Origin of the sequence: Variovorax jilinensis (assembly GCF_030316885.1) — a bacterium.
In the GTDB taxonomy this organism is placed as follows: domain Bacteria; phylum Pseudomonadota; class Gammaproteobacteria; order Burkholderiales; family Burkholderiaceae_C; genus Variovorax; species Variovorax jilinensis.
The window spans coordinates 389291-503080 of record NZ_JASZYQ010000001.1; the positions used below are offsets into that span (position 1 = coordinate 389291).

99 protein-coding genes and 1 pseudogene (2 of these 100 only partly in view) are annotated in these 113790 nt (G+C 69.1%); 44 read left to right on the top strand and 56 right to left on the bottom strand.

Annotation, left to right across the window (positions count from 1 at the left end):
• The 13 genes from QTH87_RS01925 to QTH87_RS01985 form a co-directional block, all read left to right on the top strand.
• On the top strand, nt 1–1034 hold the 3' portion of the coding sequence (locus tag QTH87_RS01925; protein WP_286606405.1) for a UDP-N-acetylmuramoyl-L-alanyl-D-glutamate--2,6-diaminopimelate ligase. Its footprint begins 472 nt before the window's first position; the window shows 1034 of its 1506 coding nt (coding positions 473–1506); its start codon lies off the left edge, out of view; its stop codon occupies nt 1032–1034.
• A complete protein-coding gene (locus tag QTH87_RS01930) occupies nt 1031–2491 on the top strand; it encodes a UDP-N-acetylmuramoyl-tripeptide--D-alanyl-D-alanine ligase (protein ID WP_286606407.1) in 1461 nt (486 codons plus the stop codon). The genes QTH87_RS01925 and QTH87_RS01930 overlap by 4 nt, the downstream gene beginning before the upstream one ends.
• Nucleotides 2492–2545: 54 nt before the next feature.
• Nucleotides 2546–3724 (top strand): phospho-N-acetylmuramoyl-pentapeptide-transferase, encoded by a 1179-nt coding sequence (mraY, locus tag QTH87_RS01935; protein WP_286606409.1) that lies wholly within the window; start codon nt 2546–2548, stop codon nt 3722–3724.
• A 3-nt stretch (nt 3725–3727) separates the two neighbouring features.
• Nucleotides 3728–5485 carry a UDP-N-acetylmuramoyl-L-alanine--D-glutamate ligase gene (murD, locus tag QTH87_RS01940; RefSeq protein WP_286606411.1) on the top strand — a complete coding sequence of 586 codons (1758 nt, stop codon included), beginning with the start codon at nt 3728–3730 and terminating at the stop codon, nt 5483–5485.
• Nucleotides 5482–6783, top strand: coding sequence for a putative lipid II flippase FtsW (gene ftsW, locus QTH87_RS01945; protein ID WP_286606413.1), 1302 nt, complete (start codon nt 5482–5484; stop codon nt 6781–6783). The genes murD and ftsW overlap by 4 nt, the downstream gene beginning before the upstream one ends.
• Before the next feature lie 37 nt (nt 6784–6820).
• The gene (gene murG, locus QTH87_RS01950; protein WP_286606415.1) at nt 6821–7885 is read left to right on the top strand and encodes an undecaprenyldiphospho-muramoylpentapeptide beta-N-acetylglucosaminyltransferase; all 1065 of its coding nucleotides are present in this window, start codon (nt 6821–6823) and stop codon (nt 7883–7885) included.
• The gene (gene murC / locus QTH87_RS01955) at nt 7882–9333 is read left to right on the top strand and encodes a UDP-N-acetylmuramate--L-alanine ligase (RefSeq protein WP_286606416.1); all 1452 of its coding nucleotides are present in this window, start codon (nt 7882–7884) and stop codon (nt 9331–9333) included. Before murG ends, murC begins: the two co-directional genes overlap by 4 nt.
• 2 nt (nt 9334–9335) lie before the next feature.
• Nucleotides 9336–10310: a D-alanine--D-alanine ligase gene (locus tag QTH87_RS01960; protein ID WP_444812749.1), complete on the top strand. Its 975-nt coding sequence runs from the start codon at nt 9336–9338 to the stop codon at nt 10308–10310.
• A complete protein-coding gene (locus QTH87_RS01965) occupies nt 10310–11092 on the top strand; it encodes a cell division protein FtsQ/DivIB (protein WP_286606421.1) in 783 nt (260 codons plus the stop codon). Before QTH87_RS01960 ends, QTH87_RS01965 begins: the two co-directional genes overlap by 1 nt.
• Nucleotides 11093–11112: 20 nt before the next feature.
• Nucleotides 11113–12342 (top strand): cell division protein FtsA, encoded by a 1230-nt coding sequence (gene ftsA, locus QTH87_RS01970; protein WP_286606423.1) that lies wholly within the window; start codon nt 11113–11115, stop codon nt 12340–12342.
• A 165-nt stretch (nt 12343–12507) separates the two neighbouring features.
• Nucleotides 12508–13710, top strand: coding sequence for a cell division protein FtsZ (gene ftsZ / locus QTH87_RS01975; protein ID WP_286606426.1), 1203 nt, complete (start codon nt 12508–12510; stop codon nt 13708–13710).
• A gap of 79 nt (nt 13711–13789) precedes the next feature.
• A complete protein-coding gene (lpxC, locus tag QTH87_RS01980) occupies nt 13790–14713 on the top strand; it encodes a UDP-3-O-acyl-N-acetylglucosamine deacetylase (protein ID WP_286606429.1) in 924 nt (307 codons plus the stop codon).
• 16 nt (nt 14714–14729) lie between these two features.
• Nucleotides 14730–14906, top strand: coding sequence for a hypothetical protein (locus QTH87_RS01985; protein ID WP_286606431.1), 177 nt, complete (start codon nt 14730–14732; stop codon nt 14904–14906).
• 31 nt (nt 14907–14937) lie between these two features.
• Here QTH87_RS01985 and ruvC read toward each other — a convergent pair whose 3' ends face one another.
• From ruvC to QTH87_RS02025, 8 genes are read right to left on the bottom strand one after another with little or no spacing between them, the layout of a single operon-like run.
• Complete coding sequence (gene ruvC, locus QTH87_RS01990) at nt 14938–15486, bottom strand: crossover junction endodeoxyribonuclease RuvC (RefSeq protein ID WP_286606432.1); 549 nt, start codon at nt 15484–15486, stop codon at nt 14938–14940.
• Between the two features lie 16 nt (nt 15487–15502).
• On the bottom strand, nt 15503–16570 hold the full coding sequence (locus tag QTH87_RS01995) for a phosphatidate cytidylyltransferase (protein WP_286606433.1): 1068 nt from the start codon (nt 16568–16570) through the stop codon (nt 15503–15505).
• Nucleotides 16571–17392, bottom strand: a complete 822-nt coding sequence (locus tag QTH87_RS02000) for a lysophospholipid acyltransferase family protein (protein ID WP_286608005.1) — start codon at nt 17390–17392, stop codon at nt 16571–16573. It abuts the gene before it with no gap.
• A gap of 32 nt (nt 17393–17424) precedes the next feature.
• Nucleotides 17425–18174: a transglycosylase domain-containing protein gene (locus QTH87_RS02005; RefSeq protein WP_286606434.1), complete on the bottom strand. Its 750-nt coding sequence runs from the start codon at nt 18172–18174 to the stop codon at nt 17425–17427.
• Nucleotides 18171–19019 (bottom strand): shikimate dehydrogenase, encoded by an 849-nt coding sequence (gene aroE, locus QTH87_RS02010; protein ID WP_286606436.1) that lies wholly within the window; start codon nt 19017–19019, stop codon nt 18171–18173. The genes QTH87_RS02005 and aroE overlap by 4 nt, the downstream gene beginning before the upstream one ends.
• A gap of 10 nt (nt 19020–19029) precedes the next feature.
• Nucleotides 19030–19890, bottom strand: coding sequence for an energy transducer TonB (locus QTH87_RS02015; RefSeq protein ID WP_286606437.1), 861 nt, complete (start codon nt 19888–19890; stop codon nt 19030–19032).
• Nucleotides 19887–21956 (bottom strand): ribonuclease catalytic domain-containing protein, encoded by a 2070-nt coding sequence (locus tag QTH87_RS02020; RefSeq protein ID WP_286606439.1) that lies wholly within the window; start codon nt 21954–21956, stop codon nt 19887–19889. Before QTH87_RS02020 ends, QTH87_RS02015 begins: the two co-directional genes overlap by 4 nt.
• 58 nt (nt 21957–22014) lie before the next feature.
• A complete protein-coding gene (locus tag QTH87_RS02025) occupies nt 22015–22602 on the bottom strand; it encodes a YqiA/YcfP family alpha/beta fold hydrolase (RefSeq protein ID WP_286606441.1) in 588 nt (195 codons plus the stop codon).
• 80 nt (nt 22603–22682) lie between these two features.
• Between QTH87_RS02025 and rodA the strand changes: the two genes are divergently transcribed.
• The 3 genes from rodA (at nt 22683) to QTH87_RS02040 (ending at nt 26811) form a co-directional block, all read left to right on the top strand.
• Entirely contained in the window at nt 22683–23837 is a 1155-nt protein-coding gene (rodA, locus tag QTH87_RS02030; RefSeq protein ID WP_286606442.1) for a rod shape-determining protein RodA, read from the top strand.
• Between the two features lie 185 nt (nt 23838–24022).
• Nucleotides 24023–25483, top strand: coding sequence for a metalloprotease TldD (gene tldD, locus QTH87_RS02035; RefSeq protein ID WP_286606444.1), 1461 nt, complete (start codon nt 24023–24025; stop codon nt 25481–25483).
• A 209-nt stretch (nt 25484–25692) separates the two neighbouring features.
• Complete coding sequence (locus QTH87_RS02040; protein ID WP_286606446.1) at nt 25693–26811, top strand: 3-deoxy-7-phosphoheptulonate synthase; 1119 nt, start codon at nt 25693–25695, stop codon at nt 26809–26811.
• A 21-nt stretch (nt 26812–26832) separates the two neighbouring features.
• Here the strand turns inward: QTH87_RS02040 and QTH87_RS02045 are convergent, their stop codons facing one another.
• Entirely contained in the window at nt 26833–27345 is a 513-nt protein-coding gene (locus tag QTH87_RS02045) for a cupin domain-containing protein (RefSeq protein WP_286606448.1), read from the bottom strand.
• Between the two features lie 4 nt (nt 27346–27349).
• Entirely contained in the window at nt 27350–28849 is a 1500-nt protein-coding gene (mpl, locus tag QTH87_RS02050) for a UDP-N-acetylmuramate:L-alanyl-gamma-D-glutamyl-meso-diaminopimelate ligase (RefSeq protein WP_286606449.1), read from the bottom strand.
• 70 nt (nt 28850–28919) lie between these two features.
• Here mpl and QTH87_RS02055 point away from each other — a divergent pair, with 70 nt between their 5' ends.
• From QTH87_RS02055 to QTH87_RS02085, 7 genes are all read left to right on the top strand, one after another.
• The gene (locus QTH87_RS02055) at nt 28920–29519 is read left to right on the top strand and encodes a hypothetical protein (protein ID WP_286606451.1); all 600 of its coding nucleotides are present in this window, start codon (nt 28920–28922) and stop codon (nt 29517–29519) included.
• On the top strand, nt 29516–30067 hold the full coding sequence (locus tag QTH87_RS02060) for a TlpA family protein disulfide reductase (RefSeq protein WP_286606452.1): 552 nt from the start codon (nt 29516–29518) through the stop codon (nt 30065–30067). The genes QTH87_RS02055 and QTH87_RS02060 overlap by 4 nt, the downstream gene beginning before the upstream one ends.
• 114 nt (nt 30068–30181) lie before the next feature.
• The gene (accB, locus tag QTH87_RS02065; protein WP_286606453.1) at nt 30182–30652 is read left to right on the top strand and encodes an acetyl-CoA carboxylase biotin carboxyl carrier protein; all 471 of its coding nucleotides are present in this window, start codon (nt 30182–30184) and stop codon (nt 30650–30652) included.
• 2 nt (nt 30653–30654) lie between these two features.
• On the top strand, nt 30655–32004 hold the full coding sequence (gene accC / locus QTH87_RS02070) for an acetyl-CoA carboxylase biotin carboxylase subunit (RefSeq protein ID WP_286606455.1): 1350 nt from the start codon (nt 30655–30657) through the stop codon (nt 32002–32004).
• A gap of 161 nt (nt 32005–32165) precedes the next feature.
• Nucleotides 32166–33050, top strand: a complete 885-nt coding sequence (prmA, locus tag QTH87_RS02075; RefSeq protein WP_286606456.1) for a 50S ribosomal protein L11 methyltransferase — start codon at nt 32166–32168, stop codon at nt 33048–33050.
• 34 nt (nt 33051–33084) lie between these two features.
• On the top strand, nt 33085–34560 hold the full coding sequence (locus tag QTH87_RS02080) for a zinc-ribbon and DUF3426 domain-containing protein (protein ID WP_286606457.1): 1476 nt from the start codon (nt 33085–33087) through the stop codon (nt 34558–34560).
• Nucleotides 34561–34611: 51 nt separating this feature from the next.
• Nucleotides 34612–35514: a carbohydrate kinase family protein gene (locus QTH87_RS02085; RefSeq protein ID WP_286606458.1), complete on the top strand. Its 903-nt coding sequence runs from the start codon at nt 34612–34614 to the stop codon at nt 35512–35514.
• Between the two features lie 78 nt (nt 35515–35592).
• Here the strand turns inward: QTH87_RS02085 and QTH87_RS02090 are convergent, their stop codons facing one another.
• The 8 genes from QTH87_RS02090 to QTH87_RS02125 form a co-directional block, all read right to left on the bottom strand.
• A complete protein-coding gene (locus QTH87_RS02090) occupies nt 35593–36072 on the bottom strand; it encodes a histone H1-like DNA-binding protein (protein ID WP_286606459.1) in 480 nt (159 codons plus the stop codon).
• Between the two features lie 198 nt (nt 36073–36270).
• Complete coding sequence (locus QTH87_RS02095) at nt 36271–37518, bottom strand: ribonucleotide-diphosphate reductase subunit beta (protein WP_286606461.1); 1248 nt, start codon at nt 37516–37518, stop codon at nt 36271–36273.
• A 149-nt stretch (nt 37519–37667) separates the two neighbouring features.
• Entirely contained in the window at nt 37668–40586 is a 2919-nt protein-coding gene (locus QTH87_RS02100; RefSeq protein WP_286606463.1) for a ribonucleoside-diphosphate reductase subunit alpha, read from the bottom strand.
• A 347-nt stretch (nt 40587–40933) separates the two neighbouring features.
• The gene (gene ampD / locus QTH87_RS02105; protein WP_286606464.1) at nt 40934–41539 is read right to left on the bottom strand and encodes a 1,6-anhydro-N-acetylmuramyl-L-alanine amidase AmpD; all 606 of its coding nucleotides are present in this window, start codon (nt 41537–41539) and stop codon (nt 40934–40936) included.
• Nucleotides 41520–43076 (bottom strand): sigma-54-dependent transcriptional regulator, encoded by a 1557-nt coding sequence (locus QTH87_RS02110; protein WP_286606465.1) that lies wholly within the window; start codon nt 43074–43076, stop codon nt 41520–41522. The genes ampD and QTH87_RS02110 overlap by 20 nt, the downstream gene beginning before the upstream one ends.
• A 4-nt stretch (nt 43077–43080) precedes the next feature.
• Complete coding sequence (locus QTH87_RS02115) at nt 43081–44775, bottom strand: sensor histidine kinase (protein WP_286606467.1); 1695 nt, start codon at nt 44773–44775, stop codon at nt 43081–43083.
• A 22-nt stretch (nt 44776–44797) separates the two neighbouring features.
• Nucleotides 44798–45037, bottom strand: coding sequence for a PP0621 family protein (locus QTH87_RS02120; protein ID WP_286606470.1), 240 nt, complete (start codon nt 45035–45037; stop codon nt 44798–44800).
• The gene (locus tag QTH87_RS02125; RefSeq protein WP_286606472.1) at nt 45034–45843 is read right to left on the bottom strand and encodes a cytochrome C assembly family protein; all 810 of its coding nucleotides are present in this window, start codon (nt 45841–45843) and stop codon (nt 45034–45036) included. The genes QTH87_RS02120 and QTH87_RS02125 overlap by 4 nt, the downstream gene beginning before the upstream one ends.
• An 81-nt stretch (nt 45844–45924) precedes the next feature.
• Here QTH87_RS02125 and ffh point away from each other — a divergent pair, with 81 nt between their 5' ends.
• Nucleotides 45925–47313: a signal recognition particle protein gene (gene ffh / locus QTH87_RS02130; protein ID WP_286606474.1), complete on the top strand. Its 1389-nt coding sequence runs from the start codon at nt 45925–45927 to the stop codon at nt 47311–47313.
• Between the two features lie 25 nt (nt 47314–47338).
• Here ffh and QTH87_RS02135 read toward each other — a convergent pair whose 3' ends face one another.
• The 9 genes from QTH87_RS02135 to QTH87_RS02175 form a co-directional block, all read right to left on the bottom strand.
• Nucleotides 47339–48553: a serine hydrolase domain-containing protein gene (locus QTH87_RS02135; protein WP_286606476.1), complete on the bottom strand. Its 1215-nt coding sequence runs from the start codon at nt 48551–48553 to the stop codon at nt 47339–47341.
• Complete coding sequence (locus QTH87_RS02140) at nt 48550–49470, bottom strand: DMT family transporter (RefSeq protein WP_286606478.1); 921 nt, start codon at nt 49468–49470, stop codon at nt 48550–48552. Before QTH87_RS02140 ends, QTH87_RS02135 begins: the two co-directional genes overlap by 4 nt.
• 55 nt (nt 49471–49525) lie before the next feature.
• Nucleotides 49526–51535, bottom strand: coding sequence for a glucans biosynthesis glucosyltransferase MdoH (gene mdoH, locus QTH87_RS02145; protein ID WP_286606480.1), 2010 nt, complete (start codon nt 51533–51535; stop codon nt 49526–49528).
• Nucleotides 51536–51539: 4 nt separating this feature from the next.
• A complete protein-coding gene (locus QTH87_RS02150; RefSeq protein WP_286606482.1) occupies nt 51540–51743 on the bottom strand; it encodes a hypothetical protein in 204 nt (67 codons plus the stop codon).
• Nucleotides 51744–51938: 195 nt separating this feature from the next.
• On the bottom strand, nt 51939–53324 hold the full coding sequence (locus tag QTH87_RS02155) for a sigma 54-interacting transcriptional regulator (RefSeq protein ID WP_286608006.1): 1386 nt from the start codon (nt 53322–53324) through the stop codon (nt 51939–51941).
• Nucleotides 53325–53380: 56 nt separating this feature from the next.
• Nucleotides 53381–54037, bottom strand: a complete 657-nt coding sequence (locus QTH87_RS02160; protein WP_286606483.1) for a hypothetical protein — start codon at nt 54035–54037, stop codon at nt 53381–53383.
• 32 nt (nt 54038–54069) lie between these two features.
• Nucleotides 54070–55497, bottom strand: coding sequence for a sensor histidine kinase (locus QTH87_RS02165; RefSeq protein WP_286606484.1), 1428 nt, complete (start codon nt 55495–55497; stop codon nt 54070–54072).
• On the bottom strand, nt 55497–56870 hold the full coding sequence (gene miaB, locus QTH87_RS02170) for a tRNA (N6-isopentenyl adenosine(37)-C2)-methylthiotransferase MiaB (protein ID WP_286606485.1): 1374 nt from the start codon (nt 56868–56870) through the stop codon (nt 55497–55499). The genes QTH87_RS02165 and miaB overlap by 1 nt, the downstream gene beginning before the upstream one ends.
• Before the next feature lie 162 nt (nt 56871–57032).
• A complete protein-coding gene (locus QTH87_RS02175; RefSeq protein WP_286606488.1) occupies nt 57033–57530 on the bottom strand; it encodes a hypothetical protein in 498 nt (165 codons plus the stop codon).
• Nucleotides 57531–57749: 219 nt separating this feature from the next.
• Here QTH87_RS02175 and QTH87_RS02180 point away from each other — a divergent pair, with 219 nt between their 5' ends.
• The 3 genes and pseudogenes from QTH87_RS02180 to QTH87_RS02190 all read left to right on the top strand — a co-directional run bounded on the left by QTH87_RS02180 (nt 57750) and on the right by QTH87_RS02190 (nt 63685).
• On the top strand, nt 57750–58997 hold the full coding sequence (locus QTH87_RS02180) for an efflux RND transporter periplasmic adaptor subunit (RefSeq protein ID WP_286606489.1): 1248 nt from the start codon (nt 57750–57752) through the stop codon (nt 58995–58997).
• Nucleotides 58994–62134, top strand: coding sequence for an efflux RND transporter permease subunit (locus QTH87_RS02185; protein WP_286606490.1), 3141 nt, complete (start codon nt 58994–58996; stop codon nt 62132–62134). Before QTH87_RS02180 ends, QTH87_RS02185 begins: the two co-directional genes overlap by 4 nt.
• 99 nt (nt 62135–62233) lie before the next feature.
• Nucleotides 62234–63685, top strand: a pseudogene (locus QTH87_RS02190) (SulP family inorganic anion transporter).
• Nucleotides 63686–63760: 75 nt separating this feature from the next.
• Here QTH87_RS02190 and QTH87_RS02195 read toward each other — a convergent pair.
• The 10 genes from QTH87_RS02195 to QTH87_RS02240 form a co-directional block, all read right to left on the bottom strand.
• The gene (locus QTH87_RS02195) at nt 63761–64756 is read right to left on the bottom strand and encodes an alpha/beta fold hydrolase (RefSeq protein WP_286606491.1); all 996 of its coding nucleotides are present in this window, start codon (nt 64754–64756) and stop codon (nt 63761–63763) included.
• Nucleotides 64753–65562: an alpha/beta fold hydrolase gene (locus tag QTH87_RS02200; RefSeq protein ID WP_286606493.1), complete on the bottom strand. Its 810-nt coding sequence runs from the start codon at nt 65560–65562 to the stop codon at nt 64753–64755. Before QTH87_RS02200 ends, QTH87_RS02195 begins: the two co-directional genes overlap by 4 nt.
• On the bottom strand, nt 65559–66275 hold the full coding sequence (locus tag QTH87_RS02205; protein WP_286606496.1) for a 4'-phosphopantetheinyl transferase family protein: 717 nt from the start codon (nt 66273–66275) through the stop codon (nt 65559–65561). Before QTH87_RS02205 ends, QTH87_RS02200 begins: the two co-directional genes overlap by 4 nt.
• Nucleotides 66272–71251, bottom strand: coding sequence for a non-ribosomal peptide synthetase (locus tag QTH87_RS02210; protein ID WP_286606497.1), 4980 nt, complete (start codon nt 71249–71251; stop codon nt 66272–66274). Before QTH87_RS02210 ends, QTH87_RS02205 begins: the two co-directional genes overlap by 4 nt.
• Nucleotides 71252–71273: 22 nt before the next feature.
• Entirely contained in the window at nt 71274–71726 is a 453-nt protein-coding gene (locus QTH87_RS02215; protein ID WP_286606499.1) for an acyl carrier protein, read from the bottom strand.
• A 281-nt stretch (nt 71727–72007) separates the two neighbouring features.
• Nucleotides 72008–72646: a histidine phosphatase family protein gene (locus tag QTH87_RS02220; protein WP_286606501.1), complete on the bottom strand. Its 639-nt coding sequence runs from the start codon at nt 72644–72646 to the stop codon at nt 72008–72010.
• Between the two features lie 39 nt (nt 72647–72685).
• Nucleotides 72686–73357, bottom strand: a complete 672-nt coding sequence (locus QTH87_RS02225; protein WP_286606502.1) for a DUF4136 domain-containing protein — start codon at nt 73355–73357, stop codon at nt 72686–72688.
• A gap of 8 nt (nt 73358–73365) precedes the next feature.
• Entirely contained in the window at nt 73366–74289 is a 924-nt protein-coding gene (ttcA, locus tag QTH87_RS02230) for a tRNA 2-thiocytidine(32) synthetase TtcA (protein ID WP_286606504.1), read from the bottom strand.
• 29 nt (nt 74290–74318) lie between these two features.
• Nucleotides 74319–74708, bottom strand: coding sequence for a dihydroneopterin aldolase (locus QTH87_RS02235; RefSeq protein WP_286606506.1), 390 nt, complete (start codon nt 74706–74708; stop codon nt 74319–74321).
• Entirely contained in the window at nt 74705–75505 is an 801-nt protein-coding gene (locus QTH87_RS02240; RefSeq protein ID WP_286606507.1) for an SDR family oxidoreductase, read from the bottom strand. The genes QTH87_RS02235 and QTH87_RS02240 overlap by 4 nt, the downstream gene beginning before the upstream one ends.
• A gap of 17 nt (nt 75506–75522) precedes the next feature.
• Here QTH87_RS02240 and QTH87_RS02245 point away from each other — a divergent pair, with 17 nt between their 5' ends.
• From QTH87_RS02245 to QTH87_RS02270, 6 genes are all read left to right on the top strand, one after another.
• On the top strand, nt 75523–76620 hold the full coding sequence (locus QTH87_RS02245; RefSeq protein WP_286606509.1) for a class I SAM-dependent methyltransferase: 1098 nt from the start codon (nt 75523–75525) through the stop codon (nt 76618–76620).
• A 242-nt stretch (nt 76621–76862) separates the two neighbouring features.
• The gene (locus tag QTH87_RS02250; protein WP_286606511.1) at nt 76863–83072 is read left to right on the top strand and encodes a non-ribosomal peptide synthetase/type I polyketide synthase; all 6210 of its coding nucleotides are present in this window, start codon (nt 76863–76865) and stop codon (nt 83070–83072) included.
• A 22-nt stretch (nt 83073–83094) separates the two neighbouring features.
• Nucleotides 83095–83994, top strand: a complete 900-nt coding sequence (locus tag QTH87_RS02255; RefSeq protein WP_286606512.1) for a hypothetical protein — start codon at nt 83095–83097, stop codon at nt 83992–83994.
• A gap of 42 nt (nt 83995–84036) precedes the next feature.
• Nucleotides 84037–84822 (top strand): histidinol-phosphatase, encoded by a 786-nt coding sequence (gene hisN, locus QTH87_RS02260; protein WP_286606513.1) that lies wholly within the window; start codon nt 84037–84039, stop codon nt 84820–84822.
• Between the two features lie 9 nt (nt 84823–84831).
• Complete coding sequence (locus QTH87_RS02265) at nt 84832–85026, top strand: DUF2905 domain-containing protein (RefSeq protein ID WP_286368922.1); 195 nt, start codon at nt 84832–84834, stop codon at nt 85024–85026.
• Between the two features lie 4 nt (nt 85027–85030).
• Nucleotides 85031–85957: an ROK family protein gene (locus tag QTH87_RS02270; RefSeq protein ID WP_286606515.1), complete on the top strand. Its 927-nt coding sequence runs from the start codon at nt 85031–85033 to the stop codon at nt 85955–85957.
• On the opposite strand, the gene QTH87_RS02275 is transcribed toward QTH87_RS02270, so the two are convergent.
• Nucleotides 85930–87450: an aminotransferase-like domain-containing protein gene (locus QTH87_RS02275; RefSeq protein ID WP_286606517.1), complete on the bottom strand. Its 1521-nt coding sequence runs from the start codon at nt 87448–87450 to the stop codon at nt 85930–85932. The genes QTH87_RS02270 and QTH87_RS02275 overlap by 28 nt on opposite strands.
• A 199-nt stretch (nt 87451–87649) precedes the next feature.
• On the opposite strand from QTH87_RS02275, the gene QTH87_RS02280 reads away from it, so the two are divergent.
• Complete coding sequence (locus QTH87_RS02280; protein WP_286606519.1) at nt 87650–87991, top strand: hypothetical protein; 342 nt, start codon at nt 87650–87652, stop codon at nt 87989–87991.
• Nucleotides 87958–88386 (top strand): energy transducer TonB, encoded by a 429-nt coding sequence (locus QTH87_RS02285; RefSeq protein WP_286606520.1) that lies wholly within the window; start codon nt 87958–87960, stop codon nt 88384–88386. The genes QTH87_RS02280 and QTH87_RS02285 overlap by 34 nt, the downstream gene beginning before the upstream one ends.
• Here the strand turns inward: QTH87_RS02285 and otsA are convergent.
• The 8 genes from otsA to QTH87_RS02325 all read right to left on the bottom strand — a co-directional run bounded on the left by otsA (nt 88352) and on the right by QTH87_RS02325 (nt 98057).
• A complete protein-coding gene (gene otsA / locus QTH87_RS02290) occupies nt 88352–89779 on the bottom strand; it encodes an alpha,alpha-trehalose-phosphate synthase (UDP-forming) (protein ID WP_286606521.1) in 1428 nt (475 codons plus the stop codon). The two genes, QTH87_RS02285 and otsA, sit on opposite strands and share 35 nt — an antisense overlap.
• A gap of 10 nt (nt 89780–89789) precedes the next feature.
• The gene (locus tag QTH87_RS02295) at nt 89790–91715 is read right to left on the bottom strand and encodes a glycoside hydrolase family 15 protein (protein WP_286606524.1); all 1926 of its coding nucleotides are present in this window, start codon (nt 91713–91715) and stop codon (nt 89790–89792) included.
• Nucleotides 91712–92497, bottom strand: a complete 786-nt coding sequence (gene otsB / locus QTH87_RS02300) for a trehalose-phosphatase (protein WP_286606526.1) — start codon at nt 92495–92497, stop codon at nt 91712–91714. The genes QTH87_RS02295 and otsB overlap by 4 nt, the downstream gene beginning before the upstream one ends.
• Nucleotides 92498–92588: 91 nt before the next feature.
• Nucleotides 92589–93854, bottom strand: coding sequence for a multifunctional CCA addition/repair protein (locus QTH87_RS02305; protein ID WP_286606528.1), 1266 nt, complete (start codon nt 93852–93854; stop codon nt 92589–92591).
• A gap of 39 nt (nt 93855–93893) precedes the next feature.
• Nucleotides 93894–94577 (bottom strand): glutathione S-transferase family protein, encoded by a 684-nt coding sequence (locus QTH87_RS02310; RefSeq protein WP_286606529.1) that lies wholly within the window; start codon nt 94575–94577, stop codon nt 93894–93896.
• A gap of 85 nt (nt 94578–94662) precedes the next feature.
• Complete coding sequence (locus tag QTH87_RS02315; protein WP_286606530.1) at nt 94663–95256, bottom strand: MgtC/SapB family protein; 594 nt, start codon at nt 95254–95256, stop codon at nt 94663–94665.
• A gap of 88 nt (nt 95257–95344) precedes the next feature.
• Complete coding sequence (locus QTH87_RS02320) at nt 95345–96001, bottom strand: mechanosensitive ion channel family protein (RefSeq protein WP_286606531.1); 657 nt, start codon at nt 95999–96001, stop codon at nt 95345–95347.
• Between the two features lie 34 nt (nt 96002–96035).
• Nucleotides 96036–98057, bottom strand: a complete 2022-nt coding sequence (locus QTH87_RS02325; RefSeq protein ID WP_444812733.1) for a lytic transglycosylase domain-containing protein — start codon at nt 98055–98057, stop codon at nt 96036–96038.
• A 9-nt stretch (nt 98058–98066) separates the two neighbouring features.
• On the opposite strand from QTH87_RS02325, the gene QTH87_RS02330 reads away from it, so the two are divergent.
• Entirely contained in the window at nt 98067–98684 is a 618-nt protein-coding gene (locus QTH87_RS02330) for a 5-formyltetrahydrofolate cyclo-ligase (RefSeq protein ID WP_286606532.1), read from the top strand.
• Nucleotides 98685–98814: 130 nt separating this feature from the next.
• Here the strand turns inward: QTH87_RS02330 and QTH87_RS02335 are convergent, their stop codons facing one another.
• Complete coding sequence (locus QTH87_RS02335) at nt 98815–99798, bottom strand: LysR substrate-binding domain-containing protein (protein WP_286606533.1); 984 nt, start codon at nt 99796–99798, stop codon at nt 98815–98817.
• Between the two features lie 143 nt (nt 99799–99941).
• Between QTH87_RS02335 and QTH87_RS02340 the strand changes: the two genes are divergently transcribed.
• Nucleotides 99942–100259 carry a DUF2917 domain-containing protein gene (locus QTH87_RS02340; protein ID WP_286606534.1) on the top strand — a complete coding sequence of 106 codons (318 nt, stop codon included), beginning with the start codon at nt 99942–99944 and terminating at the stop codon, nt 100257–100259.
• 27 nt (nt 100260–100286) lie between these two features.
• Here QTH87_RS02340 and QTH87_RS02345 read toward each other — a convergent pair whose 3' ends face one another.
• The gene (locus QTH87_RS02345) at nt 100287–100685 is read right to left on the bottom strand and encodes a BLUF domain-containing protein (protein WP_286606535.1); all 399 of its coding nucleotides are present in this window, start codon (nt 100683–100685) and stop codon (nt 100287–100289) included.
• A 93-nt stretch (nt 100686–100778) separates the two neighbouring features.
• On the opposite strand from QTH87_RS02345, the gene QTH87_RS02350 reads away from it, so the two are divergent.
• Nucleotides 100779–101549 (top strand): Crp/Fnr family transcriptional regulator, encoded by a 771-nt coding sequence (locus QTH87_RS02350; protein ID WP_286606536.1) that lies wholly within the window; start codon nt 100779–100781, stop codon nt 101547–101549.
• Nucleotides 101550–101685: 136 nt separating this feature from the next.
• Nucleotides 101686–103002 (top strand): polysaccharide biosynthesis protein, encoded by a 1317-nt coding sequence (locus tag QTH87_RS02355; RefSeq protein WP_286606538.1) that lies wholly within the window; start codon nt 101686–101688, stop codon nt 103000–103002.
• Nucleotides 103003–103053: 51 nt separating this feature from the next.
• On the opposite strand, the gene QTH87_RS02360 is transcribed toward QTH87_RS02355, so the two are convergent.
• The 3 genes from QTH87_RS02360 to QTH87_RS02370 all read right to left on the bottom strand — a co-directional run bounded on the left by QTH87_RS02360 (nt 103054) and on the right by QTH87_RS02370 (nt 105441).
• A complete protein-coding gene (locus QTH87_RS02360; RefSeq protein ID WP_286606540.1) occupies nt 103054–103887 on the bottom strand; it encodes a glycosyltransferase family 2 protein in 834 nt (277 codons plus the stop codon).
• A gap of 5 nt (nt 103888–103892) precedes the next feature.
• Nucleotides 103893–104378, bottom strand: coding sequence for an acyltransferase (locus tag QTH87_RS02365; protein ID WP_286606542.1), 486 nt, complete (start codon nt 104376–104378; stop codon nt 103893–103895).
• 175 nt (nt 104379–104553) lie between these two features.
• Nucleotides 104554–105441, bottom strand: a complete 888-nt coding sequence (locus tag QTH87_RS02370; RefSeq protein WP_286606543.1) for a DUF6279 family lipoprotein — start codon at nt 105439–105441, stop codon at nt 104554–104556.
• Between QTH87_RS02370 and glmU the strand changes: the two genes are divergently transcribed.
• Nucleotides 105440–106894, top strand: a complete 1455-nt coding sequence (gene glmU / locus QTH87_RS02375; RefSeq protein WP_286606544.1) for a bifunctional UDP-N-acetylglucosamine diphosphorylase/glucosamine-1-phosphate N-acetyltransferase GlmU — start codon at nt 105440–105442, stop codon at nt 106892–106894. The two genes, QTH87_RS02370 and glmU, sit on opposite strands and share 2 nt — an antisense overlap.
• Here the strand turns inward: glmU and QTH87_RS02380 are convergent.
• The gene (locus QTH87_RS02380; RefSeq protein WP_286606545.1) at nt 106891–107382 is read right to left on the bottom strand and encodes an Lrp/AsnC family transcriptional regulator; all 492 of its coding nucleotides are present in this window, start codon (nt 107380–107382) and stop codon (nt 106891–106893) included. The genes glmU and QTH87_RS02380 overlap by 4 nt on opposite strands.
• A 131-nt stretch (nt 107383–107513) precedes the next feature.
• Here QTH87_RS02380 and glmS point away from each other — a divergent pair, with 131 nt between their 5' ends.
• Nucleotides 107514–109394 carry a glutamine--fructose-6-phosphate transaminase (isomerizing) gene (gene glmS, locus QTH87_RS02385; RefSeq protein WP_286606547.1) on the top strand — a complete coding sequence of 627 codons (1881 nt, stop codon included), beginning with the start codon at nt 107514–107516 and terminating at the stop codon, nt 109392–109394.
• Between the two features lie 180 nt (nt 109395–109574).
• Nucleotides 109575–109883, top strand: a complete 309-nt coding sequence (locus QTH87_RS02390; RefSeq protein ID WP_444812734.1) for a hypothetical protein — start codon at nt 109575–109577, stop codon at nt 109881–109883.
• Nucleotides 109884–109915: 32 nt separating this feature from the next.
• On the opposite strand, the gene QTH87_RS02395 is transcribed toward QTH87_RS02390, so the two are convergent.
• Nucleotides 109916–111007 (bottom strand): OmpA family protein, encoded by a 1092-nt coding sequence (locus QTH87_RS02395; protein ID WP_286606549.1) that lies wholly within the window; start codon nt 111005–111007, stop codon nt 109916–109918.
• Nucleotides 111008–111258: 251 nt separating this feature from the next.
• Here QTH87_RS02395 and QTH87_RS02400 point away from each other — a divergent pair, with 251 nt between their 5' ends.
• Nucleotides 111259–111951, top strand: coding sequence for a glutathione S-transferase family protein (locus tag QTH87_RS02400; protein ID WP_286606552.1), 693 nt, complete (start codon nt 111259–111261; stop codon nt 111949–111951).
• On the opposite strand, the gene QTH87_RS02405 is transcribed toward QTH87_RS02400, so the two are convergent.
• Nucleotides 111948–112811, bottom strand: a complete 864-nt coding sequence (locus tag QTH87_RS02405) for a LysR substrate-binding domain-containing protein (protein ID WP_286606553.1) — start codon at nt 112809–112811, stop codon at nt 111948–111950. The two genes, QTH87_RS02400 and QTH87_RS02405, sit on opposite strands and share 4 nt — an antisense overlap.
• A 110-nt stretch (nt 112812–112921) precedes the next feature.
• Between QTH87_RS02405 and QTH87_RS02410 the strand changes: the two genes are divergently transcribed.
• Complete coding sequence (locus tag QTH87_RS02410) at nt 112922–113320, top strand: tautomerase family protein (protein WP_286606555.1); 399 nt, start codon at nt 112922–112924, stop codon at nt 113318–113320.
• A 37-nt stretch (nt 113321–113357) separates the two neighbouring features.
• Here the strand turns inward: QTH87_RS02410 and QTH87_RS02415 are convergent, their stop codons facing one another.
• Entirely contained in the window at nt 113358–113648 is a 291-nt protein-coding gene (locus QTH87_RS02415) for a DUF4148 domain-containing protein (protein WP_286606557.1), read from the bottom strand.
• Between the two features lie 49 nt (nt 113649–113697).
• Nucleotides 113698–113790 carry the 3' end of a fasciclin domain-containing protein gene (locus tag QTH87_RS02420; protein ID WP_286606559.1) on the bottom strand. 465 nt of this gene lie beyond the right edge of the window, so the window shows 93 of its 558 coding nt (coding positions 466–558); the start codon falls outside the window, past its right edge; it ends in the stop codon at nt 113698–113700.

A 113790-nucleotide genomic window follows, 5' to 3' on the forward strand; every position in this document is an offset into this window, starting at 1 on the left:
CGCCCGATCCGGTGCTGCTGCAGCGCGAGCTGCGCGGCTTCGCGGATCGCGGCTTCGGCGCCTGCGCGATCGAGGCCTCGTCGATCGGCATTGCCGAGCGCCGGCTCGACGGCACCCGCATCGCGGTGGCGGTCTTCACCAATTTCACCCAGGACCACCTCGACTACCACGGCAGCATGGAGGCCTACTGGCAGGCCAAGGCCGAGCTGTTCCGCTGGCCCGGCCTGCGTGCCGCGGTGGTCAATGTCGACGACCTGCAGGGCGCGGCGCTGGTCGCCGACCTTGCCGCGGCCGGCGTCGGCGCGCTCGACGTCTGGACCGTGTCGGCGGCGGGCGCGCCGGCCCGGCTCGGCGCGACCGCCATCGGCTACGACGACCAGGGCCTTCATTTCAAGGTGGTCGAGCAGGGCCAGGCGCCTCGCCTGCTGCGCACCGCGCTGATCGGCCAGTACAACGTCGCCAACCTGCTGGGCGTGATCGGCACGCTGCGCGCGCTCGGCCTCACGCTCGAGGCTGCGGTGCGCGCCTGCGGGGCGCTCGACAGCGTGCCCGGCCGCATGGAGCGCCTGAGCCTGGCCGGCCAGCCGCTCGCAGTGGTCGACTATGCCCACACGCCAGATGCGCTCGAGAAGGCGCTGGCCGGCCTGCGCCCGCTCGCACAGCAGCGTGGCGGTGCACTGTGGTGCCTGTTCGGCTGCGGCGGCGATCGCGACAGCGCCAAGCGTCCGATGATGGGTGCGGTGGCCGAGGCGCAGGCCGACCGCGTGGTCGTGACCAGCGACAACCCGCGCAGCGAGAAGCCCGCGGCCATCATCAGCCAGATCCTGCTCGGTCTTTCGCGGCCCGAGTCGGCCCAGGTCGAGCCCGACCGGGCCCGTGCGATCGCCGAGACGCTGGCCCAGGCCTGCGCGGAGGACGTCGTGCTGCTGGCCGGCCGCGGCCACGAGGCCTGGCAGGAGATCGCGGGCGAACGCATCGCCTTCTCGGACCGCGCGCACGCCATCGATGCCCTGACGCGAAGGAGCGCGCCATGAGCGACGCCACGACGCCGATGATGACCCTGGCCCAGGCGCAGGCCTGGATTCCGGGCGCGACGCTGGTCGGCGATCCGGCCACGCCGATCCTGCGCGTGCACACCGACACCCGCACCCTCGCGGCGGGCGACCTCTTCGTGGCGCTCAAGGGCGAGCGCTTCGATGCCAACGATTTCCTGGCCGATGCGCGCGCGCGCGGCGCGGTGGCGGCGATCGCCCAGCGCGGGCTGGCCGAGGCGGGCCTTGCCGGCCTCCTGGTGCCCGACAGCCTGGCCGCCCTCGGCGCCCTCGGCGCGGGCTGGCGTTCGCAGTTCGAGCTGCCGCTGATCGCGGTCACGGGCAGCAACGGCAAGACCACCGTGACGCAGATGATCGCCTCGATCCTGCGTGCCGCCTGCGGCCGTGGCGCGCTCGCCACCGCCGGCAACTTCAACAACGAGATCGGCGTGCCGCTGACCCTGCTGCGCCTGCGCGAGCACCATCAGCGTTCGGTGGTCGAGCTCGGCATGAACCACCCGGGCGAGATCGCGCGGCTGGCCGCGATCGCGCGGCCGACGATCGCGCTGGTCAACAACGCGCAGCGCGAGCACCAGGAATTCATGGCCACGGTCGAGGCCGTGGCACGCGAGAACGCAGCCGTGTTCGAGTCCTTGCCGCCGCAGGGCACGGCCGTGTTCCCGCACGGTGACGAGTTCACGCCGCTCTGGAACGAGATCGCGCGCCGTGGCGCCCCGCGCCGCTGCCTGAGCTTTGGCGAGCATGCGGGCGCCGACATCCTTCTTCTGGGCGCCGAATGGGCCGACGGCGCCTGGCAGGTCGCGGCGCGCACGCCGCTCGGCGACCTGCATTTCCCGCTCGGCATCGCCGGCCGGCACAACGTGGTCAATGCCCTCGCGGCGATCGCCTGCGCGCTGGCCAGCGGAGTCTCGCTCGAGCGCATCGCCGAGGGCCTGGGGCTCTTCGAGCCGGTCAAGGGCCGGTCGAAGGCCAACGTGCTGGAGCTCGCGGGGCGCTCGATCACGCTGGTCGACGACACCTACAACGCCAACCCCGATTCGATGCTGGCTGCGATCGACGTGCTGGCCGCGCTGCCGGCGCCGCGCCTGCTCGTGATCGGCGACATGGGCGAGGTCGGCGACCGCGGTCCCGAGTTCCATGCCGAAGTCGGTGCATGGGCGCGCGAGCGCGGCATCGACAGCGTGTTCGCGCTCGGCCGCGAGTCGGCCCATGCCATCGCTGCCTATTCGGCCGGCGGCGGCGGCGACGGCCGCCATTTCGACGACATCGATTCGCTCGATGCGGCCGTGCGTGCGCAGTTGGCGCAGGCGGCGAGCCTGCTCGTGAAGGGTTCGCGCTTCATGCAGATGGAGCGCGTGGTGCAGGCTGTCGCAGCCTGGGCCGAAGCGCAGCCGCGAACCCATGAACAACAAGACAAGGAGGCCGGTCATGCCGCATGAGATGCGCATCGACGGCCGTTGGACGATGACTCTTTTTTCGAGGAGGCCTCGCGCATGCTGCTGAGCCTCGCCACCTGGCTGCAGACGCTGTCGCCCGAATTCGGCTTCCTGCGGGTGTTCCAGTACCTGACCTTCCGCGCCCTGATGTCGGCGCTGACCGCGCTGCTGCTCGGCCTGGCCGCCGGCCCCTACGTGATCCGGCGCCTGACCGCGCTCAAGATCGGCCAGCAGGTTCGCAGCTACGGCATGGAAACCCACCTGGCCAAGAGCGGCACGCCGACCATGGGCGGCGTGCTGGTGCTGTTCTCGATCGCGTTCTCGACCCTGCTGTGGTTCGACCTGTCCAACCGCTTCGTCTGGATCGTGCTGTGGGTGACGCTCGGCTTCGGCGCCATCGGCTGGGTCGACGACTGGCGCAAGGTGGTGCGCAAGGACCCCGAGGGCATGCGCTCGCGCGAGAAGTACCTCTGGCAGTCGGTGGTGGGGCTGGTGGCGGCCTTCTACCTGCTCTTCAGCATCTCGGAAAGCTCCAACTGGCGCGTGCTCGAACTGTTCTATGCCTGGGTGCGCTCGGGCTTCGACATCGACTTCCCGCCCAAGATCAACCTGCTGGTGCCCTTCTTCAAGGAAGTGAGCTACCCCCTCGGCGGCATCGGCTTCGTGATCCTGACCTACCTCGTGATCGTCGGCGCCAGCAATGCCGTGAACCTCACGGACGGCCTCGACGGCCTGGCGATCATGCCGGTCGTGATGGTCGGTTCGGCGCTCGGCGTGTTCGCCTACGTCACCGGCAGCGCGGTCTATTCGCGCTACCTGTTCTTCCCGCACATCCCGGGCTCCGGCGAGCTCCTGGTGTTCTGCTCGGCGATGGCCGGTGCGGGCCTGGCCTTCCTGTGGTTCAACACCCATCCGGCGCAGGTCTTCATGGGCGACGTCGGCGCGCTCGCGCTCGGCGGCGCGCTGGGCACCATCGCGGTGATCGTGCGCCAGGAGATCGTGTTCTTCGTCATGGGCGGCATCTTCGTGGTCGAGGCGATCTCGGTCATGGCGCAGGTCAGTTACTTCAAATACACCAAGAAGCGTTTCGGCGAGGGCCGGCGCGTGCTCAAGATGGCGCCGCTGCACCATCATTTCGAGAAGAGCGGCTGGCGCGAGACGCAGGTGGTGGTCCGCTTCTGGATCATCACCATGCTGCTGTGCCTGGTGGGTCTGTCGACCCTGAAGCTGCGCTGACATATGCGGCACCTGCAAGACCTCCACGTCCTCGTCCTGGGCCTCGGTGCGTCCGGGCTCGCGATGGCGCGCTGGTGCGCGCGCCACGGCGCCGTGGTGACCGTGGCCGACACGCGCGAGGCGCCGCCGCAACTCGCTGCGCTGCGCGCTGAGCTGCCCGGGGTGCATTTCGTGGGCGGACCGTTCACGGCGGCGCTGATCGAAGGCACGCCGGTGCGCGCGGTGTATCGCTCGCCGGGCCTCGCGCCGGCCTCGATGGCGGCGGTGCTCGGTGCGGCCCGCGCGACCGGGCTGCCGGTCGGCGGCGAACTGGACCTGTTCGCGCAGGCGCTCGCAGACCTGCGCACGGCGCACGCGGTCGAGGCTGACGAGGCTGACGATGCGGTCGTGGCAGCAGAAGCCGTCGAAGCGGCACCGCAAGCGACCGGGGCGGCGGTAGTCGACGAGGTGACGCAAGCGACGCAAGCGACAGATGCGACTGAAGTCACCGAGGCCTTGCCCGAGGCCGCGGCAACCGCCACTGCAGAGGACGAGGACGACGATTCCTTCACGCCGCGTCCCGAACCGATCATTGCGCCGCCGGTGCCGCAGGGCTACCGGCCCGCGGTGCTGGCGATCACGGGCACCAACGGCAAGACCACCGTCACCGCGCTGACCGGCCAGCTGGTCGAGCGTGCGGGCAAGAGCGTGGCGGTGGCCGGCAACATCGGCCCGACGCTGCTCGACACGCTCGCGGCGCGCATCGATGCCGACGACCTGCCGCAGGTCTGGGTGCTCGAGCTGTCGAGCTTCCAGCTCGATGGCGTGCAGGGCTTCGAACCGACCGCTGCCACCGTGCTGAACCTGTCTCAGGACCACCTCGACTGGCACGGCGACATGGCGGCCTATGCCGCGGCCAAGGCACGCGTCTTCGGACAGGGCGGCACGATGCTGCTGAACCGCGAGGACGAGGCCGTGATGGCGATGCGCCCGGCGCCCGTCAAGCTCGCGCGCGGCCAGGTGGCGCGCAGCGTCGTCACCTTCGGAGTGGGCATGCCGCTGCGCCCGGGCGACTACGGCATCGAGCAGCTCAACGGCATGGGCTGGCTGGTGCGCGCGCTCGAAGCCGACGAGACCCAGAAGCGCAAGCGCGGCGCGGTGGTCGAGGAGGAGATCTTCATCCAGCGCCTGATGCCGGCCAACGCGCTGCGCATCCGCGGCCGCCACAACGCACTCAACGCGCTGGCCGCACTCGCGTTGGCCACCGCGGCCGGCTGCCAGCTGGCGCCGATGCTCTACGGCCTGCGCGAATACCGCGGCGAGCCGCATCGTGTCGAGCCGGTCGGGATCGTCGACGAAGTCGAGTACTTCGACGACAGCAAGGGCACCAACGTGGGCGCCACGGTGGCGGCGCTGGGCGGGCTCGGCGAAGAGCGCCGGCTGGTCGTGATCCTCGGTGGCGAAGGTAAGGGCCAGGACTTCGCGCCGCTGGCCGAGCCGGTACGCCGGCACGCGCGCGCCGTCGTGCTGATCGGCCGCGACGCGCCGCTGATCGAGTCCGCGCTGGCCGCGACCGGTGTGCCACTGCTGGCCGCCGCCACGCTGCCCGAAGCGGTCGCGCTGGCTGCCACGCGCGCGCAGGGCGGCGACGCGGTGCTGCTGTCGCCGGCCTGCGCGAGCTTCGACATGTTCAAGGACTACGCGCATCGGGCCCAGGTCTTTCGCGAGGCCGTCGAGGCGCTCGCCGATGGACCGTCGGACCGCGCGGAGGCGCTCGAGTGAACTCCACCGCCACCACCCCCACGCCCGCGGCCGAGAAGGCCGGTCGCTTCGGCGGCTGGTTCCGCCGCGCCAGCAGCAGCATCGATGCGCTGCCCATGCACCTGCCTGTGCGGCTCGGCAACGCCGGCATGACCCAGACCAAGGCGGCTCCGGTTCGGGTGCTGGGCTTCGACCAGGCGCTGGTCTGGGTCACGGTGGCACTGCTGGCCTGGGGCCTCGTGATGGTCTATTCGGCCTCGATCGCGCTGTCGGACAGCCCGCGCTTCGCCCGCGCCGGCTACACCCCGACCTACTTCCTCACGCGCCACGGGGCCTCGCTGGCGATCGCGATGGTCGCGGGCCTGCTGGCCTTCCAGGTGCCGATGAAGACCTGGGAGCGCGGTGCGCCGTGGCTGTTCGTGGTGTCGCTGCTGCTGCTGGTCGCGGTGCTGATCCCGCACATCGGCATCAACGTCAACGGCGCGCGCCGCTGGCTGCCGCTCGGCTTCATGCGCTTCCAGCCCTCGGAGCTGGCCAAGCTCGCGATGGTGCTCTACGCCGCCAGCTACATGGTGCGCAAGATGGAGATCAAGGAGCGCTTCTTCCGGGCCGTGCTGCCGATGGGCGTGGCGGTGGTGGTGGTCGGCATGCTGGTGATGGCCGAGCCCGACATGGGGGCCTTCATGGTGATCGCGGTGATCGCGATGGGCATCCTGTTCCTGGGCGGCGTCAACGCGCGCATGTTCTTCGTCATCGCGGCACTGGTGGTGGTGGCCTTCGGCACCATCGTGGCCACCAGCCCCTGGCGGCGCGAGCGGATCTTCGCCTACCTCGACCCGTGGAGCGAGGAGCACGCGCTCGGCAAGGGCTACCAGCTGTCGCACTCGCTGATCGCAATCGGTCGCGGCGAGGTCTTCGGCGTCGGCCTCGGCGGCAGCGTCGAGAAGCTGCACTGGCTGCCCGAGGCCCACACCGACTTCCTGCTGGCCGTCATCGGCGAAGAGTTCGGCCTCGTCGGCGTGCTGCTCGCGATCGGCCTGTTCCTGTGGCTCACGCGCCGCATCATGCACATCGGCCGCCAGGCCATCGCGCTCGACCGCGTGTTCTCGGGCCTGGTGGCGCAGGGCGTCGGCATCTGGATAGGCTTCCAGACTTTCATCAACATGGGCGTGAACCTCGGCGCGCTGCCGACCAAGGGCCTGACCCTGCCGCTCATGAGCTTCGGCGGCTCGGCCATTCTCATGAACGTCGTGGCGCTGGCCGTGGTGCTGCGCATCGACTACGAGAACCGCGTCCTGATGCGCGGGGGGCGCGTATGAGCCGCACGGCCGCTCCGAAGGCGATTGGAGGCTCCCCATGAGCGGCCGCACCGCACTCGTGATGGCGGGCGGCACGGGCGGCCACATCTTCCCGGGCCTGGCCGTGGCCGAAGCGCTGCGCGACCGCGGCTGGCGGGTCCACTGGCTCGGCGCGCCCGGCAGCATGGAAGAGAAGCTGGTGCCGCCGCGCGGCTTCGCCTTCGAACCGGTGCAGTTCGGCGGCGTGCGCGGCAAGGGCCCGATCACGCTCGCGCTGCTGCCGATGCGGCTCCTGCGCGCCTTCCTGCAGAGCATCGCGGTGGTCCGGCGCGTCAAGCCCGACGTGGTGGTCGGCCTTGGCGGCTACATCACCTTCCCGGGCGGCATGATGAGCGTGCTGCTCGGCAAGCCGCTGGTGCTGCACGAGCAGAACTCGGTCGCGGGCCTGGCCAACAAGGTGCTCGCGAGCGTCGCCGACCGCGTCTTCACGGCCTTTCCGAACGTGCTCAAGAACGCCCAGTGGGTCGGCAATCCGCTGCGCGCGGCTTTCGTGTCGAAGGCCGATCCGGAGCAGCGGTTCGCCGGCCGCACCGGCCCGCTGCAGCTGCTCGTGGTCGGTGGCAGCCTCGGTGCCCGCGCGCTCAATGCCGTGGTGCCGAAGGCGCTCGCGCTGATCGCGCCGGCCGAGCGCCCGCGGGTGACGCACCAGGCCGGCGCCAGGCAGATCGACGAACTGCGCGCCAACTACGCGGCCGCGGGCGTCGAGGGCGACCTGACTCCCTTCATCGACGACACCGCCGAGGCCTATGCCGACGCCGACCTGATCGTCGCCCGTGCCGGTGCCAGCACCGTCACCGAAATCGCGGCCGTCGGCGCAGCAGCGCTGTTCGTGCCTTTCCCTTCCGCCGTGGACGACCACCAGACCACCAATGCCCGCTTCCTCGTCGATGCGGGCGGCGGCTGGCTCGTCCAGCAAACCGAACTGACACCCGAATTGCTTGCCGACCTGCTCACGAAAACCGCGCGCCCCGCGCTCGTCGAACGCGCCCTGAAGGCCAAGACCATGCAGAAGACGGACGCGGTCGACCACGTCGTGCGCGCCTGCGAGGAGCTTGCCAAATGAAGCACGCCATCCACCACATCCATTTCGTCGGCGTCGGCGGCTCCGGCATGAGCGGCATCGCCGAGGTGCTGCTCAACCTGGGCTACCGGATCTCGGGCTCGGACCTGTCCGACAGCGCGACACTCAGGCGGCTGGCCGGCCTCGGCATCTCGACCTTCGTCGGCCACGATGCGGCCCACATCGCGGGCGCCGATGCGGTCGTCACCTCGACCGCGGTGAATGCCGACAATCCCGAAGTGATGGCGGCGCGCGAAAAGCGCATCCCGATCGTGCCGCGCGCGCTGATGCTGGCCGAGCTGATGCGGCTCAAGCAGGGCATCGCCATCGCGGGCACGCACGGCAAGACCACCACCACCAGCCTGGTCGCGAGCGTGCTGGCCGCCGCCGGCCTCGACCCCACCTTCGTGATCGGCGGCCGGCTCAACAGCGCCGGCGCCAATGCGCAGCTCGGCAGCGGCGACTACATCGTGGTGGAAGCCGACGAATCCGACGCTTCGTTCCTGAACCTGCTGCCGGTGATGGCAGTGGTCACGAACATCGACGCCGACCACATGGAGACCTACGGGCACGACTTCGCGAAGCTCAAGAAGGCCTTCGTCGACTTCCTGCACCGCATGCCCTTCTACGGCGTCGCGATCCTCTGCACCGACGATCCGGCGGTGCGCGAGATCCAGACCGAGGTGTCCTGCCCGGTCACGAGCTACGGCTTCGGCGAGGAAGCCCAGGTGCGCGCGGTCAATGTGCGCGCGGTCGGTTCGCAGATGCATTTCACGGCGCAGCGCCGCAACGGCGTCACGCTGCCGGACCTCGACATCGTGCTGAATCTCCCCGGCGAGCACAACGTGCTCAATGCCCTGTCGGTGATCGCGGTGGCGGTCGAGCTCGGCGTGCCGGACGAGGCGGTGCAGCGCGGGCTGGCCGACTTCAAGGGCGTGGGCCGGCGCTTCCAGGGCTATGGCGAGGTGCCGCTGGCTGCGCCGCGCTCGGGCAGCTTCACGCTGATCGACGACTACGGCCATCACCCGGTCGAGATGGCGGCCACCATCGCGGCGGCGCGCGGCGCCTTCCCGGGGCGACGGCTCGTGCTGGCCTTCCAGCCGCACCGCTTCACGCGCACCCGCGACTGCTTCGAGGATTTCGTCAAGGTCATGGGCCAGGCCGACGCGGTGCTGCTCGGCGAGGTCTATTCGGCCGGCGAGGCGCCGATCGTGGCGGCCGACGGCCGTTCGCTGGCGCGCGCACTGCGGGTCGCGGGCCGCATCGAGCCGGTGTTCGTCGATCAGATCGCGGCCATGCCGCAGGCCATCATCGACAACGCGCGAGAAGGCGACGTCGTGATCTGCATGGGCGCCGGCTCGATGGGCAGTGTGCCGGGCCGGGTGGTCGAGATCGGTGCCTCGGCGCCGCAGAAATCGGTGCGCGTGACGCGCGCGGGGAGGGCACTGTGAGCGTGGACGTGAAGGCCTTCGGCAAGGTGGCGGTGCTGTTCGGCGGCAGCTCTGCCGAGCGCGAGATCTCGTTGATGTCGGGTGCCGGCGTGCTGGAGGCGCTGCGCTCGCGCGGCGTCGACGCCCATGCCTTCGACCCGGCCGAGCGCGAGCTGACCGACCTCAGGCGCGAGGGCTTCGCGCGCTGCTTCGTGGTGCTGCACGGCCGCCATGGCGAGGACGGCACGGTACAGGGCGCGCTCGAGCTGCTCGGCATTCCCTACACGGGCTCGGGCGTGATGGCCTCGAGCGTGGCGATGGACAAGGTCATGACCAAGCGCATCTGGCAGGCCGACGGCCTGCCGACGCCGCGCTACGTGCGCCTGGCCTTCGACCAGCAGAGCCGCGAGCAGGTCCGCGCCGTGCCCGACGTGCTCGGCCTGCCGCTGATCGTGAAGCCGCCGCGCGAAGGCTCGTCGATCGGCGTCACCAAGGTCGCCGGCTATTCGCAGATGCAGGACGCGGTGGCGCTCGCGGTGCGCTACGACGCCGACGTGCTGTGCGAGGAATTCATCGAAGGCGAGGAAGTGACCTGTGCCGTGCTCGGCAGCGGACTCGACGCCATCGCCCTGCCGGTGGTGCGGATCGCGGCGCCCGAAGGTGCCTACGACTACCAGAACAAGTACTTCACCGACGACGTCAAGTACCACTGCCCGAGCGGCCTGCCCGAGGCCGAGGAGCACGAGATCCGCCGCATCGCGCTGGCCGCCTACCACCAGCTCGGCTGCCGCGGCTGGGGCCGCGCCGACCTCATGATCCGCGCCAGTGACCGCAAGCCCTTCCTGCTCGAGATGAACACGTCGCCGGGCATGACCAGCCATTCGCTGGTGCCGATGTCGGCGCGCGCAGCGGGCATTGCGTACGAGGATCTCTGCCTGCGCGTGCTGGCCGATGCGACGCTGGATTCGGGTGCGCCGGATCGAGGCGAGGACATCTGATGGCCGACAGCATCTCCGTGCCCTTCGACGTCAAGCTCATGAACGTGCTCGCCACCCTGGTGTTCGTGCTGTTCGCAGTGATGCTGATGGCCGCGGGTGCCTGGTGGGTGCTGCGTCAGCCCTTCTTCCCGCTGGCCGGCATCAAGGTCGACGGCGAGGTCACGCACAACAACGCGGTCACGCTGCGCGCCAACGTTGCGCCGCAGCTGGCCGGCAATTTCTTCACGGTCGATCTCGCGCGGGCGCGCACTGCCTTCGAGTCGGTGCCATGGGTGCGCAAGGCCGTGGTGCGGCGCGAGTTTCCGAACAAGCTGCGCGCCACGCTGACCGAGCACGTCCCGGTCGCGCACTGGGGCGACGAGGCCGGCTCCAGGCTCATCAACGGCTTCGGCGAGGTCTTCGAGGCCAATGTGGCCGAGGTCGACGACAGCCTCCCGCGGCTCGACGGCCCGACCGAGCAGGCCGGCCAGGTGCTCGGCATGTACCGCGTGCTGGCGCCGCTGTTCCAGGCCCACGAGCTGACGATCGAAGAGCTCACGCTGACGAGCCGCGGCAGCTGGCGCGCATTGCTCGACACCGGCGCGCTGATCGAGCTGGGCCGCGGCCAGAGCGAGGAGGTGGTGGCGCGGACCCAGAACTTCCTGCGCACCGTGGTGCCGGTGGCAGGGCAGTACGGACGCGGCCTCGCGGCCGTGGAGGGTGCCGACCTGCGGCACAACGAAGGCTATGCGCTGCGCTTGCGCGGCGTCACGACGGTCGTCCCCGACCCGAAGAAAAAGTAGAGAGAGCGAAGAGGAACTTCATGTCCAAAGAGTACAAAGATCTCGTCGTCGGCCTCGACATCGGCACCGCCAAGGTGATGGCGGTGGTGGCCGAGGTGCTGCCCAACGGCGAGCTCAAGCTGGCCGGCCTGGGCATTGCGCCGAGCAACGGGCTCAAGCGCGGCGTGGTGGTGAACATCGACGCCACGGTGCAGAGCATCCAGCAGGCGCTGCGCGAGGCCGAGCTGATGGCCGACTGCAAGATCACGCGCGTCTACACCGGCATCACGGGCAGCCACATCCGCGGCATCAATTCGAGCGGCATGGTCGCCGTGAAGGACAAGGAAGTCACGCCGGCCGACGTCGCCCGCGTGGTCGAGACCGCGCGCGCCATCAACATCTCCAGCGATCAGCGCCTGCTGCTGGTCGAGCCGCAGGAATTCGTGATCGACGGCCAGGACGTCAAGGAGCCGATCGGCATGAGCGGCATGCGGCTCGAGGCGAAGGTGCACATCGTCACCGGCGCCCAGAGCGCGGCCGAGAACATCATCAAGTGCGTGCGCCGCTGCGGCCTCGAGGTCGACCAGCTGATGCTGAACCCGCTGGCCTCGAGCCTCGCGGTGCTGACCGAGGACGAGCGCGAACTGGGCGTGGTGCTGGTCGATATCGGCGCCGGCACCACCGACGTCGCGATCTTCACCAACGGCGCGATCCGCCACACGGCCGTGATTCCGATCGCGGGCGACCTGATCACCAGCGACATCGCGATGGCGCTGCGCACCCCGACCAAGGACGCCGAGGACATCAAGGTCGAGAACGGCTACGCCAAGCAGCTGCTGGCCGACCCCGACACCCAGGTCGAGGTGCCGGGACTCGGCGACCGCGGCCCGCGCATGCTGAGCAAGCAGGCGCTGGCCGGCGTGATCGAGCCGCGCATCGAGGAGATCTTCTCGCTCGTGCAGCAGGTGGTGCGCGAGTCGGGCTACGAAGAGGTGCTGTCCTCGGGCGTGGTGCTCACGGGCGGCAGCGCGGTCATGCCGGGCATGGTCGAACTCGGCGAGGACATCTTCCTGAAGCCCGTGCGGCGCGGCATCCCCAAGTATTCGAGCGCGCTTTCCGACATGGTCGCGCAGCCGCGTGCGGCCACCGTGATGGGCCTGCTTGAGGAAGCACGCTATGCCCGCCTGCGCGGCTTCAAGGTGGCGCAGAAGAGCGGCTCGGTGAAGACCGCCTTCGGCCGCTTCAAGGATTTCATCGTGGGGAACTTCTGATCATGACCGTCCACCGACTCTGGCTGGCGCGCGGCAGTCCCCCGCTGCATTTCAACGAGCGATGGCGGCGCACCGGTCCACCTGTTCGCACGTCTTCGCGTTAGTCAGTCCACACACAAAAAACATTCGTCAACTTAGGCAACTGCAATTCAAGGAGTCAGAGAAATGGCCATCGAAATGATCGAGATCGAAGAGTTCAACCAGGGCACCCAGATCAAGGTGATCGGCGTCGGCGGCGGCGGCGGCAATGCGGTCGCCCACATGATGGAGCGCGGCGTGCAGGGCGTTCAGTTCGTCTGCGCCAACACGGATGCGCAAGCGCTGTCGCGCAGCAACGCGCACAAGACCATCCAGCTCGGCACCAACGGCCTGGGCGCCGGCAGCAAGCCCGAGAAGGGCCGCGATGCGGCCGAAGCCGCGATCGACGACATCCGCGAATCGATCGCCGGCGCGCACATGCTGTTCATCACCGCCGGCATGGGCGGCGGCACCGGTACCGGCGCGGCACCCGTCATCGCGCGCGTCGCGAAGGAGATGGGCATCCTGACCGTGGGCGTCGTGACCAAGCCCTTCGACTGGGAAGGCGGCCGTCGCATGACGAATGCCGATGCCGGCCTGGCCGAGCTCGAGGCGAACGTCGATTCGCTGATCGTGGTGCTCAACGAGAAGCTGCTCGACGTCCTCGGCGAGGACGTGACGCAGGACGAGGCCTTCGCCCATGCCAACGACGTGCTCAAGAACGCGGTCGGCGGCATCTCGGAGATCATCAACGAGTACGGCGGCGTCAACGTCGACTTCGAGGACGTGCGCACCGTGATGGGCGAACCCGGCAAGGCCATGATGGGCACCGCCGCGGCCAGCGGCCCGGACCGCGCCCGCATCGCGGCCGAGCAGGCGGTGGCCTGCCCGCTGCTCGAAGGCATCGACCTGTCGGGTGCCAAGGGCGTGCTGGTGCTGGTCACGGCATCGAAGTCGTCGCTCAAGCTCAGCGAATCGAAGCTCGCGATGAACACCATCCGCGCCTATGCCTCGCCCGATGCGCACGTGATCTACGGCGCTGCCTACGACGACGCGCTCGGCGACGAGATGCGCGTCACCGTGGTCGCGACCGGTCTGTCGCGCCAGGACGCACGCCGCCAGGCGCCGACGCTCGAAGTCATCCGCACCGGCACCGACAACATCGCGTTCACGGTCCCGACCCTCGGCGGCAACGGCCATGCGAGCGGCCAGCCGAACTACGACGGCATGGCAGTGCCCAGCGTCTGGCGCACCAACCGCACGATGGCCGCGGCCAAGGTCGATGCGCTGTCGTCGGGGGGCATGGACGATTTCGAGATCCCCGCGTTTCTCCGCCGGCAGGCCGACTAAGGCTGCGCGGGTGGCGGCTATCGGGGACATAGCGAGGCGCGCCGCGCGCGGTGCGCAGGGCGCCTCTAAAATGCCCTCCGTGCTGTCCCAACGTACCCTCAAGTCGATCACCCGCGCCGTTGGCGTGGGGCTTCACAGCGGGCAGCGGGTCGAGCTCACGCTGCGGCCGGCGCCGGTGGATCACGGCATCGTGTTCCGCCGCGTCGACCTGCCCGAGCCGGTCTCGATCGCGATGACGGCCGAGTCGGTCACCGACACGCGGCTGGCGTCGACGGTCTCGTCGGGCGGGGCCAAGGTGCAGACGGTCGAGCACCTGATGTCGGCCTGCGCCGGCCTGGGCATCGACAACCTGCAGATCGACATCACGGCCGACGAGGTGCCGATCCTCGACGGTTCCGCTTCCTCCTTCGTCTTCCTGCTTCAGAGTGCGGGCATTGCACAGCAGGCCGCGCCGCGTCGCTTCATCCGCGTGACGCAGCCGGTCGAGGTGCGGGAAGGCGAGGGCGCCGACGCCAAGTGGGCGCGGCTCGATCCGTACCACGGCTTCAAGCTCAGCTTCGAGATCGACTTCGATCACCGCGTGGTCAATTCGACCGGCCAGCGCGTCGAGTTCGATCTGGGCAGCGGCTCCTACAGCCGCGACATCGCGCGCGCGCGCACCTTCGGCTTCACGAAGGAGGTCGAGTACATGCGCTCCAAGGGCCTGGCGCTCGGCGGCGGGCTCGACAACGCGATCGTGATGGACGACACCAAGGTGCTCAATGCCGGCGGCCTGCGCTACGACGACGAGTTCGTGAAGCACAAGATCCTCGACGCCATGGGTGACCTTTACGTGATCGGCCGGCCGCTGCTGGCGGCCTACAGCGCCTTCCGCTCGGGCCACGCGCTGAACAACAAGCTGCTGCGCGAACTGCTGGCGCATCCCGATGCCTACGAGGTCGTGACCTTCGACGACGAGAAGCGGGCCCCCGCCGGCTTCGCCGAGGTCGCGCGCGCCTGGTAGGCCGCGCCGCTGCCGCATGCTGCTGTTCCGCTGGGCCATCCTGCTGCTGCTGCTGGTGGCCGGCGTCTCCTTTGCCTTCTACGTCGGCACCGGCCAGGTCAGGTACCGGCGATTCGGCTGGATCGTGCTCAAGTGGACCCTGCTGGCGGCCGTCGGCTTCTTCGCCGTGCTGATCGCCGAGCGGGCGTTCTAGCCGCCCGCGTTCCCGAGTCGCGGCAAGGCCGCTACCTCGACCGCCCGTCCCGATAGCGCCCGGTCGTGCTCTGTCCCAGCACCGCTGCCTGACCCACGCGCGCCAGCGAAGCGCCCACGTGGGCGTGCGTGATCGCGATGCCGAGCGCGTCGGCCGCATCGCTGCCCGGCAGGCCGGGCAGCCGCAGCAGGCGCTTGACCATCTCCTGCACCTGCGCCTTGGCGGCTCGGCCATGGCCGGCCACGGCCTGCTTCATCTGCAGCGCCGTGTATTCCGAGACCGCGAGGTCGCGGGTCACGAGTGCCGTCAGGCAGGCGCCGCGCGCCTGTCCCAGCAGCAGCGTGGACTGCGGGTTGACGTTGACGAAGATGATCTCGACCGCGGCGGCGTCGGGCTGGTAGCGCGCGGCCAGTTCGCCGATGCCGTCGAACAGCACGCGCAGGCGCTTCGGCAGTTCGCCGGTGCCGAGGTGGCGGGTACTGATGGTGCCGCTCGCGACGTAGTCGAGCGCATGGCCATGGACGTCGATCACGCCGAAGCCGGTGGTCTGCAGACCGGGGTCGATGCCGAGGATGCGCATGCGTGTGCGTCGCGGTTCAGGCGTCGAAGTACCAGCGCACCGAATGGAAGAACACGGGCGCCGCGAAGCACAGCGCGTCGACCCGGTCGAGCAGTCCGTTGGCACCGGTCACGCCGATGCCGCGCCGGCCCCAGTTGGGGATGCCGCGATCGCGCTTGAGCGCCTTCATCACGAGATGGCCCATGGAGCCCGCCACGCAGGCGATCAGCGACACCGCGAGCGCCTGGCCGAATCGGAACGGCGTGATGAACGACAGCAGCGCGCCCACCACGCTGGCGATCGCCATGCCCAGCGCCCAGCTGGTCCAGTTGAAGCTGCGGCTCACGTTGGGCGCGAATGGCGGCTGCAGGAAGAGGCGTCGCCGCAGCGCGGCCAGGAACCCCGGCGCCACCGTGAGCTCGCTCTCGCCCAGTGCGTTGGGCATGGCGCTGCGGCGCGACACCAGGTGCTGCACCAGCATGCAGGTCTGGACCACGAACACGAGAAAGAAGACCAGGAAGGCGCTCTTTCCCTCGTAGCCCGGGAAGCTCAGCAGCAGCAGCGCCGGCACGTGACTCATGCCGTAGACGCAGACCATGATGCCCCACTGCAGCTTGGCGTTGCGCTCGAGGAAATGGCTCGGATCGTCGGCCAGCGCGCTGACCACCGGGATCGCCAGGAACACGTAGACCGGGATGAACACGGTGAACAGGTCGAAGCGCGCGGTCGCCACCAGCCAGAACTGGATCGGCAGCACGACGAAGAAGGCCAGGATCAGGCTGCGGTGGTCGCCGCGGCGGGTCGGCGACAGCGTGATGAACTCGCGCAGCGCGAAGAACGAGATCAGCGCGAACAGCAGCGTCGCCACCTTCTCGCCGAGCGCCCAGCCGACCCAGAACACCAGCACCATGACCCAGGTGGTGCGCAGCAGCGTGCGGAAATGATGCAGCTCGCGCTGCCAGATCTCGTCGTGGACCGGGTTGCGGCGTTCCCGGAAGCTCAGCATGAAGATCGCCGTGCTGGCGATCACGAGCAGGCCGAAGACGATCAGCAACAGGGCTGCGACCTGGTGCGTCGGCGACAGGTCGCGCAGGTAGTGGTTCATCTAGACATCCCGCAGCGCCACCACGGCAGCGCGCGCGCGCTCGAGAAAGGGCCGGCGCTCCTCGCCGTCCTCGAGCCGGATCGGCGCGCCGAAGGTGACCGAACAGAGGATCGGCACCGGCACCACTTCGCCCTTGGGCATCACGCGCTGCACGTTGTCGATCCAGGCCGGCACCAGCACCGCCTCGGGAAACAGCTGGGCCAGCGTGTAGAGGCCCGACTTGAACTTCTGGGGCTCGCCGGTGTGGCCGCGCGTGCCCTCGGGAAAGATGATGATCGAATCGCCGCTCTTCAGCGCGGCGATCAATGGCTGCAGCGGTGCCAGCGCGTCCTCGCTGCCGGGCGCCGGCATCGGCGGCGCGGACTCCGGCAAGGGCTCGGGTGCCGCGAGCGGAATCTCGAACTGGGCGCCGGCCGGCGCCGCGACTTCAAGGGGCGCTGCATTGGGAGACGCTGCGTCAGGCGCCGGTGCATCGTCGAACGAAGGATCGATGCGTTCGACCGGGGCGGGCTCGGGCGGCGCCGGCGGCACCACCGGCGCGCCGCCGCCACGCTCGACGTAGATGGCGTTGAAGACCTCGGTCGTGATCCAGCGCTTGAGCGGCGTGTTGGCCCAGTAGTCGCGCGCCGCGATCGGCCGCGTGATCGAGCGCAGCTCCTCGGGCAGCGCGGCCCAGATCATCACCAGGTCGAGGTGGCTCTGGTGATTGGCGAAGTAGATGCGCTGCTCGGCCTTGGGCGGGCAGCCCCACCATCGCGCCTGGGCGCCGGTGAGAAGCCGGATCAGGGTCAGCATCCCCCATCCCGTGAACTTGGCAAGCAGCATGGTCCGATGATAGGGCCGCGTGCAGCCGGTCAGGGCAGCTCGGCCGCGGGCATGCGGGCCGCGATGGTGGCCGTGCGGCTCGCGAGATACGAGGAGCCCTGACGCCGCTCGAAGAACTTCGGGCTCGGCAGCATCACGGCCAGCCGTGCAGCCTCGCCCGCGCCGAGCTTCGCGGCGGGCTTCCTGAAGTAGTGCTGCGCCGCGGCCTCGGCGCCGAAGATGCCTTCGCCCCATTCAACGTTGTTGAGGTAGATCTCGAGGATCCGCTCCTTGTCGAGCAGCAGTTCCAGCGCGGTCGCGAGCACGAGCTCCTGGCCCTTGCGCAGCAGCGTGCGTTCACCCGACAGCAGCAGGTTCTTGGCCAGCTGCTGGGTGATGGTCGAGCCGCCGCGCAGTGGCGCCGGACGTGGCTCCTTGCCGCGCGCACGCATCTGTGCGGCACGCTTGGCGGCGATCTCCTCGGCGCGGGCATTGCGCTGGCGCGCGCGCTCGATCGCCTCCCACTCGACGCCCTGGTGATAGATGAACTCGCTGTCCTCGCTCGCGATCACGGCGCGCTTCAGGCTGTCGGCGATCTGGCCGTAGGGCACCCACTGCTGGCGCCAGTCGCGCTCGCCGTTGCTGCGCCCATGCATGGCGATCTGCCAGGCCTCGGAGCGCTGGAAGGCCGTGGACTGCGGATCGATCGCGGCCATGGCGGCGATGCGCACGATGAAGAAGAGCTGCAGCGCAAAGGCCGCGATCAGGACGCAGCCGATCCAGCGCAGCAGCGGTCTCACCGGGCCTCGACCAGCGCGCGCAGCTCGGCCAGCACCGGCGCGGTCGGCGGCCGCACGCCGCGCCAGGTCTCGAAGGCCTCGGCCGCCTGCTCGACCAGCATGCCGAGGCCGTCGCGCGGCACCGCGCCATGGTTGCGGGCCCAGTCCATGAAGCCGGCCGCTGCCGGGCCGTACATCATGTCGACCGCCAGCGCGCCGGGCTCGAGCACCCGGGCCGCCACCGGCACCTCGCCGCCGCCGAGGCTGGAGGCGGTCGCGTTCACCAGGATGTCGAAGGTGCCGGGCACGCCATCGAGCGGCTGCGCCTCGAGTTCGACCTGGTGCGCCAGCGCGAGCGCCGCGTGGCGCTGCACCAGCGCGATCGCCTTGGCGAGCGTGCGGTTGGCCACGACGACGCGGCGGGGGCCGGCCTCGAGCAGCGGACCCAGCACGCCGGCCGCACCGCCGCCGGCACCCAGCAGCAGCAGTTCGCTGCCGGCGATCTCCACGCCCGCATGGACCCGGATGTCGTTGACCAGGCCGATGCCGTCGCTGTTGTCGCCGTGCACGCCGTCGTCGCGGAAGCTCAGCACGTTGACCGCCCGGGCCAGCGCGGCGCGCGGCGTCAGGTTCTGCTGCGCCAGCGCCGCCGCCTCGAACTTGAAGGGCACCGTGACGTTGCAGCCGCGCGCCGTGCCAGCGGGGTCGGCACGAAAGGCCGCTACCGCGCCCGCGAAATCGTCGAGCGGCGCCAGCCGGCGGCCGTACTGCAGCGCCTGGCCGGTGAGTTCGGCGAAGCGGGCGTGGATCCACGGCGAGCGGCTGTGCTCGACCGGATGGCCCATCACGCAATACAGGTCGGTCATCGCAAAGCACTCATGGCCTGGACGACGACAGCTGGGTCTCCAGCGTCTCGTCACGGGTGAACTTGAAGCGCGAGGGCAGCACGATCTGGTCGGTCTGCCTGCGCATGGCATCGGTGAACTTGCCGAAGCCGCCGATGCTGCGCACGATCGCCTGCGCGCGGCGGTCGAGCGTGCGGTCGCCGGAGCTCTCGACGATGTCGGTCGCGATGATGCTGCCGTCGTGGTTGATCGTGACCATCATGGTGAGCTCGCCGTAAAGCTTCTTGCCGGCCGCCTCGGGGAAATTCTCGGTGCCGCGGGCCTCGATCCTGCGCCGCAGCGCGTCGACGTACGCCGCATAGGCCGCCTCGCGCGTGGCGGGGCTGATGTAGCGCTTCTTGGGGCGCGCGTTCTCCTCGTTCACGCGGCGTTCGATTTCCGCCAGCAGTTCGACCAGCTGGCGGCGCTTTTCTTCGCGCGCCACGGTTTCGCTGGGATTGCCCTGGTTGCGCGGGTCGGGCACCGGCATGTTCGCGAGCTGCTTCTTGATCTGGGCCAGCAGCAGCATCTGCTGCTGCTGCATGGCCTCGACCTGGCGCTGCGCCTCGTCCATCGAATCGCCGACGGCGCTGAACGTGGAAGGCGGCAGCGGGCTCGTGGCGCGACCGCGCTCGAGGTCGCCGCCGCCGGCGAGCGAGGCCTGAGCGATCGCCTTTGCCTTGTCGGGCCGTTCGTTGGTCTTGGCGTTGACCAGGATCACCTCGAGCGGCGTTTCCTGGAACACCCGGTTGAAGGATTCGGGATCGACGAAGCGGACCGCCAGCAAGGCCGCGTGCGCGACCACCGAGAGGGCGAGCGCGATCTGCAGCGTGCTGAGGTCGCGCAGGTTCATGCCGGGGCGTTCTCCGTCGTGGCCTCGCTCGGCTCGCCGTCGGCCAGGTCGACCGCGATCGCGATCGGGCCCGCGACTTCTTCCTCGTCCTCGCCGCCCTCGTCCTCGGTCGCCGCATCGGCCGGGGCCGCATCGAGGCGCTCGATGACGGTGCCGTGCACGTCGAGCGCGATCTCGTCGATCTCGCCCAGGCGCACGCGCACGCGGGCGCCGCGCTGCAGGCCCTGCGTGCCGGCCACCTCGAACACCAGCGGCAGCGTGTCGGCGCGCACCAGTGCGCCGTTCGGCAGGTCCTTGATCAGCGTGGCCTCGAGCTCGGTGATGCCCTGCTGCTGCAGGTACTTGAGCGTCCAGAAGCGCTCCATTCCGCCCTGGTGGCCGTTGTAGGTGGCGTAGGCCGCATCGAAGCCCGAGAGGATCGAGAACAGGTCGGCGTCCTTGGGCTTGAACGGCGCCGCCAGCGCCGCGGTCTTGCCGTGGCGGGCGGCAGCGATGATCTGCCACTGGTTCACGAGGTCGGTGTAGCGACGCAGCGGCGAGGTGCTCCAGGCGTAGCTCTTCACGCCCAGGCCCGCGTGCGGCAGTGCCCGCGTGCCCATGCGCACCTTGATGCCCGGCGCCAGGCTCGCCTGGCTGCGGTACAGGCCCGGCACGCCAAGCTCGCCGAGCCAGCCGCCCCAGCTGCTGTTGGCCAGGATCATGGCCTCGGAGACGATCAGGTCGAGCGGCGCACCGCGCCGGCGGGTGCCGATCTGCACGGTCTCGCCGCCTTCCGGCTCGCCGTCGTTGCCGACCAGGCGGAAGGTGTAGTCGGGCCGGCTGAAGTTCTCGGGCTTGCCGCGCACCACTTCGCGCTGGGCCTTGAGCTGCTGCGCGAGGCGGAACAGGAAGGAGAGCGCGCTGCGCAGCGGCGCCAGCACGGCGGGCGTGTCTGCCGCGCCGACGGCCGGGTCCTCGAGCCATTCCTGGCTGACCACCGCATCGAGCTGGTCATGGCGCAGATTGGCCACGATCGGCACGCGTTCGAGCCGGGTCTCGGTGCCCTGCAGCGCCAGCGTGGCCTCGTCGAAGCGCGCATAGAGCGACACCGCGGGGCAGTCGCGGCCTTCCTGCAGCGTGTAGGCCTCGACCACGTGGTCGGGCAACATCGTGATCTTGTGGCCCGGCATGTAGACGGTCGACATGCGTGCGCGCGCCACCTGGTCGATGGCGCTGCCCGGCTGCAGCGCGAGGCCGGGCGCCGCGATATGGATGCCGACCACCACCGTGCCGCTGCCCAGGCCCTGCACCGACAGCGCGTCGTCGATCTCGGTGGTCTGGGAATCGTCGATCGAGAACGCCTGGACGTCGGCCAGCGGCAGCTCGTCGGCGATGGCCGGCGCCTGCAGCGCGGGAAAGCCGGTGCCCTTGGGGAAGTTCTCGAACAGGAAGCGGCGCCAGTGGAACTGGTAGGCCGAGTCGATCGCGCCGGCCTGCTTGAGCAGCTCGAGCGGCGGGCGCTGGGTAGCGCGCGCGGCGTCGACCACCGCCTTGTATTCGGGCGCGTTCTTGTCGGGCTTGAACAGGATCTTGAACAGCTGCTCGCGCACCGGCGCCGGGCACTCGCCCGCGGCCAGCTGGCCGGCCCATTCCGCGATCTGCACCTGCACCAGCTTCTTCTTCTCGATCGCGGCCAGCGCCTGCTGGATGATCTCGGCCGGCGCCTTCTTGAAGCGGCCCTTGCCGGCACGCCGGAAGTAGTGCGGTGCATCGAACAGCGCCAGCAGCGCCGCAGCCTGCTGCTCTAGCGTCGGGCGCGGCTGGAAATACTCGGCGGCCAGTTCCTCGAAGCCGAAATCACCCTCGGGCGCGAATTCCCAGGCCAGGTCGAGATCGACCGTGGCGGCCAGCGCACGGCCGGCAGCGATCAGTTCCGCGGGAGCCGGCTTCTCGAAGCGCAGCACGATGTGGGCGGTCTTGACCTTGACCCGCTTGCCGGTCTCGAGCTCCACCTGCGCGGAGGACTCGGCCTCCGACAGGACACGGCCGCCCAGGTATTTGCCGGCTTCTTCGAACAATACAAACATGGCGCGGATTGTCCCATGCGCGGCTGCCCGGGCGGCTCCGCGACGCCGGTGGCCCGGATCAGACCGGGTCGATGAAGGCCAGCACCCGATCCAGGTGGCGGCTCTCGAAATCCGACAGGGCGTGGTCGCCGCCTTCGAGCAGGTCGATCCGGCTGCCCGGGTAGCGGTCGGTCATGTCGCGCCAGTCGAGCACCTCGTCGCCCTTGGCGATCACGGCCAGCACCTGTTCGGGCCGATCGAGCGGGCCGGCCTCCAGCGCGCGCAGTTCGGCGATGTATTCGGGCCTGAAATGGAAATGCTCGGACGGGTCGTGCCAGAGCGTCTGGTCGCCGATGTGACGCACCAGGTCGCGCGCCGGGTCGACCGCGGGATTCAGCAGCACGGCGCGGCAGTAGGTGGTGGCCGTCACGTAGGTGGCATAGAAACCGCCGAGCGAGGAGCCGACCACCGCCATCGAGCCGCGCGGCCAGTCGGCGATGCCGCGCATCACGAGCGCGATCGCATCGCGTGGCGAAGGCGGCAGCTGCGGGCACCACCAGTGCACTTTCGGGTGGCGTTCGGCCACCCGGCGCGCCATCTGGCTGGCCTTGGTCGATCGCGGCGAGGAACGGAAGCCGTGCAGGTAGAGCAGGTGGGTGGTGGGCATGGCGCGATTATCGGGACCGGCGGCCCGTTTTTGGCCCCGGGGCGCTCGGGCGTGGCCTCGGGCTGGGATAATCGCCGCCCATGTCGGCCGTCTTCAACCAACCCTCGCTCGCGCGGCGCCTGTTGCCCGTGTTCCAGGGCTTCGACGGCTTCCTCGCCTTTGCCGTGCTGCTGCTGGCCTGTGCCGGCATGCTGACCATGTATTCGTCGGGCTTCGACCATGGCACGCGCTTCGTCGACCATGGCCGCAACATGCTGCTGGCGGGCTTCATCATGTTCGTCGTGGCCCAGGTGCCGCCGCAGCGGCTCATGACCGCGGCGGTGCCGATCTACACCATCGGCGTGGCGCTGCTGATCGCGGTGGCGCTGTTCGGCATCACCAAGAAGGGCGCCCAGCGCTGGATCAACGTCGGCATCGTGATCCAGCCCAGCGAGATCCTCAAGATCGCCATGCCGCTGATGCTGGCGTGGTGGTTCCAGCGCCGCGAAGGGCAGTTGCGGCCGCTGGATTTCGTCGTCGCGACGGTGCTGCTGGCGATTCCGGTCGGCCTGATCATGAAGCAGCCCGACCTCGGCACCTCGCTGCTGGTGCTCGCGACCGGGCTGTCGGTGATCTTCTTCGCCGGGCTGCCGTGGAAGCTGATCGTGCCGCCGGTGGCAATCGGCGTGATCGCGGTGGTGCTGATCGTCGGATTCGAATCGCAGCTGTGTGCCGACGGCTTCGACTGGCGCGTGCTGCACGACTACCAGAAGCAGCGCGTGTGCACGCTGCTCGACCCGACCAAGGACCCGCTCGGCAAGGGCTTCCACATCATCCAGGGCATGATCGCGATCGGCTCGGGCGGGATCGGCGGCAAGGGCTTCATGCAGGGCACCCAGACCCACCTCGAATTCATTCCCGAGCGCACGACCGACTTCATCTTCGCGGCCTATTCCGAGGAATTCGGCCTGGCCGGCAACCTGGCGCTGATCGCCGCCTTCATCTTCCTGATCTTCCGCGGCCTGGCGATCGCGCTCGACGCGCCGACCCTGTTCTCGCGCCTGCTCGCGGGCGCGGTCACGATGATCTTCTTCACCTACGCCTTCGTGAACATGGGCATGGTGAGCGGCATCCTGCCGGTGGTCGGCGTGCCGCTGCCCTTCATCAGCTACGGCGGCACGGCGATGGTCACCCTGGGGCTGGGCCTGGGCATCCTGATGTCGATCTCGCGCGCCAAGCGGTTGATACAGAGCTGACCCCCAGGTTGGCTCACTGCGTGTAGCCGCCCACCCCCTTTCAGGGGGCGCAGTCAGCGGCCCGGCGCAGGCGGTTCCGCGACTGCCCACCAACAGGCGAGCGCTGCGCGCCGCCAGGGGAACGCCAGCAGGGGATGCTCGAGCTATACGCAGTAAGCGAGGCCGAGGGCGAGCATAATTCTTCGATGATCTCCCGCGAACCCACCATCGAGCGCCTCGCCACGGCGCAGCAGCTCCTGCTCACGCCCTTCGGACTCGACGAATCGCACCTTTCCCGGGCGCTGGCCGAGATCAGGGCGCACCAGGTGGATGACGCCGATCTCTACTTCCAGTACACGCGCAGCGAAGGCTGGAGCCTCGAGGAGGGCATCGTCAAGACCGGCAGCTTCAGCATCGACCAGGGCGTCGGCGTGCGGGCGGTCAGCGGCGAGAAGACCGCCTTCGCCTACTCGGACGACATCTCCGAAGCCTCGCTGCTCGACGCCGCCCGCACCGTGCGCAGCATCTCCGCGGCCGGCAAGACCGCCCGGGTGAAGGCGGCAACGCGCAAGATCGCAGGCAGCCGTTCGCTCTACGACGGCGTCGACCCGATCTCCACGCTCGACAGCACCGCCAAGGTCAAGCTGCTCGAGAAGGTAGAGCAACTCGCACGTTCCCGCGATCCGCGCGTGGCACAGGTGATGGCCGGCCTCGCGAGCGAATACGACGTGGTCCTGGTGGCGCGCGCCGACGGCACGCTGGCGGCCGACGTGCGGCCGCTGGTGCGCCTGTCCGTCACCGTCATCGCCGAACAGAACGGTCGCCGCGAAGTCGGCTCCGGCGGCGGCGGCGGGCGCTTCGGCCTGGCCTACTTCGACGACGAACACATCGCGCAGTACGTCGACCAGGCCGTCAAGTCGGCGCTGACCAACCTCGATTCGCGCCCGGCGCCGGCCGGCGAGATGACGGTCGTGCTCGGCCCGGGCTGGCCCGGCATCCTGCTGCACGAGGCGATCGGCCACGGGCTCGAGGGCGACTTCAACCGCAAGGGCTCGAGCGCCTTCTCGGGCCGCATCGGCGAACGCGTGGCGGCCAAGGGCGTGACCGTGCTCGACGACGGCACCATCGCCGACCGCCGCGGCTCGCTCAACGTCGACGACGAGGGCAACGCCACGCAGCGCAACGTGCTGATCGAGGACGGCATCCTCAAGGCCTACATCCAGGATTCGCTCAACGCCCGCCTCATGAAGGCCAGGCCGACCGGCAACGGCCGGCGCGAGAGCTATGCGCACGCGCCGATGCCGCGCATGACCAACACCTACATGCTGGGCGGCGACAGGGAGCCGAAGGAGATCGTCGCGAGCATCAAGAAGGGCCTCTACGCCACCAACTTCGGCGGCGGCCAGGTCGACATCACGAGCGGCAAGTTCGTGTTCTCGGCGAGCGAGGCCTACTGGGTCGAGAACGGCAAGATCCAGTATCCGGTCAAGGGCGCGACCATCGTCGGCAACGGACCCGACGCGCTCACCCGCGTCACGATGATCGGCAACGACATGGCGCTCGATTCGGGCGTCGGCACCTGCGGCAAGGAAGGCCAGAGCGTGCCGGTCGGCGTCGGCCAGCCCACCTTGCGCATCGACGGCCTCACGGTCGGCGGCACCGCCTGACCGTTCCTGTGCTAGAGTCGCCTTCCATGTCCGCCGCCCGCTCCTTTTACTTTGCCTACTTTTGGTTCCCGGTTTCCGGCGGACGAGAGGCGCGCGCAAGGCTCGGATAGAGCAAGCAGACAGCAAGACCTCCCAAAACCGCCGGTGCCCCAAGCCCCGGCGGTTTTTTTATGCCCTCACGATATCCACACCCTTCGAAGGAAGCACCGATGAGCACGAAAGCCGCCCCCCATAGCGATTCCTGGTACGCGAACGTCGAGAAAACCAGCCGGACCGACGACGAACGCATCAAGGACATCACAGTGCTGCCTCCTCCCGAACACCTGATCCGCTTCTTCCCGATCGCCGGGACGCCGGTGGAATCGCTGATCACGGGCACGCGCCATGCGATCCACAACATCATGGCCGGCAAGGACGACCGGCTGCTGGTGGTCATGGGCCCCTGCTCGATCCACGACCCGGCCGCCGCGCTCGACTACGCGCGCCGCCTGAAGGCCGAGCGCGAGAAGTACGCCGGCACGCTGGAGATCGTGATGCGGGTCTATTTCGAGAAGCCGCGCACCACGGTGGGCTGGAAGGGCCTGATCAACGATCCGTACCTGGACGAGAGCTTCCGCATCGACGAGGGCCTGCGGATCGCGCGCCAGCTGCTGATCGACATCAACCGCATGGGCCTGCCAGCCGGCAGCGAGTTCCTCGACGTCATCTCGCCGCAGTACATCGGCGACCTGATCGCCTGGGGCGCGATCGGCGCGCGCACCACCGAGAGCCAGGTGCACCGCGAACTCGCCTCGGGCCTGTCGGCGCCGATCGGCTTCAAGAACGGCACCGACGGCAACATCCGGATCGCCACCGACGCCATCCAGGCGGCCGCGCGCGGCCACCATTTCCTCTCGGTGCACAAGAACGGCCAGGTGGCGATCGTGCAGACCAACGGCAACCGCGACTGCCACGTCATCCTGCGCGGCGGCAAGGCGCCCAACTACGATGCCGCGAGCGTCGCCGCCGCCTGCAAGGACCTCGAGGCCGCCAAGCTCCCGCCGACGCTGATGGTCGACTGCAGCCATGCCAACAGCAGCAAGCAGCACCAGAAGCAGGTCGAGGTCGCGCGCGACATCGCGGACCAGATCGCGGGCGGCAGCCGCAGCGTCTTCGGTCTGATGGTCGAGAGCCACCTGCAGGCCGGTGCGCAGAAGTTCACCCCGGGCAAGGACGCCATCTCGGCGCTCAACTACGGCCAGAGCATCACGGATGCCTGCCTGGGCTGGGACGATTCGACCCAGGTGCTGGACCTGCTGTCGCAGGCGGTCAAGCAGCGCCGAGGCTGAGGCCGGCTGCGCGGCGGGCGCTCAGATCAGCGCCGCGAGCTCCGGCCAGTGGTGGCGCATCAGCGCCGCTTCCTCGCCGTCGGGCTGCATGAAGGCGAAGTCGGCGAAGTCGAAGCCCGGGCCGACGGTGCAGCTCACCAGCGTGTAGTCGTCGCCTTCCGCGCCCGGCGTGGCCGGCGTGATCGGCCGAGCCGCCTGCCACTGGCCGGCCGCCACCGTGTGCTGCGGGTGCGTGCCATGGCTGTCGATCGGGCCCAGGCGCAGGCGCGCCGGCGGCGTGCGCAGCGCGGCATCGCAGGTCCAGAGCGCGAGCGGCGCGCCTTCCAGGTGGATCCAGACCTCGTCGGACTGCACGCGGTGCCAGCGCGAATGCTGGCCGGCCTCGAGCAGATAGTAGATGGTGGTCAGCGCATCGCGCGCCGGTCGGCCGTCGGCGGGCATCACCTGTGCGGCCGAGCGGAACAGCTCGCGAAACCACCCGCCCTCGGGATGGGCCTCGAGTTTCAGCGTGTCGATGAGCTGGCGCGCGCGCATCGCGTCATTGTGCGCCGGCGAGCGCCGCGAGCAGCTTGTCGTGCACGCCGCCGAAGCCGCCGTTGCTCATGCAGACGATGTGGTCGCCGGGACGCGCGGCCGCCGACACCCGGGCCACCAGCGGCGCAATGGCGGCGTCCACGTGCGCACGCGCGCCCATCGGCGCCAGTGCCGCGGCCGCGTCCCAGTCGAGGCCGCCGCTGTGGCAGAAGGCCAGGTCCGCCGACTCGAGGCTCCAGGACAGCTGGGCCGTCATGGTGCCGAGCTTCATGGTGTTGCTGCGCGGCTCGAACACCGCAAGGATCCGTTCGCCGCGGCCGCCGGCGGCATCGAGCTTGCGGCGCAGGCCGTCGAGCGTGGTGCGGATCGCGGTCGGGTGGTGGGCGAAGTCGTCGTAGACCGTGATCGCTCCCTCGGCGCGCGCGACGCTGCCGCGCAGTTCCATGCGCCGGCGCACGTTGCGGAAACTGCCGAGCGCGTCGGCCGCCTCGGACGGCGCGACGCCGACGTGTTCGGCGGCAGCGATCGCGGCCAGCGCGTTCATCTGGTTGTGCAGGCCCGAAAGTGCCCATTCGACGCGGCCGACGCGCTCGCCGCGGCGCAGCACGTCGAAGGCGTCGTGTGCGCCTTCGGCCTGCCATTCGCCGCCGCCGCCGAAGCGCGCGAGCTCGCTCCAGCAGCCCTGGGCGAGCACGCGCTCGAGACTCTGCTCGGTGGCATTCACCACCAGCCGACCCTGGCCCGGCACCGTGCGAACCAGATGATGGAACTGGCGCTCGATCGCCGCCAGGTCGTCGAAGATGTCGGCGTGGTCGAACTCGAGGTTGTTGAGGATCGCCGTGCGCGGGCGGTAGTGGACGAACTTGCTGCGCTTGTCGAAGAAGGCGGTGTCGTATTCGTCCGCTTCGATGACGAATGTGGCCCCCACGCTCCCCACTTCGTGTGGTTCGCTGCCCCCCGAGGGGGACGCGGCAGCCTTGGGGCGGCCCGGCGACGGCCGAGTCGCCCCGCCGCCTTCTGCTGCAGCGCCGCCCAGGCGCGCCGAAACCCCGAAGTCCAGCGGCACGCCGCCGACCAGGAAGCCGGGCGCCAGCCCCGCCCGTTCGAGGATCCAGGCCAGCATCGATGTCGTGGTGGTCTTGCCGTGCGTGCCTGCCACCGCCAGCACGTGGCGGCCCTGCAGCACCTCCTCGGCCAGCCACTGCGGGCCGCTCGTGTAGGGCGCTCCGGCATCGAGGATGGCTTCCATGAGCGGGAACTTGGGGCTCCCATCGGCCAGGCGCGCGCGCGAGACCACGTTGCCGACCACGAACATGTCGGGCTTCAGGGCCAGCTGGTCGGCGCCGAAGCCCTCGATCAGGTCGATGCCGAGCGCGCGCAACTGGTCGCTCATCGGCGGATAGACGCCGGCATCGCAGCCGGTCACGCGGTGGCCGGCCTCGCGTGCGAGGGCCGCCACACCGCCCATGAAGGTGCCGCAGATGCCCAGGATGTGAATGTGCATCGGTCGATTCTAGGGACGCGCGCAGGTGCATCCGTGCATGCAATCTGCCCAGTCCGGGCAAAATGGGCCGATGGACACGTCGAAGCAGGAAATCGCCGCCACCGCGGCCCGCCTCGTGGTCGAGGAGGGGCTGGAATACGGGCCCGCCAAGCGCCGCGCGCTGCGCGACCTGGGTCTGCCCGTGCGCACCGCGCTGCCGAACAACGACGAGGTCGAGGCCGAGGTGCGCGACTACATCGCGCTCTTCTGCGCCGACACCCAGCCTCAGGAGTTGCAGGCCCTGCGCCTGCTCGCGCTCGAATGGATGGAGCGCATGTCGCAGTTCCGCCCGCACGTCGGTGGCGCGGTCTGGCACGGCACCGCGACACGGCTGTCCGACATCTACATCCAGCTGTTCTGCGACGACTCCAAGTCGGCCGAGATCGCGCTGATCGACCACCATGTCGACTACGAGCCGCGCATGGTCACGGGCTTCCACGGTGAACAGGTCGAGGCCCTGAGCGTGCATGCGCCGAGCCGGGCGCTCGGCGAGGAGATCGGCGTCCACCTGCTGGTCTACGACCTCGACGACCTGCGCGGCGCGCTCAAGCCCGACAGCCAGGGCCGCACACCGCGCGGCAACCTCGCCGCCCTGCGGCGGCTGATGGAAAAGCAGAAGGACGCCGGATGACCGATTCTCCTGGAGCGCCGAGCACCCGCCGAACCTGGCTGTATGCCGGCGTGGCGACGGTCGCCGGACTGGCTGGCGCCGGTGGCGCCTGGTGGCGGCAGCACCCGGAAGGCTCGGCCCCCACCGGCGAGCGCTTGGACGCCGCGTTCTGGGCCCAGCGTTTCGAGCGTCCCGAGGGCGGCGAGATCGTCTTCGCCGAATTGCGCGGCAAACCCCTGCTGCTCAATTTCTGGGCCACCTGGTGTCCGCCGTGCGTCGAGGAAATGCCGATGATCAACGCCTTCTATCGCGAAGTTGCGGCCAACGGCTGGCAAGTCGTCGGATTGGCGATCGATCAGCCGAGCGCCGTGCGCAAGTTCCTGGGTCGAACGCCGGTTGGCTATCCGATCGGTCTGGCGGGCCTGGCCGGCACCGACATGGTCAAGCAAATGGGCAACGCCGCCGGCGGGCTGCCCTTCACCGTCGTGGTGGATGCCGCCGGCGGCGTCATGGCGCGTAAAATGGGCAAGCTCGACGCCGCCGATCTTCAGGCGTGGCGGCGTGCCTAGTTCAGACTAGAATCCGGCCCCTACGAATCCGGTAGTTGGCGCCCAAACGTCCATATACCCGGATGTTCAGACAAGTTGCATTCAAATGACCGGCAAAGCCGGCGCTGGAGTCCCATGGATCTACGCAAGCTCAAGACACTGATCGATCTGGTGTCCGAATCCAATATTTCCGAACTGGAGATCACCGAGGCCGAAGGCAAGGTCCGCATCGTCAAGGGTGGTGTGGCCGCCCCGGTGCAGTACGTCCAGACGCTTGCCGCGCCCGGCGCCGGCCAGCCGGCTGCTGCCGCGCCCGCCGCGAGCGCTGCCGCACCCGCCGCTGCAGCTCCGGCGGAGACCCCCGCGGCCAGCGGCCATGCGATCAAGTCGCCGATGGTCGGCACCTTCTATCGTTCCTCCAGCCCGGGCGCACCGGCCTTCGTCGAGGTCGGCAGCCAGGTCAAGGAAGGCGACACGGTCTGCATCATCGAGGCCATGAAGATCCTCAACGAGATCGAAGCCGACAAGTCGGGCACCGTGAAGCAGATCCTCGGCGAGAACGGCCAGGCGGTCGAGTACGGCCAACCGCTGTTCATCATCGAGTGACCATGTTCAAGAAGATCCTGGTCGCCAACCGCGGCGAGATCGCGCTGCGCATCCAGCGCGCCTGCAGCGAACTCGGCATCAAGGCGGTGATGGTGTATTCCGAAGCCGACCGCGAAGCCAAGTACGTCAAGCTGGCCGAAGAAGCGGTCTGCATCGGTCCGGCACCGTCGTCGCAGAGCTACCTCAACATGCCGGCCATCATCTCGGCGGCCGAAGTCACCGACTCCGAAGCCATCCATCCGGGCTACGGCTTCCTGAGCGAGAACGCCAACTTCGCCGAACGCGTCGAACAGAGCGGCTTCCAGTTCATCGGCCCGTCGCCCGAATCGATCCGCATCATGGGCGACAAGGTCTCGGCCAAGCAGGCGATGATCAAGGCGGGCGTGCCCTGCGTGCCCGGCTCCGACGGCGAACTGTCGGACGACGCCAACGCCAACAAGCGCATCGCGCGCGCCATCGGCTACCCGGTCATCATCAAGGCCGCGGGCGGCGGCGGCGGCCGCGGCATGCGCGTGGTCCACACCGAGGCGGCGCTGGTCAACGCGATCCAGATGACGAAGGCGGAGGCCGGTGCGGCTTTCAACAATCCGGCCGTCTACATGGAGAAGTTCCTCCAGAATCCGCGCCACATCGAGATCCAGATCCTCGCCGACAAGCACAAGAACGCCGTCTACCTGGGCGAGCGCGACTGCTCCATGCAGCGCCGCCACCAGAAGGTGATCGAGGAATCGCCGGCACCGGGCATTCCGCGCAAGCTGATCGAGAAGATCGGCGAGCGCTGCACGGCCGCCTGCAAGAAGATCGGCTACCGCGGCGCCGGCACCTTCGAGTTCCTGTACGAGAACGGCGAGTTCTACTTCATCGAGATGAATACCCGCGTGCAGGTGGAGCATCCGGTGACCGAGTTCACCACCGGCATCGACATCGTGAAGACGCAGATCATGGTGGCAGCAGGCGAAAGGCTGCCGTTCACGCAGCGCCAGATCGAGATGCGCGGCCACGCGATCGAGTGCCGCATCAACGCCGAGGACCCGTACAAGTTCGTGCCCTCGCCGGGCCGCATCACCATGTGGCATCCGCCGGGCGGCCCCGGCGTGCGTGTCGATTCGCACGTCTACACGAACTACTTCGTGCCGCCGAACTACGACTCGATGATCGGCAAGATCATCGTCTACGGCGACACGCGCGAGCAGGCCATGGCGCGCATGCGCACGGCGCTCAACGAGACGGTGATCGAAGGCATCCAGACCAACATCGCGCTGCACCGCGAACTGATGGTGGACGCCAAGTTCATGGGTGGCGGCACCAACATCCACTACCTCGAAGAGTGGCTCGCGGCGCATAAACGTTGACCACCCCCAGGTTGGCTCACTTCGTGTAGCCGCCCACCCCCTCGCCGGGGGCAACACCAGCGGCCCGGCAAAGCCGGTTCCGCGGTGTTTCACCAACGGGCTTCGCTTCGCTTGCCGCGCAAGACGGCTTCCAGTGTGCGGATACCTTGAGAGGAATTGCGATGTTCGAACTTCGCCTGATGGCCCCCGAAGCGCTGGTCGAGACCGTCAGCGACGCGCTCGATGCGCTCGATGCGTTGAGCGTGTCGGTGGAAGACGCCGATGCCCAGACCGATGCCGAGCAGGCGCTGTTCGGCGAGCCCGGCATGCCGCCGCCCAAGGACGGCTGGCAGCGTTCGCGGGTGATCGCGCTGTTCGCGACCGAGGCGCTCGCGCGCGAGGCCGCGACGTTGCTGCAGGCGCAGGATTTCTTCGCCGACTGCCGCGTGCTCGGCCTTGCCGACGTGCCTGAGCAGGACTGGGTGCGGCTCACGCAGTCGCAGTTCGCACCGGTCGAGATCACGCCCGAGTTCTGGATCGTGCCGACCTGGCACGAACCGCCGGCGCAGGCGCGCCAGGTGATCCGGCTCGATCCCGGGCTGGCCTTCGGCACCGGCACCCATCCGACCACGCGCATGTGCCTGCGCTGGATCGCGCGCCGCGGTGCACTCGCGGGCCTGCGCGTGCTCGACTACGGTTGCGGCTCGGGCATCCTCGCGATCGGTGCCGCCAAGTTCGGCGCCACCGACATCGATGCCGTGGACATCGATCCGGCGGCGGTCGAGTCGACCGATCTCAATGCCGAGGCCAACGGCGTGCAATTGAAGTCGGGCCTGCCCGATGCCTCGTCGGGCCGCTACGACATCGTGCTCGCGAACATCCTCGCCACCCCGCTCAAGGTGCTGGCGCCGCTGCTCTGCGCCCATGTCGCGCCGGGTGGCGAACTGGTGCTGGCGGGCATCCTCGAGCGCCAGGCCGACGAACTCAAGCTTGCCTACGCGCCCCATGCCGCGCTCGAGGTCAGCGACAGCGAGGACGGCTGGATCCTCATGACCGCCAGGATCTGAGGCGCGCGCGAGCCATACAATCCCGGCTCAATATATGAGCCTGGTCACCCGCTGCCCCGCATGCGACACCACATTCAAGGTGGTGAGGGACCAGTTGCGCATCTCCGACGGCTGGGTCCGCTGCGGCCGCTGCAGCCAGGTCTTCGATGGCGCCGAATACCTTCAGGAGCTTCCCGATTCGCCCGAGGCACCGCCTGCGGTCCAGGTTCCGGAGCGTCCACCGGAGCCGGTGGTGCCGATCGCCGAAGCGCCCGCGCCGATTGCGCCATTGGTGGCGTCCGAAGACGCATCCGCACCCGACCATTTCTCCGAGGACTTCCTGGACGACGATCACGATCACGTCGAGATCGAGCCCACCGCCGAAGTCGAGCCTGAATCGGAACCAGAGCGAGAAAAGGAGCCGGAACCAGAGCCAGAGCCGGAGCCGGAGTCATTGGCGGAGCCGGAGCCGGAGCCGGAGCGAGGTCTGGAGCCGGAGTTGGAGTGGGAACCGGAGCCCGAGCCCGAGCCCGAGCCCGAGCCCGAGCCGGAAGCGTCGTCCGAGGCCGGATCCGAATCGACCGCCTTCGTCGAGCCGCCACTTGCGCGGGCGCGCATGCCGTGGCCCGATGCCGATTCGCTGCTGCTCGGCGACGAGGGCGGCCGCACGGTGCCGCGTCCGCCTGCGCCGGCACCCTTGTCGTTCCCGGACATCGACCTGAACCTGCGCTCATCGCTGCCGGCGGCGCTGGCCGGCAGCGCCGCGTCGGAGGCTGTCGCGGACGCCGGGGATTCGGGCTACACGCCGCTCGAGAAGGCCTTGCGAAGGGCACGGGTCAAGTCCGCCAAGATCGCCAAGGCCAACAAGGCGCGAGCGCAGAAGCTCGCGGCCGCTGCAGGCGACGCGGGCCCGGCACCCTTGGTGCGCGCAGCCAGCGAGTCGGATGCGGCGTCGAGGGCGGACGCCACCGCGGCCGCGACTGCCCCGGTGTTCTCGCATTTCGGCGGCGACGTCGAGGGCAGTTCTGCGGCGCCGTCCTTCTGGTCGCGCCCCGGCGTTCGGCTTTCGGTACTGCTGGCCTGCGTGTTGGCGGCGGTGCTGCTGGTGGTGCAGGTGTTGCACCAGGAGCGCGACCTGATCGCTGCCCGCCAGCCCGCGCTGCGTCCGCTGCTCGACAGCCTGTGCAGTGCAACCGGTTGCGAGGTCTCGGGCCTGCGCCAGATCGCCGACATCAAGATCGACGGTGCATCGTTCGCACGCGACCGGACTGGTGACGGCTTTCAGCTCAGCTTCACCTTGCGCAATGCCGCCGCCGTTCCGCTCGCCATGCCGGCGGTCGAGCTGACGCTGCTCGACACCCAGGAACGCGCCGTGGTCCGGCGCATGCTGATGCCGGCCGAATTCGGCGCTCCGGCCATGCTGCCGGCGCGCGGCGAGCGCGCAGCGTCACTGTCGCTCAATCTGAGCGGCGCCGAGGCGGCCCTGCTGCCCCCCGTCGCGGGATTCAACCTCGTGGCGCTCTATCCCTGAGCGTCGCGGCTGTTCGACCTCTTCATCTTTCAATCAACGAGTGGCTCATCCATGGCAGCAGTGATTTGCGGTTCCCTTGCGTTCGACACCATCATGACTTTCGAGGGGCGGTTCGCAGACCAGATCCTTCCGGATCAGTTGCACATCCTCAACGTGTCCTTCTTGGTGCCCGGGCTGCGACGCGACTTCGGCGGCTGTGCCGGCAACATCGCCTACAGCCTCAATGCACTCGGCGGCAACGCGCTGCCGATGGCCACGCTGGGCAGCGACGGTGCCGACTATCTCGAGCGCCTGCGCACCCTGGGCATCAGCACCGAGTTCGTGCGCCAGGTGGACGACAGCTTCACCGCCCAGGCCATGATCATGAACGACCGTGACAACAACCAGATCACGGCCTTCCACCCCGGCGCCATGCAGCAGGCCCACATCACGCATGTCGAGGCCCGCGACGACATCCGGCTCGGCATCGTGGCGCCGGACGGCCGCGCGGCAATGGTTCAGCATGCCGAGCAGTTCGCGGCCGCCGGCATTCCGTTCGTCTTCGATCCGGGCCAGGGCCTGCCGATGTTCGACGGCAAGGAACTCGCGCATTTCGTCGAGCTTGCGAGCTGGATGGTGGTGAACGACTACGAAGGCAAGATGCTTTCACAGCGCACCGGCTGGAGCCTGGCCGAAATCTCGTCCAAGGTGCGTGGCCTGGTCGTGACGCTGGCCGCGGAGGGCTGCGAGGTATGGATCGACGGCCAGCGCGAGCACGTGCCCGGGGTGACGCCGAGCGAAGTGGTCGAGCCGACCGGCTGCGGCGACGCCTGGCGCGGCGCATTGCTCTACGGCCTCGAGCAGGGCTGGCCGCTGGCTCGCTGCGCCGCTCTCGGCAATCAGCTCGGTGCGCTCAAGATCGCGCAGCGGGGGCCGCAGAACTACAAGGTCGATCGAGCCGCTCTGGGCCTCTAGCGCGGCTGGCGCGAGCCCGATGAAAAAAGCCCGACACCTTGCGGTGCCGGGCTTGTGCCTTCAAGGCCGCTGAAAGACTCAGGGCTTGCTGGCCGTCGGGAACGGCCATGCAGCTTGAGGGTTTAGCGTGGTCTGCGCAGCAGGAGCAGGCGCTACGGCAGCCTTGGCGGGCGCCTTCGCAGCCTTCTTCGCAGCGGGCTTCTTCGCGGCTTTCTTGGCAGCAGGCTTCTTCGCCGCAGCCTTTTTCGCCGGCGCCTTCTTGGCAGGAGCCTTCTTCGCTGCGGCCTTCTTCGCCGGGGCCTTCTTTGCTGCGGCCTTCTTGGCCGGGGCCTTCTTCGCCGCTACCTTCTTGGCGGGAGCCTTCTTTGCCGGGGCCTTCTTGGCAGGAGCCTTCTTGGCCACTACCTTCTTCGCCGGGGCCTTCTTGGCTGCTACCTTCTTGGCGGCGACCTTCTTTGCCGGGGCCTTCTTGGCTGCTACCTTCTTCGCAGGAGCCTTCTTTGCCGGGGCCTTCTTTGCTGCGGCCTTCTTGGCCGGCGCTTTCTTTGCAGTTGCCATTTCTATTTCTCCTTGATCAAGTTGAAAAAATCAACCTTTTGAAGCACTCCACGCAAGTTGGTCAGCGTGAAGCGATTCATGGCGTTGAAATGAATTCAGCGCCATGAACACCTGCGCCCTCAGCGAATCCGCACTCTTCGGTGCGGTGGGTCGACGAGAGCTATTTCTGAATGCACTTGTTTTTCTTTTAGGAACGATTCAATCCCAGGAGAGCGCACCACCCGACTGGTACTCGATCACGCGGGTTTCGAAGAAGTTGCGCTCTTTCTTCAGGTCAATCATTTCGCTCATCCAGGGGAACGGGTTTTCCTCGTTCGGGAAGAGCGTTTCGAGGCCGATCTGCTGCGCGCGACGGTTCGCGATGTAGCGCAGGTAGCCCTTGAACATGGAGGCGTTCATGCCGAGCACGCCGCGCGGCATGGTGTCCTCGGCGTACTTGTATTCGAGCTCGACCGCCTTCATGAAGAGGGCCTTGATCTCCGCCTTGAACTCGGAGGTCCAGAGCTGCGGATTCTCGAGCTTGAGCTGGTTGATCAGGTCGATGCCGAAGTTGCAGTGCATCGACTCGTCGCGCAGGATGTACTGGTACTGCTCGGCGGCGCCGGTCATCTTGTTCTGGCGGCCCAGCGCGAGGATCTGCGTGAAGCCGACGTAGAAGAACAGGCCTTCCATGAGGCAGGCGAACACGATCAGCGACTTCAGAAGGGTCTGGTCGGTCTCGTGGGTGCCGGTCTTGAAGTTCGGGTCGCTGATGGCGTCGATGAACGGGATCAGGAACTGGTCCTTCTCGCGGATCGACGGCACTTCGTTGTAGGCGTTGAAGATCTCGCTCTCGTCCAGGCCGAGCGACTCGACGATGTACTGGTAGGCGTGCGTGTGGATCGCTTCCTCGAAGGCCTGGCGCAGCAGGAACTGGCGGCATTCGGGCGCCGTGATGTGGCGATAGGTGCCCAGCACGATGTTGTTGGCGGCCAGCGAATCGGCGGTGACGAAGAAGCCGAGATTGCGCTTGACGATGCGGCGCTCGTCTTCGGTCAGTCCGTTCGGGTCCTTCCACAACGCGATGTCGCGCGTCATGTTCACTTCCTGCGGCATCCAGTGGTTGGCGCAGGTCGCGAGGTATTTTTCCCAGGCCCACTTGTACTTGAACGGCACCAGCTGGTTGACGTCGGTCTGGCCGTTGATGATGCGCTTGTCGGCCGCCTTGACGCGATGCGCGGCGGGCGCGACCGGTGCGGCTTGCGCAGTCGCTTGCGCGGCAACGGCGCGCACGGTGGCGCCGTCATCGAGCGTGCGCACGGCGGGAGCGGAAAGGGGGGAGGCGATTTGCGAAGTCGGGAGCTCCGACACGCGGGCGACTTGCGCGCCGCTGTTCGAGGGGTGCCGCAGTCCTTGCTGCAGATCCTTTGGCAAGGAGGGCTTGACTTCTTCGTCCCAGGTCAACATAGAAAAATCCAATGCTCAAATTATGTGAGCAACGATGTGAGTTGCAAAGCGCTGCTCACATCGCGCATCAATTATGTGGTCGTTATGTTGCTCGCATGCATCGCAATTTGTCAGTCGATGCCGCGAACCTTCACAACTTCAGGCCGACATCACTGGCAGGCTTCGCAGGTCGGGTCGTCGACACCGCAGAACGCGATGTCGGTCGCAGGCATCGCAGCGAGCTGCGACTGCGCTGCGAGCGCTGCCGCTTCGAGTGCGCTCATGCCCGACGATGCATCGCCGCTGCCCGAGGACACTGCGTTGAGGCGGCCCGATTGCACGGTCGATTTCTCGGCGTGCGTCGCGCTCTGCGTGCGCAGGTAGTAGGTGGTCTTCAGGCCGCGCAGCCATGCCAGCTTGTAGGTGTCGTCGAGCTTCTTGCCCGAGGCGCCGGCCATGTAGATGTTGAGCGACTGCGCCTGATCGATCCACTTCTGGCGCCGTGCCGCAGCCTCGACCAGCCAGGTGGTCTCGACCTCGAACGCGGTCGCGTAGAGCGCCTTGATGTCCTGCGGCACGCGATCGATCGGGCGCAGCGAGCCGTCGAAGTGCTTGAGGTCCATCACCATCACGTCGTCCCACAGGCCCAGGCGCTTGAGGTCGTGCACCAGGTAGTGGTTGATGACGGTGAACTCGCCCGACAGGTTCGACTTGACCGAGAGGTTGCCGAAGCAGGGCTCGATCGAGGCGTCGACGCCGATGATGTTCGAGATGGTGGCGGTCGGTGCGATGGCGACGCAGTTGGAATTGCGCATGCCGTCGGTCTTGATCTTCTGGCGCAGCGCCTCCCAGTCGAGGGTGGCCGAACGGTCGACCTCGACGTAGCCGCCGCGCGCCTTCTCGAGCAGTTCGAGCGTGTCGAGCGGCAGCACGCCCTTGTCCCACAGCGAGCCCTTGTAGCTCGAGTACTTGCCGCGCTCGCGCGCCAGTTCGGTCGAGGCCCAGTAGGCGTGATAGCAGATCGCCTCCATCGATTCGTCGGCGAACTGCACGGCCTGCTGCGAGGCGTAGGGGATGCGCAGCTGGTAGAGCGAATCCTGGAAGCCCATCAGGCCGAGGCCGACCGGGCGATGGCGCAGGTTGGAGTCGCGCGCCTTCTTGACGGCGTAGTAGTTGATGTCGATCACGTTGTCGAGCATGCGCATCGCGGTCGCGATGGTGCGCTGCAGCTTGGCCTGGTCGACCTTGCCGTCCTTCAGATGCTGCAGCAGGTTGACCGAGCCGAGGTTGCAGACCGCGGTTTCGGTGTCGCTGGTGTTGAGCGTGATCTCGGTGCACAGGTTCGACGAATGGACCACGCCGGCATGCTGCTGCGGCGAGCGCACGTTGCAGGCGTCCTTGAAGGTGATCCAGGGATGGCCGGTCTCGAACAGCATCGTGAGCATCTTGCGCCACAGGTCCGAGGCCTGGACGGTGCGGCTCGGCGTGATCTCGCCGCGCGCAGCCTTCTCTTCGTAGGCCACGTAGGCGGTCTCGAAGTCGCTGCCGAACTTGTCGTGCAGGTCGGGCACGTTCGAGGGCGAGAAAAGGGTCCAGCTGCCCTTTTCCATCACGCGGCGCATGAACAGGTCGGGGATCCAGTTGGCCGTGTTCATGTCGTGCGTGCGGCGGCGGTCGTCGCCGGTGTTCTTGCGCAGCTCGAGGAATTCCTCGATGTCGAGGTGCCAGCTTTCCAGGTAGGTGCAGACCGCGCCCTTGCGCTTGCCGCCCTGGTTGACCGCCACGGCGGTGTCGTTGACCACCTTGAGGAAGGGCACGACACCCTGCGATTCGCCGTTGGTGCCCTTGATGTGGCTGCCGAGCGCACGCACGCGGGTCCAGTCGTTGCCCAGGCCGCCGGCGAACTTCGACAGCAGCGCGTTTTCCTTGATCGATTCGTAGATGCCGTCGAGGTCGTCGGGCACGGTGGTGAGGTAGCAGCTCGACAGCTGCGAGCGCAGGGTGCCGCTGTTGAACAGGGTCGGGGTGCTCGACATGAAGTCGAACGAGGACATCACCTCGTAGAACTCGATCGCGCGGGCTTCGCGGTCGATCTCGTTGAGCGACAGGCCCATCGCGACGCGCATGAAGAAGGCCTGCGGCAGCTCGATGCGCGACTTGCGCACGTGCAGGAAGTAGCGGTCGTAGAGGGTCTGCAGGCCGAGGTAGTCGAATTGCAGGTCGCGCTCGGGCTTGAGCGCGGCGCCGAGGCGGGCGAGGTCGAACTGCTGCAGCTTCTCGTCGAGCAGCTCGTTGTCGACGCCCTTCTTGATGAACTGCGGGAAGTAGTCGGCGTAGGCCTGGGCGCGTTCGGCCAGCGGCACTTCGCGGCCGATCACTTCCTTGAAGATCGTGTGCAGCAGCAGCCGGGCGGTGGCGAAGGTGTAGTCGGGGTCTTTCTCGATCAGCGTGCGGGCGGCCAGGATCGAGGCCTTGTAGACCTCGTCGAGCGGCACGCCGTCGTAGAGGTTGCGCATGGTCTCGGCCTGGATCGGCGCGGCCGTGATGCTGTCGCCGAGGCCGATGCAGGCGGATTCGATCAGGCCCTTGAGCTCGTTCAGGTCGAGCGCCACGCGCTCGCCGCGGTCCAGCACGTGCAGCGTCGAGACGGCGGCGGGGGCATCCTGCTCGCCCTGCTTGCTGCGTTCCTGCGAACGGCGCTCGCGGTACAGCACGTAGGCGCGCGCGATTTCGTGGTGGCCGCCGCGCATCAGGCCGAGCTCGACCTGGTCCTGCACGTCTTCGATGTGGAAGGTCCCGCCACCCGGACGCGAGCGCACCATGGCGCGCACCACGGCCTGCGTGAGGGTGTCGACCGTCTCGCGCACGCTGGCCGATGCCGCGCCCTGGGTGCCGTGCACCGCGAGGAAGGCCTTCATCATCGCGATCGCGATCTTGTTCGGCTCGAAGGGCACGACCGCGCCGTTGCGGCGAATGATCTGGTAGTGAGCGAGAGCGCTGCCGGCCGGCGAGCCGGCGGTGTCGCGCTGCGGCGCCGTCGAGGACACGGCACGCGGAGTGGAGGAGGGGGTATTCAGGGATGTTTGCATTCGATCCTCGGTTGGCAATTCTTGTTGGGGCGGCAGTGCCGCGCGGCGGTGGCTTTCGGCGTCTGCACCGGGCAGGGCACACTATATCTAGGGTCCAGTGGGTCCACAACCCACTATATGTAGTGTTTTCCTTGAATTTCCACCTGGAAGAAATACATCACGAAACGGCCGGTTCGCGCTTCTGCCGCTCGGCCATTGAATGACGGTAGCGCAGCCCGCCAACGGCGGGCCTTCCCGGCCGATTTGGGCCTGGAAAGCGCATGGTTGCTATGCCTTCGCACGAGCAGGATTGCGCGAGGGCGGCGCCGCAGGCACGCATCGCGCACCGCATCGCGATTGAAAAAAACTTAGCTCGCGGCAGTCGCCGGCGGGAACATGGCCGCATTCCAGCCGAGCTGTTCGCGCAGCAGGTGCCAGTCGAAGCCCGGGCCCGGGTCTTCCTTGCGGCCGGGCGCGATGTGTTCGTGGCCTGCGATCCAGCCGATCGGATGACGTTGAGCCAGCGCGGGGCAGAGACTGGCCAGCGTCTCGTACTGCGCGGCCTCGAAGGGCCCGCCCTCGATGCCCTCGAGCTCGATGCCGATCGAATCGTCGTTGCAGTTCGAGCGGCCGCGCCAGGACGAGGCGCCGGCATGCCAGGCGCGGTCGTCGCAACTCACGAACTGCCACAGCTCGCCGTTGCGCCGCACATAGAAGTGGGCCGACACCTCGATGCCGCGAATGCCCTGGAAATAGGGATGCGCATCCCAGTCGAGGGTGTTCGTGAAGAGCTGCTGCACTTCCTGGCCGCCGTATTGCCCGGGCGGCAGGCTGATGGAGTGCAGCACGATCAGGTCGATCTCGGCGCCCGCGGGCCGAGGACCGAAGTTCGGCGACGCCAGCGCCCGCGCGAAGGCGTACCAGCCGTCGCGCCAGAGGCCGGGGGCGCCGGCCTCACTCGTCGCTGAAGGCATTGGCGTCGTCGCCGTTCGGCGTCGCGATGCCGAGGCGTGCGATCCGATAGCGGATCTGACGCAGGCTCAGGCCCAGCCGTGCCGCCGCGGCGGTTCGGTTGAAGCCGGTCTCCTGCAGCGCGAGGATCAGGATGTCGCGCTCCTTCTGGTCCAGGTAGCCCTGCAGGTCGTTGGGCACGGACGTCGCGGCCCTGGCATTGCTGCCGTTGCCATGGCCGCTCGCCACGGTTGCGGGCGCCACTGCTGCATAGGCCGGTGGTTCCGGCTCCCCCGCCAGCTCGGGCGGCGGCAGCGAGGTGCTGTCGACGAAGTCAAGATGCAGCATGTCGCCATCGCTGAGCGCGACCGCACGGTGCAGCAGGTTCTCGAGTTCGCGCACGTTGCCCTGCAGCGGATGCTGGCCCAGGCGCTGCAGCACGTCGGCCGAAAGCGTCGGAACCGGCATGCCGGCATCGCGGCCGATGCGGGCGAGCAGCGCCTTGCACAGCGCCGGCAGGTCGCCGCGGCGGTCGCGCAGCGCCGGCACCGCGATCTCGATCACGTTGAGGCGGTAGAACAGGTCCTGCCGGAACCGGCCGGACTGGACCTCGGCCTGCAGGTCCTTGTGGGTGGCGCTCACGATCCGGACGTCGACCGCGTCTTCCTGGGTCGAGCCGATCGGGCGCACGCTGCGCTCCTGGATCGCGCGCAGCAGCTTGGACTGCATCGCCAGCGGCAGGTCGCCGATCTCGTCGAGGAACAGCGTGCCGCCGCGGGCGGCCTGGAAGTAGCCGTCGCGGTCCTGCGCCGATCCGGTGTAGGAGCCCTTGCGGGCACCGAAGAACTCGGCCTCGAGCAGGTTCTCGGGAATGGCGCCGCAGTTGACCGCGACGAACGGACCCTCGCTGCGCTGGCTGCAGGCGTGCACGGCACGCGCGACCAGCTCCTTGCCGGTGCCCGATTCGCCGCGCACCAGCACCGGCGCCATGCCGCGTGCCACCTTGGCGATGCGTGCCTTGACCGTGCGCATCGGCTCCGAGTCGCCCACCAGGCGCTCGAGGGCTGCCACGCCGTTGCTGCCGACGGCGCTTGCGATCGGAGCGCCGTCATCGAGGCGCCCCTCGGCCGGCCGGGCGGCGCGCTGGGTGGCGAGCTGGGTCGCCTGCACCGCGGAGGCCTGCACCGCCGAGGCCACGACGGCGCGGAACTGCTTGAGGTCGACCGGTTTCGTGAGGTAGTCGAAGGCGCCGGCCTTGAGGGCCTCGACCGCGTTCTCGGCCGAGCCGTAGGCGGTCATCACGACGCAGCGCTCGCCGCGCTGCTCCTGCTGGATGCGCTGCAGGATCTGCATGCCGAGGCCGTCGGGCAGCCGCATGTCGGTGATCACGGCATCGAAGGGGCCGGCATCGAGGTGCTGGGAGGCTTCCGCCACGCTGCCGGCCGACTCGACGCGGTAGCCTTCGCGCAGCAGCGTGAGTTCGTAGAGCGTGCGCAGGTCGGGCTCGTCGTCGACGACCAGGATCTGGGCGGGGCGCGCGGTCGGTGGGAGTGTGCTCACGCCGCTATTGTGTCAGCCGGCTCTCGGCGGCGGCAAATGCGACGAAGAACTCGTTGCCTTCGGGCCCCGCGGGCGACAGCTGGCGGCGTTCGTAGCCGATGGTGGCGCCGTGCCGCTCGCACAGCTCGCGGCAGAGGAACAGGCCGAGCCCGCTCGAGCGGCTCTCGGACGAGAAGAAGGGCTCGAACAGGTGGCGGTGCACCGCAGGCTCGAGCGGTGCGCCGTCGCTCCAGATCTGCAGCGTGGCACGGCCCTGGGCGTTGCGCCGGGTCGCGATCTGGATCGAGCCGTCGCGGTCGCCTGCGTAGCGCGCCGCGTTGTCGAGCAGGTTCACGAGGATGCGGCGCAGGTGCTCGGCGTCGAAGCGCACGTCTTCTCCCGCGGCGTCGAGCGCCAGCAGCACGCCCTGGCGCTGCGAGTGCAGCACCCATTCCTCGGCCAGCGCCCGCACCGTGGGATCGAGCGCCACCTGCTCGGCCAGCGGCAGTACGCGCTGCTGGCGCGCCCGCGCGACGTCGAGCACGTCATCGACGATGCGCGACAGGCGCTGGGCGTTCTGCTGCACCATGGTCGTGAGCTGGCGGTGGCCCGGGTCGACCAGGTCTTCGGCCAGCAGCGCGCTGGCCTGCGTGATGGCGGCCAGCGGATTGCGGATCTCGTGCGCCACCGCGGCCGACATGCGGCCCATCGCGGCCAGCTTCTCGGTGCGGATGCGGGCCTCGAGCTCGCGCAGGTCCTGCAGGAACATCACGCACAGGCCGTCGGACTGCGGATCGAGCGAGCGGGTGAGCCGCGTGCGCACGCGCACCTCGCGCGCCGCGCCCTGGGCCTGGGCGATCGGGATTTCCCTGGACTGCGGCATGCGCCGCGCGAATGTCTGGCGCGCCAGCGCCGCCAGTTCGACCCACGGCGGGTAGGCGTTGAGCACGAAGGGCTGCCGGATCTCGGCCAGGCCGTGGCCCAGGATGGCATCGGCGGCCGGGTTCGCGGCATGCACCTGGCCCTGCGGGTCGAGCACCAGCACGCCTTCGCTGAGCGTCTCGATCACGAGGTCGTTGACCAGCGCGTGCATCTCGGCCGCGCTGCGGTTGCGCTGCGCCAGGGCTTCGACGCGCGTGAGCCGGCGCGACATCTCGTGCGCCAGCAGCGCCACCACGAACAGACCGGTGCCGGCCAGTGCCGCCTGTACGAAGCGCGGCGAGGCATCGGCCGGCTGCGGGTGCGAGAACCAGAACCAGAAGGCATGGCCCAGCAGCAGCAGCGTGGCCACGGCCGTGGTGCCGAGCCCGACCGCGCCGGTGCCCAGCACCGCGGCCATCAGCACCGGCAGCGCGAACAGCGGCGAGTAGTTGATGCTGCCGACCTGCATCACCTGGAGCGTCGTGAAGACGACCAGGTCGACGCCGATGGTCAGCAGCCATGTCCGGCCCAGGCCTTCGATCGGCTGGAACGGCACATAGCGCGCCGCCGCCAGCGCCGCCGCCAGATAGCCGGCCGACAGCGCGATGGCGGCCGGTTGCGGCGCCTGGCCCAGGACGAAGGCGACCGCCTGCAGCAGCAGCAGCACCGCGGCCACGAAGCAGCGCGCGGCCAGGAAGCCGCGCCACAGGCGCAGCAGCGCGCTGCTCTTGCCGCTGAACTGCTCGAGCGAGCCCCAGTCGGTGGCCGGTTCGCCGCGGGCGCGCAGGAAGGAGCTCATCCGGCGGGCTGCCCGGGCGGCTTCATGCCTGCGCCGCCTGTCGGTGGGCCGCGCTGCAGTAGACCGCGCCGTCGGGTGCAGCGAGCGCATCGGCCGCGGGCAGGTGCAGGCCGCAATGGGCGCAGCGCACCATGGCCTGCGGTGCGGCGACCGCGGCCTGCTTGCGCGCGGGCGGCGGGCGTGGCGCATCGTCGTCGCGCCGGTTGCGGCGCCAGATCCAGATCGCGATGCAGATCACCGCGAGCACGAGCACGAACTTCATGCGGGCGCCCTCGACAGCATGACCTCGAGCACGAAGCGCGAGCCGACGTACGCCAGCAGAAGCAGGGCCGAGCCCGCGTACAGCACGCGGCGCGCGGTGCGGCCGCGCCAGCCGAAGCGGGCGCGGCCGACCAGCAGCACGGCGAACGTGAGCCAGGCCATGACCGAGAACACCGTCTTGTGGTCCCACTTCCAGCCGCGCGTCGTGGCGCCGTAGAGCGTCTCGCTGAACAGCAGGCCGGCCAGCAGCGTGGCCGACAGCAGCACGAAGCCCGCGGTCACGAAGCGGAAGGTCAGGCGCTCCATCGTGAGCAGCGGCACGCCGCCCGGCGGCTCGGCAGCGAGGCGGATCTGCTTCTCGGCCCGCGTCATGAGCCAGGCATGGACCACCGCAGCGCCGAACAGGCCATAGGAAGCGATGCCGAGCGCGAGGTGCAGCGGCAGCCAGGGCGACGCGGATACGTGGAGCGGCGTGCCCGGCACCAGCACTGCGAGCAGCACCGCGGCAGCGCCGAGCGCCGCCAGCGTGCGCCGGACCCTGAGTTGCGGGTAGAGGCGGCTCTCGACCGCGTAGACCGTCAGCACCAGCCAGGCCGTGACCGAGATCGCAGGCGCGAAGCCGAAGCGTGGCGTGCTGCCCATCAGCCCGGCAGCGAGCGTGAGGGCATGCAGCAGCCAGGCCAGCGCCAGCAGCCTCTGGGTGGCTGTGCGGCTCAGGCGGGAGGCGGCGGCGGCAATGACGCCGTAGGCGGCGGCGGTGGCGATGCCCAGTGCCACGCCGAGCGGGGAGGGGATCGCTAAAATCATCGGCTGGAGTTTAGCTTCTCGCCTTCCGCGGGAAGGCCGCCGCTCCCGTCTTCATACCGGTCCCGTCCAGCGGGAAGCATCATGGCCACCGCCCTCACCGAAAAATTCTCCCGTCTCGTCAAGCAGGTCAGCGGCCAGGCCCGCATCACCGAAAGCAACGTCCAGGACATGCTGCGCGAGGTGCGCATGGCGCTGCTCGAGGCCGACGTGGCGCTCCCCGTGGTGCGCGATTTCGTCGCCCGCGTGAAGGAAAAGGCGCTCGGCCAGGAAGTGCTGGGTTCGCTCAAGCCGGGCCAGGCGCTGGTCGGCATCGTCAACCGCGAGCTGGCCGCCACCATGGGCGAGGGCGTGGCGGACATCAATCTGCAGGCGCAGCCGCCGGCGGTGATCCTGATGGCCGGCCTGCAGGGCGCGGGCAAGACCACCACCACCGCCAAGCTCGCCAAGCACCTGATCGAGAAGCGCAGGAAGAAGGTGCTCACGGTTTCGGGCGACGTCTATCGCCCGGCCGCGATCGAGCAGCTCAAGACCGTCACGAAGCAGGCCGGCGCCGAGTGGTTCCCGAGCACGCCCGACCAGAAGCCGCTCGACATCGCGCGCGCCGCGCTCGACCACGCCAAGCGCCACTTCTTCGACGTGCTGCTGGTCGACACCGCGGGCCGGCTCGCGATCGACGAGGTGCTGATGGCCGAGATCCAGCAGCTGCACAAGGCGCTCGACCCGGTCGAGACGCTGTTCGTGGTCGACGCGATGCAGGGCCAGGACGCGATCAACACCGCGAAGGCCTTCAAGGACGCGCTGCCGCTCACCGGCATCATCCTCACCAAGACCGATGGCGATTCGCGCGGCGGCGCTGCGCTGTCGGTGCGCCAGGTCACCGGGGTGCCGATCAAGTTCGCGGGCGTCAGCGAGAAGATCGACGGCCTCGAGGTGTTCGACGCCGAGCGCCACGCCGGCCGCATCCTCGGCATGGGCGACATCGTCGCGCTGGTCGAGCAGGTCACGGCCGGCGTCGACGTCGCGGCGGCGCAGAAGCTCGCGGCCAAGGTCAAGAGCGGTGCCGGCTTCGATCTCAACGATTTTCTCGGCCAGCTGCAGCAGATGAAGCAGATGGGCGGCCTGTCGAGCATCATGGACAAGCTGCCCGCGCAGATGGCGGCCAAGGCCACCGAGGCCGACATGACCCGCGCCGAGCGCGACATCCGGCGCAAGGAAGGGATCATCAACAGCATGACGCCGCAGGAGCGTCGCAAGCCCGAACTGCTCAAGGCCACGCGCAAGCGCCGCATCGCCGCCGGCGCCGGCGTGCAGGTTCAGGAAGTCAACCGCCTGCTCAACGAGTTCGAGCAGATGCAGACCATGATGAAGAAGATGAAGGGCGGCGGCCTCATGAAGATGATGAAGCGCATGGGCGGCATGAAGGGCATGCCGGGGATGGGCGGGGGCGGCGGCGGGATGCCGCGCTTCTGAGTTCCCTTCCGGTGCTTCCGGCGCTTCAGCCGCCCGACTTCGCGCCTGTCGCCTCGTCGTCCACGGCTTTCTGCACCGCCTTGTAGAACACCTCGCGCGCCGCGACGTCAGCCGGGTTGTTGGCGCCACCACCCCAGTCGGCGTTGGAGGCGATCACCAGGCGGCGCTTCGGGTCGATGAAGATGCCCTGGCCGAAGATGCCTCGCGCCGCGAAGCTGCCGTCGTCGTAGGTCCACCACTGGAATCCGTAGCCACGGCCCGGCTGGCCGATGTCGGCCTGTCGCGTGGTGGCCTGGCCCAGCCAGTCGTCGGGCACGATCGGCTTCCCATCGACGCGCGCGCCATCGAGCACGAAGCGGCCGAAGCGAGCGAAGTCGCGCGTGGCGGCCTGCAGGCAGCAGCCGCTGATCTCCTGGCCGGTCTTGCTGAGGATCCAGGTGGCCTTCTGTTCCATGCCGGCCGGCACCCAGATCTTTTCCGACAGGTAGGTGGCGAGCGGCTTGCCGGTGGCGCGCGCGAGCAGCACGCCCACGAGGTTGGTCTCGCCGGTGCTGTAGTTCCAGCGCGTGCCGGCCGGTGCCGCGCGCGGCAGCCGACGCAGGTAGCTCACGAGCGCATCGACGCCTTCCTCGGGCTTGTGGTTGTTGAAGCGCGCGACGTCCGATTCGGGGTCGGCGTAGTTCTCGTTCCAGCGCACACCCGAGGTCATGGTCAGCAGCTGGCGGATGCTGACCTCGTCATAGGCCGAGCCCTTCATTTCCTGGATGTAGTCGCTGACCTTGTCGTCGAGGCTGCGGATGTGGCCTTCGCGCACCGCCGCGCCGAGCAGCGTGGAGGTGAAGGACTTGGCGACCGAGAAGCTGGTCCAGCGCCCCTCGCGGTCGAAGTCGAGGCCGTAGCGTTCGAGGCGCAGCTTTCCGTCCTGCACGATCACGATCGCCGCACTGCGCTGCTGCGCCATGTAGGCGTCGAGGTCGAGCGGAAGCGCCAGCGGCGGGCCTTCCGGCAGCGGCGATGGCGTGGGGCCCGCGGGGACCGTGCGCGCCTTGGCCAGCACCGGCAGGCGGTCGAGCGCGCGGAACGCGGCGTCGCGTTGCGGCTGGCTCCAGAACAGCAGGTCGCGGTTGGTCGGAAGCGTGGCGATCAGGCCGCGCGTTTCCTTGTCGAGACTGAACCAGCCGGCGGTGCCCGCCACTGCGACGACGACCAGTGCACCGAGAGCGATCCTGCCGAATTTCATGCGGGCATTCTGCCCGCGTCACGCCCGTTGAGCCAGACGGTGCCGATGCCGCCGAGCCCGATCAGCAGCGTGCCGACGACCGCCCACAGGTCGGGCGCGTGGTCGAACAGCAGCCATCCGATCGCCATCGCGAAAGCGATCTGCGCGTAGGCGAAGGGCATCAGTACCGAGAGCGGTGCAAGCCGTACCGCGCCCGCCATGCACAGGTGGCCCGCGGTGGCGAAGATGCCGATCAGGAGCAGCAGCACCCACTGGGTCGGGGTTGCCTTGAGAAGGGAGGGCGCGAGGTCGAGCGGCAGCACCCACAGGGCCGCACCGATCGCCGTGGTCACGAAGAGCGCGGAGAGAAAGTTGGTGACGACCAGGTCGTCGGCGATCGCGATGCGGCGCGTGACCAGCTGGAACGCCGCATAGCAGAGCGCGCCCGTGATCGGCAGCAGCGCCGCCCAGCCGAGCGCGCCGGCGCCGGTCGGGCGGACGACGGCCAGCATGCCGACCACCCCGAAGCCGACCATGGCCCAGCGCGACGGCGGGACGCGCTCCTTCAGCACCAGGGCGCCGAGCACGGTGGTCGCGACAGGCGCCAGCAGCGAGAGCGCCGTGTATTCGGCCAGCGGCAGCCGCTGCACCCCGTAGAAGGCGGCGGTCGAGTTGCACAGCAGCAGCAGGCCGCGCAGGCACTGCAGCGCCGGCGCGCGGCTGCGCAGTCGCAGCGTGCCCTTGCGCGCCAGTTGCCAGGCCGCGAGCACCGAGGTCTGGAACATGTAGCGCACCCACATGAGCACCAGCACCGGCAGTGCGCCCCCGAGGTACTTGATGGTGGCATCGCTGCCCGCGAACATGCAGGCGGTCAGCAGGACCAGCGCGATGCCGGCGTTCAGGTCCGGCGCGCGCGCGGCGCGCGCGGCTGGCGTCATGCAAAGAAAAGCCCCGCAGGGCGGGGCTTGGGGTGAGGCACGGGGCGTCGGCGTGTCAGGCCGAGACCGGACGCGAGAGCTTCAGAGCGTGCATCCAGGCGCGGCGCAGCACCGCAGGCGAGCGCGATTCCTCGGGGATGACGAGGAAGCCGCGTTCGCGCAGCGCGATGCCGAAGCCGATCTGGCTGGTCAGCACCGTGAGCGGGATCGCCAGCAGCAGCGGCAGGCCGACCGGCATCAGCCAGGTCAGGGCGCTCGCATCGATCAGCGCGATGCCGACGGCCAGGGCCGCGATCACGATGGACATCGGCGCCAGCTGGGCCACGGCGATGCGCCACGACACGGCGGCAGCTTCGCGGGGGGGCGACTTCCATTCGAGCTTGAGGCCGGTCAGCGCGACCAGGACGAACAGCGAATGGGCCAGCATGCGAACCGGCGCCTGGACGATGGCCATGGCGCTTTCGAGCGTGGCGCTCTTGAGCAGACCACCGAGACCGCCGAACTGGCGCTGCTCGCCGCGGATCACCACGGCCACCAGGCCCAGGATGCGCGGCAGGAACAGCAGGCACAGCGTCCACAGCCAGAGGCCGACCAGCTCCATCGGCATCGCGAGCCAATGCTCGACCACGCTCGAACCCGTGAGCCACAGCGCGGTGCCGAGGGTCAGGAAGGCCAGCCACAGCGGCGCCGAGGCGTAGGCCATGGTGCCGGTGACGAACATGGCGCGGTGCACCGGATGAATGCCGGGTTCGGCCATCAGGCGGGCGTTCTGCAGGTTGCCCTGGCACCAGCGGCGGTCGCGCTGCAGCTCGGACAGCAGGTCCGGCGGCTGCTGCTCGTAGCTGCCCACCAGGTCGGCCACCAGCCAGACGTGGTAGCCGGCGCGGCGCATCAGCGCGGCCTCGACGAAGTCGTGCGACATGATGCCGCCCGACATGCCGCCGGTGCCCTTGATGGGGGCCAGCGCGCAGTGGTCCATGAAGGGCTGCACGCGGATGATCGCGTTGTGGCCCCAGTAGTGCGACTCGCCGAGCTGCCAGAACTGCATGCCGAGCGTGAAGAGGCGGCCGGTCATGCGCGAGGCGAACTGCTGGGCGCGGGCATGCAGCGTGACGTGGCCGATGGCCTGGGTCGCGGTCTGGATGATGCCGGCCGTGGGGTTGGCTTCCATCAGCTTGACCATCGCTGTCAGGCAGTCGCCGCTCATGACGCTGTCGGCGTCGAGCACCACCATGTAGCGGTAGTCCTTGCCCCAGCGGCGGCAGAAGTCGGCCACGTTGCCGGCCTTGCGGTGCGTGCGGCGGGTGCGCAGGCGGTAGTAGACCTCGACCTGGGGCTGGTTCGGGTTGTTCTGGTGGCTGAGGGCCAGCGCGGCGCGCAGGTCTTCCCAGGCGGCGCGCTCGGCGGCGGCGGTCTCGGGGTTGTAGCTGTCGGACAGCACGAAGACGTCGAACTGCTGCGCATGGCCGGTCGCGCCCAGCGATTCGCAGGTGGCGCGCAAGCCGGCGAAGACCGTGGAGACGTCCTCGTTGCAGATCGGCATGATGATCGCGGTACGGGCCGCGGGGTTCATCGGATGGTCGGCCACCTGCCGCGCGGACAGCGCGTGCTTGTCACCGCGCACCGAGACGAAGAAGCCCATGAGCGCGGTCACGAAGCCGGTCACGACCCAGCCCGACAGCACCGCGTAGAGCGCGATCTGGCTGTATTCGAGCCACAGGTTGTCGTAGTCGGGCTGCACGCGGGCGAACAGCGTGGCGGCCGCGATGGTGCTGAACAGCGCCAGCGCCATGAAGGTCAGGCGGCGTTGGGCCGCGGCGCGCTGCCAGGGTTCGCGGGCGGCGGGCGCCGACTTGGCCGGGCGGGCAGGGCCGGCGCCGAGCTTCACGAGCAGGGCGGTGCCCACGCTGTTCCAGAAGCCGCGCCAGGGGCGGGGCGTCATGGAGCCGCGGTTGACCGGCGGCGCGGTCACCGCGTTCGGGTGGCGTTCCTCGCGCACCGTGCTGCGGTTCGAGACCACGTCCTGCGCGAGCAGGCGAGGCTGGACGTATTGATTGGGTTTCATGCGATTAGCCTCGTTGACGATCGAAGGAGGGCGTGTCGCCGATTGCCGGAAAGCGCTTGAAGACGCTGTCCGACGCGAAGGTGCCGGCACCCGCCTGGGATGCCAGCAACGAGCCCGCGGCACGGGGCCGCGAGAGGGAAAGCTGTTTTTGACGAACGCCGTCGCGCTGCGGACGCAGTGCGAAAGAGGGGCTGTGGTGTGCGGTCATGCCAGTACAGGGGCAAACCCTGTGCCAGCTGCTAAAAACGCTTTGAAATCAAGCGCTTAAGCTGAAATCCAAGGCTTTTCGGCGGCCCGGGAAGGGGAAATGGCCTCCAAACCCCTGAATCTGTCGCCTGGGCCCGACAGCTTGGGGGGCAGTCGAAAAACCCCCAATGAAATCAACGACTTGCCGTGTCGCTGCTCAGCGACCGCCTTCGCTGCCCGGCGACGGGGCATCGGCCTTGAAGTGTCCTGGGGTGAGTTCGTGCTTCTGCAGCAGGCGGTAGAACTCGGTCCGGTTGCGGTCGGCGAGGCGCGCCGCGTCGGCCACGTTGCCGTCGGTCAGCTTGAGCAGGCCGACCAGGTAATCGCGCTCGAAGCGCTGCTTGGCCTCGGCATAGGTCTGGACCTCCACGCTCGGCACGCGCAGCGCGCGCTGCACCAGCGCCAGCGGGATCAGCGGCGAGCTCGACAGCGCGCAGACCTGCTCGACCACGTTGAAGAGCTGGCGCACGTTGCCCGGCCAGGAGGCCGTGGTGAGCGCCTTCAGCGCCTCGGGCGCAAAGCCCGAAAGCCGCTTGCCGTACTTGGTCGACAGCCGCTGCAGGAAGTGGTTGGCGAGCAGCGGGATGTCCTCCCGCCGTGCCGACAGCGGCGGCAGGCTCAGCGTCACGACGTTGAGACGGTAGTAGAGGTCTTCGCGGAACTGGCCGGCCTCCATCGCGGCGTCGAGGTCGCGGTGGGTGGCCGAGATGATCCGGACGTCGACCGCGATCGACTGGCTGCCGCCCAGCGGTCGCACCGCGCGCTCCTGCAGCACGCGCAAGAGCTTGACCTGCAGCGCCGGCGGCATGTCACCGATCTCGTCGAGCAGCAGCGTGCCGCCGTCGGCCTGCTGGAACAGGCCCTTGTGGTTGGCGACCGCGTCGGTGAAGGCGCCCTTCATGTGGCCGAACAGCTCCGACTCGAGCAGGGCTTCGGGGATGGCGCCGCAATTGACCGCCACGAAGGGCTTGTCGGCGCGCGCGCTGGCACGGTGGATGGCGCGCGCCAGCACTTCCTTGCCGGCGCCGCTGTCGCCGCGCAGCAGCACGCTGGCATCCGACTTGGCGACCATGCGGGCCTCGGCCAGAAGCTCGGCCATGCGGTTGCTGCGGCTCACGATCTCGGCGCGCCAGCTCTCGTCGCCGGCCTTGCCCTGCGTGGCGGCCGGCGCACCGAGCGCGAGCGCCTGGCCGATCTTCTCGAGCAGCTCGCGGGCGTCGTAGGGCTTGGTCAGGTAGGTGAAGACGCCGCGCGCGGTGGCCTCGACCGCATCGGGGATGGTGCCGTGCGCGGTCAGCAGGATCACGGGCAGCGTCGGATGGCGCTTCCTGATCTCGTCGAACAGCGCGAGGCCGTCGCGTCCCGGCAGCCGGACGTCGGACAGCACCAGCTGCGGATGCTCGATCTCGAGCTGGGTGAGCGCGGATTCGGCGGAGGTCACCGCCGTCACCTGGTAGCCGGCCGACATCAGCCGCAGCGACAGCAGCCGCAGCATGTCGGCGTCGTCGTCGACCACCAGCAGGCGGGCGCCCTTCGCGGGCACGGGCAGGCCGTCGGCCGGCAGCGGCGTGCGGGACTGCGAAGGCGGCGCGGCGGTGCTCACGGCGTGGCCTTGGGGGCCGCCGGCACCGCGGCCGGCGCCGGATTGGGCCGCGCGAAGCTGCGCTCGATGGCCCGCAGCGCCTCGATGCGGTCGTTGAGCTGGTCGATGCGCCGCTGGCTGTCGCGCAGCTGCTGGGCCTGCTTGTCGCGGTCGTCCTCGACCCGCCGCTGCTCGGCGTAGCGCGCCGCCAGCGTGCGCGCGAGCGGCTGCAGCGGCAGCGCGTCCGCCGAGGGATTGGCGATCACCTTCTGCAGCAGCCCGGTGGCGCGTGCCAGGTCGGCCGGCACGCGGGTCTGGGCCAGCACGATCGCCATCTGCACCTGCACCGCGGGCGTCTCGACGAGATCGCCGAGCCGGTTGAGTTCGGCCGCCAGTTCGGGCTGGCCGAGCGGCCGCACCTTGTCGGCGTAGGCCAGCATGGCGCCGGTCGGCGTCTGGGTCCATTGGGCGAACAGGCCTGCGGGCTGCGTGGCCGGTGCGACCGGCTCGGCTTCCACCGGCATGACCGAGGGCGGCGGCGGTGGCGGGGCGACCGCGACCGTCACCGGCGCGGCCGGCCGGGTGTTGCCGGCCGGTGCGGCGCAGCCGGCCATCAGCAGCGCGGCGCAGCTGCAGATGGCGATGGCGGGCTCGCGAAGAATCGGAGAAAACATGGACGAAGAGGATTGGGCGCGTGGAGCGAGGGTCAGGCGGAGCGCGGCAGCGCGATGCGGAATCGTGCCCCCGGCCCCTCGGGCAGCAGCGTGATGCGGCCCCCATGGGCTGCAATGTACTCCTGCACGATCGAAAGGCCGATGCCGGTGCCCTTGACCGAATGCTGGGGCTGGCGCTCGCCGCGGTAGAAGGGTTCGAAGACCCGGTCGCGATCGCCGTCGGCAATGCCCGGACCGGCGTCGGCGATGTCGATCATCGCGGTGTCGGCGGTGCTCGACACGGCGATCTCGATGGTGCCGCCGCGCACCGAGAAGCGGATCGCGTTCGACAGCAGGTTGGCAATGGCGGTGCCGAGCTTGACCGGATCGACCACCACCGCGATCGGCTCGCCCTCGGCCCGCACCGTGAGCCCGTTGGCCTGCCACTGCAGGCGCTGGGCCTCGATCTGCTCCTCGATCAGCGGCAGCAGCGGCGTGCGCTCGCGGCGCAGCTCGCGGGCCTCGAAGGCGGCGGCATTGAAGCGCAGCAGGGCCTCGATCTGGCCCTGCAGCGCGACCGTGTTCTGCTGCAGGATCTGCGTCACCTCGCGCTGCGCAGGGCTGAGCGCGCCGGTCACGCCGTCCTCGAGCAGCGAGACGCCTTCGCGCAGGGCAGCCAGCGGGGTCTTGAGTTCATGCGAGACGTGTCGCAGGAAACGTGCCTTGTCGGCGTCGAGCTCGGTCAGGCGCAGCCGCAGCCATTCGAGCTGCTGCGAGACGCGCCGCACGTCGGCCGGTCCGCGGATGTCGATCGGCACGTCGAGCCGGTTCTCGCCCAGGCCGACGATCGCGCGCTCCAGCCGCTTGAACGGCCGCGCCAGCCAGACGCCGAAGGCCAGCGCCAGGGCCACGGCCAGTGCGCTGGCCGCGATCACCAGCCGCATCAGGCGCTTGCGTGCGGTCTCGATGCGCTGCGCCAGTTCGTTGTTCTGGGTCTCGATCAGGAACTGCGCCTGCTGCGCGATGTTCGTGTTGAGCGCGTCGAGCTCGCGGAACTGCATCGCCATCGAGCTTTCGCGCGCCAGCGAGGTCTCGGGGGCTCCGCTCATGAGGCCCTGGATCACGTCGAGCTGCTCGCGCCACTTGTCGGGGCCGTCGGTGGTCAGGCCGTTGGAGGACAGGCGCCCCAGCACCTGGCGGGCATCGCGCGCGGCATCCTCGAAACGGCGCCGCAGCACCGCGTCGTTGAGCACCAGCGACTGGCGACCGGCGCGTTCCATGGCGGCGCTGCGCTCGGCCAGCGACTGGGCCGCGCCCGACAGCGTGAGCGCGCGCGCCGCCGCGTCGCGGCTCTGCGTCATGAGGATGTCGTACTGGAAGACGGCGCGCAGCGCCACGCCCACCAGCAGCGCGGTGATGAGCAGGAAGGCGAACAGCAGCAGCTGCTGGAACGAGCCGCGGGCGGAGGTCAGCTTCGCCATCAGGCGACCGTCACCGCGGTCCGGCCGTTCGTGGCGGCGGTGGATTCGGCGGTCGGCACCTCGCCGCGCAGCGTGTAGGCGAGCGAGCGCGTGATGCGCACCTCGATCATCCGGCCGACCAGCCGCGGGTCGCCCTCGAAGTTGACCACCCGGTTGCAGGCGGTGCGGCCCATGAGCTCGTTGGCGTTCTTGCGCGAGGCGCCTTCGACCAGCACACGCTGGGTGCTGCCGACCAGGGCTTCGCCGAAGCGGCGCACGTTGGCGTCGATCACCCCTTGCAGCTGCTGCAGGCGCGCCAGCTTGACCGCATGCGGCGTGTCGTCGGCCAGCGCCGCGGCCGGCGTGCCGGGACGCGGGCTGAAGATGAAGCTGAAGCTGGCGTCGAATTCCAGGTCGTCGATCAGCTTCATCATGCGGCCGAAGTCCTCGTCGGTCTCGCCCGGGAAGCCGACGATGAAGTCGCTGCTGAGTGCGAGCTCGGGGCGGATCGCGCGCAGCTTGCGCACCGTGCTCTTGTATTCCATCGCGGTGTAGCCGCGCTTCATGGCCATCAGGATGCGGTCGCTGCCGTGCTGCACCGGCAGGTGCAGGTGGCTCACGAGTTGCGGCACCCGTGCGTAGGCATCGATCAGGCGCGCCGTGAACTCGTTCGGATGGCTGGTGGTGTAGCGGATGCGCTCGATGCCCGGAATCTCGGCGACGTACTCGATCAGGAGCGCGAAGTCGGCAATCTCGGCCGTATCGCCCATGCGGCCGCGGTAGGCGTTGACGTTCTGGCCGAGCAGCGTGACCTCGCGCACGCCCTGGTCGGCCAGGCCCGCGATCTCGACCAGCACGTCGTCGAGCGGGCGGTTGATCTCCTCGCCGCGCGTGTAGGGGACGACGCAGTAGCTGCAGTACTTGGAGCAGCCCTCCATGATCGAGACGAAGGCCGTGGCGCCCTCGACCCGCGCGGGCGGCAGGTGGTCGAATTTCTCGATCTCGGGAAAGCTGATGTCGACCTGCGGCCGGCCGTCGCGGGCGCGCTGGTTCAGCATCTCGGGCAGCCGGTGCAGGGTCTGCGGGCCGAACACGACGTCGACATACGGGGCGCGGGCGATGATCGCTGCACCTTCCTGGCTGGCGACGCAGCCGCCGACGCCGATCTTCACGCCCTTGGCCTTCAGGTGCTTGACGCGGCCGAGGTCGGAGAAGACCTTTTCCTGGGCCTTCTCGCGCACCGAGCAGGTGTTGAACAGAATCAGGTCGGCCTGGTCGATGTCGGTGGTCGGCTCGTAGCCGTCGGCGGCACGCAGCACGTCGGCCATCTTGTCCGAGTCGTACTCGTTCATCTGGCAGCCGAAGGTCTTGATGAAAACTTTGGGGGTGGTCATGGCGTTCTCCCCATGGGATCGGGGTTCACTAAGCAATGCGCGATTCGATGCGCCTGTCTGTTCGGGAGACACCGCGGAACTGGCTCCGCCAGGCCGCAGGTGTCGCCCCCGGAGAGGGGGTGGGCGGCTACACGAAGTGAGCCAACCTGGGGGCGAGCCTGTTTACTGGCCGTATTTGGGCAGCTGGTCGAACGGCGTCTTGCCGTCGTCGCGCGGACCGCTGTCGGCCACGAAGGGCCAGAAATTGAAGAGCGGCCTGTCGGCCGAGGCGCGCTTGGCTCGGGCTTCGTCGGGCGTCAGGATCCAGACCTCGCGCACCAGGCCGGCCGCGTCGCGGGTGTAGTTCACCAGCAGGTTCTGGCCGGTGATCGCGGCCGGCATCACCAGCATGCGTTCGGCGCTGCGGATGCGGGCGCCGGGCGACATGCGCTCGGGTTGGCCGTCGAGCAGGATCTCGGGCGAGTTGACGACCATGAAGCGGCCGCGCAGCGTGCCGGGCGGAAAGGTGCGCCCCCCGTTGTCGGCCTCGGCCTGGGTCGAGCCCGGATCGAGGAGCTGCGCCGAGGCGCCGGCGCAGGTCAGCAGGGCGGCCGGCGCGAGCAGCGCGGCCAGCGCGAGCGTGCGCAGCGGTGGGGAGATCTTGTTTCGGCAGCGGTTCATGGGGTTCATCCAGAGGCTGTGGGAGCGCGGATTCTAGCGGCCGGCAGCGCGCGGACAGCCTGTGGAAGGTACAGGCAACCCCCGCCGCGCGTGGCATTGTGCCGCTTCGCTTTACATTTCTTTACAGTGGATGCGGGCTCTTTCTGCGCCTCGCTGCTCCAATAGTTGCCGGCGCCCGAAAAGCCCCCCCCTGCGCAAGCCCAACCCACCTGAAATCTCATGAAGAAGCATCTCGTTCTCGCCCTCTCGGGTGTGCTGGTCGTCGCCGTCGCGGCGGGCACCTGGTGGTGGTCGGGCGCCAAGGCGCGCAGCGCCGCCACGGCGCAGGCAGCGAACGCGGCCGCGGGCGGCGCCCCGGCGCTGGTCACCCTGGCGGCAGCGCGGCGCGAGAACGTGCCGGTCACGGTGCAGGTCAACGGCAGCGTGGTCTCGCTCAACAGCGTCGAGCTCAAGCCGCAGGTGACGAACACCGTGCGCGAGGTGCACGTGAAGGAAGGCCAGTTCGTGAAGGCCGGCCAGCTGCTGTTCACGCTCGATGACCGGCCCGACCAGGCCAACCTCGCCAAGGCGCGGGCCCAGCAGCAGAAGGACGAGGCCCTGCTGGCCGACCTCGAGCGCCAGTACAAGCGCAGCCAGGACCTGGTGGCGCAGAACTTCATCGCCAAGGCGGCGGCCGACGCCACACTGTCTCAGCTCGAGGCGCAGCGCGCCGCGGTGGCGGCCGACCGCGCGGCCGTGCAGTCGGCGCAGGTGGCGCTCGGCTATGCCACGCTCAAGGCGCCGATCGCGGGCCGCATCGGCGCGGTCAACGTCTACCCGGGCACGCTGGTACAGCCCGCGCAGGCGATGGTCACGATCACGCAGCTCGATCCCATCGCGGTGAGCTTCCCGGTGCCCGAGGGCAAGCTGCAGGACCTGCTGCAGGCCGCGCGCGAGCGCACGCCGGTCGAGGCCGTGGTGCCCGGTCGCCGCGAGCCGCTGGTGGGTGCGCTGAGCTTCGTCGACAACACGGTCGATCCGCTGATCGGCACGGTGCGCGCCAAGGCCGTGTTCGACAACGGCGACCAGGCCCTGTGGCCGGGCCAGTTCGCGGAGACCCGGATCACGGTGCGCACGCTCGCCAACGCCACCGTGCTGCCGGCCTCGGCGCTCATGATGCTGGCCGACGGCAGCTCGGTCTACGTGGTCGACGCCGAGAAGAAGGCGGCGCGGCGCAAGGTGCAGGCGGTCTACAACTTCGGCACCCAGGTGGTCGTGACCGGTGTCGAGCCCGGCGAGCAGGTGGTGATCGAGGGCAAGCAGAACGTGCGGCCGGGCGGCCGTGTCCGCGTCGACACCGCACCGGCCCAGGTCCAGCCTCAGCCGCAGGAAAAGCCCGGCAACGCGGCGCCCGGGCCAACGCCCGGCAGCGCGGCCTCGGTCGCGCCCGGCAGCGCCAGCGTCGTCGCCGAGCGGGAGCGGACATGAACATCTCCGAGCTGTGCATCCGTCGTCCCGCGATGACGGTGCTGCTCTCTGCCGCGGTGGTGGTGGTGGGCATATTCGCCTACTTCCAGATCCCGGTCGCGGCGCTGCCGAGCTACAACACGCCGGTCATCAACGTCTCGGCCCAGCTGCCCGGCGCCAGCCCCGAGACGATGGCCTCCTCGGTCGCGTTGCCGCTCGAGAAGCAGTTCTCGACCATTCCGGGGCTGCAGACCATCAGCTCCACCAACACCCAGGGCGTGACCTCGGTCACGCTCGAGTTCGTGAGTTCGCGCGACATCGATGCCGCCGCGGTCGACGTCCAGGCCGCGCTGCTGCGGGCCCAGCGCCAGTTGCCGGTCGAGCTGACGCAGTTGCCGTCCTACCGCAAGGTCAATCCGGCCGATGCGCCGGTGCTGTTCATCGCCATGGTGTCGAACTCGATGACGCCGGCCGAGCTCAACGACTATGCCGAGAACCTGATCTCGCCGACCCTGTCGACCATCGACGGCGTGGCCCAGGTGGCGGTCTACGGCCAGAAGCGCTTCGCGGTGCGGGTCAAGGCCGACGCCGACCTGCTCAACGCACGCAACATCACGCTCGACGAGCTGGCCAACGCGGTGCGCCTGGCCAATGCCAACACGCCGGTCGGCGTGCTCGACGGCCCGCGCCAGACGCTCACCATCCAGGCCAACGAGCAGATGCTCAAGGCCGCCGACTTCGCCAAGATCATCGTCGGCCAGCGCAACGGCGCGCCGGTGCGACTCGACGAGGTGGCCACCATCGAGGACAGCTTCGAGTCGGTCAAGACCGCGAGCAGCTTCAACGGCCAGAACTCGATCTCGCTCGCGGTGCAGCGCCAGCCCAATGCCAACACGGTCCAGGTGGTGGACGCGGTGCGCGCGCTGATGCCGCGCTTTCGCGAGGAGCTGCCGCAGTCGGTCGAGATCAACCTGGTGAACGACCGCTCGCTGTCGATCCGCGAGGCGGTGCACGACGTGCAGCTCACGCTGCTCGGCACCATCCTGCTGGTGGTGCTGGTGATCTTCCTGTTCCTGCACCGGCTGGTGGCCACGCTGATCCCGGCGCTGACGATCCCGATCTCGCTGATCGGCGCGGTGGCGCTGCTGTACGCCTTCGGCTACAGCCTGGACAACGTCTCGCTGCTGGGCATCACGCTGGCCGTGGGGCTGGTGGTGGACGACGCGATCGTGGTGCTCGAGAACATCATGCGCTACGTCGAGCGCGGCATGGAGCCCTTCGCTGCCGCGTTGCGCGGCGCGCGCGAGGTCGGCTTCACGATCATCTCGATCTCGATCTCGCTGGTGGCGGTGTTCATTCCGATCTTCTTCATGCCCGGCGTGATCGGCCTCCTGTTCCACGAGTTCGCGGTGGTGGTGGGCCTGGCCGTGATGGTCTCGGCTATCGTCTCGCTCACGCTGGTGCCGATGCTCGCGAGCCGGCTGCTCAGGCACACGCCACGCGAGGGCGGCGCGCTCGACGACCACGAAGAGCATCACCCCGAGCCCGGCACCGCCATCGGCCGTGCCTTCGAGCGCGGCTACCGGGCCGTGCACGGCAGCTACATGCGCACGCTCGACTGGACGCTCGGGCATCGGCCGCTGATGCTGGTCGTGGCCGCGTCGACCTTCGCGCTCACGGCCTGGCTGTTTATCAGCATCCCGAAGGGCTTCTTCCCCGAGGAAGACATCGGCCAGATCCAGATCACGACCGAGGCTTCCGAGGACATCTCGTTCCCGGCCATGAAGGCGCTGCAGGACCGCGTCGCGCAGGCGCTGCTAGACGACCCGTACGTCGACTACGTGAACTCCTTCGTCGGCGTCGGCGGCCCGACCGCGACCCAGAACTCGGGCCGGCTGTTCGCGGTGCTCAAGCCGAGAAGCGAGCGGCCCAAGATGCCGCAGGTGCTCGAGTCGCTGCGCAAGCGCTTCCGCGAGATTCCGGGCGTGGCGGTCTACATGCAGCCGGTGCAGAATCTGCGCCTGGGCGGCCGCCAGAGCAAGGCGCGCTTCCAGTACACGCTGCAGAGCGTCAACGCCGGCACCATGGGCGTCTGGGCCGACCGGCTGATGGAGCGCATGCGCGCCGACCCGGACTTCCGCGACGTCACGAGCGATTCGCAGAACCGCGGCCTGCAGGCGACGCTCGACATCGACCGCGACAAGGCCGGCGTGCTCGGCGTCGCGGTCGGCGACCTGCGCACCGCGCTCTACAACGCCTACGGGGACCGCCAGATCGGCAGCATCTACGGGCCCAGCAACACCTACCAGGTGATCCTCTCGGCGGCCGACGACGATCGCCGCTTCGAGGAGGACATGGCGCGCCTGTCGGTGCGCAACAAGGCCGGCCAGCTGGTGCCGCTGTCGGCCTTCGCGACCGTCAAGCGCACCGTGGGGCCGACATCGGTCAACCACCAGGGCCAGCTGCAGGCCGTGACCGTGTCCTTCAACCTCGCACCCGAGGTGCCGCTGGGCAACGCGACCGCCAAGATCGACCGCTTCAAGGCCGAGCTCAAGATGCCCGAATCGATCATCACGAGCTACGGCGGCGATGCCGCGGTGTTCCAGAGTTCGCAGGGCAGCCAGGCGGTGCTGCTGATCCTCGCGGTGCTGGTGATCTACGTGCTGCTGGGCGTGCTCTACGAGAGCTACATCCATCCGCTGACCATCCTCGCGGGCCTGCCCTCGGCCGCGGTCGGCGCACTGCTGTCGCTCAAGCTGTTCGGCTTCGACCTGACGCTGATCGCCACCATCGGCATCCTGCTCCTGATCGGCATCGTCAAGAAGAACGCGATCATGATGATCGACTTCGCGCTCGACGCCCAGCGCAACGAGGGCATGAAGCCCCAGGACGCGATCCGCGAGGCCTGCCGGCTGCGCTTCCGCCCGATCCTGATGACCACGCTCGCCGCGATGATGGGCGCTCTGCCGCTCGCCCTGGGCCTCGGCGCCGGTGCCGAGCTGCGCCAGCCGCTCGGCGTGGCGGTGGTCGGCGGCCTGATCTTCTCGCAGGTGATCACGCTCTACATCACGCCCGCCATCTACCTCGCGCTGGACCGCTACAGCGGCAGCGGGCCGCTGCAGGAGCTGCCGGGGGAGCCCGCGGGGCAGCACGCCTGAGCCCGCCCGGAAGCCAGCGAAGCAAGCTCGACGGCAGCCCATCGCGGGCGGTGGCCACCGCGCAATCCACATCTCGCCGTGCGCGAGGCAGGCAATTTCATGTCCAAGCACACCCACTTCTTTCGCGCCGAATGGGCGCCGAGCATTCCGCGCGAACTCATGGCCGGCGCCGTCGCCACGTTTGCCCTCATCCCGGAGGTCATCGCGTTCTCATTCGTGGCGGGTGTCGACCCGGCCGTGGGCCTCTTCGCCTCCTTCGTCATCAGCATCGTCATTGCGTTCGTCGGAGGGCGGCCCGCGATGGTGTCTGCGGCTGCAGGCTCGGTCGCCTTGGTCGCCGCGCCGCTGGTGCATTCGCATGGCGTCCAGTACCTGTTCGCCGCCGGCATCCTGGCCGGCGCAGTGCAGATACTGTTCGGGTGGCTGCGCCTCGGAGTCCTGATGCGATACGTGTCGGGCTCGGTGCGCACCGGCTTCGTCAATGCCTTGGCCATCCTGATCTTCTCGGCCCAGATGCCGCACCTCATCGGCGCGAACGCTGCCACCTGGGCCATGGTGGGCGCTGGCCTGGTGATCATCTACGGCTTGCCTCGAATCACGAAAGCCGTGCCTTCGCCGTTGGTCTGCATCGTGGTTCTCACCGTTCGCGGGGCAGTGGATGCACCTGCCATTGAAGACGGTGGCCGATCTCGGCCTGCTGCCCCAGGGTCTGCCGACCTTCGGCATTCCACAGGTCCCGTTCTCGGTCGAGACCTTGAAGCTCATCGCGTTGCCGGCGATCGCGATCGCCATGGTGGGGCTGCTCGAGTCCTTGATGACGGCCAGTGTCGTCGATGAGCTCGCCGACACACCGAGTTCCAAGAACCGCGAGTGCAGCGGCCTGGGCCTGTCCAACATCGCCGCGAGCTTCTTCGGCGGCATGGCCGGTTGCGGGATGATCGGACAGACGGTGAGCAACGTCCGCTATGGAGGCCGCGGCCGCCTCTCGACCCTGTTCGCGGGCGCCTTCCTTCTGGTTCTGATGGTGCTGCTGAAGCCCTGGGTCTCTCAGGTGCCGGTGGCGGCCCTGGTCGCCATCATGGTCATGGTCTCCGCATCCACGCTGGACTGGGGTTCCGCGCAGGCCCTCGTGAAGCACCCCAAGCTTTCCAGCGCGGTCATGGTGGCGACGGTCGCGGTGACGGTAGCCACGGACAACCTGGCCGCCGGAGTGGCGGTCGGCGTCCTGCTGAGCGGCGTGTTCTTCACCTTCAAGGTGTCGCGACTCCTGTCGGTGAGCAGCACGGAAGATGAGGGGTTGACCTACCGTGTCTCCGGTCAGGTCTTCTTCGCATCGGCCGACATGCTGGTCGATCCTTCGATGTGCGGGACATCCAAGGCCGCCCGGTGACCATCGACCTGAGCGCGGCCCATTTCTGGGACATCACGGCGGTGAACGCGCTCGACAAGGTCTGTCAGCGGCTGCGCAAGCACGGCAGCGACGTGAAGGTCATCGGCCTGAACGAACACAGCCGGGCACTTATTTCGAAACTGGACCTCGGCGTCGAGTGAGCGCTGGAGCGCGCGATTGCCATCGCCGCGCCGCCGAGCCCGCCCGAAGCCACCGAGCCCACCCGCCTCCTTGCGTCAGATCGAGACCGCTTCCTTCAAGGCAGAGAGCTTGGCCTCCGCCGTCGGCCGGGTCCGCGCCGCGAAAGTCTGCTGCTGTTGCGGCGGTGTGCGCTTTGCGACCGACGTCGCCCAGGCCTCGATCGCGCCGAGCAGCTTGCCCTGCATCTCGAGCGTGGTTGCCGTGTGGTCGACATCGTTCATGTAGCGGTAGTCGATGCGCTCGAGGTAGGGTGCACCGGCCAGCTGTCCGAGCATGCCGCGGTTGCGGTCGCTCGAGTTGTAGGTGGCCGAATACAGCATGCACAGCGCGACGCCGCGATCGAGCAGGGTCGAGAGCTTGTGGCCATGTTCCTCGGCGCTGACCCAGGGCGTGTCGGCCTCGAAGATGTTCGCGTTCGGCGCCGAATTGGCGCCCGGCAGGAAAGTGCTGCGCAGGCGCTGCAGCGTCTTCGCGCGGCCCTCGGCATCGCCGGACGCCGCGCTTGCGAGGTCGCGCCACCATGCGTAGCTGCGCCGCACCGCACCGTTGACCGGGAAGGCGGCCCAGCGCCGCAGCTTGCGTTCGATGCGCGCCGTGCGCGTGAGGTAGATCGCGCCGTCGAGCGTCATGAGGCCCACCACGCGCGGATCGGCGAGCGCGATCGCGAGGCCGTTCTCGGCGCCCGAGCAGATGCCGAAGACCAGGAACCTGTGCAGCCCGAGGCTGTCCTCCATGTGGTCCATGGCGGCCTTCATGTCGGCGACGGCCTGGGTCCGGAAGCTCTGCGTGGTCTGCGCGGAGGGGCTGTCGCCGATGCCCGAGAGGTCGAAGCGCAGCGTCGGCACGCCGACGCCGGCCAGACGCCGCGCGATCTTGACGTTGATGCGGTGCGGACCGATGCGATGGTTGGCACCGGTGTTGAGCACCAGGCAGCCGATGCCGGTGGGTGACTCGGAAGCGGCCTGCGAGAGCAGGCCGAACAGGGTGCCCTCCGGGCCGAAGCTCGCCGGGCGTTCGATCAGTTCTGTCATTGGATCTCCTCCATCATGCATTGCAGGGCTTCGGCCGGCACCAATTCGCTGTTGGGGCCGGGGTTGCTGGTCCAGACCAGGGAATGCGTGAGCGCCACGCCTCGTATCGTCGCTCCGGTCGCCTGGCATGCGGCCAGCCAGTCGGAGGACATGGTCTCGCCGGGCGGCGCGACCAGCGTCACGGCCAATCCGCGCGGGGGTTCGACGCCTGACGGGGTCAGGGCCCGGATCTGGCTGCGCAGCAGGGGCGAGATCGCGAAGCCCAGCGATTCGCCGCTGAAGGCATCGGGGTCGCTTTCCAGGTCGCGGCGCCAGGTCGCGCTCGGGAGGCCCATGCTCCATTCGAGTTCTTCCACATTTTTCTCGCGCAGCGCCTGCAGGTAGCGCGCGCCGTCTAGCACCGGTTCCCAGAGCACCAGCTTGACCGGCATCGGCTGCGTGTCTGCGGCGGCCTGCGCTGCCAGCGTGGCGCCGAGGCGGGAGCCGAACCACACCACCTTCGTGGCACCGCTGCGCGCGATTAGTTCGCGATGCGCGGCGCGCAGATCGCCGCGCCAGCCTTCGAGATCGCCTTCCTCGTCGTCGCCCGGCGAATCGCCGGTGCCGTAGAAGTCGAAGCGCAGCACCGGAATGCCTCGGCGTGCGAGCCGTACGGCGAGCAGGCGGTAGAAGCGGTGGGTTCGCAGGGCTTCGTGGCCCATGGGGGCGCACAGCAGCACGGCGTCGCTGCGCGTCGAGGCCACCTCCGGCGGATGGAAGAAGCCGAACAGGCGGCGGCGCTCGGGGCCGAAGGTCAGCGGAATCATCGCCGCGCCTCCATCGGGAGTCGCGAATGCAGGCGCGCACCCAGGGCCAGAGAGCCGACCAGGTCGGCACCGATGCGGAACGAACTGACGCCGAGCGAGAAGTCACCGTCGGCGCGCGACAGCACGAAGTTCAGCGGCTCGTGGCCGAGGCCGGTGGCCGGCAGTTCGGTCAGTTCGGGCAGGCCGAGGCCGAGCGCCTTGAGGCAGGCCTCGCGCCGGGTCCAGCCATGGAGAAAGGCCAGTGCCGGGTCGGGCTGGTCGCCCAGCCGCGCCGCATCGTCGGCGTGGAAGCTCATGTCGGCAATCGACTGCATGCCCGGCATTCCGCGCAACTGCTCGATGTCGACGCCGACCCAGTGCGCACCGTGCGCGCCCGTGGCCGGCGGCAGCACCCCGATCAGCGCCGTGCCGCCACTGTGGCTCAGGTTGAAGACGCAGTCCGGATGCGCTGCAAGCGTCGGCTTGCCGCTCGGGCCGTAGTCGAAGCGCAGCGCGGCGGCCGGCGTACCGGTCTGCATCGACAGGACCTGGCGCAGGGCACAGCGCGCGGTGACGAAGCGACGCCGGTCGGTCTCGAACACGAAGCGCGCCGCGCGCGCCGTCTCGTCGGGCGTGAGCGTGGCGCGCAGCGCCTCGCCGCATGGCTGGTCCAGGTCCGCGAGCCACAGCTGGCAGCCCGGGACATGGGAGATGCGGCTGAGGACGAGGCTCATGTGCGGCGTCCGATCGCCGCCGCGAACATGCGGCCGAAGAATCCACGCGTCGGCGCCGAGGCCGCCGAGGTCGCGAAGCCCGCACCCGTGGCCGGCACCGAAGCCAGCTGCGCAAGGCTCTCGAACACGTAGCGCCGCGGCTCGACCTTGAAGCCCAGCGCCTGGGCGGACTCGTCGACCGCGCGCATCGCCATCAGCGAGTCGCCGCCGAGATCGAAGAAGTTGTCCGAGGCTCGGATCTCGTTGACGTCGATGCCGATGACGCTGGCCCAGACCTGCGCGAGGCGTGCATGCTCGGGCATCAGCAGCGGGACCTTGGCCGCCTGCGGTGCGGGCGCCGGCTGGTTGCGTGCCGTCTCGGCAGCGGCGGTGCGCGCCAGGATCGCAGCGCTCGCCGATTTGCCCCTGGCCGTGAATTCGCCGACGCCGAGCTCGGCGCCATCGACCGCGGCCAGCAGCAGTTCGACGAAGCGGTCGCGGAAGGCGGCGCCGGTCTCGGGCAGGTAGAGGTCGGCATTGAAGGTCACGGCACCGCGCAGGCCGAGCGAGGTGTCGCGCAGCCAGATGCCGATGTCGTCGGTGGCGCCATGGTGCTGCAGCGGGATGTTGCTCTGGCGCAGCGTGCCTATCGTCTCGGGGCGCTCGCGCACGTCCTGGAACGAGAACAGAGCCTGGTAGAGCGGCGTGCGCTGCGTGCGCTGCTTGAACTCCGGTTCAGCGGCGAGCACCTCGAAAGGCACCGGCTCGTCGCGCATGAAAGCCAGCATTTCCGTCTTGACGTAGGCCATGAAGGCACGCAGCGAAAGCGCCGGATCGACCCGGAACGGAATCGGCAGCAGGTTGTTGAAGAAACCGATCACCGGCTCCAGCTCGGGCTGCTCGCGCCCGCGCACCGGGTTGGCGACCACCACCGAGGGCGAGCCGAGCACGCCGCTCATCATGGCGGCGCAGACGCCGAGCGTGAACATGCTGAGCGTCACATCCATCTTCTGCGCGGCCTGGCGCAGGCGCTCGCTGGTCGCGGGCGAGAGCTCGATCCAGAGCGTCTCGCCGCGGCCGCTCATGCGCCCTCCGCGCGGCATGTCGGTGGTCAGCGACCGGGGCGCCGGCACGCTCGCGAAGCGCGACTTGATCTCGTCGAGCTGCTGCCGGAAGGCCGGCTGCGACAGCCAGTTCGCATACCACTGCGCGTAGTCGCCGTAGTCGACCTCGAGCGGCGCGAGGGCGTGCGGCTCGCCCCGGGTCAGCGCGCCGTAGATGGCGGACAGCTCCGCCTGGAAGACGTCGAAGGAGGCGCCGTCCCAGACCAGGTGATGGGCCACGAAGACGAAGGCGTGTTCCTCGTCCGACAGCTTGAAGAGCCGCGCGTGGGCGAGCGGCGCACGGCGGATGTCGATCGGTGCCTCGGCCAGTTCCTGCGCCCGTTCGCGCAGCAGTGCCTCGCGTTCGTCGAGCGGCAGGTGGCTCAGGTCGACGAAGGGCAGCTCGAACCTGGCGTCAAGCGCGATGGCTGCCATCCAGCCGCCGGACTCGGCATCGGCCGCGATGGCGGTGCGCAGGGCCGGCTGGCGGCGCGCGATCTCGACCAGCGCGGCTTCGAACAGCGGCACATCGAGACGACCCTGCAGCCGCTGGGCGAAAGGCATGTTGTAGACCGGGCGTCCGGGATTCAGCTCCTCCATGAAGCGCACCCGTTCCTGCATCGGCGTCAGCGGCGCACGGCTGCGGCCGGCCAGGTGCTGCAGCCGGGTGGCGTGCGGCGCACCCGCCTTCACGATGGTGTCGATCGCCTGCGCGAGGCCCTGCGCGGTCGGCTGCTCGAACAGCGTGCGCAGCGGCAGCGCGATGTCGAACTGGCGTGCGAGCCGGGCGGTCACGCGCGCCGCGAGCAAGGAGTGGCCGCCCATGGCGAAGAAGTCGTCGGTGACGCCCATCTGGGGCGCGCGCAGCACCTGCGTCATGGCCTCGAGCACCGCGCGTTCGCGCTCGGTGCGCGGCGCCACGTGCTCGCGTGCGGCAGTGGCGCTGACATGGAGGGTCGGCCCCGGCAGCGCCTTGCGGTTGACCTTGCCATTGGGCAGCAGCGGCAGCGCCGGCAGGGTCACGACGTGCTGGGGCAGCATGTATTGCGGCAGGCGCGCGCGCAGGTGCTCGTCGAGCGCGAGGCGGTCGAGCGTGCTGTCGGGCGCCATCGCGAGGTAGGCCACCAGGCGCACGTCGCCCGGCGTGTCCTCGCGCGTGACGACCACGCTGCGCGTGACGCCGGCGGCCTCGTTGCAGCGGGCCTCGATCTCGCCGAGCTCGATCCGGTAGCCGCGCACCTTGACCTGGAAGTCGAGCCGGCCCATGTGCTCGAGCAGGCCGTCGTTGCGCCAGCGACCGCGGTCGCCGGTGCGATAGATGCGCGAAGGCACGCCGTCGATGTCGATCGTGACGAAGCGGTCCTCGGTGAGCTCGGGCCGGTTCAGGTAGCCGATCGCGACGCCGTCCCCGCCGATGCAGATCTCGCCGGGCACGCCGATCGGCAGGCTCTCGAGGTGCGCATCGAGGATCCAGACCGTCGTGTTGTCGATCGGCCGGCCGATCGAGATGCCGCCGGCGCGGATGCGCGAGGGATCGACATGCCACAGCGTCGACCAGATCGTGGTCTCGGTCGGCCCGTACATGTTCCAGACGTCGCGCGTGCGGTCCAGCATGTCGCGCGCGAGGTCGGGCGCCAGGCTTTCGCCGCCGACCAGGGCCTTGAAGCCCGGACGGCCTTCCCAGCCGGCATCGATCAGGAGGCGCCACATGCCCGGCGTGGCCTGCATGATCGTTGCCTCGCTGTCGACCAGCAGGCGCGTGAGGGCCGCACCGTCCATCACGGTCTCGCGCGGGGCGATCACCACCTCCGCGCCGACGGTGAGCGGCAACATCAGCTCGAGCACTGCGATGTCGAAGGACAGCGTGGTCACCGCGACCAGCCGGTCGTCGGCCGAGATGCCGGGCGTGCGCCGCATGCTCAGCAGGAAGTTGGCCACCGCGCCGTGCGGCACGGCCACGCCCTTGGGCTTGCCGGTGGAGCCGGAGGTGTAGATGACGTAGGCCGCGTCTCCCGGACGCGCGCTCATCTCGTCCGACGCGAGCGTGTTGGCTGACTGGTTGGTCCAGGAGGTGTCAACGTCGAGTTCGAGCACCGCGCCGGCCTGCAGCAGCCGCTGGCTGCGCGGTGCAGATTCGACGTCCGAGCGCGTGAGCAGGACGGCCAGGTCGGCATCCTCGGCGTAATAGTCGAGGCGCGCGGTCGGGAAGTCGGGGTCCAGCGGAACGTAGGTGCCGCCGGCCTTGAGGATGGCCAGCAGAGCGACCACCATCTGCGCATCGCGCGGCAGGCACAGGCCGACCAGGCGGCCACGCTGCACGCCGCGCTGACGCAGTGCGCGCGCGAGCCGGTTCGACTGGGCATCGAGTTGCCCGTAATTCATGCGCAGGTCGCCATGGCGCAGCGCGGCACGGCCCGATTGCTCGGCGGCCTGCAGGGCGAAGCCGGCATGCATGAGTGCCGCGCCTTCCCAGACCGTGGGCTCCGGCTGCATGGCGCGCAAGGCCGTCGCGTCGGCCGGCGACACCAGCGACAGGCGCCCGACCGGCGTGGCCGGATCCCGCGCCGCGTTCTGCAGCAGCACCTCGTACATGCCGAGCCAGCGCGCGATGGTCTGGGCGTCGAACAGGTCGGTGTTGTACTGGCACTCGAGCACCAGCGACTTGCCGGTGCGTGCGACGTTGAGCGACAGCTCGAAGTTCTCGAACTGCCGCGGGTTGGAGGCCAGCCGCACGCGCAGCGCATCGTCCGACAGTTCGTGCTCGTCGAGTCGCGGGCTGACGTTGAACATCACGGACACCAGCGGCATCCTGCCCGGATCGCGCCCCACCTTGAGCTTCTTGAGCAGGCTGCCGAAGGTGCACAGCTGGTGCTCATAGGCATCGAGTACCGCCGCGCTCGAACTGCGCGCGAGCTGGCGCACGTCCTTGGCCTCGTCGATGTTGATGCGGATCGGCAGCAGGTTGACGCAGTGGCCGACGAGGCTCGAGAAGCCGTCGACCGTCTGGCCCGCGGCCGGCACGCCGATCACCACGTCGGATTCGCCGCCCAGGCGCGACAGCAGCGCCGCGAAGGAACCGAACAGCAGCGAGAACAGGCTGGCGCCCTGTCCGGCCGCGACCTGCTGAAGGACGCTCACGAGCGGTTCGCCGAGCAGGCGTTCCTCGCGCTTCGAGCCGAAGCTGCGCACGGCCGTGCGGGGCCGGTCGGTCGGCAGTTCGAGAATGGGCGTGGAGTCGGCGAAGACGCGGGCCCAGTAGTCCTCGTCCTGCCCGATTCGCGCGACGGCCTCGGGGGTGACGAGCCAGCTGGAGAAATCGCTGTACTGTGCCGCGGGCGACAGCGCGGGCAGCTGACCCTTGGCGTGCGCGCGATAGAGCGAGACGATCTCGCGCACCAGGATGCCGATCGAGCCGCCGTCGCAGACGATGTGATGCGCCGAGAGAATGAATTCGTGGTGTACGGCGTCGATGCGAACGAGCGTTGCGCGCAGCAGCGGTCCGCTCTCCAGATCGAAGGGCTGCTCCACCGCCGCCAGCCGCACCGCGTCGAGCCGGGCGGTACGCTCACCGGCTGACAGGTCGCCGAGGTCGATCGACTCGAGGCGTGCGTTCGACGCCGAGGCGATCCACAGGTCGGTGCCCTCGGGGCCGATGGTCGAGCGCAGCGCCTCGTGGCGGGCGACCACTTCGGCCAGCGCGCGGGCGAGCGCGTCGGCATTCAGCGAGCCCTTGAGCAGCAGCGAGGTGGACAGGTTGTAGGCCAGCGAAGCCTCGTCGCCGAGCTGGCAGGCGAGCCATATTTCGCGCTGCGCCTCGGTGGTCTCGACGACCCGCTCGATGTCGTTGCCGGCGAAGGGGTCGAAGTCGACGCTGGTGCTGGCGGGCGTTTCCATGGATGTGATTCCCGTCGTTCTTTCAGGCCAGCGGCACGTAGCGGCCAGGTTGCTGGCGGTCGGGGATGTACCAGGCGGGCTTGCCGCTCGGGTCGCGGCCGAGCCGGGCGCCGGGCTGCGGCGGGCGGTTGGCGTCGAGGCCGGGTCGGTCGGCAGCAGCCGCTGTCGCTGTCGCCGCCGGCTTGGCCGCGGCGGCAACCGCCGTCATCTCTTGGAGATAGCGGGCCAGCGAGGCGAAGTCGCGTTGCGTCTCCATCAGCTGGCGGAAGGTCGGCACGACGCCGAACGCACGCTTGACCTCGGCAGCGGCCAGCGTCAGCGTCAGCGAGTCCAGGCCGAGCCCCATGAAGCTGGTCGCGTCATCGGCGCCGGAGAGGTCCATGCCGGAAGCCTCGCTGAACAGGCTTCGAAGCCGGGCCAGGAGGGCGGTGGAACTCGGCGGGGAAACTGCTGCGGGGGCGCAGATGGTGGACATGTGACGTGTGGGCAAAGAGAGGTAGGAAGGTGGCACGGAGCTGCGGCAGCGAGTCCTCGCTCACGTGCCGTCCTGCAGCCATGCGGCCGGTGGCAGCGAAAAGGCGAGGCAGCGGGAACGCGGGCGTGGCGACATGGAGGTACCGACTGCCGTCATGCAGGACGGCGCGCTGTAAATGTTAATACAAAAGGTGACAAGTAAGAAGCCGGAAAGATGGCCTACTGCGATCGTTAGATGCAATTCTTGACCTTTGACGGCCCAAGGTCACGACCGATCGGAGATCAGGTGCCGAATTCGTCGCGCGTCGCTTCGGTCAGATGCGAGAGATCGCTCCAGCCGACCAGCGAAAAACCCTGTCCGCTCCAGAGCAGCCGGTTGATGGCGGCATTGCCCAGCTGCCAGCTGCGGGGCGCCTGCAGCTCCTGGCCGGTCGCTGCGCGGTAGAGGATGTCCATGACGCCACCATGGGCGACCAGCACGATCAGCTCGCCGGGATGGCGCGTCGCCAGCGCGCCGGCGGTTCCCGTCACGCGTTCGCGAAACCGCAGCAGGTTCTCGCCGCCTTCGGGCGCGAATTCCGGGTGGCGCCGGCGCCACAGCAGCGCCTGTTCGGGCAGGTCGCGGTCGATCTCGGCGAAGGTCAGGCCTTCGAAGGTGCCGAAGCCCCGCTCGCGCAGGCCGGCGTCGGTCTGCACCGGGAGCTCCAGCGGGGCCGCAATGGCGCGGGCCGTCTCGAGCGCCCGCGACAGGTCGCTCGAATAGACGGCGGTCACCGGCTCCTCGGCCAGCGCGCGGCCCAGCCGGGCCGCCTGCCAGCGTCCGGTGTCGTTCAACGGGATGTCAAGCTGGCCCTGGATGCGCGTGTCGACATTCCAGGCGGTCTCGCCATGGCGGATGACGATGACGCGGGTGGCCTCCATGCGGTCCATTCTAAGGAAGGGCCCCGCGCCGGCCCGGGCTCAGCGTTGCGAGCGTGGCGGCAGCGGAATGTCGACCCGGCGCAGACCCTGGGGCGGGTTCGGGAAGCCCTCGAGCGCGGCGCGGAACATCACGGGCAGGATGTCGGCGCTGTTGCCATAAGGCCCGTCGTTGCGCGCATGGGTCTCGAAGACCACGCGGTTGGACGGCAGCTCGCGCAGCACGATGCTGACCTCGCGGCCGAACCAGGGCGTGGGCGGGGGACCGAAGAAGCCCGGGCCGTACCAGCCGCCACCCCAGCCGCCGCCGTACCAGCCGCGGGCTCCCCAGCCGGGCCGCGGGCCCCAGGGGCCGGGGCCCCAGCCGGCGCCGCCCCAGCCCGGACCACCCCATCCGCCCCAGCCGCCGCCCCACCAGGGATCGGCCCAGGGCGACAGCTCGGCGGTCACGCGGGCGCCGATCATGGCCGTGAGCTGCGGCGCCGCGTCGTCGCGGCGCAGGCCCACGGCGTCGAGCGCCGCGCCGGCCATGGCCTCCAGCTGCTGTTGAGCGGCTTCCTCGAACTGCTGCGACGGCAGCCGTTCGAAGCGGTAGGTGGCGCCGGCCGGCACGCCCTGCATGCTCGCGAAGGTGCGAACCTCGCTGTCGACCGTCCACGTGGCGCAGCCCGTGAGCGCCAGCGTGACGAGCAGGAGCGCGAGCAGCCGTCTCACCGCCCGCCTCAGAGCTGCACCACGCGCAGGGCCGACGGCGCCGCGGCGGCCGGGAAGTCGGTCGGGTCGAAGGCCTTGTCGCCGTCGGCGTCGGGCAGGCCCGTGGCCTTCAGGCCCTTGAAGTCGAAGGCGCTGCCGTCGAGCAGGTGCGAGGGAACGATGCTCTGCAGCGCGCCGAACATGTTCTCGATCCGGCCCGGGTGCTTGCGCTCCCATTCGCGCAGCATCTCGCCGACCTGCTTTCGCTGCAGGTTTTCCTGGCTGCCGCAGAGGGTGCACGGGATGATCGGGAACTCGCGATGCTGGGCCCAGCGGATCAGGTCCTTCTCGGCCACGTAGGCCAGCGGGCGGATCACGATGTGGCGGCCGTCGTCGCTCGCGAGCTTCGGCGGCATCGACTTGAGCTTGGCCGCGAAGAACATGTTGAGGAAGAAGGTCTGCAGCATGTCGTCGCGGTGGTGGCCGAGCGCCACCTTGGTGGCGCCGAGCTCGTCCGCGACCCGGTACAGGATGCCGCGGCGCAGCCGGCTGCACAGGCCGCAGGTGGTCTTGCCCTCGGGGATCACGCGCTTGACGATCGAATATGTGTCCTGCTCCTCGATGTGGAAGGGCACGCCGAGCGCCTTCAGGTAGCCCGGCAGCACGTCCTCGGGGAAGCCGGGCTGTTTCTGGTCGAGGTTGACCGCCACGATGTCGAAGTGGATCGGCGCCCGGGCCCGCAGCTTGAGCAGGATGTCGAGCAGCGCGTAGCTGTCCTTGCCGCCCGAGACGCAGACCATGACCTTGTCGCCTTCCTCGATCATGTTGTAGTCGACGATCGCTCGGCCGACTTCGCGGCACAGCCGCTTCTCGAGCTTGTGGGTCTCGCGCTCGATCTTCATCGCGCCCGCGGCTCCCGTCGCTTCCTCTCGTTCGGTCCAGACTGCACTCATTTCCATTGTTCCTTCGACGCTCGCGGGCATCACTTGCTGCGGAAGACTTCGACGCCCACGGCTTCGCAGTCGGGGTAGACGTCGGGCTTGGCGGTCGACACGCGCGCGGCCTGCACCTTGGGGTGGGCCAGCACCTGGGTCAGGATGTCGTCGCACAGCGTTTCCTGCAGGTGGATGTGGCCCTTGCTCAGGCGCGTGGCGACGGTGCGGCGGATGAAGTCGTAGTCGACCACCTCGTCGAGCTCGTCGACCTTGGGCGTGGACAGCGCGAGCGGCACGTAGAGGTCGACGTTGATGATCACGCGCTGCTCGGCACGCTTCTCGAATTCGTGCACGCCGATGTTGATCCACACCTCGTAGTCGCGCAGGAAGACGCGTCGGCACGAGAGCAGCAGGGGGTCGAGGGCGGCGGTGGTCATGGGGCGGGGGAGGCTTTCAGCAGGTCGTCGACGACGAACATGACGTCGCGCGCGAGCGGCACGAGGTGCTGGCCGTTGTCGACGCAAAGGGTGGTGCCGGTGAGGCTCGGGGTGGCGGCCAGGAAGACGCAGCTGCGCGCCACGTCGGCCGGGTCGATCGGCCGGCGCAGCAGGTTGGCGCGCGAGGCCTGGGCAAAGTTGGCCTCGGTCTGCGGGCCGCTAGGGAACAGGATGCCCGGTGCCACGCCGCACACCCGCAGCGCCGGCGCCAGGGCCTGCGCCTGCAGGGACACGGCCCGTTCGAGCGCAAGCTTCGAGACGGTGTAGGAGAAATAGTCCGGGTTCAGGTTGTAGACCTTCTGGTCCAGCACGTGGATGGCCGAGCGGTCGATGCCGTCGCCGGGCACGGCACGCCGGGCCAGCAGGCGCGCAAAGGAGAGCGGTGCGATCAGGTTCACGCCCAGCTGTCGCAGCGCCGATTCGGCCTCGAAGTCGAGACCGGTATCGGGCTCGAAGGCCGAGGCGTTGTTGACGATGCAGGACAGCCCGCCCTCGGCCGAAGCGGCCTCGACCAGCGCGATCCGGCCGGCTTCGCTGCCGATGTCGGCCTCGACCGCGCGGGCGTCGAAGCCTTCCTCGCGCAGGCGCGCGCACAATGCCTGGGCCGGCGTCCGCGAGGCGCGGTACTGGCACCACACGCGCCAGCCCGCGCGCGCGAAGGCCTCGCAGACCGCGGCGCCGAGTCGCTGGCCGCCGCCGGTCACGAGCACGCCACGGCGTGGGGTCGTTTCAGCCATCCTGATAGATTTCCCGTATGAACTTGGAGCCAGGCGCCACGGGCGCCTCACCTTTGACCCGGATTATCGATGCCGCGCTGCAGCGCGACGGCGGCTGGCTGCCCTTTGACCGTTTCATGGCACTGGCCTTGTATGCGCCCGGGCTGGGCTACTACGCCAACGCGAGCCGCAAGTTCGGCCATATGCCGGCCTCGGGCAGCGACTTCGTGACCGCGCCGGAACTCACGCCGCTGTTCGGCCGTGCGCTGGCGAACCAGGTCGGCGAGGCGCTCGCGCGCACCGGCACGCGCGAGGTCTGGGAATTCGGCGCCGGCTCGGGGGCGCTGGCACTGCAGCTCCTGGACGCGCTCGGGGATCGCATCGAGCGCTACCGCATCGTCGACCTGTCGGGCACGCTGCGCGAGCGGCAGCAGCAGACGCTCGCGGGCCATGCCGGCAAGGTCGAATGGCTGTCCGAGCTGCCCGAGACGCTGCGCGGGGTGGTCGTCGGCAACGAGGTGCTCGACGCCATGCCGGTACAGCTGCTGGTGCGAACAGCCGGCCGCTGGTTCGAGCGCGGCGTGGTGCGGCAGGGCGATGGCTTCGGCTGGGAAGACCGCCCGACCACGCTGCGGCCGCCGGTCGAGATCGAAGGCGGCCACGACTACCTGACCGAGATCCACCCCCAGGCCGAGGCCTTCGTCGCCACGCTGGCCGATCGGCTGGAGCAGGGCGCGGCCTTCTTCATCGACTACGGTTTTCCCGAGAGCGAGTACTACCATCCGCAGCGCCACATGGGCACCGTGATGTGCCACCGCGGTCATCGGGCCGACGGCGATCCGCTGGCGGACGTGGGCGAGAAGGACATCACGGCCCACGTCAACTTCACGGGCATCGCGCTGGCCGGCCAGGACGCCGGCCTGCAGGTGCTCGGCTACTGCAGCCAGGCCCGCTTCCTGTTGAATGTCGGCATCCTGCCGCTCATGGAGCGGGCCACCGTGGCCGAGCGGGCCATGGCGGCGCGCCTGATCCACGAGCACGAGATGGGCGAGCTGTTCAAGGTGGTCGGCTTCACGGCCGGCGAGGCCTGGGAGGCGGCGGGCTTCGGCGAGGGCGATCGCAGCCACGCCCTGTAACAAGTAACCGGACCGAATGGGCCCTGAAGCAGGGCTTGCGATTTGCCCATCGCGTGGGATCGCGTGGCATAGGGACTTTGGCATTACATATACAGTGGACTATTCCATTTGGCTGTATCGTTTTGTGACGTTTAGCATTAATATTTACGACATCCGGGTCTCGCCTGAGGGCCTGCATTCAGCCACCCCCCGACGCGGTTTTTCTCCCTGACCCCTTTCCGTTCCCCGCCTCCGGAGGCTGCATGAATTCCTCGCTCGATCCGTCCATTGCGCAGCTTTTCCAGGGTCGGGTGCTGGCCCATCCCGATCGGATCGCGGTCGTGTTCGAAGGCCGCGAAGTGAGCTACGCCGAGCTCGACCGCGAAGCCGAGGCGATCGCGGCGCGGCTGCGCGCGCTCGGCGTGCAGCGCAACACGCTGGTCGGCCTGCACGTGGAGCGGTCAGTGGCGATGCTGGCCGCCATGCTCGCGATCCACAAGGCAGGCGGCGCCTACGTGCCGCTCGACCCTCAGTTTCCGCGCGAGCGGCTCGACCATATCGTCGAGGACGCCAGGCTGCAGTACCTGGTCCACTCGGGGCCGCTGAACTTGGGCACGGCGCCAGCCCATTGCATCGACCTCTCTCAGCCCGCGGCCGTGTCGCAGGGCGCCGCCCCGGCGCCGGCGATAGCAGCCGCTGACCCGCGCGACCTGGCCTACGTCATGTACACCTCGGGCTCCACGGGCAAGCCCAAGGGCGTGATGGTGCCGCACGGCGCGGTGAGCAACTTCCTGCTCAGCATGCAGGCCGAGCCGGGCCTGACCGAGGACGACGTGCTGCTGGCGGTCACCACGACCTCGTTCGACATCTCGGTGCTCGAGCTGTTCCTGCCTCTCGCGATCGGCGCCCGCATCGCGCTGGCCTCCAAGAGCGAGGTGGTCGACGGCGAGAAGCTGGCGGCGCTGATCCGGTCGGTCGACGCCACCGTGATGCAGGCCACGCCGGCCACATGGCGCATGCTGTTCCTGGCCGGCTGGACCGGCTCGCCGCGGCTCACGGTGCTGTGCGGCGGCGAGGCGCTCGACAACAAGCTGGCCGAGAAGCTGCACGGCGCCACGCGGGCGCTCTGGAACATGTACGGCCCGACCGAGACCACGGTCTGGTCGACCTGCTGCCGCATCGACGATCCGCTCGCGACGATCTCGGTCGGCCGGCCGATCCGCCGCACCACGGTCCATGTGCTCGACGACTACCTGATGCCGGTGGCCGACGGTGCCTCCGGCGAGCTCTACATCGGCGGTGCCGGCGTCACGCTCGGCTACACGCAGGCCGCGCTGACCACGGCCCGCTTCGTCGCCGACCCTTTCTCCGACGATCCCGATGCGCGGCTCTACCGTACCGGCGACGTCGCTGCCTTCCTGCCCGACGGCTCGCTGCAGGTGGTGGGTCGCATGGACGAGCAGGTCAAGGTGCGCGGCTTCCGGGTCGAGCTCAACGACGTGCAGAAGCACCTGCTCGACTGCCCCGGCATCGAGCAGGGCGCGGTGGTCTGCCAGGTCGATCCGGTGAGCGGCGCCCAGCTCGTCGCCTTCGTCATGACGCGGGCGCCCGGACAGCCGGATGCGAAGGCCGTGAAGGCCTTCCTGGCACAGCGACTTCCCGACTACATGGTGCCGACCAGCGTGATCCCGCTCGATCAGCTGCCGCTGACGCCCAACGGCAAGGTCGACAAGAAGGCGCTGGCCGGCTTCGAGCGGCCGCAGGACGAGGACGACGGCCTGGCCGGCATCGCGCCGGACGATCTGCGCGGGCTGCTCACCACGATCGTCTCGCGGCTGGTGGGCCAGCCGCAGGTCAACCCGGACGCCAATCTGTTCGAGCTCGGCATCGATTCGCTGAAGGCCAACTACATCGCTGCCACCTTCTCGCGCCGCTCGAGCTCGCGCCTGAGCGTGGGCGAGCTGTTCGAGCATCCGACCATCAATTCCCTGCTCGCGCACCAGGACGACAAGGACTACCTCCAGAAGGTCAAGACGACGGCGCGCGCACGCATGGCGCTGCAGCAGAAGAAGGGCGTGGGGCCCGCCGCCGACGAGGCGATCGCGATCGTCGGCATGGCCACGCGCCTGCCGGGCGCCGATTCGCTCGAGGAGTTCTGGTCGCTGCTGTCCGAGGGCCGCGAGACCGTGACCCGCTTCACGCCCGAGGAGGACGACCCGGCGGTGGAGGCCGACCTGAGAGCCAATCCGAACTACGTGCGCGTGCGCGGCATGATCCGCAACCCCGAGCTGTTCGACGCCTCCTTCTTCGGCGTGCCGCCGAACGACGCCGCGGTGATGGATCCGCAGCAGCGCGTGTTCCTCGAGCTGTCGTGGGAGGCGATGGAGCGCGCCGGCTACGACCCCGACCGCTTCGAGGGCCTGATCGGCGTCTACGCCGGCATGGGCAACAACTTCTACTACTTCCACAACGTCTCGACCCGGCCCCAGCTGATCAGGATGGTGGGTGAGGTGCAGGTCGAGATCGGGCGCGAGAAGGACCATGTCGCCACGCTGGTCTCGCACAAGCTCAACCTGACCGGACCCAGCGTCAGCGTGCACACCGCCTGCTCGACCGGCCTCGTGAGCATCGACAACGCCTGCCACAGCCTGTTGAGCTACCAGTGCGACATGGCGCTGGCCGGCGCGATCGAGCTGCGCACGCCGCAGATGAGCGGCCAGCTGCACGAGCCCTCGGGCATCTTCACGGGCGATGGCCATTGCCGCCCGTTCTCCAACGATGCCAGCGGCACCATGTTCTCGGATGGCGCGGGCGTGGTGGTGCTCAAGCGCCTGAGCGATGCGGTGGCCGACCGCGACACCATCCTCGCGGTGATCAAGGGCTCGGCGGTCAATCACGACGGCGCCGGCAAGAAGAGCTACCTGGCGCCCAGCGTCAAGGGCCAGATGGAGGTGATCGCCACCGCGCAGGCGCGCGCCGGCATCAGCCCGTCGACCGTGAGCTACATGGAGGCGCACGGCACGGCCACGCCGGTGGGCGACCCGATCGAGTTCCAGGCGCTGCGCAACGTGTTCGAGATCGACAACGCGAAGCGCAACTTCTGCGCCCTCGGCTCGGTCAAGGGCAACGTCGGCCATCCGACCACGGCCGCGGGCGCGGTCGGCGTGATCAAGGCCGCGCTGGCGCTCACGCATCGGCAGATTCCGCCCCTCGTCAACTTCAGCGGCATCAATCCGAACATCGACATCGAGAACAGTCCGTTCTTCATCAACACGAAGCTGATCGACTGGGCCGCCACCGAACATCCGCGCCGGGTGGGCGTGAGCTCCTTCGGCTTCTGCGGCACCAATGCGCACGTGGTGATGGAAGAGGCGCCCGCGCCCGTGGCCGAGTCACGCGCGGCCGTCAGGCCCTGGCTGCCGATGCTGCTGTCGGCCGCCACCGAAACCGCGCTCGAGACGCTGGCTGCGCGCCAGTCGGCCGTGCTCGCCAGCGGCGCGGTCGCGCGGCCCGCCGACATGGCCTTCACGCTGGCGGTCGGTCGCAAGCGCCTCAGGCAGCGCAGCTTCGCGCTCTGCGACACGGCGCGGCCCGATGCACTGCATGACCTGGCGCCGGCGCGCAAGGCCGCGAGCCTCGCGGCGCCCGCACTCGCCTTCGTCTTCCCGGGCCAGGGCGCGCAGTACCTCGGCATGGGCCGCGACCTGTACGACACCGAGCCCGCCTTTCGCGCCGCCTACGACCGCTGCGCCGACCTGATGCAGCCGCTGCTGGGCGTGGACCTGCGGCGCCTGGTGCTCGGCATCGGCGCCGAGGCCGACGATGCGGCCGCGCGCGAGCAGCGCCTGAATTCCACCGAGATCACGCAGCCCGCGATGTTCAGCATCGAGTTTGCGCTCGCGCAGCTCTGGCTCAGCTGGGGGCTGAAGCCCGCCACGCTGGCCGGTCACAGCATCGGCGAGTACGTCTGCGCGGTGCTGGCCGGCGTGTTCTCGCTCGAGGACGGTGCGCGCGTCATCGCGGCCCGCGGCCGGCTGATGGGGGCGCTGCCGCGCGGCACGATGCTCTCGGTGCGGCTCTCGCGGGAAGCGGCCGAGGCCGAGCTCGAAGGCACCGGCCTCTCGGTCGCTGCCATCAACAGCCCGGGCCTGTGCGTGGTCGCCGGCCCGACCGATGCCATCGACCGGCTCAAGGAAAAGCTCGACGCGCGCGGCACCCGCTCGCAGAAGCTCCACACCTCGCATGCCTTCCACACCTCGATGATGGCGCCGGCCTTGCCGCCCTTCCTCGACGTGCTGCAGGGCGTGGCGCTCAGCGCTCCCGCCATCCCGATCGTCTCGACCGTGACCGGTGTCGAGCTCACGGCCGCCCAGGCGCAGGACCCGATGTACTGGGCCTCGCACATCACGCTGCCGGTGAATTTCTCGGGCGCGATCCAGACGCTGTGGGGCACCGAGCAGCGCGTGCTGCTGGAGATCGGACCGCGCGGCTCGATGTCGGCGCTGGCGATGTCCCAGGTCGCGCATCGGGCGAGCCAGATCGCCATCGCCTCGCTCGAGGATTCGAGCGCCGATCACCTGGAGAGCCGCTCGCTGGCGCGCGCCGTCGGCCAGCTCTGGACCTTCCAGATCGAGCTGGACTGGGATGCTTATTTCGCGGGTGCAGCCGCGGGCCGCGTGCCGCTCGCGACCTATCCCTTCGAGCGCAAGCGCTACTGGGTCGATCCGCAGCAGGTGCGCGTGGTCGACGGCGCCCAGCCCGGCGCGGCGCAGCCGGCCGCACCGGCGGCGGCGGAGGCCACGGCGGCCGTCGAGGCCGATCCGGCAGCCGCGCGCGAGCAGATCGTGCTGGGCCTCAAGTCCATCCTCGAGGAAGTCTCGGGCGAGGACCTGCAGGCCGCCGAGACCAGCGCCACCTTCTTCGAGCTCGGCCTCGACAGCCTGCTGCTGACGCCGATCACCTACATGGTCAAGGAGCGCTTCGGCGTCGCCGTGACCTTCCGCCAGCTGCTGGGCGACCTGTCGACGCTCGACACGCTGTCGGCCTTCGTGGCCTCGGCGCTGCGCAAGGCGGGCGGCACCGCGGGCGCGTCCGTCGGCGCCGCGCCTGCCGCGGCCGCACCGACCGCCACCGCATCGGCTGCAGCCGTGGCGCCGACCGCTTCGGTCGCCGAAGCGCTGCCGGGCGCCGGCACGCGCACGTTCCCGACCACGCCCGCTCAGCAGGCGATCCTGGCGCGCGAATCAGCCGATCCCGCACGCCGGCTCGCGCACATGGAGTCGGCGACCATCGAGCTCGACGGCGTGCTTGCCAGGGACTCGCTCGAGGCCGCGCTGCTGAGCCTGCTGCAATCGCACGACGCGCTGCGCGCCGGCTTCGATGCCGACGGCCGCACGATGCGCGTGGCAGACAGGGCGCCCGCGCTCGACATCCGCTGGCTCGCGTCCGTGCCCGAGGGCCTGCAGGCGCTGATCGACGAGGAGATGCGCCGGCCCTTCGACATCGCCGCGGCGCCGCTGCTGCGCGTTGCCGTCGTCACGCTGCCGGGCGAGCGCCACCGGGTGCTGATGAGCGCGCATGCCGCGATCTGCGACGGCTGGTCGCTCGACGTGCTGATCGAGGAACTGGCGCAGGCCTACGGCCTGCACCTGAGCACCGGCAGCGTGCTGCCGATGCCGGCCGATGACTTCGAGCACTACGCTGCGAGCCAGCTCGCCAGGGTCGAGGGCGAAGAGGCGGCCAAACGCAAGACCTACTGGTCGCTCGAGCCCGAAGTGCCGCTGCCCGCGAAGCTCTTCCTGCCGCAGGCGGATGCCGCTCCCGATGCCGCGCGCATCGAGCGCATCGGCTTCACGGTCGAGGCCGCGCAACTGGCTGCCCTCAAGGACGCCAGCATGGGCTGGCAGTGCAGCCTCTTCAACACGCTCTTCGGTGCCCTGCATGCGAGCTTCCATGCCCAGGACGGCGCATCGATGGTTCGCATCGCGACGCCTTTCGCGGGCCAGTCCAGCGCCAACATGCCGCGGCTGGTGGGCGCCTGCACGAATCTGCTGCCGATCGCCACCGCGGCCGACGCGTCCTTCGTCGGCCTGCTGCGCCAGCTGCAGGACAAGCTGATCGCCGCCTACGAGAACCAGGACGGCCAGGTCGATGCCGGCCCGGTGAGCTTCGTGCACATCAAGAGGCTCAAGCCCGCGGCCCAGGTGTTCGCCGGGCTGGCGGCCGACTACCGTTTCAACCGCCGTGTCGACGAGGTGAGCGACCTGTTGTTCGAGGTGCTCGAGTTCGAGGACAAGCTGGAAGTGGAATGCGCCTTCCGCGTGCCGAAGGTATCCTCCGCCGCGGCCGCGGCACTCCTGGCCGACTACGCGCAGGCCCTGGGCCGCATCGCCGAATCGGCCGCACCCTTCGGCGCACCCGTCGCTGCACCCGGCACGCCTGCGCGCGCATCCGAACTCAGCGATGCCACCTGATCCTGCCCAACACCTGCCTTCGATGACCCACGCCTACCTGAACGGAATCGCCTACACGCTCGGCGAAGAAGAACGCAGCCACGAGACCGCCTCGGGCTTCGGCACGCTCAATGTCCCGAATCGCCCCGCGCTGTGGGGCTGGGGCCACTACCGCCAGGCGTCCGGCAGCGTGTTCGACCTGATGATCACCGCGGCCCGGCGCTCGCTGGAGGCCGCGCGCGTGAAGCCCGGCGAGATCGACATCGTCATCTTCTGCCATGCCACCGTGCCGCGCTACGAGGGCCCGCCGTCGGCAGCCGCCAGCCGCATGCTGGTCGAGCTCGGGCTCGGGCGTGCCTTCCCCGTTTCTGCCGGCCTGAACGGCTGCGCCGCGCTGCTGTGCGGCGTGGTGATGGCCGACGGCCTGGTCGCGGCCGGGCGTGCGCGCCGCGTGCTGGTGGTGGCCGGCGACGTGCATCCGGCAGACCAGAATCGCTTCCATCGCTATGCGATCTTCAGCGACGCCGCCTGCGCCTGCGTGGTCTCGTCGACTGCCACCGAGGGCGCCTTCGAACTGCTCGCCGCCGCCAGCGCGGTGGATGCCTCGGCCATGGCCGCCGATGCGGGCTTCAGCTCCGAGCTCGCGGCGCAGGTGAACCAGGCCATGCTGGTCGACGCCGGCATTCCGGCCTCCGATGTCGCGAAGGTCTTCTGCAACAACGTCTTCCTGCCGATCACGATGCTCAAGGAATCCGAAGGCGGCTTCGACGAAGGCCAGCTCTTCACCGACAACGTGAAGCGCATCGCACACTGCTATTCGGCCGATGCGCTGATCAACCTTGCCGACCACGCATCGGCCGGTGGTGTTCGGCGTGGCGGGCACTACGTGGTTGCGGCCGATTCGCCGGGCCTGCGCACGGGCGTGCTGCTGAAGGCCGTCTGAAACGCGCAGGGCGGGCGCGTCCGCGTGGGTTCTAATCCGCGCATGACTTCGACCTTCACGCCTGCCGACGACCTGCGCGTCGCCCATGCACTGGCCGACGCGGCCGCCTCGCATTCGCTGCGGCTGTTCCGCACGCCGCTCGACATCATCGCCAAGGCCGACGAGAGCCCGGTCACGCAGGCCGACCGCGCGGCCGAGACCGCGATGCGCGAGATCCTCGGCGCCGAGCGCGCGAGCGACGGCATCTATGGCGAGGAGCACGGCCGCGAGCGTCTCGATGCCGAGCGCATCTGGGTGCTCGATCCGATCGACGGCACGCGCAGCTTCATCACCGGCTCGCCCCTGTGGGGCACGCTGATCGGACTGCTGCGGGACGGCCGGGTCGCGCTCGGCATGGTCGACATGCCGGTGCTCGGCGAGCGCTGGGTCGGCCAGGCCGGCGCGGGCGCGCAGCGCAACGGGCAGCCGGTGTCCGCCAGCCGGTGCACCCGCGTCGCCGAGGCGCGCATCGTGACCACCTCGCCGGACATCTTCGCTGCCGCCGACTGGCAGGCCTTCGATCGCCTGAGCCGGCGCTGCGCGATGCGCCGCTTCGGCGGCGACTGCTACGGCTACGCGCAGCTCGCCGGCGGCACCATCGACCTGGTGGTCGAGACCGGCCTGCAGCCCTACGACTACCTCGGGCCCACGGGCCTGATCGAGGCCGCGGGCGGCATCGTCACCGACTGGGAAGGCCGTCCGCTCGGCCTCGAGTCGGACGGCCGCGTGATCGCCGCCGCCACGCCAGAGCTGCACCGCGAGGCGCTCGCATTGCTGGCGCAGGGCTAAACTGCGTCGATGATTCGCTGGCTGATCGTCGTCGTCCTCGCGCTGGTGCTCATGAGCGGACTCACGGCCTGGCTGCGGCGCTTCGGCTTCGGGCGGCTGCCCGGCGATTTCGAGTTCCGTGCCTTCGGCCGCGACTGGCAGCTGCCGATCGCCAGCACGGTGTTGTTGAGCATGATCGCGGCCCTGGTCGCGCGATGGATCTGATTCGATGAGAGCCTGTGTGGATGTCGGCGGCACCAAGGTCGCCGTGAGCCTTTCCGCTGCCGATGGGGCGCCGCTGCTGGGCCGCCGCAGCGAACCCACCGCCAAGACCGGCAGCAATGACGCGGTCGGCCTGCAGATCCTGCGGCTGGTCGACGAGGTCTGTGCCGAGCAGGGCATCGACCCGGCCACGATCGACTGCATCGGCGTCTCGTCGGCCGGGCCCTTCGAGCTGCACGACGGCATGGTGGAACTGGCCGCGCCCAACATCTGCGGCGGCATTGCAGGCCCGGCGCGCGGCCTGCCCAACGACTGGATGACCGCCGTGATCGAGGCGCCGCTGCGCCGGCGCTTCGCGCGCGTGCGGGTCGAGAACGACGCCATCGCCGCGCTCGAGGCCGAGCGCCGCTGGGGCGCGCTGCAGGGCCTCGACCATTGCGCCTACGTCACCTGGAGCACCGGCGTCGGCATCGGCCTGTGTGTCGACGGCCACGTGCTGCACGGCAAGAACGGCAATGCCGGCCATGCGGGTCACAGTTTCGTGAGCGACGACGACCCGCAGGCGCTGTGCGGCTGCGGCAACCACGGCGACGTCGAGGGCCTGGTCGCGGGCAATGCGGTGGCGCGCCGGTTCGGCCAGCCCGCGGCCGATCTGTTCGCGGCCGCGGCGCGCGGCGATGCCGAGGCAATCGCCACCACCGACGCGCTCTGCCGCGTGATGGGGCGGATGCTCTACAACCTGGTGGTCACGCTCGACCTGCAGCGCATCAGCCTCGGGGGCAGCGTGTTCTGGCACAACCGCGATTTCCTGCTTCCACGGCTGCAGGCCGAGATCGACGGCCGGCTCGCAGCCCTGACGCGCGGGAGCCTGCTGGTGGCGGCCGGCCTCGGCGATCGGGTCGGCGACTACGCCGCGCTCGCGCTGGTCGACTGAAGCCGCCTCCGGGTCGCTCCGGCCTCGGCTTGGGGCGCCCTGGTGCCTGTGCCGCCGGCCGCCTCGCAGACGATTTCGCCGAGCCGCCGCAGCGCGGCCTCGACCTTCGTCTCGAAGGGCCAGCCGCAGTTGATGCGCAGGCAGTGATCGAAGCGCGACGAGTTCGAGAACAGCGTGCCGGGCGCGACCAGGATCCGCTCCTGCAGCGCCGAATCGAAGACCGTGGCCGACGACAGCCGGTCGGGCAGTTCCACCCACAGCTGCAGCCCGCCTGGCGGCAGGTTGAGCCGGGTGCCGGACGGGAAATGCGCGGCGATCGCGTCCGCGGTGCGCTCGCGCTGCTGGCGCAGCTGCTCGCGCAGCCGCCGCAGGTGGCGGTCGTAGGCGCCGGTGTTCATGAACTCGCCGGCTGCCCACTGGCCCAGCTCCTCGTTGCTGCGCGTCTGCGCGTACTTGAGCATTTCGACGCGCCCGTGCCAGCGTCCGGCCGAGATCCAGCCCAGTCGCAGGCCCGGCGCCAGGATCTTGTGCAGCGAGGCGCAATGGATCACGTTGCCGCTCGCGTCCCATGACTTGATCGCGCGCGGCGGCGTCTCGCAGTCGAGCAGTTCGCTGTAGGTGTCGTCCTCGATCAGCGCGATCGCGTGCCGCTCGCACAGCGCCACGAGGCGCTCCTTGTGGCTGTCGGGCATGACGCTGCCGAGCGGGTTCTGCAGATGCGGCACCACCACCACCGCCTTGATGCTGCGGCCGTAGGCCTCGATCGCCATCTCGAGCGCCTCGACCGACAGGCCGGTCTGCGGGCTGGTCGGGATCTCGAGCGCCCGCATGCCCAGGCTCTCGAGCACCTGCAGCAGGCCGTAGAAGGTCGGCGACTCGACCGCCACCGTATCGCCGGGCTGGGCCACCGCGCGCAGCGCGAGATTCAGCGCCTCGATGCAGCCGTTGGTCACCAGCACCTCGTCGGGCGAGAGCGTCATGCCCACCCGCAGGCCGCGCCGTGCCGCCGCTTCGCGCAGCGGCGTGCGGCTGCGCGAAGGCGACGCGGTGGTCAGCAGCTCGGGCTGGCGGCGCAGCAGCCGCATCATGCCCGCACGCAACGCCTGCGCCGGATAGAGCGCCGGGCTGCCGCGCGCGGTCGAGAAATCGACCGCGATGTCGACCTGGCGCCGGCGCGTGACGAAGTCCGACACCCGCGCGTGGATGCCGACGAACTGGGCCGGATCGGGTGCCACGCCGGCGGCCGGCTCCTCCATCGGCGCGATCGCGAGCCGGCGCGGCCGCCGCACGAAGTAGCCGGCGCGGTCCCGGGCCTCGACGAAGCCTTCGCTTTCCATCGCGCGGCACAGCTGCAGCGCGGTCGAGAGGCTGATGTCGTGCAGCCGCATGAGGCTGCGCAGCGAAGGCAGCTTGTCGCCGGGCTCGAGCGTGCCGGCGCGGATCGCGGCCAGGTAGTGATCGGCCAGTCGGCGATAGAGCGGTGGGGAATCCATGCGCGAATGCTGCGCCTTCGGGCGCATCGAATACAGATGCAGATCGGGCAGAAGGGACCATAACAGATGACGCTTTTCGGCATCTGCTGCGCTTCCGAATGCGGCTTGCTGTGCCTGTTTTTGCGGCAGGCGGCTGCCTACGATGAAGCCATCCCACAGCCAAGAGAGGTATCCCATGAAGAGCGACCTTCCATCCCCCATGCCCCTGCTTGCGGGCCAGGTGCTGCGCACCGCGGTTGAGGCCGGCAGCGCCGTCGTCGTCACGCAGGGCAGCGTCAGCGTGCGGCCGTCGCCCGTCTGGCTGGGCGAATCGATGGTCAGCGGCAGGACCGTCCTGAACGAAGGCGAGGCCTGGGTCAGCGAGCGCGGCGGCTGGATCGAGATCTCGGCCTCGGGGGCCGCGCAGGTGGTGGCGCTGCCGGCGGTCCGGCCCGCGGCGGCGCGGCCGTGGCTTCCTATACTGCGCTGGCTTCGCATCGGCGAAGCCCGAAAGACAAAGGACTGCCCATGGCCCGACCTGCCGCCCCTCGTTCCTCGCTGACCCCCGCCTCGGTGCGCCTTCGCCCGGCGCGCCTCGTCCTGCCGCTGCTCGCGGCGCTGTTCGTCGCGGCCTGCGCGAGCAACGCACCGGTGGTCGGCCCCGGCGAGACCGCCGACTGGAAGCCGGCCACGCCGAACCTGCCGGCACCGTATCCGTCGGAATCGAAGATGAACAACGAGCAGGGCACGGTCCTGCTGCGCGTGCTTACCGGTGCCGACGGCCGGCCGACGCGGGTCGAGGTGCAGAAGTCGAGCGGCTTCGTGCGCCTCGACCAGGCCGCGGTCGAGGCTGTGCGCCGCTGGCAGTTCAAGCCGCTGCCGCAGGACGGCACCGTCACGTGGCGCGAGGTGCCGATCAGCTTCAGGCTCGGGGCGGTGAACGCAGAGATGAAGTAGCGTCCGCCTCGCGCCCGCCGTGGGCTTCGCGCAGCGCCTGCAGGAAGCCGTCGCGCCACCAGTGCACGTCCTGCTCGCGGATCCGCGCCAGCAGCTTCTGGTGCCGCTCGCGCCGCTCCTCGAGCGGCATCTGAAGCGCCTGCTGCACGGTCTCGGCCGTGCCGTGGGTGTCGTAGGGATTCACCAGCAGCGCTTCCTTGAGCTGCTCGGCCGCACCCGCGAAGCGCGACAGCACGAGCACGCCGGGGTCGGCCGGATCCTGCGCCGCGATGTATTCCTTGGCGACCAGGTTCATGCCGTCGCGCAGCGGCGTCACCAGCCCGACCGCGGCGGCGCGGCACAGCCCCGGCACGCGCTTGCGCGCCACCATGCGGTGGATGTAGCGCACCGGCATCCAGTCGAGTTCGCCGTAGTCGCCGTTGATCGCGCCGCACAGCGACTCGAGCTCGCGCCGGATGTCGCCGTAGGCATCGACCGTCTCCCGCGTGGGCGAGGCGATCTGGATCAGGGTCGCGCTGCGGCGGTTCTCCGGATAGTTGGCGAGCAGTTCGCGAAAGGCCCGCACGCGCTGCGGGATGCCTTTCGAATAGTCGAGCCGGTCGATGCCCAGCAGCAGCCGCCGGCTCGAGTATTCGCGCTTCATGGTCTCGTACATGTCGCGCGCTTCCTTCGCATGCGTGAGCGCCGCGAACTCGTCGACGTCGATGCCGATCGGGAAGGCGTCGCAGCGCACGGTCTGGCCGTAGGCGCGGTACAGGTGATCGCCGAGCATCTCGCCGTGCGCTTCGTTGCGCACGTAGTGCTCGAAGTGCTGCACGTCCTGCTGGGCCTGGAAGCCAATCAGGTCGTACGCGAACAGCGAGCGCATGAGCCATTCGTGCTGCGGGATCGCGGCGATGATGATCTGCGGCGGCAGCGGGATGTGCAGGAAGAAGCCGATGCGCTGCTTGCAGCCCATCGCGCGCAGCTCGGCCGCCAGCGGGATCAGGTGATAGTCGTGCACCCAGATGATGTCGTCGGGCTGGAGCAGCGGCATCAGCTTGCGCGCGAACAGCTGGTTCACGCGCCGGTAGCCGCCGATGAAGCCGGCATCGAAGTGCGCGAGGTCGAGCCGGTTGTGGAACACCGGCCAGAGCACGTCGTTGCTGTAGCCCAGGTAGTAGCTGTCGTGGTCCTCGCGCGAAAGGTCGATGGTGGCCAGCGTCACCTTGCCGGCCTGCTGCTGGCGCAGTTCGCCTTCGCCGGTCGGGCCCTGCTCGACGATCGTGCCGCTCCAGCCGAACCAGAGGCCGCCGCTCTGCTGCAGGCTCTCGCCCAATGCCACCGCGAGGCCGCCCGCGGCGGGCTTGCGCGGATCGGCCAGGCGGTTGGACACCACCACCAGCCGGCTCATCGAGACGCCCTCATATGCACGAATCCCATGGCGCCGACAGGCGCACCGCCGCGTTGATGATGCCGACCATCGAATAGGTCTGCGGGAAGTTGCCCCACATCTCGCCGGTCTCGGGGTGGGTGTCCTCGGACAGCAGGCCAAGCGGATTGCGTGCCGCCAGCATGGTCTCGAAGATCTGCCGCGCCTCGGCCTTGCGGCCGATCTTGGCCAGCGCGTCGATGCGCCAGAAGGTGCAGATGTTGAAGGCGGTCTCGGGCTTGCCGAAATCGTCCGCCGCCTCGTAGCGGCGCATGTAGGGGCCGTCGCAGAGCGACTTCTCCATCGCCTCCACGGTCGAGATGAAGCGCGGATCGCGCGCGTCGATCAGGCCGACCTCGACCATCAGCAGCACGCTGGCATCGAGCTCGTGGCCGCCGAAGCTCTCGGCAAAGGCCTGGCGCTCCTCGCACCACGACTTGGCGAGGATTTCCTCGCGCATGCGCGACGAGTGGCCGTGCCAGTAGGCGGCGCGCTCGGGCAGGTTCAGCGCCCGCGCGATCTTCGCGAGACGGTCGCAGGCGGCCCAGCTCATGAGCGCCGAGCTGGTGTGGACGCGGGCGCGCGTGCGCAGCTCCCACATGCCGGCGTCGGGCGTGCCGTAGACGCGGATCGCCTGCTCGCCGACCGCCTCGAGGTACGGGAACTCGTTAACGCCGGCCCGGCTCAGCAGCCGGTGGTCGTGGAAGGACTGGGCGGCACCGAGCACGATGTTTCCGTAGACGTCGTGCTGGAAATGCTCCTGTGCCTGGTTGCCCACGCGCACCGGGCCCATGCCGCGGTAGCCGCCGAGGCCTTCGACGAAGGATTCCGGCAGCTCGCGCTCGAGCCCGATGCCGTAGAGCGGCTGGATGTGCTCGCCGTGCGAGCCGATCACCACGTTCGACAGCCAGCGCAGGTAGTCCTCCATCGTGCCGACCTCGGACAGGCTGTTGAGTGCGCGCACCACGAAGAAGGCGTCGCGCAGCCAGCAGTAGCGGTAGTCCCAGTTGCGCTGGCTGCCCGGTGCCTCGGGGATGCTGGTGGTCATCGCGGCGACGATCGCGCCGGTGTCCTCGTAGAGCGAGAGCTTGAGCGTGATCGCGGCGCGGATCACCGCGTCCTGGTATTCGAACGGAATCGCCAGCCGCTTGCTCCAGGTGCGCCAGTAGGCGATGGTCTCCTGCTCGAAATGGCGAGCGGTGTCGGCGATGCCGTCGGTCAGGGTCTCGTCGGCGCCGAGCACGAAGTTGTGCTCGCGCGAGAGCACGAAGGGCTGGCGCGAGAGGATGTGCGACACCGAGGCGTCGGTATTCAGGCGCAGCGTGAACTCGGGGCCGACGTAGCGGATGTGGTTGCTGCCACGCGTGATCGTGGGCGCCAGCGCCCCCCAGTTGAAGCGCGGTGCCAGCGACACGCGGATGCGCGGCGTGCCCTTGATCGGCTTGACCCTGCGCACCAGCGTGAGCGGCCGGAAATAGCGCGAACGGCTGTGAAAGCGCGGCGCCAGGTCGGTGATCTCGATGCCCTGGCCGCTGCTGTCGAAGAGCTGCGTGCGCAGCACCGCGGTGTTCGGCTCGTACCACTGCTTCGACGATGCGAAGTCCTCGATCTCGATGCCCCAGGCGCTGGCGTCCTCGTCGGGGTCGAGCAGCGCATTGAAGACCGGATCACCGTCGAAGCGCGGCAGGCAGCACCAGACCACGCGGCCGCGCGGATCGACGAGGGCGCTGTAGGCGCAGTTGCCGATCACGCCGACGTCGAGCGAGGCGGCGGCAGGTGGCCCGAATGCGCCGTGGGTGGCACCGGCTTCGTGCGCCTGCTGCGAGTCCGGCACGGCGAGCGGATCGGCCACGCCCGCGGCGGCCAGGGCGTCGCCGGCGCGCGCCTCGGCGGCCGTGCCTTCGTTCGAAATGCTCATTCTTCGGTGCTCCTCGGAGCTTCTGGTTCTTTGGGTGCCTCTGGCGCGTCGCGCTGCACGAGCTGGTCGCGAGCCGCCACCAGCCACTCGAACACCGCGCGCGGCGAGTCGAGCCGGTGCAGCGCCTGGCTCGGGCCCGAGCCGACCTTGATCGCGATGCCGCCGCGCGGCTGCACCACCGCGAAGCCGTTCTCGTCGGTGGTGTCGTCGCCGGCGAACACCGGCACGCGGCCCGCGAACGGCGCCTCGGTCATGAAGGCAGCGATGGCCACGCCCTTGTGGATGCCCGCCGGCTTGACCTCGAAAACGAACTTGCCGTGCATCAGCTCGAGCTGCGGCTGGTCGAGGATGACGCGCGACATGGCGTCGCGGCAGACCGCCTCGAGCTGCGGCGCGAGCCGGTAGTGCAATGCGATGGCGGCGTGCTTGCGCTCCACCAGCAGGCCCTCGTGCACGCGCGCGAGCTCGTTGGCGGTGTCGAACACCTCGCGCAGGTCGGGCGCGCGCTGCTCCTGCATGTGGCCTTCGGCATCGCGGCGCTGAACGCCGTGCTCGCCCGCGGCTGGCAGCCGCAGCGGCGCCAGGAAACGGTCGAGCACGTCGATCTGCCGGCCCGAAACCACCGCCAGCGCACCGCCGAGCTGGTCGCGCAGGTCGCTGAGCAGCGCCACCATGGCGGAAGGCACGTGCACTGCTTCGGGTGTTTCGGCGATGTCGACCAGGGTGCCGTCGAAGTCGAGGAAGAGGGCGGCGTCGCGGCCGAGTCGGGGGGGCGTCTGCATGGAGGGAAAACCATAGCAGACTCGCGCCGCGCGGCGCGTCGGCCAATGTCGCCAAACGAAACCGACGGGCCTGTGGCGCTCGCGGCGTCGGTCAGGCGCCGGCCAGCGCCGCCGCCACGGCCTCGACCCGCGCGCGCGCGATCGCCTCGCCGATCTTCGGCCCGGTGGCACCGGCGGCCTGGGCAGCGCGCGCGATCGGCTCGGTGGCCACTGCGCGCGCGGCGGCCAGTGCGGACGCCAGGCGCGCGCGCTGCGGATAGGCCGAGCCCTCGAGGCCCAGGCGGCCGCGGGCGTCGCATTCGCAGGCGAGCAGCACCTCGTCGAAGCGCTCGGGCTTTCGGAAGGCGTCGCAGCGTTCGAGCAGGCGCACCACGGACGCCGCGTTCAGGTCGCCGCTGCGATGGATGTTGCCGTGCTCGCGCGCCACGGTGTCCGCCAGTTCTCGCACCTCGACCGGCACGCGCCAGCGATCGCAGACCGCGCGCAGCAGCTTCGCGCTGCGCTGCTCGTGGCCGATGTGGCGCGGCAGCAGCTCGGCCGGCGTCGTGCCCTTGCCGAGGTCGTGCACCAGGCAGGCAAAGCGCACGCCGAGCGGCGCGGCCAGCTGCGCCGCCATGTCCAGCACCATCATCAGATGCGTGCCGGTGTCGATCTCGGGGTGGTGGGCGGCGGGCTGCGGCACGCCCCACAGGCGGTCGACCTCGGGCAGCAGCACGGCGAGCGCGCCGCATTCGCGCAGCAGCTCGAACATGCGGGACGGCCGGCCTTCCATGAGGCCGCGCGCGAGCTCCTGCCAGACCCTTTCGGGCACCAGCGCATCGACCTCGCCGGCCGCCACCATCTCGCGCATCAGCGCCAGCGTCTCGGGCGCGACTTCGAAGTCGGCAAAGCGTGCCGCGAAGCGGGCCACGCGCAGGATCCGCACCGGGTCTTCGCGGAAGGCCGCGGTGACGTGGCGCAGGCGCTTGTCCTGCAGGTCGCGCCGGCCGTGGAAGGGGTCGATCAGCGCCCCGGCCTCGGACGCGATGCCGCCAGCGCCGCCGACGCGTTCGGCCGGCAGCGCGATGGCATTGATCGTGAGGTCGCGCCGCGCCAGGTCCTGCTCGAGCGTGACGTCGGGCGCCGCATGGATCACGAAGCCGCGGTAGCCCGGCGCGCTCTTGCGCTCGGTGCGCGCCAGCGCGTACTCCTCGCGCGTCTCGGGGTGCAGGAACACCGGGAAGTCGCGTCCCACCGGCAGGAAGCCGCGCGCGGTCATCTGCTCGGGCGTGGCGCCGACCACCACCCAGTCGCGGTCGCTGCCCTCGCGCCCGAGCAGCGCATCGCGGATCGCGCCGCCGACGAGGAAGGTTTGCATGCCCGCGAGTCTAGTGGCCCGGGCCGGCCGGCCGCGCGCTCAGCGGCCGCTGCGGTAGGGCTCCTCGAAGGGCAGGAAGTCCTGCTCGGCCAGGGCGTCGTCGATCCAGGCCTTGACGCCCGGCAGCGCCTGCACGCGCTCGATGTAGGCGGTGAGCGCGGCCGGCACCGGCAGTCCGTAGGTCCTGATGCGCGTGCCGATGGGCGCGAAGTAGGCATCGGCGATGCCGAAGTCGCCGAACAGCATCGGTCCGCCGTGCTGCGCGAGCAGGTCGCTCCACATGCCGACGATGCGCGCGAGGTCGCTCGCGACTTCCGGCTGTTCGCGCAGCAGGCGCGCACCGACCTCGGGCAGAGAGGCTTCGATGTTCATGCCGCAGTGGCCGCGCAGGCCGCCGAAGCCCGAGTGCATCTCGGCGCAGACGCTGCGCGCCCGCGCCCGCTCGGCCACGCCGTCTGGCCACAGCTTCTTCTCCGGAAAGCGCTCGGCCAGGTATTCGGCGATGGCCAGGGTGTCCCAGACCACCAGCGGCCCGTCGACCAGCACCGGCACCTTGGCGACCGGGTTGAGCGCGCCGATCGCGTTCTTGAACTGCGAGCCGGCGTCGAAGGAGTCGAAGCGCACCGTGACCTGCTCGAACGGGATGCCGGCCTGCTTCATGAGCACCCAGGGGCGCATCGACCAGGACGAGTAGTTCTTGTTGCCGACGTAGAGCTTGAGCATGGCGGGTTCTCCGGATTGAGTGCAGCCGCTTATCGTAGCCGCGAGCCACGGCGCGATCGAAGCGATCGGGGAGCCCGATGGATGCTCAGACGTCGCGCGACTTGGCAGGATCGCCGGCTTCGCTCGGCGCCTCGCTGGCCGAGGCGATCACACGCGCGGGCGCGCCTGCCGCCGGAGGTCCGATCACGCGCTCGATCAGCGCCACCAGCCGCGGTACCAGCGAGAGCACCGCGAGCGCCAGCAGCGCGCTGATCACCGCGGTCAGCTCGCGCCCTAGGCCGCAGGCCATGCCGATCGCGGCGGTCATCCACAGGCCGGCCGCGGTCGTGAGGCCCTGCACCTGCTGCTCGTCCTTGCCCTGCTTGAGGATGGTGCCTGCGCACAGGAAGCCGACACCGGCCACCAGGCCCTGGATGACGCGGCTCATGTCTGCCGGCGAGATGCCGGCCTGCTGCGGCACGAACACGAACAGCGCCGACCCGATCGCCACCAGCATGTGGGTGCGCACGCCAGCGGCCTTGCCCTGCTGCTCGCGTTCGAAGCCGAGCATGAAGCCGAGGATCGCGGCCAGCAGCAGACGCACGAGGATGCGCACCACCTGGGCGACGTCGGGAACGTCGGAGAACTCGGAGGCGAGCACGTCGGCCGTTGCGGCCCAGACGGATTCGGAGGCGGCCATGCGGCAGTGAGTCGGGAAGTCGGGGAGGGCGCAGTGTCGCGCCAGCGCCGAGTCCGCGGCTGTAGGACGACGGCACTTTTGCGCCCGCTCAGCGCGGCGGGGCGTCGGACTCTGGCACGGCCGCGGGCGTGGTTGCAGGCGGCGCAAACGAGGCCACGCGCTCGGGCAGCGCGGGCGCGCTGCCGTGCCAGCGCCGCACCACGCGCTGGAAGAACATGCTGTTTGGCACGCGCAGGGTCGTGCCCTCGTGGGCGCTGCCGCTTTCCTCGAGCGTGGTGAAGACCAGGTTGATGTCGACCACGCGGCCGCGCAGGCCGGGTTTCTCGCCGTTCTCGAGCACCTCTACGGTGTCGCCGGGCCAGAACATGCGTGTGGTGTAGATCAAGAGCGCGCAGAACATGTTCGACAGCACGCTCCAGGCCGCGAAGAAGGCCACGGCGCCGACCGCCGCGAAGCTCGTGAAGGCGGTCCAGAGCACCTCGCCCGAGACGCCGAGCCGCTCCAGGGCCCACAGCAGCGCGCCGCCGTAGATGATGAAGCCGATCGCGCGGCGCGTGATCAGCGCCGCATTGCCGGGCAGCACGTAGCCCGTGGTGGCGCGGTGGATCAGCCGCCGCACGAAGCGGTACAGCCCCCAGGCCGCGATCAGGATCAGCAGGACCTGGGCCATCGGCACGATGACCTCGAGCCATTCGATCGCCCAGGGCGGAAGCTGGTCGTGGATGTTCTGCAGGAAGCGTTTCATGGGCCGGTCCGTCGTGCCTCGGCGCAGATCCGGTTCAGGGCAGGTCCTTGTTCGGCTCGGGCTCGGCCGCGTTGCGCGGCCCCACAGTGCCGAGCCGCGACTTCAGCGACTGCGGCTGGCCGCTGATGAGGGCGGCATAGTTGGTGGTGTTCGCGAGCACCTTCTTGACGTAGTCGCGGGTCTCGGTGAAAGGCACGTTCTCGGCCCAGATGGCGGCGTCCATGGTGGGCCCGTTGCGCCAGCTGCGCGGCCGGCCCGGGCCCGCGTTGTAGGCCGCGGCGGCCAGCGCCATCGAGCCGTCGAAATCGTCGAGCGCGAGCTTCAGGTAGCTGGTGCCGATCGTGATGTTGGTGTCGCGGTCGTTGATCATGCCGGGCGTGAAGTCGCCCATGCCGATCTTCTTGGCGGTCCAGCGCGCGGTGGCCGGCATGACCTGCATCAGGCCGGACGCGCCGACACCCGAGCGCGCGTCCATGATGAAGCGGCTTTCCTGCCGGATCAAGCCGTAGACGTAGGCCGGGTCGAGGCCGATGTCCTGGCTCTTGCGCAGCACGGTGTCGTGGAAGGGCATCGGGAAGCGCTGGTCGATGTCGATCACGCCCTTGGTGCGCTCGCTGGTGTTGATGCAGCGGTCCCAGACCTCGCGCTGGCAGGCCAGGTCGGCCGCGGCCAGCAGCGCGCGGTCGTCCATGCCGCCCTTGTCGTGCAGGTTGGTGGCGTAGTTCCATTCGCGCGTGCCTTCGGGACGAAGCCCGATCGCGATCGCATAGAGCCCGCGGTTGAGCGAAGGGTTGCTGCGCGCGGCGGCCTTTTCCTCGGCCGTGAGCGGCGCCGGCCGGGTCGGCACGGCGGCGCGCTGGCCCAGTTCCTCGAGCGCCAGCAGTTCGTAGAAGCCGCGCGTGCCGGCGATGCCTTCCAGCAGGATGCGGGCCTGGCCGCGGCGCTCCTCGCCGCCGCCTGCAAGCAGGGCCCGGGCCTTCCAGTAGGTCCAGGTCGGATCCTGCTGCTGCACGTCGCTCATGGCGTCGACCGCGGCCTGGACGTCCTTCCAGCTGCCGGCGCGCAGCGCGGCGCGGGCCTTCCAGGCCAGCATGTCGTCGCTGAGGTCGCCGAGCTTGGTGACGTTGGCGAAGTAGGTCATGGCCAGCGGAGACAGCTTGGTCGCGAACTGGCGTCCGATCGCGCCCCAGAGCCAGTTCCGCTCCTCGTTCGACAGCGTGGTGTCCCACTTGCCTTCGAGTTGTGCCGCGGCGACGCCGGGGTCGGCGACGGTCATCTTGATCAGCGCCAGCACCACGAGCTCGCGGCGCGACTTGGCGACCGCCGTGGCGCGTCCGGCCAGGAACTTGGCCGGGCTGGCGTTCATCTCGTCGAACAGCGGGATGGCATCGGGGGCGGCGAGCGTCACGGCGGCGCGCGCGGCCTGCGGGCGGTTGGCCTCGATCGAGAGGCGGGCCTTCTTCCAGGCGTCGTTGGGCGACATCATGCGGGCGCCGATCATGCGGTCGGCGGCGGTCAGACAGCCGTCGTCGAGCTCGCGCTGGGCGAACCAGTTGCGGCGCACCTCCTCGGCATGCGCCTGGGTGACATTGCCGGAGCGAAGGGTGTCGACCAGGATCGCGTAGCAGCGCACCTGGGCGTCGTCGTTCATGCGGAAGGCCGGGTGCTGGGTGGCGAAGCCGTCCCAGTCGCGGCGCTGGCCGGTCAGCAGCAGCCAATCGTTGCGCAGGCGGTCTTCCTGGTAGGTGCCGGCATAGCGCGCGAGGAAATCCTGCACCTCCTGCGGGCTGGCCTCGCCGAGACGCGCCTTCAGTTCCCAATAGGCAGCCCAGGGCTCGAGCACATGGCCGCGGGCCTGCGGCAGCAGCGCCGTCAGGCGCGCCTTGTCGCCGCGCTGCGCGGCCTGCTTCATCTGCAGCAGGACGTCGTCGCTGGCGCCCTGGGCGCGCACCGGCTGCAGCATTGCCGTAGCGGCCAGCGCGAGCGAAAAGGCGAAGGTGGAAAAAGAGAGGCGGGGAAGGCGTCGTGCGGATGCCAAAATGCTTGCGAACTGCATCGGGGGATTATGGACAAGTCAAAGGGTGCCGACACCTCGCAAACGGCCACATTTCTCAAGGGACAACTGCGCGCTGCGCTGATCGAGCAGCGCCTCGGCATGCCCGACCGCCTCCAGCGGGCCGACCTGTTGCAGCGTGTCATGCGGATCTGGCTGGTCGGCCGTCCCGACACCGTGATCGGCGCCTACTGGCCGATCAAGGGCGAATTCGATCCGCTGCCGGCGCTGCACCGCTGGAAGGAAGACGGCGAGCTGCAGGGCGAGACCCAGCGCCGCCGCATCGGTCTGCCGGTGGTCGACCGTGTCCACAAGACCCTGACCTTCCACGCCTGGTACCCGGGCTGCCCGATGGAGAACGACGCCTTCGACATCCCGAAGCCCAAGGACACCGAACTGATCGTGCCGACGCTGCTGTTCGTGCCCTGCCTGGGCTACAGCGCCGGCGGCTATCGGCTGGGCTACGGCGGCGGCTTCTACGACCGCACGCTGGCGGCGCTCGAGCCGCGGCCCTTCACGGTCGGGCTGGGCTTCACGAACGGCTTCCTCGACGACTTCGAGCACGAGGCGCACGACCTGCCGCTCGACGCCATATTGAACGACAACGGCGTCGTCTGGCCGGTGAGTTAGCTCGCCCCCACGTTGGCTCACTTCGTGTAGCCGCCCACCCCCTGACCGGTGGGCAATCCCTGCGGCCCGGCGGAGCCGGTTTTCGCGGGATTCCGTGAAGGTCGGCCGGGCTGCGCCGGCCGGTGGAAACTCAATCGATGTGATCGACAGTGTCGGCGTCGGGGATTTCGCCGATGGTCTCGCGCGTGGTGGCGGCCTGTGCCTGCAGCCATTCGCAGAAGGCCTGGATCTCGGGCCGGGGCGCACTGCGCGGGCCGGTGAGCAGCCAGTAGGACATCGGTGAATCCATGCGGTGGTCCGGCAGCACCTCGACAAGGTCGCCGTTGGCCAGGCTCTCGGCGATCAGCGAACTGCGCGCCATCACGATGCCCTGGCCGGTCAGCGCGGCCTGCACCATCTGGTAGGCGTAGTTGAAGTAGAGCCAGCGCCGCGGCTGCGCGCGCGCCAGGTCGTTGACCTCGAACCACCGCCGCCAGGTCAGCCATTCGAGGTGCGTCCGGTGGGCATCGCCGGCCTCGATCAGCGTGAAGCGGGCGATGTCGGCCGGCGTCCTGATCGGCGGGTTGCTCTTGATCAGCCAGGGGCTCGCGACCGGCGTGATCGTCTCGCCGAACAGCCGCAGCGCGCCCGGCGGCATGGTCTCGCGCGGTCCATAGCGCAGCGCGATGTCGACGTCGGCGACATCGAGGTCGAGCGCGACGTCGCTGGCGTCGATGCGGATGTCGATCTCGGGGTTGTCGCGCTGGAAGGCTTCCAGCCGCGGGATCAGCCACATCGAGGCAAAGGAGGCGAAGGTGGTCAGCGCGACGCTCTTGCGGCCCGCGTTCTGGCGGATCTGGCGCACCGCGCCGTCGATGCGCGGCAGCGACTGCTGCACCGCGAGCAGCAGCTGCGCCCCGGCGCCCGTGAGCTCGACCGCACGCGTATGGCGCAGGAAGAGACCAAGCCCGACCTCTTCCTCGAGCGCCTGGATCTGGCGGCTGACGGCCGACTGGGTGAGCGCCATCTCCTCGGCGGCGGCGCGGAAATTGAGATGCCGGGCGACCGCCTCGAAGGCGCGCAGATGTCCGACCGAGATCGGCCGCGAGCGCAGGTGTGTCTGGGAATGCAGCATGGCGAAGGCGACTGGATGCCGCTGGATTGATGCGAAACCGGAATCATTAGGCTACCGCGTTTTCATTGGACTGCCAACGGCCCCGGGAAGATCATTCATTCCCGAAGCGCGCCATTGCGCCTTGGAAACCTCAGGAGTCCACCATGTCCGCTGTCTGCACCTCTTCGTCGCTTTCGTCCGCCGCCCTGGCCCGTCCGGTTGCCGTGCCGCCGGCCGTGCGCCGCGGTGCCTGGCAGCTCGATGCCGGCCACGCCATGAGCCTCCGGGCCGAAAGCGCCAGCCTGCTGCGCATCCGGCAGGGTCGGGTCTGGGTCACGCGCGATGCCACCGCGCACTGGGGCAGCGAGGACCTGGTCCTGGCACCCGGGGAATCGCTGGCGGTCGCGGCCGGCGAGCGCATCGTGATGGAACCGTGGGACGGCAACGGCGCCACCTACAGCTGGGATCCGGCCGGCGCCTGAGCCCCGGCGAGGGCCTGCCGGCAGGCCCTATCCCGAGATGTCGAATCTCGGGCGCAGCGCCAGGAAGCACTGCAATGCCTCCTCGGCACGCAGGGTGGCGATCCCGGCCAGGTGGTCATCGTCGTGTTCGACCTGGGCCAGGCCCATCTCGAATCGCTGGTAGCGGCGCTGCGTCAGGGCACCCTGGTGGAGCACCTCGAGCGCGGCGTGCCGCGGATCGGCCTGCAGCCGAGACAGCAGCGCCTGCACCGCATCGCGCGGTCCCTCGAGATGCTGGCAGAAGCGCATGCCGTCGAACACCAGCAGGCCCGTGATGGCATTCGCGGCGTTGCGCGCGCGCGCCTGGGCGACGATGCGGCCCACCACCTGCGTCGGCTGGTCAGGGGCGAGAAGGCTGATGTAGAGGATTTCGTGAAGGTCCGACATGCGTGGCGCGAAGCTGGGAGGGAGCGCAGTTTAGAAGCCGGCATCCGTCACGAAAATGTCAAATGACACAGTGCCAAGCCCTATAGTGTTCAAGTGAAACTCGAGGACTATCCGGCTCCGATCTCGCCGCCGCGCTGCGCCCATCCGTGCGAGGAATGCCGGCTGCGCGCCAACCCGGCGTTTCTCCAGGTGAGCGCGGAGGAGGTCCACACCATCCAGGCCTTTCGCAGTGGCACCCGCGTCGTCGACGCCGGCGGCGCGATCGTTGCCGAAGACCGGCCCTCGAACCAGCTCTTCACGCTCTATTCGGGCTGGGCCTTCCGCTACAAGACGCTCAGCGACGGCCGGCGCCAGATCCTGAGCTTCCTGCTGCCGGGCGACTTCATCGGCCTTCAGGACGAGTTCGCCGACGGGCACACGCACGGGGTGGAGGCGGTCACCGGCACCACGCTGTGCACCTTCGAGCGTGACACGCTGTGGGATCTGTTCCATGCGCGTCCGAAGCTGGGCTACCACATCACCTGGCTGGCCGCGCGCGAGGAGAAGCTGGTCGACGACAACCTCGTCACGGCCGGCCGGCGCAATGCGGAGGAACGGGTCGCGATGCTGCTGATGCAGCTCTACCGCCGCGCCGAACGGGCCGGCATGGTGCGTGACGGCTGGGCCGAGTTCCCGTTCAACCAGCAGCACATCGCGGATGCGCTCGGACTGTCGCTGGTCCACACCAACAAGACCTTGCGCCGACTTCAGCGCCTCGGCCTCTACCGGCTCGACAGCGGCTGGCTGCGCATCCTCGAGCCGCACGCACTGGAAACGCTGGGCGACTATTTCGAACGGCCGATGCTGCCGACGCCGCTGATCTGAGGCAAATTGCTGGAAGACGAGGTTTCTCGGGCGTCCGTAGGGGCGGCCCACGCCGGCATTCGCGTATCGTAGGGGCCTGTCCCGCCGTCGCAAGCGGTCTCGCCCGCTTTCCGGCGTTGTTCCTCGCCCTTCCCCTATGACCGAAGCTGCCTCTTCCGCGAAGCTTCTTGCCCGGCTGCGTCAGATTCTCATGGTCGGCGGCGTCGAATCCTTCGCCGTCGTCATGAGCGGCGTGGCCGGTCTCCTGATCGTCAACTGGCTGCCGAAGGAGCAGTACGGCGCCTACATCTTTCTCGTGGCCTGCATGACGCTGTTGCTGGGCGTGACCGATCTGGGGCTGTCCCACTGTTGCCTTCCGGTCGTCGGACAGCGAAGCCGCGAGGTGCCCTGGGTCGTGGGTGTCTGCCATCAAGTGTTCCGCAAGCGCTGGGTCTTGCTGGGCTTCGGAATCTTCATCGTGGGACCCTACTGGTTCTACGCCTCGCGCATGCACGGATGGTTCGGGCCCGGCTATGTGGCCGCTTCGGCGCTGATACTGCTGGTCACGCTGCTGGGCCTCAGGGAGCACTACGCCAACACGGTGCTCGTCATCCTGGGCCATATCTCGACCCTGAATCGGATCGGCCTCACGTCGAACATCGTGCGGATTTCATTCATCGCCGGCGTGCTCCTGTTGCCGGTCACGTCCTGGTCGGTGACCGGCGTCGTGGCTGCCACCGCAGCTGCCGGCTTCGTCGCCGTGATTCTCTACAACAGGGCGCTGCGCTCGCGCGAGATTGCCGACTACAGGCTCGATGCCGCGGATGCGAAGGGGGTGGACCAGCAGGTGATCAAGGTCGCGAAGCCCCTGGTGCTGCCGGCGATCTTCTTCCAGGTGCAGGGCGTCATCACGCTGTTCCTGGTGTCGCTGTTCGGCACCTCGAACATGCTCGCCGAACTCGGCGCCTTCGGCCGGCTGGCCATGGTGCTGCTGGTGGTCGACCGGGTCGCCGCCATCCTGCTGTTTCCGATGCTCGCGCGGTCTGCCGAAGGCCCGACCCTGGTTTCCACGGTGATCCGCGTGCACGCTGTCTACCTGCTGGCCATGGCCCTCATGGAACTCTCGGCCATTGTGCTGCCGCAGTACTGGATCATCCTGCTCGGGCAGCAGTACAGTGCCATGGCGCCCTACGTCTGGATGGTGTTCCTTTCGTCCATTCTGGCTAGCGCCTCGGGCCTGGCTTTCAAGACACTGACGGTTCGCGGCGCGACTTCGAGCCAGGCCTACGGTGTCGCCTTCATCGTGGTCGTGCAGGTACTCTATCTATGGAAGTTCGGCGTTTCCGACCTGTACGCTGCGCTCGGCTTCAACATTGCGAGCGCGCTGGCCCACGCCAGCTTTCAATACCTGCTGCTGGCGTTGCGGCTTCCACAATGGCGGCGGGAGGCACAGCCCGACAACCAGAGTCCCTGAACGCAAGCCGACGAGCCAGGCGAGGCGCGGGTCGCCGGCGCGATGGGGACTTCAGCGGGGTCGTCGGATCAGGAACTTGAGGGATTGCGTGAACAACCAGGCATCGTGCGCGATCGCATTGCTCATTCCGCGGCCTCGATACTCGATCGCGCCTGGAATGGTCGACTTGATGAAAGATCGCAAGCCGATGTAGGCGTAGTATTTCCAGAGCGAAGGCGGCGCGAGCGTCTTGTGCTTGTTCCAGAAATAGAGCTCGCTCATCTGGTGCTTGTTCCAGAAGGACACGCCGCGCGACCGTCTCCAGGGATGAACGATGACCGCTTCGGGGACGTAGACGATCTTTGCCGGGGCATCGTCGATGCGCTTCTTGAGGTCCATGTCTTCCATGGCCGCAAACGGGAAATTCTCGTCGAACCCCCCGAGCGAATCGAAAAGGGGTTTTTCGATCGCGAAATTGCAGGACCACAGATATCCGCCCGAATTGAGCGGCGATTCCTCATCGAGGCGCTGGCGCGGCCGGTCGGCGATGGTCTTTCCCTCAAGCACCGGCGCCTCCTGCCTGTGGGCATGGAATTCGTGGATCCAGCCCTTGCCGGGGATGCAGTCGTCGTCCGTGAACACGAGCCAGTCGCCGGTCGCGCGGGCCGCGCCGTTGTTGCGATTCGCGGCCGGCCCGCGGCTCGGTCCCTCGAAATAGCGGACCCATGGGTAGTTCGAGGCCAGAGACGCCTGCAGTTCCTTCTGCCGGGCGTCGTCGGAGACGATCACCTCGACGGTGAAGGGCGCCTGCCCGGTCGATGCGGGCGAGAAATACTCGGCCAGGCCGTCGAGGCATCGGTAGAGGTCCGCGTGGCGGTTGTAGGTGGGAATGACGATGGAATACATGTTGCTCACTGTTCAAGAGTCGAATCGAGATGACGCACGAGCCTGGCCGGAATGCCGGCGAATACGCAATTGTCAGGAATATTCTTGGTGACCACGCTGCCCGCGGCCACGATCGAGTTTCTCCCGATGGTGACGCCTGGCATGACCATCGTGCCGGCGCCCAGCCAGCAGTTTTCCTGCAGCTCGACCGGAGAAAAGACAAGCTGTTGCCGGTCGGCCGCCTCGGTGGGGTGCGAGACGCTCGTGATGACGCAATTCGCGCCGATCAACACCTTGTTGCCGATGCGAACGCCGCCCGCGGCATACACGACCGTGTAGCCGTTGATATCGACGTTGCTGCCTATGTCCATGCGGTCGGCGCCCCAGATGAAGACGCGGTGATCGATTCTGACCCCCGAACCACAGGAGCGCAGGTTCGACAAGGTCCAGGCTCGCTCGGCGTCCTTGATCAGGGTTCCGAGCTTTAAAAGAACGCGATGAACGATCTTCATCCTCGGTCGATTCCGCGGCGGGTTGACATCCAGGGCTCGTGGTAGGGAGTTGCTTTGTTGCATTATGTTGGAACTTATGCATTACCGTTACTGACCGACACATGACGAGCCCCCGGACTACGCACAAAGTCGCGAACCGGCGGTGTGGCGTCGTCCGCAGGCGCGCCGCGGGGCGTCAGGACGGCTGGCCCGACAGCTGCTGCAGGTCGCCCTCGTAACCCTGCAGTCGCCGCACCGCCTTCTCGCGCTGGGCGGCGGTGGTCTGGTTGTGCAGCGCCGCGAAGGTACGACAGGCCTCCTGCTGCATCGCCCGCTGGCGTTCGCGCGCGGGCCCGGGCGGTGGGGTTCCGATGCGCATCACGTAGGCATGCACCTCGGCGCGCGCCTGCTCGGCCCCCTGGCCATCGGCCCGCAGGCCGCGCAGCAGCGCCAGTGTCTCCTGCTGGCGCTTGCGGCGCTCGCCGTCGATCTCGACCGGATCGAAGGCAGGCGGCCCGACCTGCTCGCGCAGCCATTCGCGCTGCGCGGCATCGAGCCGGCCGTAGAAATCCTCGCTGCGGTCGAGCAGTTGTTCGTATCGCTTGTCGCGCTGCTGCTCGGGACTGCGCGCGAGCCAGTCCTCGCGGTACTTGTCATTGAGCTTGTGGTACTTGCGCTCGAGCTGTGCGAGCTGTGCTGCGTCGAGGCTGCGCGCCAGCTCGGCCGCGGCCGGTTCGACCCGCTCGGCCACCGCCAGCAGCCGCACGCGGAAGGCATCGACCAGCTCGCAGGCCTGCGCCGGCGTCACGTCGTCCGGCGCCAACGCCTGCATGCGCTGAAGCAGGGCCGCCAGCTTCGGCAACTCCTCGCGCCGGTGCCAGGCCAGCAGCTGCCGCAGTTCGTCGCGCACGCGCGGCGTCTGCGCATCGTCGAAGTCGACGTAGTCGTCGAGCCACCAGTAGCTGATCTCGGGCAGGTTGTTGTAGGCGAGCTTGACGGTGCTGCAGGCGGCCAGCGCAGCAGCCAGCGCCAGCGCGCCGATAATTCGGCCCAGCGTTGCGCAACATTTTCGAGAGAGTGGCATGAATCAGAGTACGCAGGACAACCAGGAGCCGGTCGACGTCGTGATCATGGCGGCCGGAAAGGGCACGCGCATGAAGAGCAGCCTGCCCAAAGTGTTGCATCGTTTGGGCGGTCGTGCACTGGTGGCCCACGTGATCGACACCGCGACCCGCATCGGCGGCCGCCACATCGTGGTCGTCACCGGCCATGGCGCGCCCGAGGTCGAGGCAGCCCTCGCGGGGACGATGTCGGGCGCCACGCCGCTGTTCGCGCGCCAGATGCCGCAGCTCGGCACCGGCCATGCGATGCAGCAGGCCATCCCGCTCCTGCCCGACGACGGCACGGTGCTGGTGCTCTCGGGCGACGTGCCCCTGATCGATGCCGACACCCTGCGTGCGCTGGTGGCCGAAAGCGCAGGCCGCCGGCTCGCGCTGCTGACCATCCGGGTTGCCGATCCCAAGGGCTACGGCCGCATCGTGCGCGTGCAGGGCGCGACCGACGGCGCCGATGCCGAGTCCGAAGGCGAGGTGCAGGCAATCGTCGAGGAGAAGGACGCGAGCGAGGCGCAGCGCGCCATCCGCGAGATCTACAGCGGCGTCATGGCGGTGCCCGCGCGGCTGCTGCGCGCCTGGCTCGCGCGGCTCGACAACCACAATGCCCAGGGCGAGTACTACCTGACCGACATCGTCGGCTTCGCGACCGTCGACGGCGTGCCTGTCGTGGCGCACCGCATCGAGGACGCGCTGCAGGTGGCGGGCGTCAACAGCCCGTCGCAGCTGGCCGCGCTCGAGCGCGCGCTGCAACTGCGTCGGGCCGAGCAGCTGATGAGTCAGGGCGTGCGCCTGGCGGACCCGGCGCGCTTCGACCTGCGTGGCACGCTGGTCTGCGAATCGGACGTCGAGATCGACGTCAACTGCGTGTTCGAGGGCGCGGTGTCCCTGGGCGCGGACGTGCGCATCGGTGCCAACTGCGTGATCGCCAATGCCCGCATCGAGAGCGGTGCCGTGATCCACCCCTTCACCCACATCGATGGCGAGCAGGCCGGCGTGACCATCGGTGCCGGCGCCCGCATCGGCCCCTTCGCGCGGCTGCGGCCCGGCGCGCGGCTCGGTGCCGAGGTGCACATCGGCAACTTCGTCGAGGTCAAGAATTCCACCCTCGGCAACGGCGCCAAGGCCAATCACCTGGCCTACCTCGGCGATGCCACCGTGGGCCAGCGCGTGAACTACGGCGCCGGCAGCATCACGGCCAACTACGACGGCGCCAACAAGCACCGCACGATCATCGGCGACGACGTTCACGTGGGCAGCAACTGCGTGCTGGTGGCGCCGATCACGATCGGTGCCGGCGGCACGGTGGGCGGCGGCTCGACGATCACCAAGAGCACCGAACCCGGCACGCTCACGGTCTCGCGTGCGCGGCAGGCCAGCTTTGCCGACTGGGAGCGGCCGCAGAAGGCGCCGAAGAAGGACTAGCCAGGCGGCGCCACCAGGCCCGCCAGCGGCAGGCGGGTCGAGAACTTGGCGCGTGCCAGGCTGAAGAAGGCCTTGACGTTGCGCACGTTGGCGTCGCTCGTGAACAGCCGCTGCGCGAGCGCCTGGTAGCCCGCCATGTCGCCCACGGTGACGATCAGAACGAAATCGGGGCCGGGCGAGACGCGGTAGCACTGCTGCACCGCCTCGTCGGGCACGACGCGCTGCTCGAAGGCGGCGAGCGAGTCGGCATCCTGCCGGTCCAGAGAGACCTCCACCACCGCCGTCAGCAGCGGGCCCGCGTGCGCCGGGTCGACGAGCGCGACCTCGGCCGCGATCCAGCCGCCTTCGCGCAGCCGACGTACGCGGCGCAGGCAGGTCGGCGGCGAGATGTGAAAGCGCTCGGCCAGTGCCTGGTTGCTTTGCGAGGCGTCGCGCTGGAGTGCGTCGAGCAGGTGGAGATCGGTTTCGTCTAGGGTGATTGATTTCATCGAATTGGTGATTATGGAATAAATCATCAACACGTCAGAGCTGTGAAATCTGGATTCATTCTGGCGTGAAGATTGATCTGTAATTCCATTGAGGCCGGCCTACGATCGGCACCTCAACCCAGGAGCAACCCATGTGTGGCATCGTCGGCGCCGTTTCCGGTCGCAACATCGTTCCCGTTCTCGTGCAGGGCCTGCAGCGGCTCGAATACCGCGGCTATGACTCCTGCGGCGTCGCGGTGCATGCCGGCGGCCTGCAGCGCGCGCGAACCACCTCGCGGGTGGCCGAACTGCTGGCCCAGGTGCGCGACGATCACATCGAGGGCACCACCGGCATCGCCCACACGCGCTGGGCCACGCACGGCGCGCCGGCGGTGCACAACGCCCATCCGCACTTCAGCCACGGGCCGGGCGCCGATGCAGAGGTCGCGCGGCCCGGCCGCATCGCGCTGGTCCACAACGGCATCATCGAGAACCACGAGGCCCTGCGCGCCGCGCTGCAGGCCCGCGGCTACGTGTTCGCGAGCCAGACCGACACCGAGGTCATCGCCCACCTGATCGACAGCCACTACGACGGCGACCTGTTCGAGGCGGTCAAGGCCAGCGTGACGCAGCTGCACGGCGCCTACGCGATCGCCGCGATCTGCCGCGACGAGCCGAACCGCGTGGTCGGGGCGCGAGCCGGCTCGCCGCTGATCCTCGGCGTCGGCAAGGAGGAGGGCGAGAACTTCCTCGCCAGCGATGCCATGGCGCTGGCCGGCGTGACCGACCAGATCGTCTACCTCGAGGAGGGCGACGTGGTCGACCTGCAGCCGGGCAAGTACTGGATCGTCGACCGGCAGCACAAGCCCGCGAGCCGCACGGTGCGCACCGTGCAGGCCCACAGCGGCGCGGCCGAGCTCGGCCCCTACCGCCACTACATGCAGAAGGAGATCTTCGAGCAGCCGCGCGCGATCGCCGACACGCTCGAGGGCGTCGAGGGCATCGTGCCCGAGCTGTTCGACGGCCCGGGCAGCGACGGCGTGCCCGGCGCGGCCGCATGGCGCGTGTTCGACGAGATCGACCGCGTGCTGATCCTGGCCTGCGGCACCAGCTACTACAGCGGCTGCACCGCCAAGTACTGGCTCGAGGGCATCGCGAAGATCCCGACCCAGGTCGAGATCGCGAGCGAATACCGCTACCGCGACTCGGTGCCCGATCCGCGCACGCTGGTCGTCACCATCAGCCAGTCGGGCGAGACCGCCGACACGCTCGCGGCGCTGCGCCATGCGCAGTCGCTCGGCATGACGCAGACGCTGACCATCTGCAACGTGGCGACCAGCGCGATGGTGCGCGAATGCAAGCTGGCCTACATCACGCGCGCAGGCGTCGAGATCGGCGTGGCCTCGACCAAGGCCTTCACGACCCAGCTCGCGGGCCTGTTCCTGCTCACGCTGGCGCTTGCGCAGGCCAAGGGGCGGCTCGCCGAGGCGGACGAGGCCCGCTACCTGAAGGAGATGCGGCACCTGCCCGTGGCGCTGCAGTCGGTGCTCGCGCTCGAGCCGCAGATCATCGGCTGGTCGGAGGATTTCGCGCGCAAGGAGAACGCGCTCTTCCTTGGCCGCGGCCTGCACTATCCGATCGCGCTCGAGGGCGCGCTCAAGCTCAAGGAAGTGACCTACATCCACGCCGAGGCCTACGCCGCCGGCGAACTCAAGCACGGGCCGCTCGCGCTCGTGACCAGCGAGATGCCGGTGGTCACGGTGGCGCCCAACGACGCGCTGCTCGAGAAGCTCAAGAGCAACCTGCAGGAGGTGCGCGCGCGGGGCGGTGTGCTCTACGTGCTGGCCGACGGCGACACGCGCATCGAGAACAGCGAAGGCATCCACGTCATCCGCATGCCCGAGCATTACGGCGCGCTGTCACCTTTGCTGCATGTGGTGCCGCTGCAGCTGCTGGCCTATCACACGGCCTGCGCCAGGGGGACGGACGTGGACAAGCCGCGCAACCTGGCCAAGAGCGTGACCGTGGAGTAGGCGCCACAAGCCAGTCCGGACCAACAACCACCACCCCGGCGGAGGATGCAGCCGGGCGTTTGCCACGCATGGGTGTCGCAGACGAAAGCGGAAAGCGCGACACGCCATCTGATACGGAGAAATCCCCGGATTCTGAGCCTATGCATGCCGGACATCCGCTGCGAGACTGTCGGTCACGCAATGAAGCAGCCGCTTCGGCAGCGCTTGACGCAGTGCTTCTCACGATGGATGGTGTTAACAATGGAATGGGTGCCTGTAGTCCTCGTGACGTTCAAGGTTCTCGTGTTCGGCACGTGCATGTTCTTGGCCATCAAGTGGCACTACGAACGCGGAAAGAACGAGAAGAAGAAGGACGAGCAGGAGAAGCGCGGCGCGGTGCTGCGCGCGGGCGGCAAGGTGGTCGCCGTCTTCGCACTGTCGCTCCTCGGCCTCCTGCTCCTGACCTTCGGCTTCAGCGGGATGCTCGGCCTGGACCTGGGCTTCCCTTGACGCCAGACAGGCGGCAGGTATCCGGTCCGCGCTCAGGAAGGCGCCACCACGTCTCCCGTCACACGGATCTCCACGCGCCGGTTCGGCTGCAGGCACGCGATCAGCTCGGTCCGGTTCCTGGCCTTGCCCGCGGAGCGGCATTCGGCTTCGGTGATCTTCAGGTTGGTCTTGCCGCGGCCTTCGGTCTGGATGATGCCGGCCGGCACGCCGACGCGCACCATGTGGTCGCGCACCGCGTTGGCTCGCGCCACCGACAGCCGCTGGTTGTATTCGACGCTGCCGAGCGGGTCGGTGTAGCCGACGATGAGGATCGCGCGCGGCTGCACGTTGGTGCGCTTGAGTTCCTGCAGCAAGGCCTCGACGCGCTCGCGACCCGTGGGCGTCAACTCGGCCTTGTCGAAGATGAAGGTGCCGTCGGACGCGATCTCGAAATTGCGCGGCTGCGGCGGTGGCGGCGGCGGCACGGCCGCCATCGGCGGGGGCGGGGGCGGCGGCGGGGCGGCTTGCGCCAGCTGCGGGCGCGGGCCCAGCGGGATCTGGAGGCCGACCGTGAACAGCCAGTCGTTCAGGTGGCTCTTGTTGGCGACGAAGCCGCCCTTGTTGTCGTCGTAGCGGTAGCGGATGTCCGCAACCAGCCGGCCCCAGGAGGAAAACGGCCAGACCACGCCGCCGCCGAGGTTGGCCATGAAGCTGGTCTTGCTTTCGCTGCCGAAGGGCGTGCTGTACTTGTCGTTGATGGCGCCGACCCCGCCCACCAGGTAGGGCTGCACGCTGTTCGACTGCCACACCTGGAAGCCGCGGCGGCCCATGAAGAACCATTGCGCGTCGAGCGTTCCGCTCCAGTTCTTGTACTTGTCGTCGCTGCCGAACTTGCCGTCGAGCTGTTCGTACTGCGGCCGCAGTTCGATGTTCCAGCTCGGGCTGATCGGCTTGCCGATCGCGATCCCTCCGCCCCATCCGTTGTCGGCATTGCGGGCGCCGTCGGGCCGTACGTAGGTGCCGAAGGGCGTGACGTACCAGCGGTCGTCGAAGTATTGGTCCGCGGTGTACGTGGATTGCGCCAGGGAGGCCGCGCCGGGAATGGCAAGAACACAACAAACCACAAGAGCGCGTCGATCGAACATGGTGAGCCTCACGAAGCAGATTGATTGGGCGGAGCTGGGTCTTCAGGCAGGCTGACGATAGGCTTGGCCCAACGGATTGGTTCGCACGGATGCAACCGAGTGATGCGGGAGAGGGTTCCGGGCCATCCGCTGTTGCACTTCTTGCCGAATTGCATTCGCTTGGTGGCTCGCGGGCAACGAACTGAATCTAGGCGCATGTAGGACGCCGCGTCGGCGCTAAAGTGCCAGCCTCGTTTTCTCGATGAGGTCCGATGCCAAAGCCGACGCTTCACTACCACCCGTTGTCCTCGTATTGCCACAAGGTTCTGATCGCGCTCGACGAGATGCAGATCGAGTTCGACAGCCATCTGCTGGACCTCGGCGACCCCGCCGCGCGGGCCGATTTCCTCGCCCTGTGGCCTACCGGCAAGATGCCGCTGCTGGTGGACCGGGGCCGGCCGGTGGCGGAGACCAGCATCATCATCGAGCACCTGCAGCGCCACCACGCGCCTTCTGCACGCCGGCTGATCCCGGACGATCCGGACCAGGCGCTCGAGGTGCGCCTGTGGGACCGCCTCTTCGATCAGTACGTCATGACGCCGATGCAGGCCTGCACCGCGGATCTGCTGCGGCCCGAGGAACAGCGAGACCCTCGCGGTGCTGCGCATGCGCGGGACTCCCTCGCGTCGTCCTTCGCGTGGATCGACCGCCATCTCGAGGGCCGCACGTGGGTCGCCGGTGATGCCTTCAGCATGGCCGACTGCGCAGCCGCGCCGGCCCTGTTCTTCGCGCTGACCTATGTGCCGCTGGCGGCTGGCCAGTCGAACCTCGCCGCGTACTTCGAGCGCCTGGTCAGCCGGCCCTCGGTGGCGCGCACCATCGATCAGGCACGGCCCTGGTTCAGGTTCTATCCGGGGCGCGCGGGGCTCGACGCGCGCTTTCTCGACACCGGGTCTGCGGACTAGGCCAGCGCGGCAGCCAGCAACTCCCGCACCCGAGTGACGCGCTGGTCCTCGCCGCGGCGTGCCGGCATGAACTGGAAGGCCACGCGCGGCAGCGCCGGCAGGCCATGCGGCTTTGCCAGCCGCGCGATGCCGGCACACAGCGAGGATTCGTTGAGACAGGCGACGCCGAGCCCCGCCACCAGGGCCGACTGCAGGCCCGCGACGCCCGAGGCCACGTGCGCCACAGTGAATGCCACGCGCCGTTCGCGCAGCAGTCGCAGCGTGAACTGGTGCAGCGTGCAGCTGTCGGGCAGCACGACGAGGCGCACCGGCTCGCCGCGCGCCGGCTGCCGACCGTCGGCGCCGACCCAGGCCAGCGCTTCGCGGCGCAACGGCGCCGCGGCCGAGCCGGGGCGGGCCGCGGGCGCCTGGATCCGCATCGCGAGGCCGATGTCGAAATCGCCGCGCCCATGGGCGGCCTCCATCGCGCTGCCCTGCAGCACGCTCACGTGCAGGCGCAGCCGCGGATAGCTCTCGCCGATGCGGGCGAGCAGCCGGCTCAGCTCGCCGGGCCGGAAATAGTCGGTGACCGCGAGGCGCAGCTCGCCCTCCAGCGTCTCGCCCTGCACGTCACGCAGCGCCTCGTCGCTGGCCGCCAGAAGGCGACGCGCATGGCCGAGCAGCCGCAGGCCTGCAGGGGTCGGCGTGACGCCGGCCTTGCTGCGATCGAAGAGCAGGTGCCCGACGCGTTCCTCGAGCTTGCGCATCTGCTCGCTGACCGCGGATTGCGAAAGGAAGACCAGCGGCGCGCCCGCAGTGAGGCTGCCGGCGTCGGCCACCGCAACCAGCGTGCGCAGTTGTTCGAGATCGAGGGGCTGCATGGAGGAATGCATTCGTAGAACCGATGACATGCATCATATCTTCCCGCTTTTCAGATGGAAGACCGATTCCCACAATGGCGCCATCTCGTTTCAATGAAGGAGTCGCCGCCATGCCCCACATCGTCATTCATCTCTCGGGAGAGCCCGATGCCCGTCTCACGCGCCGCGTCGTCGACAAGGTTGCAGAGCTGACCCAACGCATCCTCGACAAGCGGCTTCCGGTAATCGCCACCACGGTGCAGTACATCGCGGCCGACAGCTGGTTCATCGGCGGCAGCTCGCTGGCGGAACTGGGCCGCTCTGCCTTTCACCTCGACATCAGCATCACGGACGAGACAAACACCAAGGCCGAGAAGGCGCGCTACCTGCGCGAGCTGCATGCCGCCATGGCCGAGATCCGGGGCGACCTGCACGAGGTGTCGTACGTGCATCTGATCGATGCCCGCGCCGCGGCCTATGGCTACGGCGGCCTGACGCAGGAGTTCCGGCACCAGCAGGCCGGCGTGTGAGCGCCGGGCCGCCGATGGCCCTGCGGACGATCGCCGCCTAGTTCACCCGCAGGCTCGTGGTGTCGCCATACGCGGCCGCGCCTGCCGACGTGATGGCTCGTGCGCCCGCGCGCACCTGGGCGCGGTCGGCCATGCCGACAGGTGCGCCGATGCCGGTGCCGCCATTGGAAATCCGCACCGGGTTCATGGCCTGCGTGCGCACCTCGGCGCGCGATTGCATCGACTGGAAGGGTGCCGGCGGCAGCGGATTCTGCTCGCCCTGGAAGGCATGGGCGGCGAACGCCGAGAGGCCGAGCAATGCGGTGGTCGCGATGCGTGTGGTGTTCATGATGGATACCTCTGGAGATCGGGTGAAGGGGGAAAGGACTGCGGCGCCATCACTTGGGCAGCAGCACCTTGTCGACGACGTGGATCACGCCGTTGGACTGCATGACGTCGGCAATGGTCACGGTGGCCGCATTGCCGTTCTC

Coding starts and splice junctions, on each gene's coding strand:
- ftsZ (WP_286606426.1), top strand. CDS start 12,508: ATGGCCATCGAAATGATCGAGATCGAAGAGTTCAACCAGGGCACCCAG.
- QTH87_RS02240 (WP_286606507.1), bottom strand. CDS start 75,505: ATGGCTGAAACGACCCCACGCCGTGGCGTGCTCGTGACCGGCGGCGGC.
- glmS (WP_286606547.1), top strand. CDS start 107,514: ATGTGTGGCATCGTCGGCGCCGTTTCCGGTCGCAACATCGTTCCCGTT.
- QTH87_RS02055 (WP_286606451.1), top strand. CDS start 28,920: ATGGACACGTCGAAGCAGGAAATCGCCGCCACCGCGGCCCGCCTCGTG.
- murC (WP_286606416.1), top strand. CDS start 7,882: ATGAAGCACGCCATCCACCACATCCATTTCGTCGGCGTCGGCGGCTCC.
- QTH87_RS02365 (WP_286606542.1), bottom strand. CDS start 104,378: ATGAAGATCGTTCATCGCGTTCTTTTAAAGCTCGGAACCCTGATCAAG.
- QTH87_RS02125 (WP_286606472.1), bottom strand. CDS start 45,843: ATGATTTTAGCGATCCCCTCCCCGCTCGGCGTGGCACTGGGCATCGCC.
- QTH87_RS02325 (WP_444812733.1), bottom strand. CDS start 98,057: ATGCAGTTCGCAAGCATTTTGGCATCCGCACGACGCCTTCCCCGCCTC.
- QTH87_RS02355 (WP_286606538.1), top strand. CDS start 101,686: ATGACCGAAGCTGCCTCTTCCGCGAAGCTTCTTGCCCGGCTGCGTCAG.
- QTH87_RS02045 (WP_286606448.1), bottom strand. CDS start 27,345: ATGCGCGCGCGCCAGCTCATCGACACGCTGAAACTCGAGGCCCATCCC.
- QTH87_RS02295 (WP_286606524.1), bottom strand. CDS start 91,715: ATGAGCATTTCGAACGAAGGCACGGCCGCCGAGGCGCGCGCCGGCGAC.
- QTH87_RS02320 (WP_286606531.1), bottom strand. CDS start 96,001: ATGAAACGCTTCCTGCAGAACATCCACGACCAGCTTCCGCCCTGGGCG.
- murD (WP_286606411.1), top strand. CDS start 3,728: ATGCGGCACCTGCAAGACCTCCACGTCCTCGTCCTGGGCCTCGGTGCG.
- hisN (WP_286606513.1), top strand. CDS start 84,037: ATGACTTCGACCTTCACGCCTGCCGACGACCTGCGCGTCGCCCATGCA.
- otsA (WP_286606521.1), bottom strand. CDS start 89,779: ATGAGCCGGCTGGTGGTGGTGTCCAACCGCCTGGCCGATCCGCGCAAG.
- mdoH (WP_286606480.1), bottom strand. CDS start 51,535: ATGAAACCCAATCAATACGTCCAGCCTCGCCTGCTCGCGCAGGACGTG.
- otsB (WP_286606526.1), bottom strand. CDS start 92,497: ATGCAGACGCCCCCCCGACTCGGCCGCGACGCCGCCCTCTTCCTCGAC.
- QTH87_RS02060 (WP_286606452.1), top strand. CDS start 29,516: ATGACCGATTCTCCTGGAGCGCCGAGCACCCGCCGAACCTGGCTGTAT.
- QTH87_RS02180 (WP_286606489.1), top strand. CDS start 57,750: ATGAAGAAGCATCTCGTTCTCGCCCTCTCGGGTGTGCTGGTCGTCGCC.
- QTH87_RS02270 (WP_286606515.1), top strand. CDS start 85,031: ATGAGAGCCTGTGTGGATGTCGGCGGCACCAAGGTCGCCGTGAGCCTT.
- QTH87_RS02380 (WP_286606545.1), bottom strand. CDS start 107,382: ATGAAATCAATCACCCTAGACGAAACCGATCTCCACCTGCTCGACGCA.
- tldD (WP_286606444.1), top strand. CDS start 24,023: ATGATCTCCCGCGAACCCACCATCGAGCGCCTCGCCACGGCGCAGCAG.
- QTH87_RS02235 (WP_286606506.1), bottom strand. CDS start 74,708: ATGACCACCGCCGCCCTCGACCCCCTGCTGCTCTCGTGCCGACGCGTC.
- QTH87_RS02415 (WP_286606557.1), bottom strand. CDS start 113,648: ATGAACACCACACGCATCGCGACCACCGCATTGCTCGGCCTCTCGGCG.
- QTH87_RS02015 (WP_286606437.1), bottom strand. CDS start 19,890: ATGAACCTGCGCGACCTCAGCACGCTGCAGATCGCGCTCGCCCTCTCG.
- QTH87_RS02205 (WP_286606496.1), bottom strand. CDS start 66,275: ATGAGCCTCGTCCTCAGCCGCATCTCCCATGTCCCGGGCTGCCAGCTG.
- ftsA (WP_286606423.1), top strand. CDS start 11,113: ATGTCCAAAGAGTACAAAGATCTCGTCGTCGGCCTCGACATCGGCACC.
- QTH87_RS02335 (WP_286606533.1), bottom strand. CDS start 99,798: ATGCTGCATTCCCAGACACACCTGCGCTCGCGGCCGATCTCGGTCGGA.
- QTH87_RS02315 (WP_286606530.1), bottom strand. CDS start 95,256: ATGGCCGCCTCCGAATCCGTCTGGGCCGCAACGGCCGACGTGCTCGCC.
- ffh (WP_286606474.1), top strand. CDS start 45,925: ATGGCCACCGCCCTCACCGAAAAATTCTCCCGTCTCGTCAAGCAGGTC.
- ampD (WP_286606464.1), bottom strand. CDS start 41,539: ATGCCTTCAGCGACGAGTGAGGCCGGCGCCCCCGGCCTCTGGCGCGAC.
- QTH87_RS02095 (WP_286606461.1), bottom strand. CDS start 37,518: ATGTTGACCTGGGACGAAGAAGTCAAGCCCTCCTTGCCAAAGGATCTG.
- QTH87_RS02370 (WP_286606543.1), bottom strand. CDS start 105,441: ATGCCACTCTCTCGAAAATGTTGCGCAACGCTGGGCCGAATTATCGGC.
- QTH87_RS02200 (WP_286606493.1), bottom strand. CDS start 65,562: ATGATTCCGCTGACCTTCGGCCCCGAGCGCCGCCGCCTGTTCGGCTTC.
- aroE (WP_286606436.1), bottom strand. CDS start 19,019: ATGACCGACCTGTATTGCGTGATGGGCCATCCGGTCGAGCACAGCCGC.
- QTH87_RS02330 (WP_286606532.1), top strand. CDS start 98,067: ATGGACAAGTCAAAGGGTGCCGACACCTCGCAAACGGCCACATTTCTC.
- QTH87_RS02275 (WP_286606517.1), bottom strand. CDS start 87,450: ATGGATTCCCCACCGCTCTATCGCCGACTGGCCGATCACTACCTGGCC.
- QTH87_RS02395 (WP_286606549.1), bottom strand. CDS start 111,007: ATGTTCGATCGACGCGCTCTTGTGGTTTGTTGTGTTCTTGCCATTCCC.
- QTH87_RS02040 (WP_286606446.1), top strand. CDS start 25,693: ATGAGCACGAAAGCCGCCCCCCATAGCGATTCCTGGTACGCGAACGTC.
- QTH87_RS02025 (WP_286606441.1), bottom strand. CDS start 22,602: ATGCCCACCACCCACCTGCTCTACCTGCACGGCTTCCGTTCCTCGCCG.
- QTH87_RS02280 (WP_286606519.1), top strand. CDS start 87,650: ATGCCCCTGCTTGCGGGCCAGGTGCTGCGCACCGCGGTTGAGGCCGGC.
- QTH87_RS02160 (WP_286606483.1), bottom strand. CDS start 54,037: ATGTTTTCTCCGATTCTTCGCGAGCCCGCCATCGCCATCTGCAGCTGC.
- QTH87_RS02150 (WP_286606482.1), bottom strand. CDS start 51,743: ATGACCGCACACCACAGCCCCTCTTTCGCACTGCGTCCGCAGCGCGAC.
- mraY (WP_286606409.1), top strand. CDS start 2,546: ATGCTGCTGAGCCTCGCCACCTGGCTGCAGACGCTGTCGCCCGAATTC.
- QTH87_RS02310 (WP_286606529.1), bottom strand. CDS start 94,577: ATGCTCAAGCTCTACGTCGGCAACAAGAACTACTCGTCCTGGTCGATG.
- QTH87_RS02140 (WP_286606478.1), bottom strand. CDS start 49,470: ATGACGCCAGCCGCGCGCGCCGCGCGCGCGCCGGACCTGAACGCCGGC.
- miaB (WP_286606485.1), bottom strand. CDS start 56,870: ATGACCACCCCCAAAGTTTTCATCAAGACCTTCGGCTGCCAGATGAAC.
- ruvC (WP_286606432.1), bottom strand. CDS start 15,486: ATGCGCATCCTCGGCATCGACCCCGGTCTGCAGACCACCGGCTTCGGC.
- ttcA (WP_286606504.1), bottom strand. CDS start 74,289: ATGAGTGCAGTCTGGACCGAACGAGAGGAAGCGACGGGAGCCGCGGGC.
- QTH87_RS02120 (WP_286606470.1), bottom strand. CDS start 45,037: ATGAAGTTCGTGCTCGTGCTCGCGGTGATCTGCATCGCGATCTGGATC.
- QTH87_RS02340 (WP_286606534.1), top strand. CDS start 99,942: ATGTCCGCTGTCTGCACCTCTTCGTCGCTTTCGTCCGCCGCCCTGGCC.
- QTH87_RS02250 (WP_286606511.1), top strand. CDS start 76,863: ATGAATTCCTCGCTCGATCCGTCCATTGCGCAGCTTTTCCAGGGTCGG.
- QTH87_RS02400 (WP_286606552.1), top strand. CDS start 111,259: ATGCCAAAGCCGACGCTTCACTACCACCCGTTGTCCTCGTATTGCCAC.
- QTH87_RS02020 (WP_286606439.1), bottom strand. CDS start 21,956: ATGTTTGTATTGTTCGAAGAAGCCGGCAAATACCTGGGCGGCCGTGTC.
- QTH87_RS01965 (WP_286606421.1), top strand. CDS start 10,310: ATGGCCGACAGCATCTCCGTGCCCTTCGACGTCAAGCTCATGAACGTG.
- accB (WP_286606453.1), top strand. CDS start 30,182: ATGGATCTACGCAAGCTCAAGACACTGATCGATCTGGTGTCCGAATCC.
- rodA (WP_286606442.1), top strand. CDS start 22,683: ATGTCGGCCGTCTTCAACCAACCCTCGCTCGCGCGGCGCCTGTTGCCC.
- QTH87_RS02090 (WP_286606459.1), bottom strand. CDS start 36,072: ATGGCAACTGCAAAGAAAGCGCCGGCCAAGAAGGCCGCAGCAAAGAAG.
- mpl (WP_286606449.1), bottom strand. CDS start 28,849: ATGCACATTCACATCCTGGGCATCTGCGGCACCTTCATGGGCGGTGTG.
- QTH87_RS02175 (WP_286606488.1), bottom strand. CDS start 57,530: ATGAACCGCTGCCGAAACAAGATCTCCCCACCGCTGCGCACGCTCGCG.
- QTH87_RS02115 (WP_286606467.1), bottom strand. CDS start 44,775: ATGAGCTCCTTCCTGCGCGCCCGCGGCGAACCGGCCACCGACTGGGGC.
- QTH87_RS02285 (WP_286606520.1), top strand. CDS start 87,958: ATGGCCCGACCTGCCGCCCCTCGTTCCTCGCTGACCCCCGCCTCGGTG.
- QTH87_RS02185 (WP_286606490.1), top strand. CDS start 58,994: ATGAACATCTCCGAGCTGTGCATCCGTCGTCCCGCGATGACGGTGCTG.
- QTH87_RS02265 (WP_286368922.1), top strand. CDS start 84,832: ATGATTCGCTGGCTGATCGTCGTCGTCCTCGCGCTGGTGCTCATGAGC.
- QTH87_RS02345 (WP_286606535.1), bottom strand. CDS start 100,685: ATGTCGGACCTTCACGAAATCCTCTACATCAGCCTTCTCGCCCCTGAC.
- QTH87_RS02220 (WP_286606501.1), bottom strand. CDS start 72,646: ATGGAGGCCACCCGCGTCATCGTCATCCGCCATGGCGAGACCGCCTGG.
- QTH87_RS01985 (WP_286606431.1), top strand. CDS start 14,730: ATGCTGCTGTTCCGCTGGGCCATCCTGCTGCTGCTGCTGGTGGCCGGC.
- QTH87_RS02210 (WP_286606497.1), bottom strand. CDS start 71,251: ATGGAAACGCCCGCCAGCACCAGCGTCGACTTCGACCCCTTCGCCGGC.
- QTH87_RS02305 (WP_286606528.1), bottom strand. CDS start 93,854: ATGCAAACCTTCCTCGTCGGCGGCGCGATCCGCGATGCGCTGCTCGGG.
- QTH87_RS02195 (WP_286606491.1), bottom strand. CDS start 64,756: ATGACAGAACTGATCGAACGCCCGGCGAGCTTCGGCCCGGAGGGCACC.
- QTH87_RS02085 (WP_286606458.1), top strand. CDS start 34,612: ATGGCAGCAGTGATTTGCGGTTCCCTTGCGTTCGACACCATCATGACT.
- QTH87_RS02080 (WP_286606457.1), top strand. CDS start 33,085: ATGAGCCTGGTCACCCGCTGCCCCGCATGCGACACCACATTCAAGGTG.
- QTH87_RS02390 (WP_444812734.1), top strand. CDS start 109,575: ATGAAGCAGCCGCTTCGGCAGCGCTTGACGCAGTGCTTCTCACGATGG.
- QTH87_RS02135 (WP_286606476.1), bottom strand. CDS start 48,553: ATGAAATTCGGCAGGATCGCTCTCGGTGCACTGGTCGTCGTCGCAGTG.
- QTH87_RS02100 (WP_286606463.1), bottom strand. CDS start 40,586: ATGCAAACATCCCTGAATACCCCCTCCTCCACTCCGCGTGCCGTGTCC.
- QTH87_RS02255 (WP_286606512.1), top strand. CDS start 83,095: ATGACCCACGCCTACCTGAACGGAATCGCCTACACGCTCGGCGAAGAA.
- QTH87_RS02245 (WP_286606509.1), top strand. CDS start 75,523: ATGAACTTGGAGCCAGGCGCCACGGGCGCCTCACCTTTGACCCGGATT.
- accC (WP_286606455.1), top strand. CDS start 30,655: ATGTTCAAGAAGATCCTGGTCGCCAACCGCGGCGAGATCGCGCTGCGC.
- glmU (WP_286606544.1), top strand. CDS start 105,440: ATGAATCAGAGTACGCAGGACAACCAGGAGCCGGTCGACGTCGTGATC.
- QTH87_RS01930 (WP_286606407.1), top strand. CDS start 1,031: ATGAGCGACGCCACGACGCCGATGATGACCCTGGCCCAGGCGCAGGCC.
- QTH87_RS02405 (WP_286606553.1), bottom strand. CDS start 112,811: ATGCAGCCCCTCGATCTCGAACAACTGCGCACGCTGGTTGCGGTGGCC.
- QTH87_RS02165 (WP_286606484.1), bottom strand. CDS start 55,497: ATGGCGAAGCTGACCTCCGCCCGCGGCTCGTTCCAGCAGCTGCTGCTG.
- murG (WP_286606415.1), top strand. CDS start 6,821: ATGAGCGGCCGCACCGCACTCGTGATGGCGGGCGGCACGGGCGGCCAC.
- QTH87_RS02360 (WP_286606540.1), bottom strand. CDS start 103,887: ATGTATTCCATCGTCATTCCCACCTACAACCGCCACGCGGACCTCTAC.
- QTH87_RS02215 (WP_286606499.1), bottom strand. CDS start 71,726: ATGTCCACCATCTGCGCCCCCGCAGCAGTTTCCCCGCCGAGTTCCACC.
- QTH87_RS01995 (WP_286606433.1), bottom strand. CDS start 16,570: ATGAACCACTACCTGCGCGACCTGTCGCCGACGCACCAGGTCGCAGCC.
- QTH87_RS02410 (WP_286606555.1), top strand. CDS start 112,922: ATGCCCCACATCGTCATTCATCTCTCGGGAGAGCCCGATGCCCGTCTC.
- prmA (WP_286606456.1), top strand. CDS start 32,166: ATGTTCGAACTTCGCCTGATGGCCCCCGAAGCGCTGGTCGAGACCGTC.